This is a genomic window from Leptolyngbya sp. GB1-A1, assembly GCF_039962475.1.
In the GTDB taxonomy this organism is placed as follows: Bacteria; Cyanobacteriota; Cyanobacteriia; order Elainellales; family Elainellaceae; genus Leptolyngbya_A.
Genome location: NZ_JAMPLI010000021.1, coordinates 1 through 94898, shown reverse-complemented (window position 1 = coordinate 94898; position 94898 = coordinate 1). Strand labels below are relative to the sequence as shown.

The window sequence follows — 94898 nt, the reverse complement described above, 5'->3', positions numbered from 1 at the left end:
TTCAAGCCAGTTAAAGCGCGCAGCAAGCGGTCTTGTGTCAGCACCCGTTCAATATCCAGCATTTGCTTATCCCATTTCTGCCTTCTATTCTTGCTTATTTCCCGACAAGTCTAGTGGATGGCTACAAATAAACAAGGTTAAGCCGGAGATTTAGCAGTTTGCTTGATTATTTTCTTTGAGCTGAATCCGAAGCGTTTCACTTTACATCCGGTTGCTTCTCCTCTAGATTGCCCACCTGCAATCACGCTCATCACTAAATCATACTCATCTTCAAACATCTGCCCTCGGATCCGATGGGCTTTAATCTGATGCCACTCTCCCTCAATCGGATTCAACTCTGAACTGTATCGAGGCAGATAAAACAAGTACAGTCCCTTCTTCTGCCAGTCTGAAATGCATTGCTGTACCGCTTGACAAGTATGAATCTGAGCGTTGTCTTGAGTAATCACGGTGATTTTGCCGGTTCGCTTAAACAACCGTTGGGCTTGTTTGGCTTGTTCATCCATGAAGCGAAGATAGGTTGCACTCGTGATGCTCCCGACCGCTAAGCCATAGTTAAAACTGCAATCCGGTTCCCAGACTCCAATGATGTTGGCCCGTCTACCATGCCGGGCGGTCTGTTCCTGTCGCTTTTGCGTACCGATCAGAGACCAAGTGTAGCTCACTGGGCTCCAGCAATCGAAGCCTGACTCATCCAAGTATTTCAACTTCAAATGCCCCTCCCATGCGGCTTGCTGCAACAATTCCAAGTCTGCTTGTTGGAGCTGTTTCTCTAGGGGGCTCTGTAAGCTTCGATGGCTCTGTCAGGTTCGCTTCCAACGGTAGCCTTTTTTTAAGAATCCGTCGCAGTTGCTGTGGACTCAACCTGACTTGTCGTTCTTGCTGCAATTGATGCACTAACTGCTGAGCATTGTGCGTTTGGACTTCCTGCTGCAACGATTGCTCTAAGTGCGCTATGTCGGCTTCCTGCCACTTGGGACGACGTCCTGGACGGGGAGCATCTCACAATCCCCCTAATCCTTGTTGCTTCCAGCGATAGAGGGTCTCACGCACTGTCTCCACACGCCAGTCAAAATACTCAGCGATCTTGTCGGTCGTCCATCCTCGGTGACTCAGGCGTAACACCTCAGCACGGTCTTTTGTTCGTTGGGGCACCCTACTGGCAGTTCTAAGTTCCAGCAAAGTGCAGTCTTCTTCTGTGCTTAAAACCACTTGGAGCCGAGGACGAGTCATTGGAAAAAGGGAAGTAAAACGGGCTTCTCCCTTATCTTGACATAACAGCGTTTACTTTTGTCTCTCTACTTAGCAAGCTTCCTAACACTTAATGATGAAGTTTTAGCGTGGTGATAGCCACGTCTCTTGAGATCAAACATCACGGTTGCAAGCGTTAGGAATGCTTCAATTCGGTTCTTGATTGCTACTGTCTTTTAAGGGGAAATCAAAATAGCAGGATAATGATAGAAGTCGAGAACTGTTAGAGGATTCAAGGCTTCAAAAGTTGTGGCATATCTGTTAAAGGTACTGAGAATGTCATGCGTATCGTCTATCATATCTTTGCCTTTAAGGCTAAATCTACATCGCTTGAAACAACTTTGACTGGCTGCGAATGTTCATTACATTGGGTAATCAAAAAGGTGCCAATTCATTCAATCTGAAATACTCTAAGTCCCACAGCAATTACAATATAAAGTAGCCCTAGAAAAATTAGGCTAAACTTTACCTTTGCTGAAACAACAGTCGTTAAAGTGAGGAGTCTGTCCATCGATCGAACCTCTAAGCCTTGAATGTTCCTAAATAAGAAGGACGACATTGCCAAGTTTTCTACGATGTCAAATAATCCTGCTAAACCTTGGTTCCATGCAAGAACCACTCCCGCATTAATCCAATCTGGGTTAGAGCTAGCACGGGTTGCCCAAATGCACCCAAGGCTCAGAGCAGTAGAGTAGAGCACTAGAAAGGGGAAATCGAGCCAGAATATCTGTTTTGCATTTCTAATTGCATTACCCCAGGATTGAATCATTTGCATTGCATCAGCTGGTCTCGCCGCAAACTCTAAAGAAACGATTCCCATTGGCGATCGAGGAGATTGTTTCAAAGGCTTGCCAAGCTTGTCTAGCAGTACCATGAAAAGCACTGTGAGGAATGTCAATAACAGAAGTAGCAGATTACTTAGATTGAGAGGAATCACCTGAAAAGGATGCTGCATATATAGTGTCGCCTTTATGCTGTGTTTCGGGAGAAGATAGGGGAACTACTCCCTCCCCATAGCTCGTTCTAGGCAGGGATTGGCATTTCAGATTGAGAGCTTTGGCGAGATCGAAGCTGAGTTACCAATTCGTTCAATCTCTGCTCAATCGTAATGTGGCTTAAATATTGTTCAGCCGCCTCTTCCAAACCGTTCAAGTTATCGACTCCAGCGTTGAAAGCAGGCAAATTTGCTTCTAGCCTGGGCTGAAAACGGTAGTAGTTTTGCTTCAGAGCTAACCCTTGAATTGCATAATCTACTGTGTCGCTAGAACCATCGAACAATGTGTCGAGGATCGGGATGCCTTTACGCGGACTGATCCATTCCAGTACTCCCCACTCACGAGCAGCTTCCAGCCCAATTTCTTTGATGTTCTGACCTGTTCCAAATGAAGCAATCAATAAATCTTCCTCCCCAGGGCGATCGCTCCAGGTGCGCCGATTGACAACAGCACATAATGCCGGATTATTAGCAAACACACCGCCATCAATCAAAGGAACCACTTTTCTGCCTTGTCGATCGGTTGGGATCAAATAATCAGAGGCTTCTAATGAGGCAATAAAATTGGGTTCACTAATGAGGTGCCCTGGAAATGCAGTAGGCGCAGCCGCAGATGCTCTACAAACCTCCCAGATTGGAATACTAGCAAAGGCTGACTGGTTCGACTGCATAACAACTGCTCGTCGATTGTAGGTATCATAGCTAGTCACAAGTGTGGGAACCGGAAGTGTGTGGAAGGGTTCGTTATCGAAAATATCTTGTAACACTTGCTCCAAACCTTTACCATCATAAATCGGTTGACTATAGCCAGGGCGAATGCGAACTAGTAAACTCCAAGCAACTTTATTGAATTCAGGAAAAATGGCGATTCCCTTCTTGCGGTATAGCTGTCTGATTGTACTGGCATCAATTCCTCTAGAGATACCACAAGCAATGAGACTACCGGTTGAAGTTCCTGCAATGAGGTCAAAGTAATCTCTAAGCTTTTTCTCTTTATCATGTTTCTGGAGCTTAGCTTCCAGGCGTTCTAAAAGAACTGCTGTGACCAGTCCACGGATACCGCCACCGTCACACGATAAAATGCAGCGAGTGTTTGCCATAATTCATACTTCTCCTCAATCAATTAGAAATCTGGTTAAAAAGTTAGTTGCAGGGTAGGTAAATAAGATAGAGGTCAAAAGAGTCCAGATGAGCGCTGGTATCCCCCTTTGCTCTGAGACGAAAATCCAATACTGCTTCACCGGTTAGAGGCTTGGGAGTAGAAGCACACTGCTCTGCCTTCGACACAACAAAATCAACCGGGATATTGTTTGAACGTCCGATCGCATTTCCGCCTAGGGAAACTGACGCGGTTTCACGTACTTGCAAAATCGGTTTTCGCTCGAAGGTCGCTCGAACAGAGACTAAGGCACGCGCCCCTGGGGACTGGACGATCGCCCCTTCAATGCTGCTTTGAATGCTGTGAACATACCAGTCCTTCTCTGGTTCTGCTGTAATCTCAGTCGCAATCCTACATCTCAATCGATCTCGACTCTTGCCTTGTGAAGCAGCGACCGCTTTATTAAATGTGAGTGAAAGCTGGTCTCCATTCTGAACCGCAGTAAATTGGCAGTTTGCAAGATCACCGCGCACAATTTTGGGATCCGAAAAGATAGACTGCCGAGATTCGGAACGTGATGCGGCGGATGATTCAACTGCGATTGATGCAGCATCACTCCACCCAAAAAGAGCGATAACAATCAGCACAATCAGGCTGAAGCAAAGAACAAGACGACGCATACATCTCTCCTAATCTAACTTATCCCAGTCAATATCATTGAGTGCGATGAGATATTCATTGCCATCGTTAACTGTGACGACAACTCGTTTCTTTGTGACTGTATCTAGCGCAAACTTAATTCGCCCTGCATGCGCAGTGTTTTTTGCTGCAATGTCTGCTTGGAACTGAGGTTTAAATTCCTCTGTAGACTCAAAGGTAACGCTGTATTGCCTTGCAGTCAGAATTTGGTGAACGATGGTTTCCTTACTGATATTCACTCCTGCGGAGCCTGGTACTCTGGAATCATCTCCTCCATAAAATTCATGTAAGCGGCTCAAAAATCCTGTTGGAATAATTCGCTTACGAGTCCCTACTCCAAACTCCATTGTTACCTTATTCATCCGAGAATAATCAATGGTGAAGGAAACCGGCAGACCAGGAAAGTTTCCTACATCAACCTTAAAGCTATTTTTCTTCTCGACTTCAATTTTTATGCTAGAAGGAAATAGCTCTTCCTGAATGATGTCTTTCTTTGAAGGAATTCCAAGAGCGAGATGGTTTGCTTCAATCGCCTTGAGGATAATTTGTGGTGTCGTGAGGTGATTTGGCTCTGGATAGATTTTGCCAAAAGGTCCTGTTGGTCCAAAAAGTCTGTCCTCGTGATCATGCACAACGGAGCCAAGTAAACTTTCTCCTCCTGCACTGCTCTTTACATCTCGTGGTAGAAGCAGGAACCACATTCTACCGAACCCAGGAACTCGTGACCAGTAGTAGTCTGTTGATGCCATTGATGTATTCCTTCTATTTTCAGTAATTCTCTAAGTGCTTGATGCCGGTTACAATCGTAGTATTATCGGCAATGTGGCGATTGGCTTTGAATTTGCAGTCATCGTAAATTTGCTGAGGACGAGGCATAGGGAAAAAATCCTGGCGGAAAAGCCTTACAACCTCTTGGACAAATCAAACGAGCGACGGTGCAGATTTAGGGAAATATAGTTTTTAAGTCGGAAAGGTTTCTAGCCTTACTAGGGGTCAGGGTCTCATTGAACAAAGTCTCATAAAAGAAGCACGAGACTCCTGTATAGGAACGGTTACGAGACTCTTTAATTTGATTCTCTATGAGTGCAAATGCAACTCGCTGTGTTCTTAAGCCAGATAAAACTCCAATGCTTAGGGGAATATGGTCGTGAGTATCGCTGACTTCAGGTTTCAGTAGCTCATCCCTGAAGCTAGTGACAGTGTCTCGATAGACCTGTAATACAATCTCCTCAGCTAAACCTGCCTGCACCCAATTATTCCAGTCAGCTAGGTAATGCTCTTTTGAGAAGCTTAAAGGGTTGGGTGAGATTGAAATTAGACAATCGGGTCGTTTTGCCTTGACTGCGTGAAAGATCCGTCTGAGTAAATCTGTCACTTTGCCTGATGCCCAGTCTACCCATTTTGGATCAGTATGATCCTTTGGAGCCGCTGCTCCACTGTTTTCTGCTTTGAACAAGTTCTGTGTGAACCGATCGTATCCTAGCTCTACGGGAAAACCAAAGTGATCATCTAGCTGGACTCCATCTACATCGTATTGCTCGGCTACCTCAGCGATTAGGTCTACCATAAACTGCTGCACTTCTGGGCGGCACGGATTTAACCAAACCTGATCATCTTTTTCCCTATCTGCTCTTTTAGTCCGAATGGTATCTCCCTTGTCATTAACTGCTGTTAACCAGTCTGGATGAGTGATTGCAAGCTGAGAACCGGGTGGAGTCATCAATCCGTACTCAAACCAGGGAATCACACGGAACCCCTGAGTTTTCGCTTCATCAACAATCTCAGCTAGCATGTTCCTGCCAGCAAATGCTGGGTCTGGCATAATTTTTGAGCCAATTACGGATGCAGCCACTGCGCTTGGAAAAAGAGTAAAGCCGCTCTGCCACACAACAGGATAGATCGTATTGAAGCCTAGTCCTTTTAGCTGTTTTAAGCCCGCCTGAATATTACTTTTGGACTTGAGTACGTCACTATCTGTTGTCGTTAGCCAGACTCCTCTCGCCTCTTGAATCGGAACATGGACATCTGAAAGTGGAAAATAACCAATTTTTCCAACTGTGCCGAGCGCATCCTGTAACCTGACGAAGCAATGTTGCCCTACTTGAAAAGCATACTGGACATTGAAGGAGTCACCAGCCCTCACATTGGCTACATCTGTGCCTGGTAAACGTCCCACAGGGGCAGCGGTCTTTTTGAAAACAGTGTTACGGTTTGCAGTTAGCAATTGCATTATTTTATTCTCCATTAATTTAATTGAGATATAGATAGAGATACAGACAGAAGAAGCCGCAGCAATACGGCTCAGGAAAGCTGTCTGAGTGCAGATTGAACGGTTTGGAGCGATCCACGCTCCCCAGCAAGTTATTGCATTTGCTGACTCAAAGCGCCTCAAACGGTTTTTCTTCTTCCAGGTTGCTGACTCCTGCTACTGTTTGAAGGGCTGATAAATTTTCAGCATCAATTTCGCCTGTAATAACACCCAGCGTACTTAGGACCTGCTCAATCTTCATTCCTGAAGCCTGTAGCTGCTCTGAAACTTCTGAGAGACGATCGAGGTAATCATCGCTGATGGAAACAAGAATTCTGACTACAGCCATCCTGATACACTCCAACGATTGCAAAAGTTGCTGTGGTGTTTCGCACGTCTTCAGCACGAAACACCGTTGAAGAACGTTAGGGTGCTTGTACTAAACCAATCCCGGCATCCTGAGAAGCTAAAGGCAGACGGCGTGCATTTTGCACAAGCAGAGACCAGAGGGCTTGACCTTTTGTCCCAGGATTAGCTTCAGCATAGAGCGCAGCAATACCTGCCACATGGGGGGCTGCCATGCTGGTTCCATTCAGCCTGCTATAGCCCGTTGTCGTAGAACCTGCTTTGGTTCTAAGCACGTAACTGGAATAGACATCTACCCCTGGACCAATTAAATCGACCTGTCCACCATTAACCGAATCTCCCTGGCTAGAGAAATCTGCGACTTGTTCCCGTGCATCCAGAGCAGCAACCGCCATTGCTGCAGGCGCGTCCGCAGGAGTATTGACGGCTGGCATTCCTGCTGGGCGTTGGCGGCTATTGCCTGCTGCTGCGATAACGAGAGAACCTGCTTTCAACGTTCGATCCATTACTTTGTGGTAGAAGGGGCGAACATCACCCGGCTTTCTGGGCGATCCCAACGACATCGAAATGACGTGACACCCTTGCAGAATTGCCCATTCAATTCCTTGAAGAATTTCACCGGGCAACCCTTTTGGGATAACTGGACGATCGTCTAGCACTTTAGCAACATAGATTTCAGCACCATAAGCAACTCCATAACGCATTCCAGTCTTGGGATTACGAGGTCCACAAGCTGTACCTACACAGTGCGTTCCGTGCCCATTCAAGTCTTGGACTGGAAGCAGACTCTTGTTGCTTTGCACAAAAGATCGGCTGACGATCGTGCGTCCTTGAAAGCCAGGATGATTGAGGTCAAAACCCGTGTCCAGAACAGCTATTTTGATTCCCTTGCCACTGTAACGGGAATTGACTACATTAGTCGCTTGAAGTCCCCAGGTTGCTGCTGCGGTGTCCGTCCAGGTTTGGCTCAGAATTGACTTAAAGGGCAAACTATCTTGATTTGCTAACTGGTCAACGAGATTGGCGATTCCATCTCGATAACCCTGCAAATACTGTAGTGAGATTTCTCCTGATTGGCTGGGCTGAGGTTTAGCAATCACCCGATCTCCAATATCCATCAACGCATAGAAATATTGCTCCGGCTCAACGGATAGAATAGGTGACTCAGGCTCTTCACTCGCAGCACTTAAAGATAGGAAATGAGTTGCATCAATGGGCTTGTTGATAATTGCAACACCCAAGGTTTCAAGAACGGTAATGTCAGCTTCGCTAACACTGTGGGAATCCTGCTCTGGATCAGTCGATGATACAGTGCTACTCAAGCTAGCCAGTTCTTGTATTAACTGGACTCCTTCATCTAGCTTGTCTTGCTTTAGTAGAACAAGTTGTCTGCCTGTAAATTCCGGCTCGGAGGAGGGCGTATTGAGAAATTCCATAATTGATAAGGGGGAAGCTACTCTGAGGATTAATGAGGTTAGTAGTATGCACAATCAAGCTCAGATTCGACTACTTTTGCTGATGTAATCCCAAAATAGCCGCCCTGTATCCTGGCACACACCTAACGATCATTAGGAGATTCCTTAAGAAAAACTGAAGCAAGCGTTCAAAAACTGTGAAAATGCCTGTGAAGCTTTAATAAATATTTCAACTAATGAACAACGATCGATAGTAGGCTCTAAGGATTTTTCTGCATTTACCGCACCAGCAGCAAAGGATTGATTTATCTCTGTTTCACTAATTATGTCATCCTCTTCCAGTTTTCAAGAGGACGTGTTCCCTGATGTCGTTCAGTAGTGGGATCTCGATCGCCTCTACACTGCCCTAGCTCAAGTAAAACAGCGTCCGCTGGCTCAGACTGAACGGGTTTGTTTACGTTGTTTGTTGCAAGGTAACAGCCCTCATGACATCGCTATCAAGATTAACCGTCAACTGCAAGGCTTGCGGGTTGATCTCACGCGCGGGCTATACCGCTACATTGAAGCCTTAACGGAAATTGCAATCAAGAACTAGCGAGAAGTGGCGACCGTTTTAGAACAAGGCTATAGACGAACAATACAGCCTGTGCCTGCTAGTCCCGATGCCAACAGTCATGCTCCGACTCTGTCTGCTCATCAGGACTGGGGTAAAGCACCAGACGTATTTGCTTTCTTCGGACGTATACAGGAATTACCTGCTTGAAGCAATGGATCATTCATGACCGTTGTCGATTCGTTGCCATTTTAGGCATGGGTGGCATGCGGCTTCCTGCCAAGTGGGGCGGCGTTCCGTCCGGGGTACATCTCACAATCCCTCTAAGCCTTGTTTTCTCCAGCAATAGATGGTTTCACGCACCGTTTCCACCCGCCAATCAAAATACTCGGCGATTTGCTCGGTCGTCCATCCTCGATGGCTCAGGCGTAGCACCTCAGCACGGTCTTTCGTCCGTTGCGGAACGCTACTGGCGGTTCTAAGTTCCAGTAAAGTGCGGTCTTCTTCTGCAGTCAGAACCACTTGAAGGCGAGGACGGGTCATTGAAGAAGGGTTCTCAAAGTACGCTTCTCCCTTATTCTGATATAACAGTGTTTATTTCCGTTTCCCTACTTAGGGCATTGCAGCAACGGTTTGATCATCGTGGAAAAGTCAAACCAGGTCACTTCTCTATTCTCTCTTGCTCTTTTTTCTGCGTTCTTTCCTAAATGGCACTACCTATTTTGCGTTTTTTAATGGTTCCTTATTGCAGGCAACTGTTGTTTTTTCTGGTTGTTATTTTACGCGATCGAGAGTTTGAGTTGCATCCTTTGAGATGCAAAAAGTTGAATGCGGTTTAATGGAAGCGTGTGAGTCTAGTGTTGAGCCCGTCATGAATTTATTTAGTTTATTGCTGCTGGTGGTAGGAGGTTTTTTCTCTGGAGTTTTGGCAGGCTTTTTGGGAATTGGCGGTGGTACTGTATTAGTGCCAATGCTTGTTGCTTTTGGCTATACTCCAGTACAGGCAGTCGCAACCAGCAGTTTGGCGATTTTGATTACCTCCATTTCTGGTACAGTACAAAATTGGCGGATGGGGTATTTTGACAGCCAGCGGATTTTAGCCTTAGGTTTACCAGCTTTAATTACGGCGCAGTTCGGAGTATGGCTTGCTGATCACCTACCATCTACCTGGTTACTCGGTGCGTTTGGGGTACTCCTGCTGCTCAACATTTATTTGGTTGATCTAAAAAATCGCCTTGCTGCAAAGCAACCTCAATCTATTGAGTCACCCCCCCATCAATCAGCGAACCCAAGACTTGTTCGGCTGATTACAGGAGGGCTGGCAGGTTTGCTAGCTGGACTATTTGGGGTTGGTGGTGGAGTGATCATGGTACCCCTACAAATGCTGTTTTTAGGTGAACCAATTAAGCTTGCCATTCGAACTAGCTTGGGTGTGGTTGTCATGACTGCCATCTCTGCTAGTATTGGTCACACACTCAGCGGTAATGTTATTCCAATGATTGGAGTGGTGTTAGGATTGGGTGGATTAGTGGGCGCACAGGTGAGCACGCGCTTGTTGCCCAAACTACCTGATAGTGTAATCAGCCTTCTCTTTCGTACTTTCTTAGGGATATTAGCGCTGTATATCTTTAGCCAAGCAGGTATTGTTAACAGTGCTGATGACTTACTTGAAAAGTTGTATCGCAAAAACTAGTCAATAGTAAGGTAGGTAAGCTTAGACACGCCTGATTCCTCCACGATGTCTACTGCTTCTCTATTTAAGTGGCGGCACTTTCTACCTGAAATCATCTTGCTCAAGGGGCAGTGGTACTGTCGCTACTCCCTTAGCTACCGAGATTTAGAGGAAATGATGCAGGAGCGCGGCATGGGAGTGGATCATTTAACGATCAGCCGTTAGTTTTGAAGTATGCCCCGGAATTGGACAAATGCAGTCGATCCCACCTCAGGCCCACGAGTCATTCCTAGAGGGTGGACGAAACTTATATCAAAGTTAGGGGAGCCTGAAAATATCTGTATCGCGCCGTGGATTCGGAGGGCAATACCCTAGACTTTATGCTTAGTGCCAAGCGAGATGGCAAGGCAGCCGCCCGATTTTCGCAAAGTGCTCAAACCCCAGCCTGATCAGGCTCCGCGCGTAATTACTGCCGATAAAAATGCTGCTTATTCGGTAGCAATTGAGGGGCTGCAGGAGGATGAGACAATCACCGAGGAGACCCAGTTGAGGCAGAGCAAGTATGTGAACAATACTGTTGAGCAAGATCATCGAACCATCAGCGGATAGTGAGACTAATAAGGGGTTCAGGTCATTCAATAGGGCGAGGAGAACCTTGAGTGGGATCGAAGCGATGATATAGGGTTCATAAAGGACAAGTCAATGGTATTAATCAAGGGGATATTGTATTTCAGGTCAGATTTATTGAAGCAATTTTTGGAGTAGCTGCTTAAAACGATGAGATTGATAGAAATTGTTTGTCTTTAAAGAGTTTTTGCGACACAACCTGCTCGACTTCGAATTACTTCTACCATCTTTTCCGCAGCCAGGCTTAAATGCTGTCTATGGTTTGTGATAAGAACTGCCGATCGCGACAAAGAACATTCCGACACCTCTATCGTAATAAGTCTGCCAGCTTCTAAATCTTCTTGAACCAGGGAATGGGGCGCGAATGTTGCACCGAAGTTAGAAAGTAAAAGTTGCCGGACTGACTGAAAACCTTTGACCTCGGCAACGATCTTGAAACGATGCTGATGAATTTGATAAATCTTCTCAACGATATTACCAATTCCACAAGGGCTGCTACCGAATGTTGATTTCTGCCGATGCAGAACAAGCGGTAGTGTTTCAATCTCCTCCAGGTAAAGTTTCTTAGAAGTGGCTAAAGGATGGGTTGCACCAATCACTAGCAGAATTGGTTCCTCGTAAAGCACTTCACAGGTTACATTGTCTTGAGGAAAAGGGAGTGACAAAATCGCTAAATCAAGCAAGCCTTGCTCTATTTGCTTAATTAGCCCCTCTGTATAGTCTTCTAAAATTTTTACATGAACTTGAGGATACTGTTGATGATAACGGCTTAACATCTGAGATAAAAATCGCTGTGACGAGGAAGGAGTTAACCCTAGCGTTACAATGCCTGTCACTGCTTGAGACATCCTTGCAACTGCAAATGCACCATCTTGCATTGCTTGTAAAGAATCTCGGCAATAGCGGATGAATACCCTACCTTCCTCTGTTAAATAAACCCCATTCGATCGCCGATGTAGAAGTTGAACTCCTAAAAACCGCTCAAGTCTCTGAATGTGCTGACTCACAGTAGGCTGCGATAAATTCAGCGCAACTGCTGCATCTGTAAAGCTATTTTTCTCCGCAACTTCAACAAATGAAATCAAGGCTGAAAAATCTAGATGCCCCACCTTGTGTTTATTCATTTTTCGGCTACTCTACAGGTAAATCTATTGGCTGGCAATATTTCTGCTCAGGGATAAAATTAACGCATTAAACTGAAATAGCTTCAGGCACGTATTTTCAGGACAATCTAAATCTGCCAAGCCTACTTTTCTGTATTATTAACTACATTAAAGTCAGTGAACTCTTCTAAGCCAGGGAGCACTTAATTTCGCCACAATATTGCTCTGTTTGTTAAAAAATATACAGGCAAACCCTAAGATAGGTAATTCAGCATAGGTAATTCTGCGCCGGCCGAATGATATTCGATAAAGAAGGCGCTATTGGATTCACAAATAGCAGGAATTCTAGAACGTAATCGGAAATGTGATGAAAAGTACGATTCCAGCCGTCTCAATCCCCTAACTTGATTTTGGATTTCAAGGGTTGGAGGCAAAGAGTTGCTATCATTCCAGCCGCAGAACTCCTGTAGCGCATTGGGGTTCAACTCAAGTGTGTTCGGCAGGTTGAGTCGGTGTCACACAAGGGAACACGACGGAAGATGAACTGGCTTTCTAGCAAAATAGAGCTACGTGAAATCAGCCATGTTTTTCAAAGCCACGATCGAAGGCCAGTCAATGCTTTGGAAGACATCAGTCTGCAAGTTTCAGCAGGTCGCTTTGTCAGCTTGATTGGACCTTCTGGAAGTGGAAAGACAACGCTGTTTAACATTATTGCGGGCTTGCAGCAGCCTACAGCAGGTCAAGTTTTAATTGACGAGCGGGATGTCACAGGCAAAATTGGGCTGGTAAGCTACATGATGCAGAAAGACCTGCTCCTTCCCTGGCGAACTGTTTTAGACAACGTTGTATTGGGGATGGAACTTCAGGGGATTTCCATTAGTAAAGCTAGACAGTTGGCCCTGCCATATCTTTATCAGTATGGCCTGGGTGGGTTTGAGAATCATTATCCGGCTGAATTGTCAGGCGGAATGCGTCAGCGAGCAGCGTTGCTACGTACTTTGCTGTGTCATACTGAGTTAATTTTATTAGATGAACCCTTTGGAGCATTAGATGCACAAACCCGTGCCCAGATGCAGGAATGGCTGCTTCAGCTCTGGAGTGACTTCGGCAAAACGGTTTTATTTGTGACGCATGATGTAGACGAAGCGGTTTACCTCTCAGATGAAGTATTTGTCTTAACGGCTCGCCCCGGAACAATCAAAGCGCGGCTTGAAATATCGCTCGATCGCCCTCGTTCTCGTCAAATTGTGACTGATCCAAGCTTCATTCGTCTCAAGGAAACCTGCCTTGCACTGCTGGCGGATGAAGACATTGCAGGATCAATTTTAAAGCTCAGTCGGGATGTCGCAAGAAAAGGAAAAGCGCAGCGATGATTAGACTTCCAGTTCCGGTTAACTCGATGCGCTGGGCAAGACAAGTTTCATGCCAGGGGCGATCGCTGCCACACGAACGGATTTGGTCTAAACACATCATTGTACTTTGGCAGATCTGTATCACGATCGCTTTGTTGACAGTATGGGAATTGGGAACTCGCATCGGCTGGATCGACGCTTTTTTCTGGTCTTCCCCGTTCACCATTTTAAAGACTGGAATTGTTTTCTTTCGTCAGGGCAGTGCAGTTAGCGATATTTGGTTTACTTTTCGCTCAACGATCGCTGGATTTTTCATCGGTACAGGTCTGGGTGCAGCAATTGGGTTAACCTTCTGGTGGTCGCGCAACTATGCTGCAATTGCTCAACCGCTCATCATTGCTTTTCATGCGACTCCTAAATTGGCATTAGGTCCGCTCGTCATCCTCGTATTTGGGATGGGATTTGCTTCTAAGGTTGCAATGGCCGTCGCGTTGACAATCGTGATATCCGTCTTGACTACTTACAGCGGTATTCAAGCTGTCGATCCTGATTTACAGCAGCTCATGTACTCACTGGGAGCAACTCGATGGCAGGTTTTTACAAAAGTTGTGATTCCGTCGGTGTTACCCTGGATTATTTCGTCCCTGCGAGTCAATATTGGGCTTTCACTTTCCGGGGCGATCGTCGGTGAGTTTCTTGGATCTCAAGCAGGGTTGGGTCGGCTGATTCTTTATGCTGGGCAAACTTACGACATTGCTTTGGTCTGGGTTGGCGTACTCGTTCTCGCTGCACTTTCAGTGGTGATGTACGCCTTTGTGCAACATCTAGAACAGCTTCTGTTGAAAGGAGTAATGCATGGAACTCAGCCAATCAAGGAGTAAAACTGCCGTTCAGGGCAAAGGGCAGAAGGGATGGCTTTTCAGTGGGTGGAGTTTCAGGGGGTGGAACTTCAGTCGGTGGAGCTTCAACTTCTTATCGTGGAGATTAATGGGTTTACGATCTCAATTAAAGTGCTGGAAGCAGTTTGGGCTTATTCTGCTTGCGTTTGCAGCTTTTAGCTGTAGTGTTGCGATCGCTCCTGGGGACAGCGGTGATTTAACCAAGCTTGTGATCGCGGAACCGCTGCATGGAACCGGATATTTGCCGCTTTATGTAGGGATACATCAAGGATTCTTTGAAAAAGAAGGGCTGAACGTTGAAGTTGTGACTTTTCAGGGCGGAGGAGCGCATACCAACGCAGTGCTTGCAGGAGATGCCTGGGCATTTATTGGTGGACCTGAACGCAATGCTTTAGCCAAAATAAAAGGAGCTGAATTGCGGGCGATCGCTCATGTAGTCGATCGTGGAAATGTGTATCTTGTTGCAGGGAATCATCTCAACTTTACCCCAGCTGAACTTCAGCAAAATTTAGCAGAGCTGTTGCAGGGGAAGCGAATTGCTGTCAGTCACTTTGGTAGCACTCCAAATTCTATCCTGCGCTATGTTTTGTCAAAGAAGGGGTTGGACCCGCAGAAAGACGCAGTGCTGATTGAAGGAGAGCATACGGCAGCACTTGCCGCAGTGAAAACTAAACAAGCAGACTTTGCGATCACAACAGAGCCAATCTTAACGCAAGGAATTCGTCAGGGAATCTGGGGCGAACCCGTCTACAGCATTCCAGAAGAGTTGGGTTCGTATGCTTTCTCTACGATTAACGTCCACAAACAGACGATCGACCGGAAACCTGAAACCGTAGAGCGTTTTACTCGCGCACTGTATCGATCGATCCGATTTGTTTATGACAATCCAGACAAAACGTTTGAGATTGCAACAAAAGAATTTCCAATGATGCCAAAAGATGACCTAAAGGCAATACTCGATCGAGCATTTGCTGACCAGCTCTGGAGTTCAGACGGTATTGTTAAACCTGAAGCGTGGAAGACGGGACATGCGGTAGTGCGAAAGGCAAATATATTAAAAGAAGATGTTTCCTATGATGCGGTGATTGACATGCGTTTTATGCAAGCAGCAATTTCTAGCTCCCGTTTTTAAGATAATCACCACGTTCGTTTTATCCTTCAACGAAATTAACCATGCAACCCTGGGACGGCATTATTTCAAACGTGGATATGATGAGCTTTCGCTCTGGTTTTCGGGGGATAGAATGCTCTGTGGAAGCCGGAGTAAAACCTGCTCTGATCATCGTAGATATGACACGAGCTTTTGTTGACAGTCGCTATCCAACGGGATGGAGCAAAACAGGGTATCCCGCAGTTGCAGCTAACCGCAAGCTATTGAATGTTGCCCGAAAAGCGGCTATTCCTATTTATTTCACAAAGGGCTATGCAGAACCAGATTATAAACCTAAACCCGCCCAGCGAGGACGATGGAAAACCGGAAAACGACCTCTCGTTGATCCAGCTTTACCCCCTGGGGATGTCATTGTCGAGAACTTAACTCCACTTCCGGGAGAAATTGTAATTGACAAGCAGTCAAAGCCCAGCGGTTTTTTTGGAACCCCCCTAGCGTCTTATCTCGTTTATGAAGGAGTGGATACGGTAATCGTTACTGGCATGACGACGAGTGGCTGTGTGCGGGCAACGGTGCTAGATGCTTTCCAGTACAATTTCAATGTCATCATTCCCCATGAATGCTGCGCCGATCGCAGTCAAATTTCTCACAAAGTAAGCTTATTTGATCTACACATGAAATATGCAGATGTTGTTTCTGTGGATATCGCGATCGATTATTTGATGCAGGTTGCGGGAGTAATCTCAATCGCTGATCCAGTATAGGCAGCTGTCTGATAGTGGTTATATAACACTTACTTCAGAATTAACAAGGCTTACGAAGCGAAACTGGGCAACGATCGCAAATGACCTGTAAGCCCTGCTGTTTGTCAGTAAAACAATATATGTTTTCATGCGACATCATCCTGAAAACACAGGGTTTATGCTGGTTTTACGGCAACAGCCAGCCTTAATTCCTCTGCTTATCATTGTTATGTGCGTAATGATGGGTATGGGATTGCTTGTTCCCGTACTCTCTCTTTATGCCTCCAGTTTTAATGTCAGTACCGTAATGGTTGGGATGACCGTTACCGTGTTTGGATTTGCTCGCTTATTAGTTGACATTCCAGCAGGAACACTTTCAGAACGGTATGGACGACGAAGATTATTGTGGAGTGGTCCCGGACTTCTGGCAATTGCATCTTTTGCAGCAGGAGCAAGCCATAGTTTCACCTGGCTCCTGGCCTGGCGATTTGTACAAGGCGTTGGGTCAGCTCTTTACATGACTGCAGCAATGGCAGCCGTGGCAGACCTCAGCACCCCTGAAACTCGCGGTCGAACAATGGCACTTTACCAGACCGCGCTGCTAACGGGCACTTCACTAGGACCTGTTGTGGGCGGTTTTGCTGCCAGTACTTGGGGATATGCGGCTCCGTTCTGGCTATTTGGTGTTGTCTCTGCAATCGCGGCATTGATTGCATTCTGCTCGGTTTCAGAAACGCTCAACCGGAACTTGACAGTCAACTCTGTTTCCGGAGAACGGAAATCTCTCGGAGGACTCAACGACCTGAAATTACTGATGTCCAGCCGCAAATTTTTGCTGATTACCGTTGTTTCGTTTGCTATCTTCTTTACCCGAACCGCTGCAAAGTTCACGCTGATTCCATTAATTGGACTCAATCGGTTTCAGATGAACTCAGATAAGATCGGGCTAATCTTAACGATCGCAACACTGGCTAATTTTCTGGCCCTGCCGCTTGCCGGAAGAATGATGGACAGGTATGGCCGGAAGATTGTGATTGTTCCCGCTCAAACAGCTTGTGCCGCTGCTTTAATTCTCGTTGCCTGGTCGCCGATTCCCAGTCTTTTCTGGATTGCTATCGTTATTCTGGGAGTTGCAATGGGAATTAGTTCTCCTGCTGCTGCTGCCTATGCTGCTGATGTTACGCCTCAAGCCAGATTCGGACCTGCAATGGGACTTTTAAGAGCTATCAGCGATCTGGGATTTATGGTTGGCCCCGTTCTCGTTGGCGCAGTTGCCGATTTAACTCCTTATACGCTTGCTGGTGGCCTGATGTTTAACAGCATTTTGGTGATTATCTCAACGCTGCTTTTTGCAGTCCTGACAAGAGGAACGCAGCCTACTGAAACATAAAAGATATTTTGCACCCTAAGCTTCACAATATATTTCTTAAATATATCAGTTTGTCTATTGTAATTTGTCTATTGAGGAGCGGCATACTGTTCATTGCAAAATCCAATTAAATATGTTGCTATGTACACTACTTGCATTACTCTGTTTATCCAATAATTGCATTAATTTCTCAGAAAATCTTGGGTGCATGAGTTAAGTGAGGAGTAAATTAGAAATGAACAAACTTATCCATCGACTATTATCAGGAATATTTCTGGTAAGTCCTGCTGCTCTTGCTGCCCCATTCGCGGTTTATTCTTTACCCGTTACTTCCTTAGCCACAAACTCTTCCGAAGTCAGGGTTGCTCAAGCCGAAACAGCGACCGAACTGCCGAAAGTAAAAATCTTGACAACGGGAGGAACGATCGCTAGCCGTGGAGCAACGCCACTCACTTTGTCGGACTATACGGCTGGTCGAGTTGAAGGGAATGCGCTGGTCGAAGCTGTACCAGAGATTCAAAACTTTGCCAACGTTGAAGTTGAAGAAATTGCCAATATCGGTAGTCCTGACATGACTAGCGAAATCTGGCTAAAAATGGCAAAGCGAATTAACGAAATTTTTGCCACCGAGCCAGACGTAGCAGGGGTTGTGATTACGCATGGAACCAATACGCTGGAAGAAACTTCCTTCTTTTTGCATCTTACGGTTCAATCAGATAAGCCTGTCGTTTTGGTAGGGGCGCAACGACCTGCAACTGCAATTAGTGCGGATGGTCCACTCAATTTAATCAACGCTGTTCGGGTTGCTGCGGCTCCTCATTCGCGAGGAATGGGCGCACTACTTGTCATGAACGACCAAATCAACTCTGCTAGAGATGTCACAAAAACAAATACGTTTCGCCTGGAAACTTTTCAATCTGGTGAATTAGGGTTTCTTGGCTATGCAGACTCCGATCGCGTTGTGTACTACCGTTCTCCAATGCGTCGCCATACCGTGCGGTCGGAATTTGATATTACCAGTGTGACGGAACTACCGAGAGTAGACGTTGTTTACTCCTACGCTGAAGCATCTCGTGACACAGTTGATGCGCTAGTCGAAGCAGGGACGAAGGGCATTATTTTGGCAGGAACAGGAGCGGGCGGAGCAGCACCTCGTGAGTTTGAAGGGCTAAAGGAAGCTGTTCAACGTGGAGTCACTGTGATTGCATCAAGCCGAGTTGGCAACGGGCGAGTTCTCGATCGCCAGAGATATGTCGATGCAGGGATTATTCCTGGCGATAATCTACTGCCTCAAAAAGCCCGTATCTTGCTGATGTTAGCGTTAACGCAAACCAGTGATCCGGCTGAGATTCGCCGCATTTTTGAGGAATACTAATCAACAGGAAATCTACCATGATAACGACAACCCGGCTATCAGCTCCCACTTCATTCAAGCTGATAGAGGCAACAATTGAGGAAATTACGAAAGCTTTTGAATTTGAAGCTCTGACGGCCGAACAGCTTGTACAGCTTTATTTAAACCGAATTGAAGCTTACGATCAGCAGGGACCGACACTCAACTCCATGATTAGTGTCAACCCAAGCGCACTTGAAACGGCTCGACAATTAGATGAAGAGCGTCGGTCAGGAACGCTAAAGGGACCGTTGCACGGCATTCCAATCGTGCTCAAAGATAACTTTGACACCTTTGATTTGCCGACGACAGCTGGTTCTATCGTTCTGAAAGACTCGGTTCCGCCAGATGATGCGCGTTCAGTAGAGCTGTTGCGAGAAGATGGAGCCATCATTTTAGGTAAAGCTAATATGCGTGAGTTCGCTGCTAGAGGCGGACTGGGCGTTTACACAGAGTATGGAGGCGAGACTCGCAACCCTTATAACTTCAACCGGAACGCATCTGGTTCCAGTGGCGGCACGGGGGCAGCGATCGCTGCTAATTTTGCAGTTCTTGGCACTGGAAGTGATACTGGTGGTTCTATTCGTGGGCCTTCCTCTTTCAATGGTTTGGTGGGTATTCGTCCTACACGTGGATTAATTCCCCTGGATGGTATTGTTCCTTTTGCCCTTTCCCGTGATGGAATTGGGCCGATGGCACGAACCGTCACCGATGCTGCTGTTGCTCTGGGATCGATGGTGCAATACGATCCTAACGACCCTATCTTTAAAACCCCTATTCCAGCTCCTCAAGCACAACCCGACAAATTTTTTGAGGATTACACCCAATTCCTAAAGCCTGATGCATTGAAAGGGGCACGGATTGGGGTAGGTCGTGTCTGGTTTGGGGGTGATCCGGAAGTCGATCGCCTGATCGACGAGGCTATTCAGGTAATGGAAGATCTGGGAGCCACGATCGTTGAACTCGATTTATCAAACGAGTTGCTAACCACCATGATCAATGCCTCACGATCAATTGGGTTAGCGGAGTTCCCATCTCAGCTCGCTGAGTACCTGTCTACTTTAGAGGAGGGTTATCCTAAGACGCTGGATGATATTATCGCGATCGCAGAGTCGCCAGAATTTGCGGATTTAGTGCCACCCTCCAGATTGCAAGGGTTAAAGAATATTCGAGATTATGGTGGACTGGAAAATCTTGAGTACATTGACGTAGTGCAGAATGTTATTCCTGCATTGCGAGAGACGTTCTTTGATATTTATGAAAGCAATGATATTGACACGATTGTCTTTCCAACAACCAGAACGTTTGCTTCCCCCTTTGAAGGAGTGACCGATCCCACTTTCGTAGAAGTGTTACCAGCACCACCAATTCGTGGTGTAGAGATTGCTAGTCTGCTTGGTTTCTCAGATATCACGGTTCCAGCAGGATTGAGTGAAGATGGCTTACCAATTACCATTTCCTTTACAGGAGTTCCTTACAGTGAGCCGGCCTTACTGGGTTTAGCCTATTCCTTTGAGCAAGCAACCCAACACCGAGCTGCCCCTCCGCTATTGCCTGCACTTGAAGGGGAAGAATTTGAGTACGTGACAGAAGTGCTGGTTGCAGGGGATGCCGCAGATGACGTTATTGTTGCAAAGCAAATTACTGATTTTGACGGTAATGGGGATACTGTTTTCTCAGGCGATGGTAATGACTCGATCGATACAACTCCAGCCTTAACAGGTCGCAATCGTCTTTATGCAGGAAATGGTGCGGATAAGGTATTGGCGAGCCGAAACGATCAGGTTTTTGGAGAAGCGGGAGCGGATATTTTAGATGCCTCAAAAGGACGAGGTGACAACTTACTTTACGGCGGCTTAAACAATGATGAACTTTTTGCAGGAACGAGAGATCAGCTTTTTGGTGATGAGGGAGACGACAAACTATACGTTGGTGAATTAGGAGATAATTTACTGACAGGAGGCACAGGAGCAGACCAGTTTTGGATTGCTAAGGCAAAATTACCAGTCAGCAAAAACACGATCGCAGATTATGAGATTGGAGCGGACGTGATTGGAATTAGTGATTTAAGCCTGTGTTTCACAGATTTGTCCTTCAGCCAAGTCGGGCAAAATACAGATATCCGTGTGGGCGATGCAGTTGTAGCAACGCTGTTGAATACTGAGACAGATGCATTAACAGCAAATAACTTTGTGTTTGTTTAGAAGATGCTTTGAGAGTATTCAATGTGCTGCATTCATCTTGCAGCCTGTAGTTCCAGAGGATTCCTGACTCAGTTTTCATTTAAAGTTTCTCAAGCTTAGGGAACTTTGGAAACGGTTCGAGTCACCCTTTGCCTCAACCTTCATTTTGAAAATTCAAGACTTTCTAGAAGTTGTAATGAGGCACACTTTTCTGCTGCTTTTAACTACTAGTATTTCCAGTTGAGGAGATTTGTTCTATGACATCTAAGCCTTCATTGTTGGACTTAACCATTTCAGAAGCACAAGCTGCAATGGCGAGCGGAGAACTCTCAGCTGTAGAGTTAACTCAGTACTATCTCGATCGAATTTCAATATATGACGATGAACTAACCGGAACCTATCTCAACTCCGTTGCTACTCTCAGTCCCGATGCACTTGAACAGGCTGAAAGACTAGACCAGTTGCGCGCCGAAGGCACAATTCTTGGACCACTGCACGGCGTTCCCATAATGGTCAAGGATTCATACAACGTAGCAGGATTAGCAACCACAGGTGCAGTTCGAGGTTTTGAGAATTTTGTTTCAGACGACGATGCATTTGTAGTAGAGAAATTGCGAGAAGCAGGCGCGATTATCCTGGGCAAAACAAACATGGACAGCTTTGCCAGTGGTGTTCGCGGCTTTAGCAACTTGTTTGGTGGCACTCGCAATCCCTACAATCTGAACAAGGAAACAGGAGGATCAAGCTCTGGTACTGGATCTGCGATCGCAGCAAACTTTGCAATTGCAGGAATGGGGGGTGAAACGGGAGGATCGATCGTTATCCCCAGTGCAGCAAATTCGCTTGTCGGAATTAAGCCGAGCCGGGGACTTGTCTCAGTTGATGGAACTATTCCACTTTCCCCATTCCGGGATGTGATTGGTCCCATGACGCGCAGTGTGACAGACACAGCAATCATGATGGATGTACTGGTGCAGGAAGATCCGGAAGATCTCTGGTATTCCTATAAACCAGAGGGAGCTAACGATCGCCCAGAGTCCTACGCATCGCCAGAGATTTTGAACGAAAAGGCATTAGAAGGAAAAGTTCTTGCCGTTCCCAAAATATATGTTGGTAAGGATCAAAAATTGGGAGAAGGATTTGAGCTTGATCCTGAAATTGAAAAGCTATTTGAGGATGCCAAGCAAACTCTGAAAGAGCAGGGCGCAACTGTAATTGAGGTAGACACAGCCCCTTACCTTTCTAAATGGATCAATCGTGAGGAAGAGTGGGATTATGGCTGGTCCGACGAACAGTTTCCTAATTGGAATCGAGAAAGCGCTGCCTACTATCTGGAAGAATTTATCAAAGATCTCAACAATCCAGAAATTGACTCACTGCTAGATGTAAAAACTGCGATTACTGGAGAGTTTTCCGATACTGCTCTAGTTCAAACTCTAGAAGCTCTTGAAAAAGGAACCCCTCGCTCATTTGAAGACGAAGCCCTACAGACTGTTCTGAAAGCATTGGAGCAATGGCGCGTCAATGATTTTGAACCCTTTGTTAAAAAACAGGGTATTGATGCGTTTGTGTTTCCGACTCTACGTGCTGCAATCCCAGATGAATCTGGACCAACAGGACCTATTCCCTTTAATCGAAACGCTGATGCTGAATCAAACGTGATGGGCTTACCCGTTGTCACAGTTCCAATGGGATATACGAAGGGCAGTGCTCCTGCTTCCCTCAGTTTTATGGGAGATTACTACGGTGAAGCAGAAATTTTAGGCTACGCTTTCGACTTTGAGCAAGCTACAAAGTACCGCAAAACACCTGGTACAACACCCGATCTCACAGCTGTTGATAAATTACTTTATGGAGGAACTGGTAGCGATCGAAATATAGGGAAGACATTCATTCTGAAGACAGGTTTGGGAAGAGATGTGATTGAAGATTACAAAGTTGAATTAGACCAGCTTAAGCTGAGTCAGGAAGTCCAATTTGATGATTTGATAATTACTCAAGTTGGACAGAATACTCGTATTCTGCTGGATAAGGACGTGTTAGTAGTTTTGAAAGGAGTTGATGCTGATCTGATCACAGCAAGTGAATTCGCTTAAACGCGATAGATAACCTTGTAGCAAGCCTATCGTAACTAAGCCGGGCTTTGCTCGGCTCTGTTTATCGGATGCAAGGAAACTGCCAGAACTGGGTACTCAAATTGAGGGTAGGAGCCCCGGCTTGATAAACTGACTACTGCCCTCAACCTTCAACTTCATTGAGGTGCCCGCTGATATCGTGTTCCAAGTGCTGCTGTGTCGGTTGCGCTACAAGCTCAGCTTTCGGGATATTGCCGAATTCTTCTTACTGTAAAGGTTCGAGTTTAGGCATGAAACAGTGCGGGTTGGCTTCTGGAGAAGTCGATTGACGGTTTGAATTCACGACTTGAATCACACCGCGATACATATTCATGCCGCAGGTAAAGGGATAGTCACCGGGCTGCTGGGGGGTAAATTCGATCGCCGTGCGTTTATTGAACGGCAGGTCTTTCGCAATCCGAAAGTCTGGGATGAGAACCTGCTCTAAACAACGGGTGGGATCTTTGCGGAAGAAGTTGAGCCGCACCGGTTGCCCTGCCTGAACCACGATGCGATTTGGCTCATAGCCACCATCAACTGCAATATCAAGTTCCTGAATACCTTTTTGAGACTGTGCCTTTTGCGATCTGGGTTTCCTTCCCAAAAACCACCACAGTTCCAATCCGATCAAACCCACTCCGCCTGCGGTGACTCCCAGCTTTACGCCCAGAGGTTGCTCAATTTTCTGGAATTCTGGTGTAGAGGTCGAACCATGTGGCATTTCCATGCTGGCTTCAGGAGCGGCAACACCTGCTTCCACAACGGTTAATGCAATCGTCCCACCCCCTCCAAACACTAGCCCAAAGCCTGCCAGCGTTCCAATTAATCGACGGAATTTCATCGTTCTATCATCCTTCTACTGAATGTGCTTAGGCTGAAAATTTCGCAGACGCAGGGCATTGCTGACTACAGATACCGAACTGAATGCCATTGCTGCACCTGCAATTACAGGACTGAGCAGCCAGCCGAAGAACGGATACAGGATGCCAGCGGCGATCGGAATGCCAGCGACGTTGTAGACGAAAGCAAAAAACAGGTTTTGCCGAATGTTTCGCAGCGTGGCGCGCGAGAGTTGAATGGCGGTCACGATCCCCTGCAAGTCGCCTGAAATGAGCGTGATGTCACTGGCAGCGATCGCCACATCGGTTCCAGTTCCGATCGCAATTCCGACATCGGCTTGAGCTAGGGCAGGCGCATCGTTGATGCCGTCTCCCACCATTGCAACAATCTTGCCTTCCGACTGGAGCGATTGAACAGTAGCGGCCTTCTGGTCAGGACGGACTTCTGCCAGGACTCGGACAATTCCCACTTCGCGGGCAATCGCTTCTGCGGTGCGCTGGTTGTCGCCTGTGAGCATCACGACCTGCAAACCTAATCGCTTGAGGGCGCGTACTGCCGCTATAGAAGAAGGTTTCAGGGCATCTGCGATGCCGACTACGCCCTGCATTTTGCCATCCACTGCCAGCCAGACGGCAGTTTTTCCGGCAGCTTCGAGCTGATCTTTGTGTTCCTGGAGAGCTTGCGTATCAATGTTTAGTTCACGCATCCAGCGTCCCGTACCAATCTGCACCAGATGACCAGAAACGTATCCCTCAACGCCGCTTCCAGCGATCGCCTCAAACTCCTGAACGTCTTTTAGTTCAACCTGCTGAGATTCGGCATAGCGTACCACGGCTTCTGCGAGGGGATGTTCTGAATTACGTTCAAGGGATGCAGCAAGCTGTATGAGTTTTATCTCGTTGCCGTTCGCAGTTCCGTTCACGGTGATGAAATTTGTGACCGTGGGTTTACCCTGCGTCAGCGTTCCCGTTTTGTCTAACACGATCGTCTGAATTTTGTGTGCCAGCTCTAAACTTTCAGCTCCTTTGATTAAAATTCCGTTTTCTGCGCCTTTCCCCGTGCCCACCATAATCGAGGTTGGTGTAGCCAGTCCTAACGCACAGGGGCAGGCAATAATCAGAACTTCAACCGTGGTGATAATTGCCAGCGTCAGGTTGCCCATGACGTTGAACCAGATTAGGAAGGTGAGCAAGGCGATCGCAATCACCACGGGGACGAACCAGCCCGTCACCTGATCTGCAAGTCGCTGAATCGGAGCTTTTGATCCCTGCGCTTCCTGTACCAGTTTGACGATCTGCGCGAGGAATGTATCCTTTCCCACTCGCGTCGCGCGAAACTGAAAACTGCCTGTTTTATTAATGGTCGCGCCGATCACTTCATCGCCTGCCTGCTTTTTAACCGGAATGCTTTCCCCGGTCACCATCGACTCGTCGAGCGTGGAAGCACCATTAACAATCTCTCCGTCCACCGGAATCTTCTCGCCAGGACGCACCGCAACGATATCACCTGGCAACACCTCATTGATTGGTACTTCCTGCTCTTTGCCGTTACGAACGATGCGGGCAGTCCGCGCCTGCAAGCCCATTAGTTTCCGAATCGCTTCGGAGGTTTGTCCCCTTGCCCGGTTCTCAAACAGTCGCCCCAATAAAATCAGGGTAATAACGATCGCCGCAACTTCGTAGTAAACTGCCGGAGCCAGCCCCTGGGCGGTGAGAAATTCGGGAAAGATCGTGACGAACAGCGAATAAAAGTAAGCAGCACTCGTTCCCAGAGCAATCAGAGTGTCCATTGTGGCGTTGTGGCGTTTGAACGCTTTCCAGCCATTCACAAAGAACTGTTGACCGCACCAGAACAGCACCGGAGCCGTCAGCACTGCCTGAAGCCAGAAGTTGTGCAGCCAGGCAGGAATCAACGGAAGATGCAGTCCCGTCATCGTGGGCAGTCCGCCAATCATCAGAATCGCGCTAATCATGCCGCCAACCCAGACTTTGCGCCTTAGGTCACGACTTTCTGCCAATCGAGCCGCTTTTTCAGCATCGTCTTCACCCGTCACCATTTCCTGCTCTTGTAGAGAGAAGGAGGAATAGCCGGCCTCGCTCACGGCATTCTGAATTTTTCCCAGGTCGGTGTGCTGAGGGTCGTAGACGATGCTGGCTTGCTCGGCTCCGAAGTTGACGGAGCATTCCGTTACGCCCGGAACTGATTTGATTACCTGCTCAATGTTATTGGCACAGGAAGCGCAACTCATACCGCGTAGTTTTAACGTTGCTTGGTCTGATGCCATAAATCATCTCCTTCAAAAGCTTGTGCAGTATGGAAAGCGGACAATCAAGCGATCGTGTATCCAGCAGTAACGATTGCGTCTCGAACGGCTGCTTCGTTTGCCTAAGTATCGATGTTGACCTGTTTTAATTTGGGATCAGCGTTGATTTGGGCAGCAGGAGCGGTTCCTTGGGAGTTGCGTGAAGCGCTAACCGCCTTAACTGCCTTCGTGATTGTGGTTGCACAGGCAGAGCAAGCCATGTTAGGAACGGTAAGCTGTAGCGTCATTGTGGTTATCCTCAAACGGTCAATGTCTCAAACTGTTGATATAAGTGGATAAATTTCAGTGTGATGCTTCCAGTAGACAGGAGAGTCAAGGGAGAAATGATTAATTTTTCAAAGCAGTTTGCCAATGGGCTAGGTCAGAAAGGGAGTCTGGAACGGTATCGAGATTGGGGCAGATTGTTTCTTCCGTGACTTCAGATTGAGGAAACTCCTGCCAGCCGTTGAGCAACTGAGTTAATTGCGATCGCAGGAGTTCGAGTGATGCAATCTGCTCATGGATTTGCTGCACTTTACGCTGAAGATTCTGTTTGACCTCATCGCAGGGAAGTTGCCCCGCGTCGTGAACCTGAAGGATATCCTGAATTTCGCGTAAGCTAAGTCCCAAAGCCTGGGATTGCCGGATGAATGCCAGCCGCTGAAGAACGCTTGGCTCAAACAGACGGTAGTTGGATCCTGAACGGCTCACAGTGGGGGTTAGCAATCCTAATTCTTCGTAGTAGCGAATGGTTTTAATCGGCAATTGACTGGTCTCAGCCACTTCACCAATTTTGAGTCGCTTTTCTGTAGTGACAAGCATAACAGCACCTCCTGAACGCAGGACTAAAAGGGGTTAAGTCCTTAGCTTCATCTTGAAGCTTCCAGTCCACTGGAAAGTCAAGGGGTCATACACCAAGCTCTGTCTTAAGTTGGACTATCCAGGATTTAATCTGTTCTTCGGTCAGTTCAGCCTGGTTGTCTGCATCTAACGTCAGCCCAACGAACTCTCCCTCCCGCACTGCTTTTTACGTAAAATCAGACCAAGCTTCAAAGTAGCCGAACACTGGGTTAGAGCCGAATATCAAAGCCGACCAGTTAAGCTTGAAGATGAAGTGCGTCAGCTCAACTCTAGCGTTTTGCCGCTTGCGTTTCGGGTTGTGGCGGTTGCTTAAAACGGATCTGTTGGTGTCTGAGGGGGTGTCTGAGGCTAGTTGTTTTGAGGCTCTCAGTGAGACAAAGTTTTGAAATGGTCGCTGAGCAGCAGATTTCATGCAGCCTCTTGATATTTAGAACAAGTGCATATACACTTAAAAGTATGAAGAAACACATCGACCCAATTAACTCAACTGAACTAGGTCAAGTGGTATCAACCTGCGCCTGTTTCAATCTCCGAAAAACTTCTCGTGTTATCACGCAACACTTTGATGAAATTCTCAAGCCGAGCGGATTGCTCATTACTCAATTCACAATTCTTGTAGCTGTAGCACTGGCGAAATCGGGAACGATCAATGAGTTGGCGGAGATTCTAGTGATGGATCGTACTACCTTAACCCGGAATCTCAAACCGCTTGAACGCGAGGAATGGTTGAAATCTGAGCCTGGGCAAGACCAGCGAACTCGGGTAGTTAGCCTAACACCTAACGGAAAAGCTGCGTTAGCAAAGGCACTGCCGTTGTGGAAACAAGCTCAAGATAGTGTGGAGGAGGTGCTTGGGCAAGAGCGATGGAGTGCTCTGCTTTCACATTTAGCTGAGACGATCGCGCTAATTCGCTGAGTCTAAAATTTTTCCATAAAGAGTGTATATACACTGAAAAAACCTTCGTTTCGTCTGAATCTCCTGAAAAATTCCTGTCAAATCGTTCAATCAAATTTGGAGACTTCTATGATTTCTCTATCCTTAAATCAACGTAATCAAATCACGCAACGGTTACTTTCCATCATTAGCGTTTGGGGATTGGGTGTGGCAGTCGGCAGCTATTTCGGACTCTTTAGCACATTTCCCCTACCGTGGTTTGCCTTGCTCGTTGCAATGGGCATCACTCTGCCTCTAGCAATTTATTACGGGAACTCAGTCTTCCAAACCTATATCCAGGGACTCCATCTCAATTACCTAACCCTATTTCACATTTGGCGCATTCCAGCAGCGCTCATTTTCTTTTATTACGGTAGTCAACATTTGTTACCATCTACCTTTGTGCGAAATGCAGCTTGGGGGGATTTAGCAGCGGGACTGTTGGTACTCGTGGTAGTCGCATTGCCAAAGAGTGATTGGAAATACTGGGGCTTTCACCTCTTTGGTCTAGCAGATTTTGTGACTGCGGTTGGCACAGGTTTAACCTTTGCATTGCTTCAAGTTCCTATGATGGAGACAATTGCGACTTATCCTATTGCCTTGATTCCATTATTTGGAGTGGGTCTCTCAGGCGCATCCCATGTCATGGCACTCGATATTCTGGTTCGAAAAGCCACTAGCGGCGAGTGAAGCGAATTGTTAGCTAGCCCTGCTCCAAGTCCAAGCCCTTGTTCTGCGAGCTAATTAGCCATTCCCTATATGGCAGAAGTAGTGTTTCTATTGGAGAAAAAAGAACGATTTATAGAACGAGTTAATGAACGATAAGCGATCTTTCAAGCTGGTTAACAAAGAAAAAGGGAGAGAAGATATATTTATGAAGAAGAGATGGGATTTGAATACTCAGTTCTGACAATTTTGTCATTTTAGTTGCATGGGCTATTCCCGCGATAAGAACGCTGCTCCTCAAGTGATCGTCCGTTGCCTAAAACAATGTTTCACTCGCCTGAAGATGCAGCGATTCTCAAGGATCACGATCTTGCCGTTAGCTCGGCATAAAAAGGCTCTTGGGCACCGCCGCATGACAGCCCTGACGCATATCCACCACTTGTGTTACGCCAAAGTCTACCCCCGCTGAAATCATTGTGTATGCTTCATCGGGATTCATGCGTCGCTTGTTCACCAGAAAATCCAACATCTGGTCTGCGGACTGACGCATCGCTTTGTTCAGGTCTTCGTTGAAACCGTGGGTAATCCAGTGGCTTTCCGTTTCCAGAATCGGGTTCGTAATCGGGAAATCCTTCAGCACAAACACTTGGAAGTAGCCGTTCAGCGATGCCTCGATCGCCGTTCCTGACAGTTCTGCGTCGCCCTGCGCCATGTGCGGGTCGCCCACAAAGAATTTCGCCCCCTGGTTAAAGACGGGATAATACATGGTGCCGCCTGCACCGATGCGCCAGTTATCAATATTGCCACCAAAATTTCCGGGCGGAATGCTGTTAATCCGTCCGCTTTCCCCAGGCGCAACACCCATGACGCCAAAGTGCGGACGCATGGGAATGGCGATTTTGCTCTGGAATGGCTGGCGTGCTGCCGGGTCAGGCGTGGAGATAAAACCTGGGGTATCATACTTGGGACGCGCCTTGAAGTCGAACGCAAAATCCGGACGTGCCAGATTTGCCTCAAAGTCGAGCTTGTAGATCGTGATGCGCTCCTTCTGAAATGCATCATACAAATAGCCCCAGTGAGCGGCGATGTTGCTGCCGTAGGGCAGGCGCGGCTGAGTCTTGAGGATGCGAACCATCAGGGTATCGCCCGGTTCTGCCCCTTTCACTTCGATCGGTCCGGTCATAATGTGAACCCCTGGACCCCGATCGGTGACTTGCTCATACACGGCTCGCACGCCATCGTCCATCAACACATCCGGCGCATCTCCGGCATGGTGCGTCAGTGCTTCAATGTAAATAATGTCTCCGGAGCTGACACTTAGAACAGGCGGCTGATCGCGATCGAAGTAACCCCAGAAGCAATTCTGTGGGGTTGCTTTCAAAATGTGCAGGTTGCCCGCATCACGGATCGTATCTGCCATTGCCATTAAATCGGCTTTCGCCTCAGCCGGATCACGACGAAAGCCGACCTGACTCAACCCCAGTGCTGTCGCCGCGCCTAGCGATGTGAGGAATGCCCGCCTGGACTGTTTCGAGAGGTAGCCGGTAGGGGGAGAAGGGGAGTCTTCCGGTTCATCCTCGATCGGGGAAGCTGGAGTGTGGGAATGAGCATGAGAATTAGCACGACCACAGGTTGGACAATGAGATGCGTGATGAGAATACTCTTTGGGATCAGACATAGTTGTTTCGCGAAACCAGAAACAAAGCTACAAGATCATAAAGAGGGGCTAACCCACAGTTTGTATTGCGGATTACTTTAGCCATTCGAGACAGAATGAGCAGGAGGGTTACTTGATCAAGCAGAAGGTGTGTCGCAAAAAGCAGCGAATGGTAAGGTAAGCAGGACTATACTCTCCTCCCTGCCCTCCGATGTTTACTCCTGCTCTGTTTAAATGGCGGCTTAAATGGCGGCATTTTTTGCCCAAATCATTCTGCTCAATGTTCGCTAGTATTGCCGCTACGCCTTCTACTGAGACCTGGCACTAGAGGAGTGATTGCCGTCCCAGAAACCGAAATCGAAAGAATCTCGATCGCAGCAGAGTAGTCAAGAACTTGATATTGCTGTGGATAACGGGTATGAACCAAATCGGATTATGGTTCAGGCGGGGCATCCGCTTCAGGAGGGAGAACTGGTTCAGGCTCAGAAGCTGGTTCAGGAATCGGAACTGGTTCGGGTGCAGGCTCAGGAATTGAGATTGGTTCAGGTTCAGGCTCAGGAATCGCAATCGGTTCAGGTTCGGAAGCAGGGAGTGTGGAGTCTACCGGCTCAGAGGGAGATGAAATTTCTGAAGGTGAGTCGGAAGCTGCTGCGGGTTCAGAGACAGGATTATTGTCTGCGGGTTCAGAGTTTCCTGTATCGGAAGGGCGCAGTTCCGCATCAGGAGCGATCGAGGGTTCTGGACTAATAGACGGCTCTGGAATTGGGAATGGCTCACTAGACAAAGTGGGTTCTGGAGATGGGTCTGTAGTGGCAGTCGGAGCAGGTGTTTCAATCGCAGGTTCAGGATCAGACACCGTGATACTGCGTCGATCGCCTCGTTCTCTAACTCGTTCTGCTGCTTCCGAGTTGGGCTGGACAAAGTCAACATCGATCGGATAGCTCTCTCCGGCCCTAGCGTTGTTGAGCTGAACTTGACGCCTTGCTTGCTCTAAAGCAGCCTGATCCAGCGCAGCATTACCGCTAGAGCGTGAAAGCATTACAGAAACAACGCGCCCTTGGTCATCGGTTTCCACAATTACCTGAGCCGTTCCTTCTGCGCCATCTGCTTCTTCCGGATAGTCAAAATCACAGCCGCGACAGGAAATTTCGCGCGATCGGCTGCCTTGGGTTGCAGGCGGGGTGATCGGTTCCGGACGAGTGGGTGCAGCAGCAGTTGCTGATCCATTTCCGGAACCATTCCCTGATCCATTTCCGGAACCGTTTCCAGAATCGTTCCCTGATCCATTTCCGGAACCGTTCCCCGTACCACTTCCCAAACCATTTCCCAAACCATTTCCCAAATCAAATTGACCTGCGGCGGTTGCGGATTCGCCTGTCTGCTGTCTTGCCCGCCGTATCTCTGAGAGCAGATCGCTCAAGTTACGAGGATTGGGGGCTGGGCTAGCGATCGTTTGTGAAGGTGCAGGGGGCGATTCTTCTGCAGTTTCGGTAGGTGCTTCCGCAGGTGTAGCGGGTTCTGGAATCACGTCTTCTGCAAGCGGCACAGGGATGCGTTCTTCTGGGGGTTCTTCTGGGGATTCTTCTGAGAGCGGTTCTTCTGGAAGTGGTTCAATGGCTGGAGCAGGAGCAGCAGGCTGAACAACAGCGGCAGATTCGTTGAACTGCATGGAGGGTTCTGATGCTGCAAACCCTGAGCCACCATCTGAGCCACTACCCGAGCCACCCGACTCGTCTTCAGGCGCGATCGAGGTTTCCGTTTCGTCCTCTTCAGTGACCACGATCGTTATTTCTTCGGATACTTGCTCATCTGGCTTCCAAAGATCGCTGATTTTAAGAAACAAGCCGCCGCTATGCAGGGTAACTGATCCCGCGAGGCTGACCATAATGAATCGCCTGAGCGTTCTTGCTTGCTTTTCGCGCTGTTGAGCGACTGTATCTGAAAACGTCATTCGCTCTACCTACCGACTGTTGAGAATATTTACTACAATTTGCTCATCCTAAGATTGGGCTGTCTTCCTGTCAATATAATTATTTATTTCGCTAATTCGGCTACTTTTTTGCAGTTTTGCAGACCTTACTACCTACTCGGTTTGAGGATCGTGCACAGTTCAAAGACTGCCTTAGATTAGAAAATCGTCCGGTAAATTGGTAAGTACATTTTGAGAAGTATTGACATAAGATGCGCCATCCTATACTCTCTTCTTGAGATTAATTATCAGTAAGCAATCCTTAGTCTGCCAGCTCTCTGAGTTGGCTGTAGCCAATGGAAGTTTGAAATGCTAATTATTGAACTGTTTTGGGCAGGCGGAATTGTGATGTTTCCCCTGCTGGCATTTTCGATCGTGGCGATCGCCCTCATTGTGGAGCGTCTTGTTTTTTGGTTTCGGATTACTCGTCGTCAACGGCAGGTTGCGCGTGACGTGCTGCGAATTTACCAGCATGATTTTGACGCAGCATTGTTGAAACTCAAGCAGAATGCTGATTTGCCCATTGCTCGAATCTTTCTAGAGGCGTTGGAAGTCGATCATTTTCCTCCCCATGCTTTTCGCCTCACCTTAGAAGGATCAACACAGGCAGAACTTCCGATCCTGCGACGATTCAACTCCATTTTTGACCTCATTATTACCGCAGCTCCCCTGTTGGGATTGTTAGGAACGGTCTTAGGGTTGATTCAATCCTTTGGTGCGATTGATCTGGGTGGAGGAGGTAGCGAGAGTGCATTGCAAGTGACAGGAGGCATTAGCGAAGCATTAGTGTCTACCGCAGCAGGCTTAATCGTGGCGTTATTTGCCTTATTTTTTAGCAGTCTGTTTCGAGGATTTTATCGACGGCAGGTTGCCATGATTCAGGAGTTTGGCAGCCAGCTTGAAGTTTTGCATCTAGGCCGCTATGAAGGATTTGGTTCTGCATCGAAAGCAATGAGTGAATCGCTATGAATATTCCTGAAGAGCCTGATGATCTGCCTTATATCAACATCGTGCCGATGATCGATGTTGTCTTTGCAATTCTGACGTTTTTTATCATGTCATCGTTGTTTTTGAGTCGTTCTGAAGGGCTTCCTGTCAATTTACCGCAAGCACAAACGGCTCAATCTCAGCAGCAGAGTAAGCTTACTGTCACGATCGATCGTGAGGGAGATGTATTTCTCGATCGTCAGCCCATTCAGGTGAATGATTTAGCCAATCGCGTGAAAGCATTAATTGGTAATCAAGAGCGACTAGTGGTGATTAATGCTGACGAAAAAGTCGAACATGGACAGGTGATTGCAGTGATGGATCAGTTGCGATCGGTTCAAGGAGTAAAGCTAGGCATTTCAGCTCGTCGTCCTTAAAGCGTGGATCAGTGATGGATAAACGGGTAAACGGCAATCAACTTGTGACCATGCGGTTGCTGGGTTTGGGGCTTAGCGCTGTGCTGCTGGTCGGCTGCCTTGTGATTAGCGTGACACTAGGCGCAGCAGACATTGATTTTGGAACCGTTTGGGAATCACTCACCGCATTTGATGGTTCAACAAATCATCTGATTATTACAACCGTACGGCTGCCCAGAGTCCTAATTGCGCTCGTGGTCGGAGCCGCTTTGGGAGTTGCGGGAGCACTAATGCAAGGGTTAACGCGCAACGCGCTGGCAGATCCGGGAATTTTGGGGATCAGTGCTGGAGCTACTCTTGCCGTGGTGGTTACGACTTTTCTGGCTGGAACTGGGTCGATCCAGGTTTACACCTGGGCTGCTTTTGCCGGAGGAGCGATCGCTGCAATTGCAGTTTATACCCTCGGTTCACTGGGACGAAGCGGGGCAACGCCGCTAAAGCTGATTCTGGCAGGGTCTGTTTTAACTTATCTGCTGTCTGCGCTCACCACGGGAATCTTGATTTTGAATCAGCGCACCCTGGACGAAGTTCGTTTTTGGCTAGCCGGATCGGTCGCCGGGCGAGACTTCAATGTGCTGCTGCAAGTTCTACCGTACCTTTGCATTGGGCTGGTGGTTGCCTTTGGCATGGGCAAGCAAATCACGGCACTCACGTTGGGCGAAGAAGTTGCGAAGGGGCTGGGGCTGCGAGTCGGATGGGTTAAGGCGATCGCCTCTATCATCGTTGTTTTGTTAAGTGGCAGTGCAGTCGCTCTCGCAGGACCGATCGGCTTTATCGGTTTAGTCATTCCCCACGTGGTTCGCTTTTGGGTGGGGGTTGATTATCGCTGGATACTGCCCTATTCAGCAATCTGGGGTGCTGTGCTTTTATCGATCGCGGATCTCGTAGGACGACTCATCATCAAGCCGCAGGAATTGCCCGTGGGGATCGTGATGGCACTCATTGGTGCGCCATTTTTCATGTATCTCGCGCGGCTCAACGTAAAACAGTGACAGGTTTAAATCCATGCCTTCATCCTGGTTAGTGCTTCGCTCAAAACAAGTACCGCTGTCAATTCGAGTTGATCGAAGAGTGCCTGCGATCGTGTTTGCCCTTGCGGTGATCTCATTTGCTGTGCTGGTCTTGAGTTTGGGATATGGAGAATATCCAATTTCGCCGCTGAGTGTCATCAAGACACTTCTGGGATTCGATACAAGTAATTCTGATTATGGCTTCGTCATTTATACATTACGGTTGCCGCGAGTTATTGTTGCCTTTTTAGTCGGAATGGCGTTGGCCGTTGCCGGAACGATTTTGCAGGGACTGACGCGCAATCCTCTAGCAGCCCCTGAAATTGTGGGCGTTGTGGCAGGGGCAGGATTAGCAGCCGTGACGCTCATTGTGCTGTTTCCTGCGATTCCGGTATCTCTCCTACCGATCGTAGCTTTTACAGGAGCCTTGATTGCCGCTTTGCTAGTGTATTGGCTGTCGTGGAATGGCGGAAGTTTACCCATTCGCTTCATTTTGGTTGGTGTGGGCATCGAGGCAATCGCCTCCGCTTTTACTAGCTTGATGATCACCTTTGGCAATATAAACGATGTGAGTCAGGCGTTAGTCTGGTTAGCTGGAAGTGTCTACGGACGCACATGGGAGCATATTCAGGCATTGCTTCCCTGGCTGATTGTATTGCTTCCCCTCGCTCTGGTGAGTGCGCGTGAGCTAAACACCCTCAATTTAGGGGATGAGGTTGCACGGGGGCTGGGGAGCCGAGTGGAGTGGCAGCGGGGGCTTTTATTGCTCATCAGCGTGGCGTTAGCAGGGGCAAGTGTGGCAACGGCAGGAACGATCGGCTTTGTGGGGTTGATGGCTCCCCATTTAGCTCGTCAATTAGTCGGTACATCGCACGAAAGCTTGATCCCAACTGCTGCCCTGCTGGGAGGGCTGATTGTTGCCTTAGCGGATTTTTTAGGACGATCGCTGTTTGCGCCGATCGAACTTCCGTGTGGTGTCGTGACAGCTGCAGTTGGCGCACCTTATTTTCTGTATCTGCTCTACCGCAACCGAAATGCGTAAGAACATTTCCACTTCTGCACTCTGTCCTTCTACAATTAGCCCTCCAATATCAATGGAAACAGCATTCACCACTCGAAAACTCACTCTGTCATACGATCGCACGGCCATTATCCGGGAGTTAAACGTAGACATTCCGATTCATCGCATTACGGCTCTGGTCGGGGCAAATGGCTGCGGTAAATCGACATTGCTCAAAGGACTGGCACGACTGTTAAAGCCCCAAAGCGGCATTGTCTACCTGAATGGAACTGCGATCGCCCAACTTGCAAGCAAAGAAGTTGCCAAACAGTTAGGCATGTTACCTCAAAGTCCGATCGCCCCCGAGGGCTTAACGGTACGAGAGCTAGTGGCGCAGGGACGCTATCCCCATCAAAGCTGGTTTCAGCAGTGGTCAAAGGAGGATGAGCAGTTCATGGAACAGGCATTGGCAATGACCGGGATAACGGAATTGGGCGATCGCCCGCTCGATAGCCTTTCGGGTGGACAGCGACAGCGTGCCTGGATCGCAATGGCTCTGGCGCAGAATACACCCATTTTGTTACTGGATGAACCCACCACGTTTTTGGATTTAGCGCATCAAATCGAAGTGCTGGATTTACTGTATGACCTGAATCAAACCAGGGGACAGACGGTCGTGATGGTATTGCATGATCTGAATCAAGCCTGTCGCTATGCCGATTACTTGGTCGCAATGAAGCAGGGACACATCTATGCTCAGGGTTCTCCTGTTGAAGTGATGACCGAGGCAATGGTGCGGGAGGTCTTTGGGTTAGAGAGCCGCATTGTGCCCGACCCGATCGCAGGAACGCCGATGTGTATTCCGATCAGCCAAAGAACATTAGTCAGAGATGATTTGTGAAAGAACGTTCCTGCAACAAGATTGGTATGGCAGAAACGATCACCTACGAAACCTATTGGCAACAGTGGAAAGAAAATCTTTCCGTGGGCGACAGAGAAATTGCCTATGACAAGGATCGATTCGATCGCATAGGCGCATTATCAACTTTTAGATAACATCATCAACTTTTAGATAATAAAGGGAGGAACATTTCAGGTAGCTGCTTTAAAATCAGTTCATCTGTAATTGGTCCACGGGTAACACTACCCCAGAGTTGATAATTTACAAAGAAGATTCGACCAAACTGGGACGCTGGAATCTTTTTGAGTATAGGGTTTTGATCCCATTTCATTCTGAGCGGGTCTTTGGGATTATAAGGGTCTGAAAAATCCCAGGCAATCACCAAAACAATATCCGCGTTGAGGGTAGGCAAGAGTTCCACCGAAGTTTGCATCCATCGCGTTTCTCCTGCTGGAACAGCTTTAGGAAGAACCAGATGAAATCCGATTTCCTCTAGCAAACGCCCTGCGGTACTATCAGCAGCAATCGCTACATCATTCAACAATGTATTGACTGCCAAAATTAAAACATTAGGATAAGCGTTAACAACGGGTTTTAGCTGCGATCGAACTGTTCTTAATTGTTCAGCATGGGCAGCTAATAACTGTTCAGCTTCTTGTTCCCGATCTAGTGCTTTCGCAATAGGCTGAATGTCATGAAACCAGACTTGCTTGTTGTCTTTCATGTCTGTAAACAACAAAGTCGGCGCAATTTGATTAAGCAGTTTGTACTGGCTTTCGATTGACCAATTCTCACCAAGAATCAAATCGGGTTTGATGAGAGCCAGTTTCTCCAGCGATGGACTTTTTCGATCGCCCAGGTTCACAGGTTGTGTTGTAACGCGATCGCCCAGATAAGGAATCTGTTGACTTGGATTGTCAAATTTCTTCAGGTTCAGGGCAGTTACTTCGGCATAAGCCACAGGCTGTACTCCCAGTGCCAGAATAGAATCCAGAATATGGGGACTGAGCGCGGCGACTCGCTGAGGTTGTCCACAGATTTCAGTTTCTCCTACCTCATGAGAGACCATCCGACAGGATGCAGGAGATTCGATTGATTGATTTGCTTGATCACGATTAACAGCTAGATTGCGAGGACCAGAACTTTGGCAAGCCGTGACCAGCGCAAATGTCATGCAGATTAAAAGCGATCGTTTAAGCCAATTCCACCATTGTCGAGTTCTCACAGCGATTTCTCCTAATTAGTAACGTATAGGAAACCTTCGCCCTCAAGTTGATTGGCGCGACTGGATAAACAATATCGGAATCCTGATAGGTTGTGGAAAATTTCTGAAATGTCTGTGGGGGACTGGTTCATAGGACTCTTTGCAGTTCTAGCCTTCCTGTTCTAGTCTTCCTCTTGAAGTGACTTCTGCCTATTGCATCTAATTCGCATTAAATCATTGATACCTTACGGCAAATCTCTACTTCTGACAAGCTCTATTAGGAAATTTTTCTAGCAGCGTTCCGACTCGAACTGCAAAAGATCTAAAAAAACATTCTGGAAAATTAGATCATTAAAAACCAGTAGCCGTGCAGCCAGGAAATTTAAGAGCAAATCTTGAACAGAGGCAATGAACCTGCTATAAGTAGTTCAAGTATTGCAAATTGCTTGCAATAAGCTTTTATGGTTTCTAAAACTTGACCCCCGGTTAGAATCGTCACTTAAGACTGTATGGTGCAACTTCCAATCCTTCAGGCTCGATCGCAATCAGACTCTTGCTTTTGCTGCACTTCGATCAGCCCCACTCCTCTCAATGTCATCTCTCGTTAGCTCACGGTAGATGCGTATTTTCGTCATTGTCTGGAGTGGTCAGTTTGTTTCGACGATCGGTAGCTATATGACTAGTTTTGCCATCACACTCTGGGCATGGCAGCTTACCGATCAAGCAACTGCACTCACGTTGATTGTTTTTTTTAACCAAGCGGCAAGCCTTTTGGTTGCTCCTTTTGCTGGAGTCATTGTTGATGGTCTCCGGCCGATCTTTGGTCAACGTTGGAGCCGCAAACAGCTCATCATCTTAAGCGATACGGTTGCAGCCCTCTCTACTGTTGCAATTCTCTTGCTCCACCTCACTGGACATCTTCAGGTTTGGCACTTTTATATAACAAGTGCGATCAACGGCATCTTCAGCAATATTCAAGAACTTGCCTTTTCTACGTCAATCGCTCTGATGTTACCGAAGCAACACTATACTCGTGCCAGCAGTATGGTTTCAATGCTGCATTATGGACCCAGTATTTTTGCTCCTGCCCTGGCAGGTGTTCTCTATTACATTATTGGTTTATTTGGCATTCTATGGATTGATCTATTCACCTTTAGCATTGCAATCTTCACTGTATTGCGAACTCAAATTCCCCAGCCCGTTGTTTCTGAAACCCAGCTTCAGAACCAGGCAAGTCTCTGGCAAGATATCTCTTCTGGCTTTCGCTATGTGTTTGCAAGACCAGGCTTGTTCACTTTACTTGTGATCAGTTTGCTGTTTTGGTTTGCTCACGACTTAGGCGGTTCGCTTTACTCAGCCATGATTCTAGCTCGCAGCAATAATAATGCAGCCATCTTAGCCAGTTTGTCTACGATGGCGGGTGTTGGCGGTGTCATTGGCGCAATCGCTGTCAGCATCGGGGGTGGTTTTCGGCAAAAGATTCACGCGTTTCTCGGGGGCATGATCGGTGCAGGGATCAGCAAAACTCTATTTGGGCTAGGGCAGTTGCCGTCAATTTGGCTACCGGCACAGTTTTGTTCGTCGCTCAACTTTCCATTACTGGGCAGTTCAAGTGAAGCAATTTGGTTGGCAAAAATCAAACCAGAAATCCAAGGGCGCGTGTTTGCTACCCGATCGCTGCTGCTCGTTCTAATTTCGACGATCGCTGCTTTAATTGCTGGACCGCTCGCTGATTTTGTCTTTGAACCTGCAATGATGCCAGGTGGTTATTTAGCCAAAACATTTGGTGGAATATTCGGGACAGGTTCCGGTGCAGGCATGGCTTTACTGTACGTGATCACATCCGTAACTTTAATGCTGGTTGGCATGGGCGGATATGCCGTTGAGTCATTACGCATGGTAGAAATGAATGTTTCAGATCACGACACAGATCAGCAGGCAGCTTTATCCAACTCCAACTGTGAACGTGAAGCCGATCGAACCTGAGACGACCAAATTGTTCTGACACAATTCTGATACTTTTAGACTTGGTTGCTTATTAGGAACTATTATCAAGTAATATCAGATAGGATGTAGCATTACTGACAGCTCCAACCAAAGATTTATCTAGATAGCTAGAAAGTAGCTCAACAGTAGAGCGTGCTTTCAGAAACTTTATTGTTTATTTCTTGTTGATTTCGGCTGTGAGGTTTGGAATTTTACTGTGAAAAATTTTCAACTGGTATTGATTCTCAAGTTAGTCGGTGTCATGTTGCTCAGCGTAGCGCAGTCTACCCTGGCTCAGGGTGTTGAGGAAGAAGGCAACCGTGCTGTTTCGATTTCGACTACATCAACTTCAGCTTCAGCAATTCCTCGTCTTAACGACATTGCACCTGCTGCAACAACTGTTGATGACTGGGTTGAGCAAATCGCGCAAGCCTCGATCGTGCAAGTAACAGGCGTGCAATTGAATGCAACAGCAGATGGGTTCGAGCTAGTCTTGGAAGCAGCAGAAGCCTTGCCACCCGTCGAAACCTCGGTGATTGGCAATGCATTGATTGCTGATATTCCAAACACAGTGCTGTCCTTGTCAGATGGCGACGAATTTCAGCAGGTGAATCCTGCCGAAGGCATTGCACTCGTTACTGTAACCAACCGCAGAGATAACAGCATTCGTGTTGCGATTACCGGACTGAATGCACCCCCTACAGCTGATGTGAGGGCAGAAGCACAGAATTTAGTGTTGGGTGTCACAACAGGTTCGGCAACAGAAGTTGCTCAAGATCAAGAAGCGATTCAGGTGGTGGCAACGGGAGACGAAACCGAGGACGACTACTATACGCCTGAGGCAACGACTGCGACTCGCACAGATACTCCCATTCGTGATATTCCCGCTTCAATTCAGGTGATCCCACAACAGGTCTTGGAAGACCAGAATATTGTTGAATATCGGGATGCATTACAGAATGTAGGCGTTACAACCGATGGCAACTATGGCGGTACGGGAGCAGGCTCATTTATCCTGCGCGGCTTCACGCAAGATTTCAACTTCAGAAATGGCTTCCGCAGCAATGATTTCTACGGTCTTTCGGAAACTGCCAATATTGAACGCATTGAAGTTCTCAGAGGACCCGCTTCTGTGTTGTTCGGGCAGACGCAGCCTGGAGGTGTTGTCAATATCGTTACAGAGCAACCCTTGAGCGAGCCGTATTTTGCCGCCGAGTTTACCGTAGGGCAATTTAGCTTCTATCGACCGTCGATCGATCTCTCTGGACCTTTGACTGACAATGGCGACTTGCTCTATCGCCTCAATGTGGCATACCAAAACTCTGGCAGCTTCCGAGATGAGGTGCATACTGAGCGATTCTTTATTGCCCCTGTGCTGCGATGGAATATCAGTGACAATACATCCCTCACTTTTGAATTTGAGTATCTGTACAATGATCCCGTGTTCGATCGCGGTGTCACGGCTTTAAGCGATGGCTCGCTTGTTCTGCCGATCGATCGCTTTTTGGGATACCCCCACCTTGATGAGTTTGAGCAACAGCAAGTTCGGGCAGGATACACGTTTGAGCATCAGTTTAACGATGACTGGCGAGTGCGTAATGCCTTTTCCTTCTTCAGTGATTTTCAAAATGGGACAAAAACGGAATCTACCGCTCTGCCAGAGAATGGCTTGCTGCCAATGGAGTATGTAGACGATGATTTTCTGCGACAGGACTATGGACTGCAAACAGAAGTCATTGGAGAATTTGCTACAGGGCCGCTCGAGCATCAGCTGCTGGTTGGTTTAGATCTAAACCGCAGAACCAGTGTTTATACTTCAAGAGACACTGACTTACCCTCTCTCAATATCTTCGATCCCAATTACGATATTGAAGTTCCAGAGCTACAGCCCAGCTTCTCTCAAAACGTTCGCACTGATAATTTAGGGATTTACATTCAAGATCAAATTGATTTGCTCGATAATTTACATCTGCTGATTGGCGGGCGATTTGATATTGTTGATCAAGAAGGAGTGTCCTTTGGCAGCGTAGTTGATCAAGTCGATGATGCCTTTAGTCCCCGAATTGGGATTGTGTATCAGCCGATCGAGCCGCTGTCTCTCTATGCCAGCTACAGCCAATCTTTTGTGCCGCAGACGGGGCTGTCTCGGACTGGAGAAGCCTTCGTGCCAGAGCGGAGTACGCAGTATGAAATTGGGATCAAGGCAGACATCACAGATGATTTATTTGCAACCCTTGCTGCCTATTACCTGACCAAAGCCAATGTGGCGACGAGCGATCCAGAAGATTCGGATTTCCAAATTCAAGTCGGTGAACAGCGCAGCCAGGGAATTGAATTCAACATTGTTGGTGAAATTCTTCCCGGTTGGAATATCATCGGTGCTTATAACTATACGGATGCGGAAGTCACAGAAGACAACGATATTGAGATCGGCAGCCGTTTAGATGACGTGCCAGAACACGCTGCTAGCCTCTGGACAACCTATGAAATTCAAAGCGGTGATCTGCAAGGCTTAGGATTTGGGCTTGGCTTACTCTATGTTTCAGAACGCAGTGGATTTTCGTTTGATCCACCAGGATTTGAGCTACCCAGCTATTTCCGCACTGATGCTGCCCTTTACTATCGAAGAGATAATTGGAGAGCGCAGCTCAACTTTGAGAATCTATTTGACACGGAGTACTATGAAACTAGCCAAACGGCTCGAATCGTGTATCCCGGCGCACCTTTTAACGTTCGTGCAACCATTTCCTACGAGTTCTAAGCGTTGACAAATAGGTTGTGAACAAGGGGTGTGTGGGCTGTGCCCCCAATTAGGGATAACCCCTGCACCCCGTTTCAATCCAATCAAGGATGGCTGTATTTTTATTTACAGCAAATTTCAAGTGAATAGACCGCAGTGATTGAACCAACCAATGGCATTATCTTCAGTAATGAACTGAACCGCTTCGGTCATTGCTTGGTCGAGAGCTTCATCGGTGCGAGCCGCTTTTGAGCGAAGAAACTGCTTGAGTTTCGACCAACAGAGTTCAATCGGAGATAGGTCTGGTGAATAAGGAGGTAAAAAGCTCAAGGGGTGACAAGGAGGTCAGAAGGAAAACTAAAAGATCTTAATCTTCCTATCGACCTTCTTTAATGCAGCGTTTTTCACTCCCGTAAGGTACGGGGGATGTGGGGCTGTGCCCCATTTTTTATACTTCAATCGTTCTAAGAGTGTGGCGTTGGGACGGTGTCCGGGTAGTCTTAGCTGTCAGCACGAAGATGAATGCTTTAGGATAGAGGCTATATCAATAAAGCTTCATAAGATACGGTGAATCCGAATGGTTAAGGCAGTCTCTTCTCCTTCTGAACTGGTTGTGGCTGGCTTTCATGCACTCTCAGAACCATTGCGCCTCAAAATCGTGGAGCTGCTGCGGGAGAATGAGCTTTGCGTTTGTGACCTCTGTGAGTTGCTGGATGTGGCTCAATCGAAGCTGTCGTTTCATCTCAAGACCCTGAAGGATGCAAGCTTAGTGCGATCGCGCCAGGAAGGACGCTGGATCTACTACAGCTTGAATCTGCCGCAATTTGTTGTCCTGGAGCAATACCTCTCGGAGTTTCGCCGCTACAGTCCCATTATGCCTGCTCGTCCCTGCCCGGACAAAGACTGAGACATTTAGGCTAACCACCCCCTAAAATGAACGATCGCAATAAATCAAATTGCCAGGAATACAGGCAAGCATCTGCATCTAAAGCAATGATTTGAAGCTGATCGATCTGACTCAGAATCGAAGCGGCTTGGGGATGCAGCAGCCAAAAAGCGATCGGGGTTTGCCATTCTACCAGGAAAGCATGAACCGTCTGGCGATCGGCTTCGTTCACTTCATCAGAGATTACATCGTCGTACCAGTATTCCTGAGGATATTCAGGAGAACACAAAATCTCTTCGCGCAGCACAGACCATTCGTTCGCTAGAAAGGGAGGCAGGTGATGAATTGCGGGGCTTACAGGGGGTACGATCGATGCGAGCGGAGTTCTGCCATTTCGACCGAGGAAAGATTGCTGAAGTCGATCGAAAAAAGGCTGCACGATTTCGCGTTCGAGCAGTTCACACAGGCGTAGCCCGGATGCAGAGAAATCGATCGATTTTGCATTGGTTGAAAGCAGGTCTGCTTGATAGGCTTCTGCCGGATCGATGGAAATAATTTCGCGCTGCGCTCCAGCAGAGAGCACCGTCGCCAAAGCCGCGATTTGACCTTCAGAATTTGGGACAGGCTGCTTGAGAGCAGTCGAACTCGGAGAGACACGGATCACCGGAGCGGAAACGGCAGGCGATAGCGCAGAAACCTGACTTAGCTTTTGCTTCAGCGATTCGACTTGCTGTGTCAGCAGAGTAATTTGCCGATCCTTTTCCTGAAGCAACTGGTCTTTCTCGGCAAGCTCGACCGCGCAAAGAGCCGATCGCATCAGGTTAAAGTAAAACGCCTGAGCCAAATCAATCGCCTGCCCCGTTGCCTGACTGTCGCCCATCCACCCCTGCTGTCGATCGGGGTCGATCGTGAGCAGTTGTTCTTCAGCATTGCGAATTTTAAGTTCGCGTCCTGTTCCTGTTAGAGATTGCTTAATACAGCAAACGTACTGGCGATGATTATAATCAAACGGAATAAATGAAGCGTCTGCCAGGTCATTCGCCGAATCGTATTTTTGATGAACGGTTTGATCAGCCTTTCGGGTAGAAGATTGATTATCTGATGTGTTAGAAGTTTTATTCACGCAATCGTTTACAGGTTGATCCAATAACGAATTAACAGATAACGCGATCGATTTCAGTTTACCGTTCGCTTTAACGCCTGCTTTCTGAGATGAACCGACCTCTACAGGTATTTCTGATTTTTCTGATAAATCGAGCTTTGTTTCGCTCGGGGCAAAGGCATCGGCTAAACCCAGCGATAAGGGATCAGTCTTCATTTCTACGGGACGAACACCGACCAGCTCTAGCTCGATCGACTGAACGCCATTCCAATCATTCAACCGCAAACGATAAGCAATATCCACCCGATCTGGAAGCGGGTAGAATTCTCCCCATCGCCAAGCCAGGGCTCGAATGCCCATTGTCGGATCATCTGCCTCTGCTAGCGTCATTTTCAGGTGATTTTTATCGCGTCCGATCGTCTGCTGCTCAATCACGCGCACATTGGGTGTCCAGAAAACCGGATCGGGGTTTTCAATGCCACAGGGGTGCAGAGCATCAAGCTGTTCGTAGAGGTGATGACTCAGGTCGCGGAAGTTTGCCTGCACGTCGATCGTCACCAGGGGCTTGAGGTGCTGCGGTTGAAGCTGATTGTGGGCAAATAGGCGCAGTCGCGATCGCATTTCTTCCAGGTGAGCTGCCTTGAGCGAAAATCCGCCTGCCGCCCGGTGCCCGCCAAACTTTTCGAGAATATCGCCGCAAAACTGCAACGCCTCAAACACATTAAATTCAGGAATGCTCCGCGCCGAACCGCGAATCTGCTGTTCCGATTCCTCTTCATAAGTTCCAATAAACACGGGCACACCGTACCGCTCTACCAGCCGCGACGCGACAATGCCAATCACGCCATGATGCCAGTTCGGCTGCACAATCACCAAAACCCGCTCCTTTTGCGGCTGAAATCGAGTCTGCTCACACCAGGCGATCGCTTCCTGCTCGATCAATTCACACAGCCTTTGCCGAAGCTGATTCACCTGCTCACATTTCATCGCCAGCTCTAATGCCCGTCCGTCTTCCTCGGTTGTCAGCAGCTCGATCACGATTTGCGGGTCAGCCAATCGCCCGATCGCATTGATCCTTGGACCCAGGCGAAAACCGATCGCCTCTGGCTTCAGTGCCTTTTCGTTGCTCAAACCTGCGACCTGAACAAGCGCCTCAATGCCCGGATTGCGCGAAGTCGGCAGTAGCCTTAGCCCCCGTTTCACCCAGCGACGATTCACTCCCGTCAGGGGAGCCAGATCCGCGATCGTCCCCAGCGTAAACAGTTCCAACAGCGGCGTGGTAAGATCCTGCGTTTTTTGCAGACATTGCGCCAGACAAATCGCCAGAATATAAGCAACCCCAACGCCAGCCACCCCTCGATACGGCGAATCTTCCCGAATTAGTTTCGGATTCAAAATTGCATTCGCATCGGGCAGCGTCGGCGGAATATCGTGATGATCGGTCACAATCACTGCTAAGCCCAATTCCCGCGCCAGGGCGATCGGCTCATGAGCAGTAATGCCGTTGTCCACCGTGAGAATCACGCTCACCCCTTCCTGGTGAAACTCCTCGATGATGCGGCGATTAATCCCGTAGCCTTCCTGCATACGGCTGGGAATCGCGTAGTCTACCACCGCTCCCAGGTAGCGCAGTGCCCGCATTAGCAGAGCCGTACTGGTCATGCCGTCTGCGTCATAGTCGCCACAAATCGCAATAAACTGTTTGCCAGAAATCGCATTGAGCAAAATCTCGATCGCGATCGTCAAATCGGGAAAATCGTCCAGCGGCGAAGGCAAAAACTGCTGCTCTGGCTCTAGAAACTCACGCGCTGCTTCAGGCGTAGCAACACCGCGATTGATTAGAATTTGTGCCACCAGCGGCGAAAGCTGGAGCGACTGCCCAAGCCGGGATGCACGATCGGGCTGGGCTTCTGCAATTTGCCAGCGTTGAATCGGATAGCGAGAGGAACGGGAAGAAGGCACAGGAATGATTGCTCGGCTGTAGTGAGGAACGACGATTGAAACTACAAAATCGAAACTTTGCCGTCATTTTCAATGTAAATCGATCGATCGCCTGGAGGACGACCCCCCGGACGAATTTCGATTCTAAGGGTATTTGGGGTTGGGCGAAACAGGATCGCGCTAAGTGGTAACGAAGTTTCATCCCAGAACACAACGGAGATATTTGGTTCGGTGCCAAAGTTGGGGTCAAGCTCAAGCTCCTGCCCCGGCAAAATTGGCACAGGACTTGTTCTAAAAACCTGCTCCACCAGAACCAAGCTGGCAGTTTGATTCACCATTTGCAAGCGAATTCGCTGCCCCGGCACAAACTGAATCTGCCTCGCCCGACAGTTTGCCGTACAAGTCTGCGAGATTGCCGGAAGCATCGTTCCCCCCAGCACCATCACCCCGATCGCCAATCCCCCCAGCACCTTCTTGATCATTTTGATCATGATTCTGCGCTAACTCCCACTTACTTAAGCATTGTGAACCTGATTCTGCTGCTTAAATATAAATACTTATGTTCTACCGCATCTTGGGACGATCGCATCACTTTCTGTATTTCTCAACTTTTCCTCTTTTCTCTCATCCACCCACCAACTCATCTATCCACCAACTCAGCCACCCATCACCCCACCCCCTACAATCGCCCCAACCCCTACAATAAATAAAACCCCGCCACTCCCGGAGTTTACCGAATGAACCTGCTAACCCAACTCCCCCTCCCTCCCCATTTCGATCGCCGTCATGTGGATGGAGTCTGGCGAGTTCCCTATCAAGCGCGGGCAACTGAGGCAAAAACCTGGGTAAAACAGCATGGAATTCCGCCTGCCGGGTCCGATCGTCATCGTGTGGGGCTGCTGCTGATCGATGTGCAGAATACCTTTTGCATTCCCGAATTTGAACTATTTGTAGGTGGGCGATCGGGTTTGGGCGCAGTAGAAGACAACATCCGCCTATGTGAATTTATCTATCGCAATCTGGCAGCCATCAGCGAGATTGCTGTCACGATGGACACTCACATGGCAACGCAGATTTTTCATCCTGTATTCTGGATCAATGATGCAGGGGAGCATCCTGCCGCGATGACCATGATCTCACTCAGCGATGTCGAAACAGGCGTCTGGAAAGTTAATCCAGCAATTCTGAATTACATTGCTGGAGGAAATCTCAATCGTTTGCAAAACTACGCGTTGCACTATGTCCGTCAGCTTCAGCAGAACGAAAAATACCTGCTGACTATCTGGCCCTATCACTCAATGCTGGGTGGAATCGGACACGCGATCGTTTCTGCTGTCGAAGAAGCCTGTTTTTTTCACGCGATGGCGCGAGACAGCCAAACCTACTTTGAACTCAAAGGCAACCATCCCCTCACCGAAAATTACTCGGTACTGAAGCCGGAAGTCACCCATGATCATGAGCAAGAGGCTATCGGCGAAACCAACCATGCCTTTCTGCAAAAACTGCTGCGCTACGATGCCCTTATTGTGGCAGGACAAGCAAAAAGCCATTGCGTCGCCTGGACGATCGAAGACTTGCTCAGCGAAATTGAAGCAATTGATCCTGCGCTCGCGCAAAAAGTCTATCTGCTTGAAGATTGCTCGTCTCCAGTCGTCGTTCCTAATGTCATAGACTTCACTGACGCCGCCGATGCTACCTACCAACGCTTTGCCAATGCCGGAATGCACCGCGTCCAATCTACTGAAGCGATCGAGTCCTGGCTGAAACTCTAACCTCCTCATCCCTTCATTCCCTCACCATGTCTCTCCTAAAACTTCTCCCTACCTTCCTGCTCACCAGCACAATTGTCGCTCAACCTGCCCTGGCACTCCCGCCCCCCGAAGACCAGCCCGAAGAAGTACTGCGAACTGAAGTGATCACCGAAGCGCGATCGCCTGTGGACGGAAAGCCCTTGACGGCAAGGGAATACGCCGAACTGCAAGCCAGAGAAGAAGCCGCACGAGAAAATTTGGCAACGGTTTCGCCGGAGGTGCGTCGGGTGGTGAATCTGCTGAGGTTGCGCCGCACAATTCGGACGTTCTTTCCCTTCCTGATTCGGTGAGATGACTTAACGCTGTTGGCGTTTTGCCCGTTGGCGAGCCCGTTTTTCGGGGGTGAGGCGATCGATACAGTACGGGCAAGAAATCCCCGCTTCATAATCAGCAGAGGCTTTGTCAGCTTCTGAAATCGGATGACCGCAGCTCAAACACATCTCATGGGTTCCCGGTTCCAAACCCTGCTGCACTGCCACTCGCTGATCAAACACAAAACATTCGCCCTGCCACAGGCTCTTCTCTGGGGGCACTTCTTCCAGGTATTTCAGGATGCCGCCCTTCAGGTGATACACTTCCTCAAAACCTTGTGCCAGCAGGTAGGCAGTTGCTTTTTCACAGCGAATTCCCCCCGTGCAAAACAGGGCGACTTTCTTGTGCTGGGCAGGGTCAAGCTGCTGCTCAACGTACTGCGGAAACTGCCGAAACGTTGCCGTCTCAGGGTTTTTCGCGCCCTGAAATGTGCCGATATCAACTTCGTACTGATTGCGCGTATCCACCAGCGTCACTTCTGGATTGGTAATCAATTCGTTCCAGTCCTGCGGTTCCACATACCTTCCCACCTGCTCAGTTGGGTCAACTTCGGGAATTCCTAGCGTTACAATTTCCCGCTTCAGCCGCACTTTGAGCCGATCGAACGGCATCTCATCTGCGATCGATTCTTTCTGTTCTAAATCGGCAAAGCGATCGTCCGACCGTAAACCTGTTAATACCGCATCAATTCCCTGGCGCGTTCCCGCGATCGTTCCATTGATTCCTTCGGCTGCCAATAGAATTGTGCCGCGAATTCCCTGAGCCAGGCAAAGTTCGAGCAAAGGCGATCGAAACTCAGCATAGTCGGGCAGCTTGACGAATCTATAAAAGGCAGCAACAACGATCGACATAGAGTGAAGTGAAAGATTGCCAAAATCTATCCTAGCTTCTCAAGCTGACATTAAACGTGCCCTTGTAACGTAGCGCATGAGCTTCAGGAGACCTGCGGCATGAAAAGGCTGCATGAATCAGAGCTGCATTCGTCAGGCAGGAAATATCCGCTTGTAGGAAAGCGATGTACTTTAGTAATCTCTTCCACCTGAAGGAGGAAAAAAGAAGAAAAACGAAATACCTATTCCTTCTTACAGAATCAAGTGATGACTGCTCAAATCTAGAATCAGAGCAAACAGACAAATCATAAAAGGAAAAAATTAAATGACTTACTCTCCGAACCTTGATCCGGCGATCGATCCAAATACTTCTCCCTACACCAATCCCAATCCGGCTCCGGTGATTGACCCCAATCTTGACCCCTACACCGACCCCAACTCTGAACCGAGGGTTGACCCTAACACTGAACCTTACACCGATCCGCGTCCAGAGCCGATGATCGACCCGAATACTGCCCCCTATACCAATCCAGAAGTCCGCTAATGTCCTGCTGATTTCCTGCTTGATCTAAATTTCCAGCATCTGAATTTCCAGCATTCAAAAAAAAGGGCAGGCATTACACCTCCCCTTCACAAAATAATTAAACTGAAGAATTGAATCTGCTGCGGGCAATTAAGACATGGATTGAATGATGTAGTCGAAATAGGGGGCTGCGGCTACGGCATCTTCCTGGCTCAGCAAGGACAGCGATGCATTCTTCAGGCAGCGAATTGACTCCGCCATGCCCGGAACCGGAACACCTAGGGAGTTGTACATTTCACGCACACCGATTAAACCAATTTTTTCGATCGGCTCTTTGTCGCCTGCCAAGACTCCGTAGGTAATCAGGCGCAAATACCAGCCATAGTCGCGCAGACAGAGGGCACGCTGCTTGTCACCGTAGGCATTGCCGCCAGGAGCGATAAAGTCAGGGCGTTTCTTCCAGAGTTGCTTACTGGCTTCCTGGACGATTCGCTTTTCGTTTTCTGCTAAAACGCCAGCAATCCGAACACGCTGTTCGCCAGTTTGTAAAAAGTCTTGAATACTGTTAAGTTCACCGCTGCTGGGGTAACGGAGTTCTTCATCAGCGTTGAGAATAACTTTGGTTACTACACTCATAGTTATCGGGTAATTATTGGGGATGACGATCGGTGATTCTGCTATCGCAGTATTGTATCCAGTTTGGGTGTCTGAAGGAAAGAGTGCGATCGGTAATTCGTCCCTGGGGATTTGGGATTTGGCATTGCAAAACTGAGGGTAATTAAAGGTTTCCTGGCCTTGATCCAGAGTCTTGATCAGGCGAATAGGCCTGTCTCCAAACTTGTCTCAAAACTTCATTAAGATTAATGCGTGATTCAGGCAAAAAGACCGACCTTCCCTGAGCCTTGCATCAGCCCCAACCCCCTGCTTGCCATGCCCCGATCGTCAGTTCCAGCGTTCGCAATTCCGAATTACCCATCTCGAACTTTGAATTCTAATTGAACTTTAAATGAATTACCGCCACAACAGTTCGGGTTCGCTCTGATCGCCAAACTCCTGCTGAAATTCGTCAAACACCCAGGCGATCGGCTTTCCCTGCTGCTGCTGAATGCGGGCCAGATAGTTTCGGTAAGCGGTCATCTCTTGTGGAGTGGGGTTAATGCCAAAAATTGAGCCGAGACACCAGTGTGGTTCTGGTAGATAGCCGTATTCTCGATAAAAAACGTGCTTTGCCCAGTTGGGAGCCGCTCCTTCCCGATAAGCCTTTTGACGCTGCTGCCGAAAAAACGCAATTTGCTGTCGCAGTTCTGCCTGCCGCAACACTTCCTCGCTGTGAACTTCGACCAGTTCCTCGATGTGAACCTGGGCTTCTGTCTCCCACCGATGGCCACATCCGGGACAGGTCATGACAAAGCCCCACATCAGGCGGTTGCAGTCGGGGCATTGCTTGGTCGGCTGCGGTTCATGGGTTCCTGGCTCTTTTTGAGTCGGTAGGGAATATGCCTTGATGTCTTCTGGAAATCCGAGCCGCTTGAGATTATTTGCCTGATCAAGAATAATTCCGTCAGTTTTGCCTGTCTTAGGCGACACTCGCAAAACCCGCCCTACCTGCTGATAGTGGAGCGCACGCGATTGAGTCGGACGCAGCAACAGCCCTACTTCAACGCTCGGTTCATCAAACCCGATACTGATCACATTACAGGAGGTCAAAACAAGCAGTTTTCCTTCGCCCAATGCCCGGTAGAGCCGCCGCCGTTCTCGGATTGGGGTACTGCCATCCACCACAGCAGCAGCAATGCCAGAGGCTTTAAACGCTTCAGCAACGTGGCGAGCGTGTTCCACATCCACACAAAAGGCAATTGTGCGTTTCCCCGGTGTGAGCCGCTGCCATTCTTCAACAATTCTTTGAACGAGTTCAGGACGATCGCAGGCATTTTTCAAATCGCGCTCATCGTAGTCGCCGGCGATCGTTTTTACGCCATCGAGATTAATTTGGCTATCGGGAGCAACCCCGTAATACTGCATCGGAGCCAGATAGCCCATTTGCTGAAGCGTTGACGGCACGGGCGATGCTACAAAAGTTTCCATGTGATCGCCCAACTGCTCTCGCCCAATACGGTAGGGGGTTGCAGTCATGGCGAGATGCACGGCTTTCGGGTGAGTCTGGTAAATTATCTCTTGCCCAATTTGGCTAAATACCGTGGTGTGTCCTTCGTCAAAAAACACGACGTTGGCTTTCCAATCGCGCCACCACGATCGCTTCTCCATCGTTTGAATGCTAGCGATTTGAATAGGAGCCTCCGGGTCTTCTTTCCATCCGGCTTTGATAAACCCGCAACGCAGCCCAAACGCCTGCATCTTCTCGTAGGTCTGCCCCACTAGCACATCCAAGTGCACCAGAAACATTAGTCGCAGCCCGCGAGCGACCGTATCTGCACAGATTTTGCCGCCAATCACCGTTTTGCCTGCCCCAGTTCCGGCAATAATGGCAATCCGTCGATGTCCCTGCCCCAACTTTACATAGAGATCTTTAATCAGCTGGTTCTGGTAAGGACGAAGCGTAGGAGGCTGCAACGGGGCTTGCGGCGGTTTCAAGTGCGTCAAAGTTTGCTCCTGCAACAGTACAAACGAATTGATGAGGCATTAAATTTTACAGCATCTTTTGCTGATCCGAGCAAGCCTTTAGTCAAATCGTCAGGATAAGAGTTTCACCCCTGCGGCTTCTGCCAAATCACCAAAATCACTCCGCAGACAATCAGCCCTACGCCAATCACACGGGCGATCGGGATTGTTTCACGAAACACAAAATAGCCCATAATGACTGCAAACACATAGCTCAACGCAATTGCCGGGCCCGCGATACTCAAATTCACCCGCGTCAGCAGCAAAATGTAGGCGATCGCCCCCAGGGCGTAAACCACTAAGCCACCGACCAGCTCAGGAATCGTGACAATTCCCAAAACATGACTCATTGCGTTTTCTGCACTCACTTTGCCCAGCTTTAAGGCACCTGCTTTCAGCAAAAACTGACCGATCACGCTCGACAGTACCGCCCCTACAAGTAAGGCAAATTCGCTTAGAGCCACAGCAATCTCCTCGGCTTTGTTCTTCAGTAGTTTACCAGCAGAGCTGTTTTCTCTTTGCGGTTATTTCTTCGCCAATTCTGCTTCCGGGTAGATCAAAATCTTCAGGGTTTCCGGGGTAGGAGAGACGGCTTTCTCGACCGCTGCTGACAAATCCTTGAGCGAGAATCGATCGCTCACCAGCGCATCCACATCAATTCGCTGGCTAAACACAATATCTGCTGCCAACGCCTGCACTCGATAAGAGGAGCTATAGCTGCCCATCAGGTCAATCTCGCGTCGATACAAAATATTTGGATTAATCGGGATTTCTAGCTCATCAGGGAATTCTGCAAAAAAGAGAATCTTGCCGCCTTTGCGAGTACAGTCAAGCGCCTGGAAAAAGGCTTTTTCGCTCGGAACCGCCAGCAAACTCACGTCTACGCCCATGCCATTGGTTATTCCCTGAATCTGGGCGGGCAGGTCTGGATCACGCGCATCGAATGCCGCCGTTGCTCCCACATTTAGAGCTTTCTCAATACGAGAAGGAATGAGATCGGTGGCGATTGCCTTTGCCCCAAAATAATTCACCAGCATGATAAACATTAAGCCGATCGGACCTGCTCCGGTGATCAGCACTGTTTGCCCCGGCTGAATTTGCGCTTTTTTGACGGCTTTCAGGCAGCAATTCGTCGGCTCCACAAAGCTGGCTTGCTCAAACGTAATATTGTCCGGGATTTGAATCAGTCCACCATTTCGCACAATATGCCCCGGCACTTTCACATAGTCCGCAAAGCCGCCGCCACTTGGTGCAAAGCCAGCCGTGGTGGAAATGTTCTTATACACATCGCACATCGAGAAATTTTCGTTCAGACAATAGGCGCAGTGCATACAGGGAATGTGATGCAGCACCACCACCCGCTGACCGACCGCCCAGGATTTCACCTCAGAACCCACTTTGGCGATCGTCCCTGCCGTTTCATGCCCAAAAATACGCGGCGGTTCATAGAGGGGATAGCGAATCTTTTTAATATCCGACTGACACAGCCCCACCACATTGACCTGCACCAGCACTTCATCCGGCGCAATTTCAGGAATGGGAACCTCTTCGTAGCAAAGCTGATTCACTCCGCGAAATACCTGTGCTTTCATCGCTTCATACCTCTAGCGTCCCTGCGAAAACTTTACCATTTTCAGGGGAGGCGATCGGGCTAAAACTCTTGAGACAACTCCTTTTTCTTTTCGCAGGCGCTTCCCTGTGCTGACAATGGGCTATCCAGCACTAAAGGCATATTCGTTGACCGTCTCTGCAAGCATAGAGATCTTCTACATTCATTGCAGAGAAATTGAGTTGATCAGGGCTAGATAAGGGCTACACCGCTCCCTGGATTACCTTTTCTCCTTCTCGCTTTTCCGTTTCCAATTTTGCCTCTTCTGCCAAATAAATGGCTAGCTGCGCCTCGATCTGATCCTTCACGATCTGGCGATATTCCAGGAAGTGTTCGTTGATCGCGCAAATTGACAGATAATGCTCCCAAACACGGGGATTGGTCTGCCAAATTTTGATCAGATTGATCCAGAACTGAAAGCGAGTTTTTCGCAAGATGCCCTGTCGCCAGAAAACGATCAGCATTGCCCGGATACTGACCCAGCTTACTTTCCGCAAGCGTGACTTATGCTCAGGTGTGCCCAGCTTTTCAAAATGGCGATAGGTGCGGTTGAGATACGCCAATGGGTCATAAAGCTGCCAAAAAGCGTCAATGTATTCCTGTGCAATCTGCTCTAGTGGGCGGGTTGGCACATAGTTCATCAGCGTAGTCTGATTGATATTGCCGCTGCCTCTTAGTCGTCCTTCTTTTTCCAGACGATGCCAGAGTGCCGTATCGGGAAGTGCCTGCAGCATACTGAAGAAAGCAGTGGGAATCGCAGTCTTTTCGACAAACTGCACAATTCGATCGCCTGCCCCCGGTTTTTCGCCGTCAAAGCCGATGATAAAGCCTGCCATCACGCGTAGACCCGATCGAATAATCGCATCGACAGCATCAGAAAGCGAGTCGCGGGTGTTCTGGAATTTTTGCGTCAGGGCAAGGCTGTCTTCGTCCGGCGTTTCAATGCCCAAAAAGACAGCATTAAAGTTGCAGGCAACCATCAGATCCATGAGTTCCTGATCCTGCGCCAGATCGACGGAAGCTTCGGTATTGAAAGCGAAGGGATAGCCATGTTCTGCCATCCAGGGCTTAAGTTCCTTCAGCAGCAGCTTGACGTTGCGCTTATTGCCAATGAAGTTGTCGTCTACCAGGAAGATGGTGCGTCGCCAGCCCAGTTCGTAGAGGCGTTCTAGTTCGGCAATGAGCTGAGCCGGAGTTTTGGTGCGAGGTTTGCGCCCGTAAAGCACAATAATGTCGCAGAATTCGCACTGAAAGGGGCAGCCCCGCGAAAACTGAACCGACATATTATCGTACGCGGAGAAATCCAGCAGGTCGAAGCGGGGGACGGGGGTTCCGGTAACATCCGGCTTTTCACCATTCGATCGAAAGACTCCCTGCTGATCGCCTCGCTCGATCGCCTCAATAAATAGCGGCAGCGTAATTTCGCCCTCGTCCAGAATCAGATAATCCGCTCCAGCCGTTTCCGCTTCATGAGGAAGGGCAGTCGCATAAGGGCCACCGACCGCAACTCGCTTGCCGCGCCGCTTGGCTTCCTGAATCTGCGCTAAAAAGTCTTCCTTCTGCACAATCATGGCAGACAGAATGACTAAATCTGCCCAATCCCAGTCTTCTTCAGCGACCGAGCCAACATTGCGATCGATCAGCTTAAATTCCCAGGTTTGGGGCAAAATTGCCGCTACCGTTGCCAGTCCCAAAGGTGGGAGCAGTGCTTTGCGATCGACCAGTTCCAATGCCTTCTCAAAAGACCAGAAACTCTTGGGAAACAGGGGATAGAGCAGCAGCACACGCATCAGGCTTCACACCTCTATGATTGGAAGTTGAACGATTGAGTATTTTCGATGAGCTTACCATGCAGGCAGGAACAGGACATTGATTCCTGTTTTTCCTGGAGATCATGCCAAGCCTTTACAGGGCATTGACTAGGCAGACTGCGCCAGTGCCTTTGCCGCGTTTGCCTCCACGCCGCTTTGAAGTCTGGCTTCGTCGGCAAAGAATTCCTGGAGCTGTACCTCGATTTCGTCTTTTACGATCTGGCGGTATTCCAGGAAATGCTCGTTATGGGCGCAAACCGCGAGGTAATGCTCAAATACGCCGGGGTTCTGCCGCAGAATGCCAAACAGATGATGCCAAAATGCCCAGCGGGTCGATCGCTTCACGCCCTGTCGCCAGCAGACGATCGCCAAGGCCCGCAGATCAATCCAGCTCGGCAGTTTGGCAGGAGCCTTGCACTTGGGCGCACCCAGCATCAGGAAATGGCGATAAACGCGATCGAGATAGGTCTTTGGCTCATAGAGCTGCCAGAAGGCATCCACATATTCTCGCGCAATATCTTCGAGCGGACGGGTGGGGATGAAGTTCATCAGTGTAGTCTGGTTGATGTTGCCATCTTTGCCAGAGCGAAGCCGTCCTTCTTTTTCCAGGCGATGCCACAGCGCGGTATTGGGTAATGCCTGAAGCATGGCAAACGTCGTGGTGGGAATTGTGGTCTGCTCCGCAAATCGCACAATCCGATCGCCTGCACCCTTTTCCTCACCGTCGAAACCGATAATAAAGCCAGCCATCACGCGCAGTCCGGCTCTGGTAATTTTTTCGATCGACTCTGCCAGTGAACCGCGGGTATTTTGAAACTTTTTGGTGAGCGACAGGCTATCCTCGTCTGGGGTTTCAATGCCCACAAAGACCGCATCAAAGAAGCATTCCACCATCAGATCCATCAGCTCTTCGTCTTGCGCTAGATCGACAGAAGCCTCAGTGTTAAAGCGGAAGGGATAGCCATGTTCTTTTTGCCAGACCTTGAGTTCTTTCAGCAGCAGCTTGACGTTGCGCTTGTTGCCGATGAAGTTGTCGTCCACCATAAACACGCTGCGTCGCCAGCCCAGCTCATAAAGATAATCCAGTTCCTTAAGCAACTGCTCCGGGTTTTTGGTGCGGGGTTTGCGCCCGTAGAGGACAATAATGTCGCAGAATTCGCACTGAAAGGGGCAGCCCCGCGAAAACTGGATTGACATCGAATCGTACGCGGAGAAATCCAGCAGATCGAAGCGGGGGACGGGGGTTCCGGTAACATCCGGTTTTTCGCCATTCGACCGAAAGATTCCCTGCTGATCGCCTCGCTCGATCGCCTCAATAAATAGCGGCAGCGTAATTTCGCCTTCATCCAGAATCAGATAATCCGCTCCGGCTGCCTGCGGTTCTTCAGGCACAGAAGTGGGAAAAGGGCCGCCCACGGCAACGCGCTTGCCCCGACGTTTTGCCTCCCGAATCTGGTCAAGCAAATCCGCTTTTTGCACAATCATTGCGGATAAGATGACGATATCTGCCCATGCCCACTCTTCTTCAGTAACCGATCGAATATTACGATCGACCAGCCTAAACTCCCAGGTTTGGGGCAAAATGGCTGCCACGGTGACTAAGCCCAGCGGAGGCAGCAGCACCTTGCGATTCACCAGTTCCAGAATTTTTTCGTAAGACCAGAAGGTTTTCGGAAACTTCGGGTAGACGAGCAGAATCCGCATGGACAGTTCTTCCTCACACAATGCCTGGATCGTATTGCAATCACGACGGATAAGCAACCCGTTCTGTGCCCCTTGATTGAAAATCGATCGAGCCAGAGTAACGAGATTTAAGTCTCAATCTGGGACTGTCAACCGTTTCTAGCGGAAGTCTGAAAAGTTAGATTTGCGATCGAAACGACTCCTTTCCCAATTGGGGCTGCGGGGTCTACACCCAGCACAGAAAATTCTTTAGGCGTCCTCGCTTGGAATTGCCGGAACAGGCTGGAGCTTCTTTTCTAAAGCGGAAGATCCGAGAACCGATCGCTGCTGCTCTTCGCCGCCCAGTGCAGGCAGATTATTTGCACCAGGACTCACGATTCCGCCTGAAACAACAATCTTGAACGCATCCTCGATCGAGAGCGACAGATTGACCACTTCGTCCTCCGGCACAACCGCATACCATCCAGTGGTGGGGTTAGGCGTCGTCGGGATAAAAACGCTCAGCATCGTTTCTGGCAGATGGGTTTGAATTTGGGGACTCATTGCCCCGGTAACAAAGGCGATCGCCCAAATCCCTTTGCGCGGATATTCCACCAAAACAACGCGCCGAAACTTATTATTAGTATCCCGCAGTAGGGTTTCGAGCAGTTGCTTTAGCGTTTTGTAAACAGAACCCGCCAGGGGAATTGCTTGCAGCAGGCGTTCGCCAAAATCGAGTAGCCAGCGTCCGGCAATGTTGCGCGCCATTAAGCCAATCAGCAGAATAAATGCCAGCGGCACGGTTAGCCCGATCGCAAAATCCAGCAAATCGCCCAGCAGCGGATTTAGCCCATTAAACGGGTCAAGCTGTTTGGGAATTCGGGTTAAAAAGTCGATGACCCAGGTTGCGATAGTGTAAGTTAACCAGATTGTGGTTGCCAGCGGAATGACCACTAGCAGGCCAGCAATCAGATCATTTTTGAAGTCTTGCTTCAATCGTTGGAGTACAGACAACTTTCGCTCCTTTCAATACCTTGGGGGTAAACCACCGCAATCGATCGCAACAGCTAACCTAGCTAAATCCTATCCGGTAAAGGTCTTGTCCATTGTTTTTTATTGATCGAACGCCTAGAAGGATACAGCCCACTAGCATCGATCTTCATTGTCAATATTTATCAATATAATTTAATCGCAATTTTGTGAAGAATTGTTTCCACTTCTCATGTTCTCCACCCTCCCATCAATAGACCTGCTTTCTTGCCTGAGGGCTTACCTGTAACGATCGCCCTCAAGATAGCTGCTGGGCGCTTCCTGTACAAAGTACCTTGTGATGGTCATCCTTGTGACGGTTATTCCTAAATTGCCTTATTCCTAAAGTAGGATTTCAGCCTGAACTGATTTTATCGGAACTGGTGCTATCGCTGCTACCGATAAATTCTGTCGTTATTTGTGCTGTCTTGCGGGTGCGCTGTATTGCGGGCGAGAGTCCTGCAGGCAAGAGCCTGAGCAATTCTTTGCTAGCGAACTGTGTTCGTGGATGCCTGCCCAATTTCCCATACCTTAAGGACAATCAGATATTCATAAAATGCCTGAAGCGTACACCAGGCGAAGCCTGCTCGACCATCTTGCCACCCGCCCAGCAGCAAATACATATACAGAAAGCGAATAAAAGGACGAAACGGAAGCCGCAGCGATAGATCCTTGAGGGCACGCCGCCGATCGACTTCGGTTTTTCCCAAAAATAAATCCCGCCAATTGACGCTGCCTTGCTCAAGCTGGTGCAGGGTTTCGATCGCCTCATCCGTAGAATAGCGATTGTGTTTTTCGATCCAGCGGCTCAAGCCTTTGCTGCATGTGTAGTGCGGGTAGGTCTGCTGCAAAAATCCCGTTTGCCCCTCGTAAACCTCCCGCTCCGTGTGTCCATAGTCGCTGAACCAGACTTTGCCGTGCCGCAGCAGCCGAAGCTGATAGCGGGGGTATTGCGTGCTGCGACGAATCCAGCGCCCCATAAACATGACCCGCTCGGCGGCGTAGTAACCCACAAAGCGATCGTCTTGAATTGCGCTCAGGCATTCCTGAAACAGTTCGGGTGTCATCCGCTCATCGGCTTCTAAAATGTAGACCCATTCATACTTGGGCGGAACCGATTCCAGCATCCAGGTGCGCTGCTTGCCGTGGCTTTCAAACGGATGCTGAACCACTCTCACCGGGTACTGGCTAGCAATTTCAACCGTGCGATCAGTGCTGCATGAGTCAATCACGATCACGTCATCTGAAAGCAAGGCTGACTCGATACAGGCAGCAATATCAATCTCTTCATTGAAGGTCAAAATGTAAATCGAGAACATAGCCCTGCATGAATTCGGAATGCGGAATGGAGAATTCGGAATTGTGAAGCCTGGAAGCAGGAGTTTTGGCGTTGCTGAATTTGAGTATGATTCGCCCCCCTAGCCCCCCAACGTTGGGGGGAACTAATCCTCAAAGTTCCCCAGCATTAGGGGATTTAGGGGCGATGCAGGAGCTCAATTGGGTTCTTTATATTTCGATTCAGTAAGGCCCAGGAGTTTTATCAGTTTCGTTTGCAGGCTTAAATGAGCGTAGTGGGGTTACCCAATTCACTCCGTTACGACTCCGAATCGAAGCTCTCAGACGCGGACTGGTGAGGCGGTTTGTAGCCAGGAATTGCGAACTCCGAATCCGAATTGGCATTAGCCCCTTGCCGATCGCCTATCGCTGTGCCAGATTTCTGAGCCCCAGCCAGCCCACTGCACTAAAGCCGATCGCCAGCAGCAGACTGCTAATTCCCACGCGCAAGCCTGACTTGAGAGCTTCGGTCTTGATCGTGCTTTGCTGTTGCTCTTTGCGAACGCCAAGCTCAGTTTGAAGCTGATTTCTAAGTTCCCCTTCGCGCTGTTGCAGAAACGTATCCAGTGATTCAGGGTTTGCTTTGAACTGCTTGACCAGGTTTGCCTGCTCCTGGCTGAGCCGTCCGGCACTAACAAGCTGCTGGATCTGTTCGTCTGTCGCGCCTAAAAGCTGTTGGATCTGCTGTCGCTGCGACTGCACTTCGGTCTGAAGGCGAGTGCTTAGCTCACTTTGCGCCTGAGTCGCCTGCTGATCAAGCTGCCCAATCACTTCCGTATTGCCTAACCGCACATTGTTGAGGTGCAGGGGAAACAGCAGCACAAACAGCAAACCCAAAAGGCTCGACAAAACACAAGCCCAGAAGCGAGGATCTTGCCACAGCCGCTTTCGCTCTGCTAGCGTTCCGGAAAGACTATCAACCCAAAAGCCTGCCATAAAAAGCACGATACCAACTAGCGGCACTACCCCCCGATCGACCATTTGAGCCGCAAAATTGATCTGCCATTGGCGATCGGCAATCTGGTAAGGAATCGGCAGAATCAGAATATCGATTAGGGCTGCCAGGGTGACCACAATACCCACAATTTTGAGGGCGCGAGACACCAGAACCGAGTAGGGGCGTTGGTTTGGAGCTTGTTTCAAAGTCATGGTTCAGTAATGTTTGACGGCAACGGACTTCATTCTGGAGTGCAAGGGGCTTCAAAGCAATCGGGACGCAACAGTGGAGCAACAGCGACTCTTCAGTGTAGCTTTCCCTGCCGTCTAAAAAACGCATCAGCTTACAGGAAAACTGCGGTTAGAGCTGAAAGAATTGAGTACATCGTCACTCCTGCTTTAAAAATTTGCCTACACTATTGAGTAAATAAAATCATTCGGCACATTCAGTGCGGCTCATTCCGGGCTTGGACTGCATGACCGATCGCGATAGGGTGTCGAGGAGGATGACGTGAGTAAGCACATTGAAGTTTTGCCAGACTCAAAAGCATTGATTCAACGATCGCTCGAGCTCGTGCTGGAAAAACTGCAGCAGGCGATTGCTGAACGGAACACGGCGACGATCGCCCTCTCAGGAGGCAGCACGCCGAAACCACTTTACGAAGCTCTTGCCCAACAGGATTTGCCCTGGGAAAAACTTCAGATTTTTTGGGGCGATGAGCGATATGTACCCCACGACCATCCCGATAGTAACGCTCTAATGGCACGACAGGCATGGCTGGATAAAGTTCCGATTCCGGCTGCAAATATTCATCCCATGCCAACTGACGAATCCGATCCAAATGACGCGGCTACCCGATACGATCGCGAACTGCGGCAGTTATTAAAGCTCGAGCAGGGTCAATTTCCTCAGATTGACGTGATGCTGTTGGGCATGGGTGACGATGGACACACCGCTTCTCTGTTTCCCCGTACGAATGCGCTGCAAGTGTGCGATCGGCTCGTCACCGTGGGCAACAAAGACGGCCAGCCTCGAATTACCCTGACCATTCCAGTAATTAACGAATCGAAAGCAATCATTTTCGTCGTTGCAGGTGAAAACAAGCAGGCTGCCCTTGCCCAAATCTTTGCGCCTGACCCCGATACTGAAACTTATCCATCGAGCCTGATTCATCCTGAGCATGGCGAACTGTGGTGGTTGCTTGATCAAGCAGCAGGAGCAAACCTACCGCAAGCTTAAAGGCAGTGATAAAGTACGTAGGATAAATAAGGCACAAAGCAAATAAGATAGAGTCAGCGTCACCACCGGGAGACAGGGCATGATCGTTTGTCCGAACTGCAACCACCAGAATCCAGATGCCGCGATTCAGTGCGAAGCGTGCTACACGCCCCTGCCTGCCATGATGAGCTGCCCTAACTGTGGCGCGTCTGTTCAAACGGATGCAAGTTTCTGTGGTCAGTGTGGCTCTAGTCTTGAAGTAGGTTCAGCGCAAATGCCGCCCGACACGGTGCCAGCAACTATTTCGCCTGATCTAGACATTCCTGATCTGTCTGTCCTTGACCCCCTGGTGTCTCCTGACCCGCTTGTGTCTCCGGTGTCCTCTGCCGCAACACCTCAGTCAGCTGCACCTCAGCCTGATAATCCTCCCCCGATAACACCGCCTGCGATCGCTGCAACCGAGCCATTCGTGACCCCGGCTTTCCCTGCAAGTGCTGCGGGAATCGGCTCTAAAACTCAGCTCCAGACTCAAGCCGTCCGCTTACTGCACGTTCAGACTAATACTGCGATCGAGCTTTCCCCTGCTCTGACGGTCATCCACATCGGCAAACCCAACGATCGCATCCCGCCGGATGTAGATGTTTCAGGGTTTCCCAATTCTGAAATTGTCTCTAGAATTCATGCAGATATTCGCGTCGAAGGCGACCTCTACTATATTGAGGATGTGGGCAGCTCGAATGGCACTTATATCAACAATACGCCCCTGCCCCCAGGCAATCGTCATCGGCTCCGATCGGGCGATCGCGTTGCGCTAGGAAAAGGGGATAAAGTTTCTTTTTTGTTTCAGGTTTCATAGGCGAGCAGCGGTGAAAGGCAAATCAACTCCTTTTTCTGCTGCTGTTCTTGCTCGTGCCGCCCCTCAAGGATGGAACCTTAATTTTGAATTTGCTATGATTTCTTCTCTAAGTGCTCTTACCCTCCTTTGTGTAGTTGTGTGATCATTCTGTCTCTTCTCCATCCCGTTAAGCAAATCCCGGTGCAGGTCTGGACATTTTCAGACTCGGAATCTGTGATTCGCATCGGCCGATCTAATGACAATCAAGTTGTTTTGTACAGCGCAGTGGTTTCTCGTCATCATGTAGAGCTGCACCGGGTTAAAGCAGGATGGGAAATGATCAACCTAGGCACTAATGGCACTTACTTTGAAGGCAAGCGGGTGACGCAGGTTCCTGTGATGGATGGAGCCGTGATTCGATTAGCGCGATCGGGACCCAACCTGCAAATTCGTCTGAACGAGTCGGCACTGGAAGAACTAAACCGCAATCCGATGCTGGCTCGCCTCAGCCATTCTGGTCAGGATGCTTCTCATGCACCAACTGAAATCACTTCCCAGACCTATCCAGAATTCACAAACCAGGACACGCCCAAGCAATTTTTCTCAGCCGATAATTAAGCGGCTTAGCAGTTCAACCGGAAATTGCAAATAATTTGGCGATGCGCCGTGTTCAAAGAGAATTGGCAGTCTATCCTGAAAAAAGGAGAGCAGAATTGCTTGTCCTGTTCGCAGTCTGAGTGCCGCTCAATATCATGCAAATCTATCTCGACTACAGTGCAACGACTCCGCCTCGATCGGAAGTTATTGAGCGAATGCAGCAGGTGATGCAGGAGCAGTGGGGCAACCCCTCTAGTTTGCATCAGTGGGGGCAGCGATCGGCAGTGGTTTTAGAGCAAGCCCGAATGCAAGTAGCAGCGATGCTAGGTGCGTCTCCAGAGTCGATTGTCTTTACTTCCGGCGGCACTGAATCCAATAATTTCGCCATTCTGGGCGTGACGCGTCAGTATCGGCAACCGCAGCACCTAATCATTTCCAGCGTCGAGCATTCTGCCATTTCGGAGCCTGTGCAGTGGTTAGAGCAGCAGGGGTGGCAGGTCACTCGGTTGCCCGTGGATAGTCTGGGACGGGTGAATCCGGCTGATTTGCAGGCGGCACTGCGTCCAAACACCGTTCTCGTGTCGATTATTTATGGGCAGAGTGAAGTTGGCACGGTTCAGCCGATCGAAGCTTTAGGGGAAATTGTCCGCGCTCATGGGGCAATCTTTCATACTGACGCCGTTCAGGTCGCTGGAAGACTGCCGATTCAGGTCGCTCAGTTACCTGTTGATTTGCTTTCGGTGTCCAGCCACAAGCTTTATGGTCCTCAGGGAGTGGGCGCGCTCTATGTCCGTCCTGGTATTGATCTGGTGCCGTTGCTGACGGGTGGCGGACAGGAGTTTCGACTGCGATCGGGAACTCAGCCCGTGCCGCTCATTGCAGGCTTTGGTTTAGCCGCAGAGCTCGCTGCTGCAGACCTGTTGACAGAATCCCTGCGCCTAATCCGGCTACGCGATCGGCTCTTTGACCAGCTTGCAGAGGTAGCAGATTTAACTCCCACAGGCGATCGGCTGCATCGGCTACCCCACCATGTCAGCTTTTACTGGCGGTCGGGCGACGGTGAGCGATTAAGCGGCAAGACGCTGGTGCGGCAGATGAATCTTGCGGGAATTGCCATCAGTGCCGGGTCAGCCTGTCATAGCGGCAAACTGGTTCCCAGTCCGGTACTGTCGGCAATGGGGCTGAACGATCGCGCTGCAAAATCAGGAATCCGCCTGACGCTCGGACGACTCACAGCTGAAGCAGATATTGACTGGACTGCCTTGGTGCTGAAGCAAATTCTCGATCGCCTCACGCCTCTACCCACGCTTTCAATTTGTCATTCTCTGTAGAATTACGGATAATGGCAGAGACGCAAGTACAACTTTAGGCAGATGTCCTGATTGAGCTAACCTTGCTCAAAAGCCATCATGCTAACTATCAAACGTTGCGTCTACCAGCATTTATGAGCTTCATCCTAAGTACCGTTTTTCTGCTAAGTTCTGTTGTATCATCTGTTGCTGAACCCAAGCAGCTTCTCGAAGCGATCGGCCCCAGTGGGAATCAGCTTAGTGAGCAAACTATAGACCTGCTCGATTTCCAGGCAAAAAATCCTCCGTGTGACCCGATGCGCTGTTACTAGGAGCGACGCGATTCTTCCAAACGCAATTCTTCTAAAATAGTCTGACTAAAATAGTCTGAAATCCTGGTTCGAGTCGATCGCTCAGTTTATTTTCTTTTTGTTTCATTCGATCGAGACAAGCAAACTCACTAGTTCTTCAACCTACTACCTGGGTGGTTTAACTGGACTAACTGGTGAATTGAAGATTGAAAGATTGATTGTGGAAGTTAATTGTGGAAGCGATTAAAGCTCCAGAAAGTGATAGAGAACAACACCTGTTGCAGGATGGTTTTCGACCCCCACATAGCCCGATTTCACCATTTCCTGCAGGACAGCTTCCACTTCATCGAAATCAAGCCCTGTATCCAGAACCCCCTGCGTCACCGATAGTTTTCCCCCTCGCGCAACTGCCGCCTTGAGCAGCTTCAGTCGAGCTTCTTGTCGAGCCAGCTTTGAGTTTGATTGCACCATAACCTTCTCAGCTACGGGCTGAACCGCTCCGGTACTTGCAGACAGCAACTCCGAAAGTCGCCGATCTTTGCTTTTGACATTGTGCGACTCCACCATATCGGGAATCAGGAACAAATCGATCACTTGTCCAATTCCAAATAAACCCCAAGTACAAAACCATAGCGCGCCTGTTATGGGCTTTCCGTTGTAGAAGCGATGCAGCCCAGAAATGCCAAACAGCCAACCTAACCACAGCAAGTAGCTTGTCCCGGATTTGTTCATCGCGGTTTCCTCTTGTGCTACAACCTTTTAGGACGCGGGAGCCTCTTGCTCAATTTGCTCAATCACACCACCGCCCAGGAGCAAATCGCCCTGATACCAGACGGCTGCTTGCCCTGGCGTGATACTAAACTGTGGCTCATCAAAGATAATTTTGGCGCGAGAATTCGTGAACGGCATCACCGTACAGGGCACAGCCGTCGATCGATAGCGAATTTGTACCTCTGCCCGAATCGGAGCCGTGGGTTCTGCGATCGATACCCAGTTCACGCGCTGTACCGTACAGTCTGTATTTTGTGCGTGAGTGCGATCGCCCACCACAACCTGATTCCTGACCGCATCAATGCCCACGACATAAAGCGGTTCTGAGTGGGCGATCCCAATGCCCCGCCGCTGACCGATCGTATAGTGATGAATGCCGTCATGCTCACCCAGCACTCGACCTGAAACATCCACAATTTCGCCTTTTTGAGGGGCCAGATACTTGTCGAGAAACGTCCGCATTGAGCCGTGTGCCTCGATCAGGCAAAGATCCTGACTTTCGGGTTTCTCAGCAGTGTGCAGCCCAAATTCTGCCGCCATGCGTCGAGTTTCAGTTTTGGGCTGGTTGCCCAGCGGAAACAGGACGTGAGCAAGAATGTCCTGGCTCAAGTCATACAAAAAATAGGACTGGTCTTTGCTCAAATCAACTGCACGGCGCAGCTCATAGCGTCCATCAGAGGCCTGGGTGATGCGAGCATAGTGCCCTGTTGCAATGCGATCGATTCCCAACTCGGTCTGAGCATAGTCCAGCATTGGACCAAACTTGACCGCTTTGTTGCATTGAGAACAGGGCAGCGGAGTGATTCCAGCTCCGTAGCCGCTCACTAAGTAATCAACAATATTCTTTTCAAACGCTTCCCGGCTATCGACAACGTGATAGGGAATATTCAGCTCTTCACATAGCCGTGCTGCATCGACCATGCCTTCAGAGCAGCATTGCCCCTTTCCTTTCATCAGCCATAGCGTCACTCCAACCACTTCATAGCCCTGGCGATGAAGCGTGGCAGCCGCAACTGAACTATCGACTCCTCCAGAAAGACCAACAGCGACTTTATTCATGAGTCTGCAATGAAAAGAAAAACAAAGAGTACAGTGGGCAAGCACCCTGAGGCAGGAAGCTGAGAAAATTCATCAACCTCTAGACTAACATTTGGATTCGGGTTCATGCTTTCAGCGATTCTGTTGCTGTTATCGCGTTGGCAGGGGTTAAAGGGGCAAGGGATGCTTTTACCATTGTGGGGTTTTTCTTCTACGATCGTCACTCAGCCAAAAAGTTCTAAGTCAAAAAGTCCTGAGTCAGATAGCAGTCACTTTCCAAGGAAAATCGATTTAGCGGTAAAAATGCCTTAAAAGTTGATTGGTACGCCAGATGTTGTGCTAGACTTGCTGCCAATCTGTGCTAGTTGAGCAAACCCGTTATGAGCAGTGCAGCGTCAATACCCTGGATTGGTATAGGAGTGATCAGCAGCTTGATTTGTTCGAGTTCGGTGGTTTTGGCAGAGCCTGTGGAACCGGGCGATCGTCTGCTTTTAGCTCAGCAGGTTGTGAACGGACTGCCGCCGCCACCGCCGTCTTTTAGGCAGGGTACTTCTCCCGCTCAGCCAAGTTTCGTCCCCAGTGCAGTCCCCAGCGCAGCTTCACCTGCGATTCCTGCCGCCCAGCAATATGCAGTCATTATCAATGGCGACAGCTCAATGATGCTAGATCAGGTGCGATCGATCGAGCCAGGAGCTTTTGTGCAGCACTATCAGGGTCGCCGCATGATCCAGGCAGGAATTTTTAGCGATATCAGCGGGGCACAGCAGCAGGTTGTAGCGTTGGCAGGACGCGGAATTGGGGCACAGGTGGTCACACTCCCAGGAGGCGGAGGGGCTACAGTGGGGACTGCTCCATCAAGAATGGCTACTCCTCAAGTGACTGCGCCTGCGCTGCCGACCCCTGCCTCTTTTCCCAGCCCGTCTGCCCCACCTGCTGCCCCTCAGGTGACTGCGCCGATGCTTCCTCCGCCCGATTTGCTGCCCGTTACACCAGTACCGCGGGAAGTCGAGTTTGGTCAGCCGTCTGCGCCCGAACAGTTTGTGAATCCTGCGCCGTCTGCTGCACCCACTGAGACACTGCTGCCCCCTGATTCAGCTCCAGGCGACACGAGAAATCGACGATCGTTCTATGTGGTGATTCCGGGAAAATCGGATAATCTGACAGCAATTAGCAATCAGGTAATGCGCCTCGGTGATGGTTTTGGCATTGCCCAAATGGTGCAAACTTCGACTTCGTCACGCGGTCCTCATGTGCGGGTCGGTCCCTTTGTCGATCGGGGCGCAGCCAGGCGATGGACGCGCTATTTTCGCGATTTTGGATTAAATGCGCGGATTCTTTACACCCGATAGGCGATAAGGAAAGTTTAAGAAACTATCAGAACAGGGTACTCAACTTGAGGACAGAAGCCCTGTTCGTGTCTTTATCTGAGCAACGAGAACGCTTTGTTAAACGAGTGAATAAATTGCAGAAGCTATTTCGACCTATCTAATCGAAGATAGGAAAGAGGAAGTTTGCAATGCTGAAAAGTGATGAAAAGCTGTGATTTGAGGATTCAAATCTGATAGTTTCGTTGAAAGGTTTCGCCCTGGTGAAGGGTTAAGAGGAGAATTCATCGCATTATTCAACAGCGCCAGGATTTCATACTCAAGCCATATCCCAACTTCGATCGTCCGATAGACCTAAAACGATCGCTCCATTCGCTATGTTCAAGAGCAGTTTAAGTTTCTAGGTGCGGATAACAACATGAGTGGGATAAACCAGCTTAAAACAACGGCTTTGCTGGGCTTGCTGAGTGGTTTGATTGTTCTGGTCAGTTATGCCCTGATTGGCAATGAACAAGGGCTCATCATCGGATTTTTCATTGCAGCTTTTATGTCGATTAGTTCCTGGTACTACTCCGATCGTGCAGCCCTGGCAGCCTATCGCGCTCAGCCGATCGCCCGTGAGCAGGCTCCTGAAATCTATGATCTGGTGCAGAGTTTAAGCGATCGTGCCGAAATTCCAATGCCGAAGCTGTTTGTCGTCCCAACCGAGTCGCCGAATGCGTTTGCGACCGGGCGCGATCCGAATCATGCTGCCGTTGCGGTCACTGAAGGCATTATGAAGCTGCTTTCCCGTGAGGAACTGGCAGGCGTACTTGCTCACGAACTCACCCACGTCAAAAACCGCGACACGCTGACTCAAGCAGTTGCCGGAACGCTGGCGGGCGCAATCACGTTTTTGGGACGCATCCTCACCTTTGGTGCGCTTTATGGTCCGGTGACTTACAGCGGGCGGCGCGGCACCAATCCATTTGGCTTGCTGTTTTTGATCATTCTGGCTCCGCTGTCGGCTTCGCTGATTCAGCTTGCCATTTCTCGTACCCGTGAGTATGCCGCAGATCAAGGCTCGGCTGAGATTACGGGCAATCCGCTGGCTCTGGTGAGTGCCTTGAAAAAGTTAGAAGAAATCGGCAAACAGTTGCCTATGCACGGCAACCCGGCAATGTCACCGCTGCTGATTATCAATCCAATTTCGGCAAAAGGTCTGCAATCACTGTTCCGCACTCACCCGGCTACCGAAGATCGGATTCGTCGCCTGGTGGAGATGGCTCAGCAGAAAGAGACTCCGGCGCTCGCTCAGGAATCGTTCAGTTGAATCCTAGGCGTTGCTGAATACGAAGTATAAAGACACAACTTGAGACCCTGCATCGCCCCCTAAATCCCCCAATGCTGGGGGACTTTGAGGATCAGTTCTCCCCATTTTTTAGGGCTAGGGGGGGATAATCATACTCCAATTCAACAACGCCCCAATTTGGAGCTGATCTGAGCAATCCCAGTAATCCTGCATTGCCTTCTAAATCCCCCAACTTTAGGGGACTTTGAATCGGGCAGAAGCCGATCGCCGAGTCGTCACTTCAGGTAGGATAGGGTCTGGCAAAGGCAATAATCCGGTGAGGAGATTTGCTGGGCATCGGTCAGGAGGGCAACTGTGCGAAAACTGTACTTTCTGCTGCCAGGAACAGGAGGCAAGTTTGCCTGTGGCGGGCTGTGGGCAGAATTGAAAACCTTGTCTCTGGCGCAGCAGATTTGTGATGCAGAGGTGGTGACCTATCGTCAGCGCGAGAAGGAAACGCTATTTCTGGATGATGTGCTGCAACAGGCTAATCTGAGTCAGACTAATCTGAGCCAGGTGATTTTTGTGATGAGTTGGGGATTTGATGTGCCCAAACTGGCAAAACGCCTTCAGAGATACCACACGATTTATCACGCACACAGTGCCGGATACGGATTTCGTTTGCCTTCAGCTGTGCCGATCGTCACCGTCAGCCGCAATAGTTTAGGATATTGGGGACAACGATCGCCCCATGCTTTGCTGTATTACCTGCCAAATCAAATTGGGAATGAGTTTCGGAATCTGAATCAGAACCGTGACATCGACGTTTTGGTACAGGCGCGTAAATCTTCAGAATATTTAATGCAGCAGCTTATTCCAGCTCTGCAATCACACTGCAATGTCTATGTAGTGAATCATTATGTGGAGGATCTAGCGCAATTATTTAACCGTGCCAAAGTTTATCTGTATGACTCTGCTGAATACTGGGCGCAGCAGGGCGTTAGCGAAGGGTTTGGGCTTCAGCCGCTCGAAGCGATGGCTTGTGGCTGTCAGGTCTTTTCCAGCATCAACGGCGGACTGTCAGATTATCTTGACCCGGGCTTTAACTGCTATAAGATTGCCGCCCATTCGCTCAACTATGATCTTCAGCGGATTCTGGCGATCGCTCAGCAGAACCAGCCCCTCGCGCTGCCCGACACTTTCCTGGCAGAATACCGCACCGACAATATCCTCAGTCGTCTTCGGCTCATTCTCACTGAAATTAATCAGTTTTTTGATCAATCTTCTCACGGGCGATCGGTGGATGCACAAGCGATCAAAGAACTGACTCAATCTAGAATTCTGCAACTGAAGGCAAAACGGCTGTTGCAAAAGCTGCAAAAGCGACGGTAGGCAATTAACCTTGATCGATTTGCAGGCGCAGCAAAGACCCGTTTGTGGTGCTGACAATCAGATCATTTCCTTGGATGGCAATACCTAAGGGTGTGCTGTAGATGGGCTTAAATAGCTCGACGATCGCAGTCGGCTTGCCTTCAGGATCAACGCGCACGATGTGTCCGGTATTGGTCGTGACCAGCAAATTTTCAGCCTGAGCAGCCAGTTTAAACGGAATGCCGAAGCCCGCCTCGATCAGATTGACCAGAACTACGACTTCGCCCGTGGGAGAAATCTTGAGCAAGTCGCCTTTTTCATGCAGGGTGATGAATTGCCCCTGCTGCACCACCACATCGAGCGCGTTACCAAACTGCTTTAAGCTGACAAGGTTTGTAATTTGTCCCTGACGGCTTACTTGAAACAGCGCACCATCGCCAGCAATCACATCGGTGGTTCCGGCAACGATAAAGCCACTGTTATAGGTAGCCACGCCGAAGGGCGCACCGTAGGTTCCGCTAATTTCTGACATATCGGCGATCGTCTCATGCTGTCCATCGGGACTCACGCGCACCAGATAATGCACCGGATCAAAACCAGACACGGTGACAACGACACCTGAATCGGTGTGAAGCTGTTCTCCCGGCGGGGTAATCGCGCAAATGCCGAAGGGCACGCCAATTTGGACAGTGAGAAGATTGGTGAGGACATTCACTTCCCCGATCGGGCTCACGGTCACAATTTCACCGTCTACGGTTGGCACAATTACCCGATCTTGCATTACTGCTAATCCCTGTAAACCTACCAGATTAAGGTTTTTAGCCAGGATGCTCAAGCGCACTCCATTCTCCATTTTGGGTGGCGAATTTTCATGGAGGGTGGAAGATTCGGAGGCAGTCTGACTCATGGGGAGAAGTGGAGAGGGGACAAGGGCTGAAAGCCAGCTAGGATGATTTTATACCTCCCGCTGCTATCCGTAGGCTGGAAGCCGCAATCCAGTAAGCAGGCGGCTCGATCGAATCGCACACCTATCCGAATGTGGGTCACGCTTTTTCTAATGACACGCGATCGGAGGTTTACAGCGCGAGTGCGGCTGAGAATGCTTGGAGGAAGACGGTTAGTTTTTTGACAGGGAAGCTGTGAGGGAATGGGGAAGTGAGGAGATAGAAAGCTGAGGAGATAGAGGATTAGAGGTGAAGGATGCGAGTGAGGTATTCCTGATCGGTGATGAGGTCCTGGACAGATTCGAGGCGATCGAGGAAGACTTTGCCGATGAGGTGATCGGCTTCGTGCTGAAAGATGCGGGCGGGGAAGTTGGTGAAGATTTGGCGATGGGGGTTGCCGTGGCGATCGAAATATTCGACTTCGATTTCGCGATAGCGGGGGACGAGTCCGCGAATGCCTGGAATACTGAGGCACCCTTCCCAGTCCTTAATTTGCTCTTCGCTGTGGCTCAGTAGACGGGGGTTGACCATGACGGTCGGTTCCATCTGGGGTGCGGTGGGATAGCGCGGATTGGGACGCGAAGCGACAATGAGTAGCTGGACTGAGGCAGCAACCTGCGGGGCGGCAATTCCAACGCCATTCGACTGAACCAGGGTTGCCAGCAGGCGATCGATTAGCGTCTGCATCTCTAGGCTGTGCAGATGTTCGACAGGCTGTGCAATTTGACGGAGAACAGGATTTCCCAGTTGGGAGATTTGGAGAACTTCAACCATGTTCTATGCTATGTCAATCAGAGCAGTATGCTTCTAGTGTATCGCTCGATCGAGATTTGCTTAGGGCTATTTGCTTAGAGTTATTTGCTTAAAGTTAGCTGCTGCGGGGTTTGAGGTGATGCCAATCAGCGACCGTCCCATGACAGATGATTTGTTTCAGTCTACGAGCGCGGCGTTTAATCCGATGTCTCAGTTGAGCGCGATTGTGTTAGCGGGCGGGCAAAGTTTGCGGATGGGAACCGATAAGGCACTGGTTGAGATCGAAGGACAGCCGATGCTGACGCGGGTTTGTGAGGTTGCGTTTAGCTGTACGCCGTGGGTATATGTGGTGTCGGGCTGGAACGATCGCTATCGTTCGATTCTGGACGACCGAGTGAGGTTTGTGCAGGAGGTGGCGGTGGTGAAAGATGTCTATCCGCACGGTCCACTAGTTGGCTTTGCCCAGGGCCTTGAGCAGGTCAAAACGGAGTGGGTGCTGCTGCTGGCTTGCGATCTGCCGCAACTGAACACGGAAGGTTTATCCAGCTGGATGGAGGTGTTGCCTCGCCTCAGTTCAGATACCCTAGCGGCACTGGTGCGAAATGGCAAAGGTTGGTGGGAGCCAATGTGCGGCTTTTATCGGCGGGACTGTCTATCAAGCGTGAATGATTTTATTCAATCGGGGGGGCGATCGTTTCAACGATGGCTGGATTCTCAGAAGGTGTATGAATTGCCTGCCTCTGATCCAGAAATGCTGTTTAACTGCAATACGCCTGCCGATGTTGAACGGTTTGAGCGTCAGAAAGGGGCAGAAGAATAGCTTGTGATATTCTTGCGATTCTTCGGTTAGAAAAGAAACATCCTGCCCCAAAAAGCTTTGTTTAGGTGTGCGAGGATTAGACGGTTAAAATCCACTTGCTGCGATTATCGGCATTCACAAACGATGATGGGACAATTTCAATGTCCATTCCCAACGCTACAAATGCGGCTCGAATCGCTGTTGCATGGGAAGATTCTGTTGCGCCGATGCTAGCCCCGGCTGAAATGAGGTCGGGATTTTTGAGCTTGGCACTCTGGGTTACGTAGGCGATCGCTGCGTCAGTTTCCAGCGCAAGCGCAAGTTTGGCAATGTTGACATCAGAATCCAGATTTCCTTCCCGGCGATTGATGTAGGAGGACAAATCGTAGCTCTGCTCTGCGGTTACAGGCGTGCTGCCCAGATCGCGAATGACTTTGATTAATGTATCGCGGTGTGCCATGTGGTCTGCCTGGTTGCGCTTTGCCAGTGCCAGAACTGCCTGTCCCGTTGCGGTATTGCTCAGTTTTCCGGCAGCCGCAGTGTAGCCCCAGATCGCCTGATGCTCGTAGTAGAGCGCGCCGTTGAGAATCTCAGCGTCATGAGCTGCATCGCTCATCATTCCCGGCATCGTTTCCGACATCATCGAATTACCTGGCATCAAGTTTTGGGGCATCATCGATTGTCCCGGCATTGCTTGCCCTGAACGGGAACCCACTGTTGCCAGCCCCAGCGCGCCTGCAAACCCTGCGATCGTGCCGCTAACCAGAACATTTCGACGTGATAAGGAACGAAAACGGCGATCGGATTCGTGCGATGTATTGTTTTGCATGATGACTCCTCGCAGTGAATAAACTGCATGAAAGCTTGGATGGAAGTTTGAATAAAATTGATTGAGCAAAATCAAATCTGAAAGAGATACGGGTGACGATCGAAATTGGATGAGGGGTAATCAATTTTTTTTGCGTTCGGGTGGATGTTTTAACGGCAATTCGCGCACTGCCCTTTTGAATTCGGCCGTTCGGCAATCCACCCATCCAGATTAAAGCTGCCTGTCGCCTTAATCCCAGATCAATCTCGCAATCCAATTCCCCTCGATCGTCGTATCTAATTTCAGGAATCATATATTTGATGGCGGAAAAATATGACCCATGTTTTTCGCGCTGCCGATGCCGTCACGCTGCCCCTAATGCCAAACCCTGTGTCTAAAACTGCTTCTGAACCGCCGACCGATCTAGAACTGCTCAATGCGGTTAAACAGGGTCAGGTCGAATGTTTGGGAACTTTGTACGATCGCTATTCGCGTCTGGTCTACGGATTGGCGTTCAAAATTTTAGAAAATACTGAAGAGGCAGAAGATGTGACTCAGGATGTGTTTCTCACGCTGTGGCGGCAGGGTGCCTACAATCCCAGTCGCGGGTCACTGAGCAGCTTTCTCACTACAATGACTCGATCGCGATCGATTGATAAGCTACGGGCACGGGGTACAAAGTTTCGTTTTTTGCAGCGATGGCAGGCGTTGACTCGGACAGAAGCGGTTTCGGCTTCTCCTTTAGAAATGGTATCGGTGCAGGAGCGATCGGAACTGGTGCGCGAAGCCCTCTCGCAGTTGCCGGACAGTGAGCGACGGGTCTTAGAAATTGCCTATTATGAAGGTCTGAGCCAGTCTGAAATTGCCGATCGCCTGCAAGTGCCGCTGGGAACAGTGAAGAGCCGATCGCGCCAGGGCTTGCTGAAACTGCGCCGAACTTTACAGGATTATCTTTAGCATTCGCTGCTCTGTCTTTTGTTCTTTCATCTGATTTCTTTTGTTTTTGATTTTTTCTGTTTTTGATTTCTTGTTTTTGATTTCTTTCATTCTCGCCGTGATTTGCTTCTACGATTTCCCGCAATGACTTTATCTTCGCGTCCCGAAAACTGGCAGGAACTTTTGGCAGGCTATGCTCTGGGTGATCTCAGTTCCGAAGAAGCGGAGGTGCTCAGGCAACTGCTGGACACCCATCCTGATTTACGTCAGGAAATGGCTCAGCTTCAAGAGGTACTGGCACTCATGCCCTATGGACTCCCCGAACAGGAACCGCCGCCCCATTTACGCGAGGCGATTTTGCAGCAGGCGCGATCGGAGCCAAAGACGAATCGGGTTTCGCGTCGTTCTCGTCAGCCCCGCTTCTGGGTGGGTTTAGGAGGAGCCGTTGCTGCCCTGGTGGTTGGGGCACTGACGGTCGACAATTATCGCTTGCGCCAGGAAAATGCCACTGCGAAAGCCCTGGTTGCGACGCTAAAGCAGCCGAATTTGCAGCTCTTTAGCCTTCAGGGAACAGGGGATGCGACTCAAGCTTCAGGCAGTTTGGTGGTGAATCCGGGGCAGCAGGTTGTGATTGTGCTGGTGCAGAATTTGCCGCAATTGCCTGCGGATCGGGTGTATCGACTCTGGGCGATCGAGCCGGGCAAATCCCAGCCCATCTTCTTCGGAGAGTTTAACAGCAACCCGACAAACCAAACGAATGCAGCCTGGCAAATTCCCGCCGTAACGTTGAATGCGCCTCCCGAAAAGATGCTGATTACGGCTGAAAAAGCGGCAGATCCGCCTGTTCCGGCAGGAGAACTGGTGATGAACAGCCTGTGAAAAGGATCTCATCAAACCTCGTAAACTTCGAACGGAAGCCGATCGGGATCTTGGAAGAAGGTAAACCGTTTTCCGGGCAGTTTCTCTTCTTCTAGAACCCCTGCCTCACTAACATTTCAGAAGACTTCCTTTTCTAAAGACCTAAAAAAGACCTAAATCTCACACCTTTGCTGTTTAATGCGGGGTGGAGCTTTGTCATTCTTAACGAACTGTTGTGAACCAAGAATACACCTCTGTTTAGGGATAAGTTTACATCCCCTCTTTTAGTAAGTAGGCATCAGAGATAGCCCGCTCATCTTAGCTTCCGTCTAATTCCGTTACAGGGATCTTAGGCAGAATGCAAGGCGAAGATCGACGGAAGAAACGCTGAAGAATTCGGGTTAACTGCCGAAATCGGAATATTATACGGAAAATTTGTCGGGTTAATGTCTGAGTTGGGGGATTAGACGGAATTGATTCAGCCTAATTGCCTCTACAGGGTAAATAGCCCGAATCAGTTCGGCATAATTAAGAGTTAGGCGTCTGCCTTACCTCGATGAACCCTTAGATTTACCAGAAGCTTATGGTACGAATCTTCGATGGGCGGTTGCACATCCACTATGGTCAAGCTTACATCGAACCTTTCGAAAGCAGGGGCGTTGGTTTAGAAGATTCCTTTTGCGGCCAAAACAACGGACTGTGTGGAGCTGCTTCGCCAGGAATGCTTTTTCTCCTTACAGGTCTGCACACCGGCGATGTTAGCTTTGTCCTTGATGTGCTGGACGCTCCGCCACCTCTTGATGATACTTGGGAAGAGATTGTGGAAGTTTCCTTCGCCCCCAGTTCAGAAAAGGTGATTTTGTCTGAATGGGGGGGTGAATATGTGTGCGATGTTCCGCTCCTGCAAGAAATTTATCGTGTGCGCTACTGCGCTCGTGATATGGATCGCGGAAAAGAGATCGATACTTATGGAGAGGGTGAGCCAGTAGACTTTTATGCTTTGACTTTCTGGCGAGCTGATTCAGCCCCGGATGTCGTGATAAAGCAAACCTCGCAAGTAGCAGCCTACTGGCACAATTGGGTACGAACCTTGAAGCTCTAAATTCTTTCCACCCGTGATACTCAAGTCGCATAACAAATCGCTGAACCGGAACGGAGGCAAGCTGTATAGTTAAGTCCTAAAGGTTATCGTCGTCCGGTTAGCCCAATCGTTGGGCTGCTGATGTTGTCGGTTTGGGCTATACCTGACAGCGATCGGTGAGATGCCTGATGTGAAGTTAGTATTGGTTGTGAGAAATTGCTCTCATGGCTAGGACATAGGTTCAGATGCTGCAATGAGAAACCTCGTAATTACTCCCCCGTTTGCATTGCCACTCTACATTCTTCCAATTAGTCTGTGGCTGTTGAACTGGTTTTACCTGATCGACCCTTATTTTGAAGCAGTCAGTCAGCTTGATAGCCACACAGACGGACAATCTATGGTAATCGGGTTAGGTCAAGTCACAGCATTGCCTGCCCTTCCGTTCATTGTTTTCATCCTTTTTCTGATTCTCAGACAGTATCCAGGCTCTGCACCCCTGTTGTCCTGGAACTCTCAGAAACAGGGGTTAAGCATTTTCTGGACAGTATTGTTTTTATCCTTGTCCTTTATCTTGATTACGGAAGCCCAGCAAATGATGTCTTTAGGGCTGTGGCTAAATGCTTTAGCCTATTTGACTTGGGTTTATCTATTTCTAGCATTCCGTTCCATTGTGATAGAAAAAACAAAGGATGTTGAAGTCGTACTCCCAAGTACCGATCCGGAGTATCTCATTTGTCCCCGATGTAAGTTAGAACAGTGGCGAGGATATGATGAGTGTCAAAAATGCGGCAAACACATCGCACATTTCCAGTGAGCAGCGTACCCCAACACTGCGCTGGAGCGGATGAAATGAAAGTGCCTACTGAACTCCTAGGCTCTCTGGCACCGCTCAGCTTCGCCGTTATACAGTTTGAACATTAAGCTTGCTGATATGGAGATCGTAACCAAAAGATTTTTGCTGCGTGATTTCGTTGAGTCAGATCGATCTTCATTCTTAGACTATCAAGCTGATCCTCGCAGTCAAATCTTCTACGAACCAGGTCAAGCTAGTTCCGAAAATTCAATACGTTTGTTTAAGACATTTTGCACATGGGCTTCTGAGCATCCTCGTCTTAACTACCAACTTGCGATTGTGCAACGGCATAAACCTTGCATGCTTGTCGGCTGCTGCGGATTGCGGGGAAGAGGGTGTGATGCAGGTGAGATGGAATTGGGGATTGAACTTGCACCTGACTATTGGGGACGATATGCCTACGCGATCGAGGTTGGGCGCGCCCTGCTCGATTTCGGGTTTTGGGAACTAAGACTAGAGGTGATCTCTGGCTCTACTGTAAGTGCAAACGTGCGGATTGCTCGGTTGGCAGAGTGGATCGGAGCAGAAGTAGTTGCCATCCGTCCGGCGGGCTCTACATGGATGTCCGAACAAGGTTGGAGCGAGGTAGAGTGGCGAATCACGAGAGATCAATGGGAGCGTCGCATCACTGTATAACAATCGCAATGCACTGGAACAATTCAGTTTGGTTGGTTTGTTGCAAAAGACATTAGTGTCCGGTGATTGCAAGCGTTAGCCTGCTTCGTTCGGGGGTTGAGGCAGCACAGAAAAATTGTCTGTAGGTGTTCAAAGCCAAGTTACTGTAAGGTTATCTATAGGACACTTGCTTAAGGTTGACAGTTCACTCTTGCTGGGAGAAATGTGAATGTTACATTCGCAATGGTTTCCTTCCAGAGGGGCAAGCGCTGTCTCACAATGGTCGGACTTGCATTACCTCAGATAACGGTTTGGCAATCGTCGGGTCATCAATCATTTAAGCAAGCGCGATCGCCCGACTATGTAGAATGCGTATGGCCTTTGCCATAGCTTCGCTAAACCCTTGCGTAACGCATCATCTATCCCCCGTACACGTATAACGAGCTTACGCGATCTGGACTCAGATCCTGGATGCGTTGCTCTGTGGGGGTTAAGGCATAGACCCGGTGAAGCACTTGCAGTATACATCACTCTCCTGGCTGATGATACCCATCCGCCCTATATCCCTGCGCCTAACTACATAGCGATAGCTGCTTGCGTTGCCGATCGCTCGGGTGTAAAGCAATACAATAGAGACAGCGATCTCCATCTTTAGTTAAGGTATTAGTTAAGGTAATGGATCAATCTGCTCGATGGCATTATAGTTTTGAGTAAATTTTTGCTGAACTTTATTCACGAGATATTGCTATGAATAGTTCTCTTAAGTCCGAAACACCCGTGAAGGATCTCAGAATTCCTTTGGAGCGGGATGTGTTTTTACGTACCTTAATTCGAGAGTTAGCAGGTACTTTACAGGATGTAGTGGGGTTAGAAGAAGCCTCAGGGTTTATTAGTGTAGTGGGGCAAAACATGGGGAGGCAAATAGACCAGGACTATAAAGCGGCTCTAGAGGTATCCCATCTAACGCGAGAGCAAGTAGCCGATGTTTTCGTGGATTTGAAGCGGCGAATCCAGGGTGACTTCTATATCATCGAACAAACAGATGAAAAGATTGTCTTAGGGAACCGTGCTTGCCCGTTTGCTGAAAAAGTCATCGATCGCCCCGCTATGTGTATGATGACCTCAAATGTTTTTGGCTCCATTGCAGCGGACAATTTAGGGTACGCCAAGGTGGAACTGCAAGAGACGATAGCGACGGGGGCGCCTGGATGCCAGGTGGTCGTTTATTTGAAACCCACTCCAGAGGCAGAAGAAAGTCAAGGAAGAGAATACTTCAGGGGAGAGAATGAGGGGTGACTCCCGAACAGTTTCTCGAATTCGCCAGACTTTTGCCAGAACCCGTGCTCCTAATTTCGGTAAACGGTCAGATCCTGGCTGCCAACCCGTCATTCTCCAAGATGCTGGGGCTACACCACCAGATACTGCAAGGGAAAATGCTCTTTGAGCTGGTAACCAATCCTCCTGATCAAGTCAGACAGTATCTACGCAATTGCTCCAGCAGTCGAGGAATGGTGCTTGGATCATTAACCTTGAGTGCCAACAATGGAGAAACTTGCTTGTGTCGCTCTGAAGGGGCAGCCATCCGACCGTGGTCACCCGAATCGCCTGCATTAATTTTATTGCGCTTAAAAAGTAGGGAATCTGCCAGTAGCCGATTCATCCTACTTAACAAGAAGATCGATGAATTGGCAAAAGAGATCCGGCAACGGAAACGAGCGGAAGAAGAGCGGGCTCAACTTCTGGTGCAGGAACAAAAAGCACGAGCGGAGGCTGAGAAAGCACGAGCAGAAGCTGAGAATCTTAATCGATTGAAGGATGAATTTCTCTCAACCGTTTCCCATGAACTGCGGACCCCCCTCAATGCCATCCTTGGCTGGTCTCAGATCCTTCGGACCAAGAGGGTAGACGAAGCAACGATGAATCGCGCTCTGGAAACGATCGGGCGCAACGCTAGATCTCAGGCGCAGTTGGTTGATGATCTCCTGGATATCTCACGCATTATTACAGGAAAGATTCGCCTTAATGTTCAAACGGTTGAGCTATTGCCGGTGATTGAGGCAGCGATGGATACGGTGCGACCTACCGCTGATGCAAAAAACATACGACTGCAATCGGTGCTCGATCCAGCAGCAGGTCCTGTTTTAGGAGACTCCGAGCGGCTACAGCAAATTGTCTGGAATCTGCTCAGCAATGCGATCAAGTTCACATCGAAACACGGGCGGGTTCAGGTTTGCCTACAACGAATTAACTCTCATGTTGAAATTGTTGTGGCGGATACAGGTCAAGGCATCAGTGCCGAATTCCTCCCCTACGTCTTCGAGCGCTTTCGCCAGGCAGATAGTTCCATCACCCGTTCCTTTGGTGGGCTAGGGCTGGGTTTAGCGATCGTCCGCCAATTGGTGGAGCTGCATGGCGGAACGGTGCACGCTGAAAGCCCAGGAGAAGGACAAGGATCAACGTTTACAGTGAAACTACCACTGATGGCTGTTGGACTGACAGCAATTGAACCAGAACGGGTGCATCCAGCGGTGGGAGGCAGTGTCCCGTTTGACTGCTCCCCTCGGCTAGATGGATTGAGGATACTAATCGTGGATGACGACGCGGATATTCGGGATTTACTCACCTACACGCTAGAAGTTTGTGGGGCAGAAGTCATGGCTGCAGTTTCAGCAGACGATGCAATCTCAGCACTAACCGCATCTTCGACGCCGATGGATATATTAATTAGTGATATTGGGATGCCGGATGAAGACGGTTATGCTCTGTTACGTCGAGTCAGAGCACTGGAACCAGAAAACGGAGGAAAAATTCCCGCTATAGCCCTGACAGCGTATGCCAGAACTCAGGATCGCAGGGCTGCTCTTTTAGCAGGCTTCCAGTCCCATGTTGCCAAACCAGTTGAACCTGCTGAATTAATTGCAGTGATTGCAAATCTGGCTGGACGAATCAGAGGTATCTAATACCAATTTGCGATTTCGGACTTGGCTGTAGGAATGTCTATGGCTACGGCACTTCCAGAGTAACGATGGTAGTGCGAGCGCCCAGAAGTCTTCGGGTTCGTGATTTTGAGGTCATCGGCAAGGGGTGCGATCGTTCAAAAGGATGTTAGTTGGGGCGATCGTGGTTTCGAGCTAAACTGTGGAAAGCCAAGCAGAGTGAGGCGATCGGTGAAGTTGCAGGCTAACAAGTCGTTGGAGCGGACGCTCGCCCTTGGTGCTCAGTTCAAGATCTCTGCAGCCGCTCAACTTTGCCGTTATCTCGCTTGAGTTGTAAGTAGTGGTAGTAGTTTCAAAGCCATCTGTTCATATCGAGAGCAAGTAAATTTCAGAAAATAAGCATATCAGCAAGCTAGATGAAGCCTGAAGTCATTACTGCAATCCTTGCAGCAATTGTTGCCGTTATTAGCGCAGTCATCAGTATTTACGGTCAAACTCGTATTGCCCGATTAACTGACCGCCTTACAAAGCAGCGTGAAGCCGAATCGCGTGAAGCTCAGACGGCTGCTTTAATGTCTAAGTACCGAGATCCCTTATTGCGCTCAGCGATTGATCTTCAGAGCCGCTTGTACAACATTCATCAGAACAGGTTTTTGGAGCGTTTCTACCATCGATCGCCATCCTCACAGAGCTATGCGATTAACAACACCCTGTACGTTGTGGCGGAGTACCTTGGATGGGTAGAAATTTTACGCCGAGAAATTCAGTTTTTGGACTTGGGTGAGCTAGAACTGAACCGTCCCTTGAGTGAACTACTGGTCAATATCAATCAAGCCTTTGCACATTACAAAGCCGGAGGCACTTTCCAACTCCATAACGGTGAGCAGCGAGCGATTGGGGAAATCATGACAGTTCCTCGTTCTAATAGTGAAGCGATTGGATATGATTGCATTGGTTACGCAACGTTTGTGAAAAAGATGAGCGATCCGGAGTTTGCGGGCTGGTTCGCGAAGCTGAGAGACGATATTGACACGATGGGAAATGCGTCAAAGGTTGAAGCTGAGAGACTTGTATTAATTCACAGTAAGCTCATCGATCTAATTGATTTCCTTGATCCTCACCACGTTCGAGTGCCGCCAAAGTACCGAACTAGGATTGAACAGAAATAAGAACCTTGTTTATAGTCGCGTTAGGGCGTAAGCCAAAAAGGTATTGAACGCTTATATCTCATAAACTTCCAGTGGCAGTCGATCGGGATCTTGAAAAAAGGTAAACCGTTTTCCGGTTAGTTCATCCACTCGAATTGGCTCGAGTTCTACGCCTTTCGATCGCAAATCTGCCACGGCTTGATCTAAATCTTCAACTGCAAAAGAAAGATGGCGCAGCCCACAGGCTTCGGGACGGCTGGGGCGATCGGGCGGATCGGGAAAGGAAAAGAGTTCGATCGCATCGCTTTCGCCGACTTTCAGATCAAGCTTGTAGGAATTGCGGGCGGCGCGGTAGGTTTCCTGAATAATTGGAAAGCCGAGAATTTGCGTATAGAAATGTTTGGAACGATCGTAGTTTGAGCAAATAATGGCAACGTGGTGAAAGCCTTTAGTTTGCATGATTGGGTTTGCTGTATTGCATTGATTATCCCTGATACTGCACCCGATAAATGCGTCCGTTTGCTTCATCGGTAAACAGCAGACTGCCATCCGCTACCACCAGCACTCCTACCGGACGACCCCAGGTAGCGGGAACGGTCGGCTGAGTCAGAAACCCGGTGACGAAATCTTCGTAGTATCCTGCCGGACGGTTTGTTCTGGCATCAAACGGGACAAAGACAATTTTGTAGCCTGTGCCCTGGTTGCGGTTCCAGGAGCCGCGAAATGCGACAAATGCACCGTTTTGGTAGCGATTGGGGAAGGTGTCACCGTCATAGATTTGCAGTCCCAGCGCGGCAGAATGCGCCTGAAACAGAACATCGGGCGTTTTGGTGCTGCCGATCAGGTCGGGTTTGGCGGGGCGATCGTTCACCAGTCGGCGCGGGTCGAGCTTATTAGGGGCAAGATAGGAATAGGGCCAGCCGTAAAAATCGCCTGCTTCCAGGTGGGTCAAGTAGTCGGGCACAAGGTCATCGCCCAGTCCGTCGCGTTCGTTGACCGTGGTGTAAAGTTCGCCTGTGGTGGGATGAAAGTCGAGTCCAACTGGGTTTCGCAGTCCTGAAGCAAAGGTCTGGCGATCGGAGCCGTCAAGATTCATGATCTGTACTGAGGCGCGAGGTAAAGGCTCTTCGTCTACGTTAGTCCCAGAGCCGATCGACACAAAGAGCTTATTACCATCGGGCGAAGCGACAACATTACGCGTCCAGTGGTTGTTATAGCCATCCGCAGGTAAATCGGTAATTTTTTGTCCCTGATCGTTGAGCGCAGTTTGTCCTTGCTGGTATGGAAAGCGCAGCACGGCATCAGTATTGCCCAGAAAGAAATAGCCGTTAGCGAATGCCATACCCAGAGCTTGATTTAGCCCATTCTCTACCGTAGCAAAGATTTGATTGACTTCAGCCACGCCGTCTCCGTTCCGATCGCTGAGTCGGCGAATTCGATTTTGCCGCGTTTCAGTCACCAGGACATCCCCTTCGGGGGTAAGTGCCAGCCAGCGGGGGCGATCGAGTCCTTCGGCATAAACGTTTACCGTAAAGCCTTCTGGCACGTTCAATACCGGATTTTGCGGAATCGGAATCACCTGCGGCGGATTCGAGGCACTGTCAGTTTGAAAGGGTTGGGGCAGATCTTCAACCTGGATGTTGATTTGCTGCGGATTGAGCGATCGGGTTTGGATCAGGTTTTTGGGGCTAGAAGGTTGTGTCTGAGGCTGGGTTTGAGCAACGGTTTCGGGCTGCGGTGAACTGGGTTGAGCAGATTGATTTTGCTCGATCGCAGAATCAGTGCTGCAAGCCGCCAGGGTCAAGAGAAATAGGGAACTAACCAGCGAAAGAAAGCGCATTAAACCAGATCAAACAGGACTACCTGATCGTGATAGCAAATGTGTGGAACGATCGCCCTCTGTCGGAAAGCGTGTTGTTGGTATTGCAGTTGCCTTGTACCAATTAAGGTAATCGGATCTTCGTAGTGAAAGAAGTGACGAACCAACAAAAAGGGCGGACAAGTTGCCCACCCCAGAGTTTTATTCCATATTCAGCAAATCGACAGCAAATCGAATTTAGGCGGCAACGGGCTGAGTGGTTGATTCTCCGGCAGAATTGAATTTTGTCGGGTTTTCTGCCAGTTCGCTGGGTACACCATCTCTTGCCATTGAAGGCAGTTGTCCGCCTTTTTGCAGCAGGTTGGTTGCCATCGCAATCATCGCGTTGACTTTGCGGGTGCGCCATTCGGTGATCAGGGCTTCTGCTTTGGCATAGCCGAGCCGACGCTGCATGGCTTCGCGGAGATAGGCGGCGTGTCCTTCTTCGTCTTTGGCAATGCTGATCATGCCTTTTTTCAGGTTGAGGCTGATTGGATCATCGGGCAGGGCGTTTGCCATGCGAACAAAATCTTTGCAGGCATCAAGTTCCAGGATGTAGGTGCTGCCCATAAACAGGAGCCAATCGATGCGATCGGGCATGAACATCGTCTTGACATCGTAGCCTTCGTAGTACGCCTCAAAAAAGGGACTGCGGCGACGCTCATCGGGCTTTCCGTCATCGGGTTTCTGGGGCAAGCTTTTGAAGTCAATGACTTGCTTGTTGAGCTGCTTCAAGGCGTGGGCAAAAATCTGTCCGTGGCGACCTTCGTCTTGAGCGTGTTTTGCCAGCCGTTCGGATAACCATTCATCGCCTTCGGCGGCGGCGCGTTTGCTCAGTGCCTCCAGAAAGGGAACCGAACCGGATTCAGCAAGCTGAAACCCTGCTAGCAAGTTAGGGCGCGATTTGGGGTCACGGATGTTGGCGGCGGTGATATACGCGACTGCACCTGAACCCACCAGATGCAGCACTTGAGTCAGGAGATTCATAAGGGGTGAGGAGATTTACTGGGTGGTTTGCTGATTATTGTACTCAGGTTATTGCTTTTTGGTGTGTGACTTTAACAGCCGTATGTACATTGCCGCGTGGCGTAAAGTCTCCTTCGATCGTAACTTCGAGTGGATCGCAGGCAGACACAAAATCATCCAAGATCTGATTCACCGATTCCTCATGCGAGATGTAACGATCGCGGTAACTGTTGATATACAGCTTAATTGCCTTTAGCTCGACGACTTTTTGATCTGGAACGTATGTGACGCGAATGGTGGCAAAGTCAGGATAGCCGGAGAAAGGACATTTGCAGGTAAATTCAGGCAGCGTAATGTCGATCGTGTAGCGGCGTCCGGGGCGTGGGTTGGGGAAGGTAATCAGTTCGCCTTCAGCGATCAGGCGTTCGCCGTACTTCAGTTCGGGCTGGGCTTGATTCTGGGCTTCGGATTGGATTGAGGAAGTCATGGAATTTGAGCTAAAGAAATTGAGCTAAAACGGACAACTTAACTATTTTATCGGCATGGGTGAGCCGCTGGGTGGTGGATAATAGAGAGGGGCAGGTGTTGTTGTAAATGGGTTTTGCGGATGTCTGATGCTCAGTCTGGTGCTCAATTTTCGTCGGAGCCAATTCGACTCTCCCAGGGAGGGAACGGCTTTGCCTCGCCTGAATCGCCTGAGTTTTGGGAGAATTGCTATCAGGAGGGGACTGCCCGATGGGATTTGGGTCATCCTGCGCCACCATTTGCCAGTTTGTTGGATTCAGAGAATGCACCTTTGCCGGGACGAATTGCGGTCTTGGGGGCAGGACGGGGACAGGATGCCTTGCTGTTTGCCGAGCGCGGGTTTGAGGTGGTCGGGTTTGATTTTGCACCGTCAGCGGTGAATGATGCAAATGAGCTGGCTCAAGCCAGAGGATACCAGGCTCAGTTTTTGCAGCGAGACATTTTTAAGCTGTCGCCCGAATTTGACAGAAGTTTTGATTATGTGCTGGAACACACCTGCTTTTGCGCGATCGATCCGACCCAGCGAGAGGCGTACGTTCAGGTGGTCAAAGCTTTGCTGCGTCCGGCAGGGGCATTAATCGCACTCTTTTGGGCACACGATCGCTCCGGTGGTCCGCCGTTTGGGACGAGCCTGGAGGAAATTCGATTGCGATTTATGCCGACGTTTGAAATTGTTTCGATCGATCGTCCCACAAATTCGATCGAGAGACGGCGGAATGAAGAATATTTAATTGTGCTGCGGAAACCTTCGGTCTCATAGGATAGTTTTGGCATCCTAGAAAAATTTTCTTACCCAGAGGTTCTACCACGAGTCGAATATAAACTCATAAACTTGGGGCAACGCTTCATTACATTTTGGATGCGATCGCAGAGTTGCAGCGCGAGATAGACACCAATCGCAGTCGTATCAAAAGTCGATAAACTCAAAAGCCAATAAAATCGACATGCAACAGAGCTTATGCTAGCTCCAGCCCAATCTCAAATCGCCCTTCGTAGCCCTCACCCGATCGCGTTACGGGGAGGATAAGCTGTTCGCCACCCCTGCGAAAAATTCCGTCTCGATCGTTGCGAACCGATCGTGCTTCTCTTGTGGTGTATGGAGGCTGAGCGTAAACCTGATCTGTAACGGCATCCTCGAAGTAAAGCTGTGAGGTAAATTCATCAGCTGCTTGTGTGGGTGAGCTGGTGCGAATTTTGAAATGAATATGGGGAGTTCTACCGGGATACCAGCCGGGATAGATGGTGACAAACTGAGCGGTGCCGTTGCGATCGGTCATTTGATAGCCGCGCAGAAATTTTTGCCCCTGGGTGTCCTGCACGTCGGAATAGACGCCTTCTGCGTCACAGTGCCAAATATCGATTGTTGCGTTGCTTAACGGTTGACAGGCATTTCCGCTTAATTGGGAGACCTGAAAGACCAGACGAAGCGGCACTCCGGCTTTGATGGCGTTATCGGCAGGGTTCGATCGAATATCCGATCGGTTTAGCCGTTCATCAACAAAATAGGGTCCTTCGGTTTGCTGAGGTCTGACGATACAGCCAGGGGTAGATTGGGCAATTTGAGTGGTGGCTTGTTCGGGGATGGATGCTGAGCGGGTCGAACCTGGCGAAACCAGGGACTCAGTGGCATCCGAAGAGTCGCGAAAACAGCCGATCAGTGTTACAGCAGCAGTTCCACTCATCAAGCTGAGCATTCTGCGGCGATTAAGGCAAGAAAAGGAACGGGAGATTTTCATAGGAACGATTCAGACAGGAACGAAACAGGATCAAGGCGAGTTAACAGTGATAGATGGAGAAATTCCTCGATCGCTGCTATCTGCATCATAGACAAAATGCAACTCAGTAATCAGAGGCGTGGAGGCAGGCGACGATCGCGGAACAAAGTTAGCCATCGTGGAAAAGATTAGCCATGTAAACGCCTGTCACTCACAAATCCAATCAATTTCCTTGCCGATCGGAAAAACGAGTTCCCGTTCAATGCTCAAGTGCAAATTTCTATCGGTGAATTTTTCTGCCGCTGAAGGGCGATCGTCGTTTAAACCCGTTGCAAGCAGCCCTGAATCAAGCTCTGAATAAAAATCTCAGCAGATCGGTGCCAAAGATGGCAATTTGAACTAAGATTCATGGGCAATAACATCAAGATGTGCTGTAATTTATCAAACGTTGCGATTGCTATCGATGAAACCCCGATCGAATCAAAGTTCTACAGCTCAAAATCCTGCTGCTCCAGCGCAGTCCGCTAGCTATTCACCTTCGGTTCCGATTCCGATTTACCGAGAGCTAGCCGTCGAGCTGGATGCCACCAGAGCATTACTAGAAACCGTTCATACTGAGAATCAGCAGCTTAAGCAGCAAAACCAGCAGCTTCGTCAGGAGATCGATCGCCTGGTGCAGTCTGCCTTAAATTTGCGCTCTTACAGCGAGTCGAGTGCGCCAATTGCAGAATCAATTTCTGCGCCTGATCCAGCTCCGGTCGCGGCTCCTGCTGCGCCGACTTCTGCGGCTGAGTTTGAATCTGTCGCGGCTCAGCTTCGCGGAAATTCCACCTCTGAACCACCGGTTGCCTCGACCCAGGTTGCTGATTTGCCACAGTCGCTTAGTTCAGGCACCAAGCCGAAGGGAGTGGGAGGACTCTGGCTGACGCTGACGGTGATTGCGATCGTCTTTAGCGCGTTTGGAGCCGGATTCTTTATGGTTAAACCCCTGCTGCAAAATCGTTAAGTTTTTGGTCATTGGTCATTCGTTCTTGGTTATTCGTTCTTAGTCATCAGAGATTGGCGGTTGACGAATGATGCAGGACAAGTGACTGTCTGATCGGGCAGACTCCTCTAGGTTCTTCTCTGGCTCCCCTCCAATTTTTCCCTCAATTCCCCGTCACAAACTCTGGTAGAATGATGAGCTTGTGATCAATCAATTGCTGCGGGGACGGAAGACCTATGGCTCGAATGTACTATGATGCTGACGCAAATTTAGATATCTTAGCCGGAAAGACGATCGCCATTATTGGCTATGGCTCTCAGGGACATGCTCATGCGCTCAATCTCAAGGATAGCGGCATGAATGTGATCGTCGGACTCTATGCGGGGAGCAAGTCGGCAGCGAAAGCAGAAGCAGCAGGGCTAACGGTCAAATCTGTCGCAGATGCATCCGCCGCCGCCGATTTGATCATGATTTTGCTGCCGGACGAAGTGCAGCGCACGATTTACGAGAATGAGATTGCGCCCAATCTCAAAGCAGGTAAAATTCTGGCGTTTGCTCACGGATTTAATATTAACTTCGGACAAATTGTGCCGCCTGCGGACGTGGATGTGGTCATGGTTGCGCCGAAGGGACCAGGACATCTAGTACGGCGGACTTATGAGCAGGGCGAAGGCGTTCCCTGTCTGTTTGCAGTGTATCAGGATGCAACCGGGCAGGCACGCGATCGGGCAATGGCGTATGCGAAAGGGGTGGGCGGCACTCGCGCCGGAATTTTGGAAACGACGTTCCGCGAAGAAACCGAAACCGATTTGTTTGGCGAACAGGTGGTGCTGTGTGGCGGTTTGTCTGCACTGATCAAGGCAGGATTCGAGACGTTGGTGAATGCAGGCTATCAGCCGGAACTAGCTTATTTTGAGTGCCTCCACGAGGTGAAGCTGATTGTGGATCTGGTTGTGGAAGGTGGGCTGGCAAAAATGCGTGACAGCATCTCGAATACTGCTGAGTACGGCGACCTCACCCGTGGACCTCGCATCGTCACTGACGAAACTCGTGCCGAAATGCGGAAGATTCTCAGCGAAATTCAGACCGGACAGTTTGCCCGCGAATTTGTGCTGGAAAACCAGTCGGGTAAAGCAGGTTTTACCGCGATGCGCCGTCGCGAAGCTGAACACCCGATCGAGGAAGTCGGCAAGGATCTGCGAGCGATGTTTAGCTGGCTAAAGAAAGTTTAATTGCAGCTCAGCAAATCATTTAAGTTTATCGATTATCACAGGGCGGGTTTTATACCCGCTTTTTTCTTGCTGGTTTGACCGAAATGACTGAACCTATTTCCTTTTCCGGCTTCCATCAATCGAGAATTTTGAGATTAAAAGGAGAGCGTAAGGTTTCTCAGAAAATGGGTTGGCTAGGGGGGCAGTCCGGCGCACAATTAGGACTTTCCAAACTTCCTCTCAATGCTATTTTGATATTAGAAATAGAAAAGATAGCAAAAAAATGGAGTAGCCTTTTTGAGACTACTCACAAAGTTTTTCCCGAAATTCATTCTGTATCCAAAATATCACTTTTATTCCTGGCAGCCTAACTTGTAAGGTTATTTAAAGGTTGTATTGAGTTCGATATATTCTATTCTCTTATCTTCACATTCCTAGCGATTCTTAACCGATCGCCTGTTTTTATATTGCCAGACGCGATGAGTTTAAAGCCGAGGTTCCCTCTAGGTTAGTGCAAGCGAAGGAGCAAGGAGCAGTCCTACCCGAACTCGTCTTGATTTCTAGCCGTCAACTGGTTACCCCATAAAAAAACCTGTGTCCGCAGGGGGATCCAACCGCTCGTGTTCGTGGAGTATCAGTGGATATTGACGTAACGAAGATGTATTCCATGAAACTAAATTTCTTCACGAAACCGCTTTCGATCGCAGGACGTTGGATTGCGGCTGCGCTGCTGTTTGTTTGTGCAACTGCTTTTGCTTGGCAGGGTGCGTTTATTGCTAATACGGCAGCAATTGCTGCACCTCAGGGAACCCTGATCGCATCCGACCTGGGTGATCAGGCTAAAGACAGCACAGAAGATGCCAAGCGCTCGAACAAAAACTTCGTGAGAGACGCGAAGAATACGATTCAGGACGCTGCACAAAGCAATTCTGAAAAAGTCAAAGACTTCTTCGGCGATGATAACGCGATCGGTCGCAAAGCAGGCAGAGACGCTAATCGAATCGTGAATCGTGCAGAAGAGGATGCTTCTCGGACTCAGAGAGCGATCGACAAAAACCTGGGTGCAGTGAAGGATACGATAAATAAAGGGAAGGATAACCTTGACTAATTTAGCAAACCGCAGGGTAACGCTAGATTTCGTACAAGTAATCTAAAACAAGCAATCTAAACTGGGATTGAACAAGGGGTGGTTTTCTAATCGCCCCTTTAATTTATTAAGGAACGGGTTCGCTCGATGCAGATTAAATGTAAATTGAACGAACTCCCACTTTTTTCTAAAAAACTCTTTATTGATATTTTTATATTGATATTTTTGTGTTTTTTTAGGGCGATTTAATAATATAGGTAAAAATCATCTATCTAGGGAAACATCAAAAATTTAGCCAGAGCACATCTTTAGGTTGGTTATTAAAAGAATTATAACTAGTTTGGTTTCCATAATATCTCTTTAATTCAAAGAAATTTGTTTCTTAAGGTTGCTATGAGAAGTTCTATTTATTCAGTATTTCTGCAATGGAAGCAACCGCTCTTTAAATAGGAAAACATTCACCTAATGGCTAAGAATGTCGTCGCCATTGCAGGCTTATCTAGTGTTTCTGAGTTTGAGGGTCTGACGATCGTGCAAAGTCAGGGAGATGCAGGGACTATCGCCGCTAGTTAGCCCAACCTGGCGATCGCTGTTCTTGAAGGAGTACAAGCTGGCACTTTAGATAGCAACAGTTTTGCCTTTGCCTAAACTCGCGTTGATTTGACGAACCAGTGCCCCTACTGCATTAAAGAGGTAGGAATATATTACAACGCATCATTGACTCCTCCGTTGAATTCTTTGATCCCCCCACTACAACCTACGAGAACGAGAATAAGTATGCCTCCCAAAAATATTGTTATCTCTCTGGACGGCGCAACATTTTCTATTGTCAAGAACTATCTAGAAACAAACCAACTGGATTCGGATACGGGCTTAGGATATCTCGTCAATCAAGGAGTTTTTGTCCCAAGTACTGTTATTACACCGTCCCTGACAGCACCTAGCCATATCGCGATCGCTACTGGTTCTACGGCAGCAAATAATGACATTAATGCCAACTCGTTCCACTTGATTAGAAGCCCTTTTAATACAAATATCAGTGGCTTTGGCGCACCGATCGGTGGATACGATGCCTTGCATGAGGAGGATAGCTCAGATCCACACGGTGGCTATGCACATGAGGATGAGACTCCAACGGCTGAACCCTTGTGGGTACGCCTACGAGAAGCAGGCAGGACAGTTGTTGCAGCAACATTTCCGGGTGCTGATGGAGCCACGATTCGATTACCAGGTGTTGATCCTGCCCCTGTGATTCAATCCAGCGATGTGCGAACGGTGGATTACACGGTGCCATTTGGCGCTTTTGGTGGTTTGGGAGCCAGAGGCTTTAGCTTAGATGCTGCTGATTTCACAGTGGATGCAAACGAAGCCATCACTGATCTTACAGCTCTAGGAATTCAGTCATTTAGTGATGTTAAAGTCGCTGAGCTAGAAGACATTCCTGCTCAAGGACAAGGTAGTTTGACTGGGGGCAGCAGCAATGCGTATGACTTGCAGGCTGTTGCGATCGACACGACAGACGATCGAGTGGTGAACTACAACCAGTTGATTGTCTTTGATGCAAATCGAGGCATTGAAGCACTAACTGGCAACGCTCCTTCAACCGGATCGGCAGTTCTCAATACCTATGATCAGACGATCAGCCCCTTCTTCTTTGAAGGTAGCAACAACGTAGTTGGGGCATCATTTGTCCTGACGAATCTGGCTCCTGATCTTTCTACAGTTCGACTGCTCCGGACATCAGCCAATTACATTCCCCGTCCTGCTGATAATCCTGAAGTTCTTGCCAATGTTGATGATATCAACAACACGGTTGGCTTCTGGCGACCGCAGCCTGATTATCGTATTCCCGAACGAATTTCGCCCGGACTGGAGGACTTCCCCGATGTCGAACTGGAGGCTGTTTATCAAGACCTGGTAGAAACCTTTGTTGATTACCAAACGGATGTCTTCTTGAGAGCGATCGAGCAGGAACCCAATGCAGATCTGGCATTAGGCTACATTGAGCAACCCGATGGTGCTGAGCATCAGTTTCTGTTAATTGATCCTTGCCAACCTAGCGATTTCACAAATCCTTATTCCATTGGGGCAGGACAAGATCCGGCAAAGGTCGATCGCTATCAAGATTATGTCTTGAACGCATATCAAACCGTTAGTGATGCGGTGCAGCGTGTCATTGATACTGTAGGGGTTGATGAGAATGGCGATCCTAACAGTAACATCATCATTACCTCGGATCATGGCTTTGCACCCTTCCATACTGCTGTAAACATGAACAATATCCTGGCAAATGCTGGGTTTGATCCAAACGAAGTTCGAGCCGTGACAAGTGGTCCAGCAGTGAATATTTACATCAACGTGAAGGGACGCGAACCAGACGGTACGGTTGACCCCAGTGAGTATCGAGAGTTGCAGCAGCGAATTGTACAAACGCTGGAAAGCATACAAGATACCAATTCCAGCTATGCTCTCGATGGAGCTGTTGATTTATTCGACAAAGTTTATGAACGTCCTGTTCCTGAAAATCCTACGGCTGAAGATATCATTACAGCAAGAAGTGAGTTTATTGGACAGGATACCGGTGATGTTTTTGCACTTTTAGATTTGGGCTACAACTTTGATGGTTTCCAACCTACTGTACTGCGTAGAGATGATACTACCCCTGTACAGGATCAACAGCCCATTTTTTCTGTGCCAAACTTCTATGGAGCACACGGGTATGATCCCAACTTGCCCGAGATGCAGGCTATCTTTCTAGCGGCTGGTCCTGATTTTAATGCGGATGATTTCTCCGATCTGGATCAGATTCGTAGTATTGATATTGCTCCGACACTGCTTGATTTGCTTGGTGTTGAGCCTGCACCAACGGTTGAAGGTGAGTCAATTCTTGATCCAGACACAGGAAATGATCTTAAAGTCACACTGGATGCTCTTGAGGACTATCTCCAGGATCTTATTGGCAATGGTAGCGCAGTGTTGACTGATGCTCGAGATGCTCTGATCAATGCCTTTGATGACCTTGAAGGTGATATCGACATCGCAGATATTAATGACATTCTGAACTTGGGAGGCGATCGTCTCGTCAATACCGTCACAGATCTAATTAGGGACGGGAGAGACAGCCTTCTTACAGATTTAGAAGTGAATTTCGGGTTGCAGAACCGAGATGGATTTCATCTTGTTCCGAACAGCAATGACTTAAACCCCTCAACTGGACTAGAAACCAGTAGCTTGACTTCTTTGAATTCTGCTTTAGCTTAATTCAATATGCTCTTGCAATTCACCAGTTCGTTCAATCGAAACACTCCCGTTCTTAGATATAGCTTTACGGAAAAACGTTCGGACAATGTTTGAAGGCAGCATCGACACAAACGCGAAAACTGTCAAACTTGTCCCAGCGTTGGCGCATCCAATTCTTGAGCACGAACCACCAGCGCTCGATCTTGTTCAAGTCCGGCGAGTAGGGCGGCAGATACCAGAGTTCACAACCTGCCTCAGCCACCATTTCCGTAATCACTTGCGAATGATGGAAACTGGCATTGTCAATCACAATGACATCGCCAGGCTGCAATTGTGGAATTAAGCCTTGCTCCAACCACTGCTCGAACAAGCCGCGATTACAAGAACCTGCATAAGTCATGGGTGCAAACAACTTGTCTAATTTAAGGGCAGCAATCCAACTGACACGCTCGGTGCGTTTGCCGGACTTCAGTGCAGGAAAGCGT

Annotated in this window: 85 protein-coding genes and 6 pseudogenes; 48 read left to right on the top strand and 43 right to left on the bottom strand. The window is 49.0% G+C overall.

Going from position 1 to position 94898, the window contains the following annotated elements; all coding sequences use genetic code 11:
• Nucleotides 1-137: 137 nt before the first annotated feature.
• The 9 genes and pseudogenes from NDI45_RS18770 to NDI45_RS18730 all read right to left on the bottom strand — a co-directional run bounded on the left by NDI45_RS18770 (nt 138) and on the right by NDI45_RS18730 (nt 9168).
• Nucleotides 138-1233 (bottom strand): annotated as a pseudogene (locus tag NDI45_RS18770) (IS630 family transposase).
• A gap of 409 nt (nt 1234-1642) precedes the next feature.
• A complete protein-coding gene (locus tag NDI45_RS18765; RefSeq protein ID WP_348248259.1) occupies nt 1643-2206 on the bottom strand; it encodes a hypothetical protein in 564 nt (187 codons plus the stop codon).
• A gap of 68 nt (nt 2207-2274) precedes the next feature.
• The gene (locus NDI45_RS18760) at nt 2275-3345 is read right to left on the bottom strand and encodes a patatin-like phospholipase family protein (protein ID WP_348248258.1); all 1071 of its coding nucleotides are present in this window, start codon (nt 3343-3345) and stop codon (nt 2275-2277) included.
• A gap of 43 nt (nt 3346-3388) precedes the next feature.
• Nucleotides 3389-4024, bottom strand: a complete 636-nt coding sequence (locus NDI45_RS18755) for a hypothetical protein (RefSeq protein ID WP_348248257.1) — start codon at nt 4022-4024, stop codon at nt 3389-3391.
• Between the two features lie 9 nt (nt 4025-4033).
• Entirely contained in the window at nt 4034-4792 is a 759-nt protein-coding gene (locus NDI45_RS18750) for a hypothetical protein (protein WP_348248256.1), read from the bottom strand.
• Nucleotides 4793-4986: 194 nt separating this feature from the next.
• A complete protein-coding gene (locus tag NDI45_RS18745; protein ID WP_348248255.1) occupies nt 4987-6435 on the bottom strand; it encodes a family 10 glycosylhydrolase in 1449 nt (482 codons plus the stop codon).
• Entirely contained in the window at nt 6422-6640 is a 219-nt protein-coding gene (locus tag NDI45_RS18740) for a ketohydroxyglutarate aldolase (RefSeq protein ID WP_348248254.1), read from the bottom strand. The genes NDI45_RS18745 and NDI45_RS18740 overlap by 14 nt, the downstream gene beginning before the upstream one ends.
• Nucleotides 6641-6716: 76 nt before the next feature.
• A complete protein-coding gene (locus NDI45_RS18735; protein WP_348248253.1) occupies nt 6717-8093 on the bottom strand; it encodes a S8 family serine peptidase in 1377 nt (458 codons plus the stop codon).
• An 844-nt stretch (nt 8094-8937) separates the two neighbouring features.
• Entirely contained in the window at nt 8938-9168 is a 231-nt protein-coding gene (locus NDI45_RS18730) for a helix-turn-helix domain-containing protein (RefSeq protein WP_348248252.1), read from the bottom strand.
• Between the two features lie 328 nt (nt 9169-9496).
• Here NDI45_RS18730 and NDI45_RS18725 point away from each other — a divergent pair, with 328 nt between their 5' ends.
• Nucleotides 9497-10318, top strand: a complete 822-nt coding sequence (locus NDI45_RS18725) for a sulfite exporter TauE/SafE family protein (RefSeq protein WP_348248262.1) — start codon at nt 9497-9499, stop codon at nt 10316-10318.
• A gap of 45 nt (nt 10319-10363) precedes the next feature.
• Nucleotides 10364-11070 (top strand): annotated as a pseudogene (locus tag NDI45_RS18720) (IS6 family transposase).
• A gap of 30 nt (nt 11071-11100) precedes the next feature.
• Here the strand turns inward: NDI45_RS18720 and NDI45_RS18715 are convergent.
• On the bottom strand, nt 11101-12048 hold the full coding sequence (locus NDI45_RS18715) for a LysR family transcriptional regulator (protein ID WP_348248251.1): 948 nt from the start codon (nt 12046-12048) through the stop codon (nt 11101-11103).
• A gap of 518 nt (nt 12049-12566) precedes the next feature.
• Here NDI45_RS18715 and NDI45_RS18710 point away from each other — a divergent pair.
• The 9 genes and pseudogenes from NDI45_RS18710 to NDI45_RS18670 all read left to right on the top strand — a co-directional run.
• A complete protein-coding gene (locus NDI45_RS18710) occupies nt 12567-13400 on the top strand; it encodes an ABC transporter ATP-binding protein (protein ID WP_190790467.1) in 834 nt (277 codons plus the stop codon).
• Nucleotides 13397-14260 (top strand): ABC transporter permease, encoded by an 864-nt coding sequence (locus NDI45_RS18705; RefSeq protein ID WP_348248250.1) that lies wholly within the window; start codon nt 13397-13399, stop codon nt 14258-14260. The genes NDI45_RS18710 and NDI45_RS18705 overlap by 4 nt, the downstream gene beginning before the upstream one ends.
• Nucleotides 14261-14366: 106 nt before the next feature.
• Nucleotides 14367-15410 (top strand): ABC transporter substrate-binding protein, encoded by a 1044-nt coding sequence (locus tag NDI45_RS18700; RefSeq protein ID WP_348248249.1) that lies wholly within the window; start codon nt 14367-14369, stop codon nt 15408-15410.
• Nucleotides 15411-15451: 41 nt separating this feature from the next.
• Nucleotides 15452-16153: an isochorismatase family protein gene (locus NDI45_RS18695; protein ID WP_348248248.1), complete on the top strand. Its 702-nt coding sequence runs from the start codon at nt 15452-15454 to the stop codon at nt 16151-16153.
• Nucleotides 16154-16280: 127 nt separating this feature from the next.
• Complete coding sequence (locus NDI45_RS18690) at nt 16281-17522, top strand: MFS transporter (protein WP_348248247.1); 1242 nt, start codon at nt 16281-16283, stop codon at nt 17520-17522.
• Between the two features lie 214 nt (nt 17523-17736).
• On the top strand, nt 17737-18876 hold the full coding sequence (locus tag NDI45_RS18685) for an asparaginase (protein WP_348248246.1): 1140 nt from the start codon (nt 17737-17739) through the stop codon (nt 18874-18876).
• A gap of 17 nt (nt 18877-18893) precedes the next feature.
• The gene (locus tag NDI45_RS18680; RefSeq protein ID WP_348248245.1) at nt 18894-21098 is read left to right on the top strand and encodes an amidase family protein; all 2205 of its coding nucleotides are present in this window, start codon (nt 18894-18896) and stop codon (nt 21096-21098) included.
• 236 nt (nt 21099-21334) lie between these two features.
• Nucleotides 21335-23173 (top strand): amidase, encoded by a 1839-nt coding sequence (locus NDI45_RS18675; protein WP_348248244.1) that lies wholly within the window; start codon nt 21335-21337, stop codon nt 23171-23173.
• 136 nt (nt 23174-23309) lie between these two features.
• Nucleotides 23310-23423 (top strand): annotated as a pseudogene (locus NDI45_RS18670) (IS6 family transposase); the annotation flags it as partial.
• On the opposite strand, the gene NDI45_RS18665 reads toward NDI45_RS18670, so the two are convergent.
• From NDI45_RS18665 to NDI45_RS18645, 5 genes and pseudogenes are all read right to left on the bottom strand, one after another.
• Nucleotides 23418-24032, bottom strand: coding sequence for a cupredoxin domain-containing protein (locus NDI45_RS18665; RefSeq protein WP_348248243.1), 615 nt, complete (start codon nt 24030-24032; stop codon nt 23418-23420). The pseudogene NDI45_RS18670 and the gene NDI45_RS18665 sit on opposite strands and share 6 nt — an antisense overlap.
• 15 nt (nt 24033-24047) lie before the next feature.
• Complete coding sequence (locus NDI45_RS18660; RefSeq protein WP_348248242.1) at nt 24048-26315, bottom strand: heavy metal translocating P-type ATPase; 2268 nt, start codon at nt 26313-26315, stop codon at nt 24048-24050.
• A gap of 101 nt (nt 26316-26416) precedes the next feature.
• Nucleotides 26417-26581 carry a heavy-metal-associated domain-containing protein gene (locus NDI45_RS18655; RefSeq protein WP_348248241.1) on the bottom strand — a complete coding sequence of 55 codons (165 nt, stop codon included), beginning with the start codon at nt 26579-26581 and terminating at the stop codon, nt 26417-26419.
• A 100-nt stretch (nt 26582-26681) separates the two neighbouring features.
• Nucleotides 26682-27155, bottom strand: a complete 474-nt coding sequence (locus NDI45_RS18650; protein WP_348248240.1) for a heavy metal-responsive transcriptional regulator — start codon at nt 27153-27155, stop codon at nt 26682-26684.
• Nucleotides 27156-27240: 85 nt separating this feature from the next.
• Nucleotides 27241-27360: pseudogene (locus NDI45_RS18645) on the bottom strand (flavodoxin FldA); the annotation flags it as partial.
• Between the two features lie 203 nt (nt 27361-27563).
• Here NDI45_RS18645 and NDI45_RS18640 point away from each other — a divergent pair.
• The gene (locus NDI45_RS18640; protein ID WP_348248239.1) at nt 27564-28109 is read left to right on the top strand and encodes a MarR family winged helix-turn-helix transcriptional regulator; all 546 of its coding nucleotides are present in this window, start codon (nt 27564-27566) and stop codon (nt 28107-28109) included.
• A 108-nt stretch (nt 28110-28217) separates the two neighbouring features.
• Entirely contained in the window at nt 28218-28817 is a 600-nt protein-coding gene (locus tag NDI45_RS18635; protein ID WP_190791144.1) for a hypothetical protein, read from the top strand.
• Nucleotides 28818-29169: 352 nt separating this feature from the next.
• On the opposite strand, the gene NDI45_RS18630 is transcribed toward NDI45_RS18635, so the two are convergent.
• Both NDI45_RS18630 and NDI45_RS18625 read right to left on the bottom strand, forming a co-directional pair.
• Nucleotides 29170-30471 carry an acetamidase/formamidase family protein gene (locus NDI45_RS18630; RefSeq protein WP_348248238.1) on the bottom strand — a complete coding sequence of 434 codons (1302 nt, stop codon included), beginning with the start codon at nt 30469-30471 and terminating at the stop codon, nt 29170-29172.
• A gap of 412 nt (nt 30472-30883) precedes the next feature.
• Nucleotides 30884-32401: a TonB family protein gene (locus tag NDI45_RS18625; RefSeq protein ID WP_348248237.1), complete on the bottom strand. Its 1518-nt coding sequence runs from the start codon at nt 32399-32401 to the stop codon at nt 30884-30886.
• A gap of 327 nt (nt 32402-32728) precedes the next feature.
• Between NDI45_RS18625 and NDI45_RS18620 the strand changes: the two genes are divergently transcribed.
• Genes NDI45_RS18620 through NDI45_RS18595 form a run of 6 tightly spaced genes read left to right on the top strand, consistent with a single transcriptional unit; the run spans nt 32729 to nt 36888 of the window.
• Nucleotides 32729-33388: a MotA/TolQ/ExbB proton channel family protein gene (locus NDI45_RS18620; RefSeq protein ID WP_190791146.1), complete on the top strand. Its 660-nt coding sequence runs from the start codon at nt 32729-32731 to the stop codon at nt 33386-33388.
• On the top strand, nt 33385-33783 hold the full coding sequence (locus NDI45_RS18615) for a biopolymer transporter ExbD (protein WP_190791147.1): 399 nt from the start codon (nt 33385-33387) through the stop codon (nt 33781-33783). Before NDI45_RS18620 ends, NDI45_RS18615 begins: the two co-directional genes overlap by 4 nt.
• A gap of 14 nt (nt 33784-33797) precedes the next feature.
• Nucleotides 33798-34814 (top strand): iron ABC transporter permease, encoded by a 1017-nt coding sequence (locus NDI45_RS18610; protein WP_348248236.1) that lies wholly within the window; start codon nt 33798-33800, stop codon nt 34812-34814.
• A 13-nt stretch (nt 34815-34827) separates the two neighbouring features.
• Nucleotides 34828-35874, top strand: coding sequence for an iron ABC transporter permease (locus NDI45_RS18605; protein ID WP_190791149.1), 1047 nt, complete (start codon nt 34828-34830; stop codon nt 35872-35874).
• Nucleotides 35875-35926: 52 nt separating this feature from the next.
• Nucleotides 35927-36733 carry an ABC transporter ATP-binding protein gene (locus tag NDI45_RS18600; RefSeq protein ID WP_348248235.1) on the top strand — a complete coding sequence of 269 codons (807 nt, stop codon included), beginning with the start codon at nt 35927-35929 and terminating at the stop codon, nt 36731-36733.
• Between the two features lie 26 nt (nt 36734-36759).
• Entirely contained in the window at nt 36760-36888 is a 129-nt protein-coding gene (locus NDI45_RS18595) for a hypothetical protein (RefSeq protein ID WP_348248234.1), read from the top strand.
• 5 nt (nt 36889-36893) lie between these two features.
• Here NDI45_RS18595 and NDI45_RS18590 read toward each other — a convergent pair whose 3' ends face one another.
• On the bottom strand, nt 36894-37802 hold the full coding sequence (locus NDI45_RS18590) for an iron-siderophore ABC transporter substrate-binding protein (protein WP_348248261.1): 909 nt from the start codon (nt 37800-37802) through the stop codon (nt 36894-36896).
• A 753-nt stretch (nt 37803-38555) separates the two neighbouring features.
• Here NDI45_RS18590 and NDI45_RS18585 point away from each other — a divergent pair.
• The gene (locus NDI45_RS18585) at nt 38556-39923 is read left to right on the top strand and encodes an MFS transporter (protein ID WP_348248233.1); all 1368 of its coding nucleotides are present in this window, start codon (nt 38556-38558) and stop codon (nt 39921-39923) included.
• A gap of 217 nt (nt 39924-40140) precedes the next feature.
• Entirely contained in the window at nt 40141-42684 is a 2544-nt protein-coding gene (locus NDI45_RS18580) for a TonB-dependent siderophore receptor (RefSeq protein WP_348248232.1), read from the top strand.
• A 117-nt stretch (nt 42685-42801) separates the two neighbouring features.
• On the opposite strand, the pseudogene NDI45_RS18575 reads toward NDI45_RS18580, so the two are convergent.
• Nucleotides 42802-42993: pseudogene (locus NDI45_RS18575) on the bottom strand (transposase); the annotation flags it as partial.
• A gap of 247 nt (nt 42994-43240) precedes the next feature.
• Here NDI45_RS18575 and NDI45_RS18570 point away from each other — a divergent pair.
• A complete protein-coding gene (locus NDI45_RS18570; RefSeq protein WP_348248231.1) occupies nt 43241-43570 on the top strand; it encodes a metalloregulator ArsR/SmtB family transcription factor in 330 nt (109 codons plus the stop codon).
• A gap of 1306 nt (nt 43571-44876) precedes the next feature.
• On the opposite strand, the pseudogene recJ reads toward NDI45_RS18570, so the two are convergent.
• Nucleotides 44877-46622 (bottom strand): annotated as a pseudogene (gene recJ, locus NDI45_RS18565) (single-stranded-DNA-specific exonuclease RecJ); the annotation flags it as partial.
• A gap of 32 nt (nt 46623-46654) precedes the next feature.
• Nucleotides 46655-47083, bottom strand: coding sequence for a hypothetical protein (locus tag NDI45_RS18560; RefSeq protein ID WP_190794676.1), 429 nt, complete (start codon nt 47081-47083; stop codon nt 46655-46657).
• A gap of 246 nt (nt 47084-47329) precedes the next feature.
• On the opposite strand from NDI45_RS18560, the gene NDI45_RS18555 reads away from it, so the two are divergent.
• Nucleotides 47330-48364 (top strand): isochorismatase, encoded by a 1035-nt coding sequence (locus NDI45_RS18555; RefSeq protein ID WP_190794677.1) that lies wholly within the window; start codon nt 47330-47332, stop codon nt 48362-48364.
• 26 nt (nt 48365-48390) lie between these two features.
• The gene (locus NDI45_RS18550; RefSeq protein ID WP_190794678.1) at nt 48391-48693 is read left to right on the top strand and encodes a hypothetical protein; all 303 of its coding nucleotides are present in this window, start codon (nt 48391-48393) and stop codon (nt 48691-48693) included.
• A gap of 6 nt (nt 48694-48699) precedes the next feature.
• Here the strand turns inward: NDI45_RS18550 and NDI45_RS18545 are convergent, their stop codons facing one another.
• Entirely contained in the window at nt 48700-49566 is an 867-nt protein-coding gene (locus NDI45_RS18545; RefSeq protein WP_348248230.1) for a rhodanese-related sulfurtransferase, read from the bottom strand.
• Between the two features lie 304 nt (nt 49567-49870).
• Between NDI45_RS18545 and NDI45_RS18540 the strand changes: the two genes are divergently transcribed.
• Nucleotides 49871-50089: a hypothetical protein gene (locus tag NDI45_RS18540; protein ID WP_190794680.1), complete on the top strand. Its 219-nt coding sequence runs from the start codon at nt 49871-49873 to the stop codon at nt 50087-50089.
• A gap of 129 nt (nt 50090-50218) precedes the next feature.
• On the opposite strand, the gene apcD is transcribed toward NDI45_RS18540, so the two are convergent.
• The 9 genes from apcD to NDI45_RS18495 all read right to left on the bottom strand — a co-directional run bounded on the left by apcD (nt 50219) and on the right by NDI45_RS18495 (nt 61282).
• Nucleotides 50219-50704 carry an allophycocyanin subunit alpha-B gene (gene apcD, locus NDI45_RS18535; RefSeq protein WP_348248229.1) on the bottom strand — a complete coding sequence of 162 codons (486 nt, stop codon included), beginning with the start codon at nt 50702-50704 and terminating at the stop codon, nt 50219-50221.
• A 375-nt stretch (nt 50705-51079) separates the two neighbouring features.
• Entirely contained in the window at nt 51080-52669 is a 1590-nt protein-coding gene (locus NDI45_RS18530) for a DEAD/DEAH box helicase (RefSeq protein WP_242067599.1), read from the bottom strand.
• A gap of 104 nt (nt 52670-52773) precedes the next feature.
• Nucleotides 52774-53151, bottom strand: coding sequence for an EamA family transporter (locus tag NDI45_RS18525; RefSeq protein ID WP_190794682.1), 378 nt, complete (start codon nt 53149-53151; stop codon nt 52774-52776).
• A gap of 60 nt (nt 53152-53211) precedes the next feature.
• Nucleotides 53212-54279 (bottom strand): zinc-dependent dehydrogenase, encoded by a 1068-nt coding sequence (locus NDI45_RS18520; protein WP_190794683.1) that lies wholly within the window; start codon nt 54277-54279, stop codon nt 53212-53214.
• A gap of 220 nt (nt 54280-54499) precedes the next feature.
• Nucleotides 54500-56086 (bottom strand): B12-binding domain-containing radical SAM protein, encoded by a 1587-nt coding sequence (locus NDI45_RS18515; protein ID WP_348248228.1) that lies wholly within the window; start codon nt 56084-56086, stop codon nt 54500-54502.
• A 129-nt stretch (nt 56087-56215) separates the two neighbouring features.
• A complete protein-coding gene (locus tag NDI45_RS18510) occupies nt 56216-57811 on the bottom strand; it encodes a B12-binding domain-containing radical SAM protein (RefSeq protein ID WP_348248227.1) in 1596 nt (531 codons plus the stop codon).
• Nucleotides 57812-58039: 228 nt separating this feature from the next.
• The gene (locus tag NDI45_RS18505) at nt 58040-58783 is read right to left on the bottom strand and encodes a DUF502 domain-containing protein (RefSeq protein WP_190790048.1); all 744 of its coding nucleotides are present in this window, start codon (nt 58781-58783) and stop codon (nt 58040-58042) included.
• Nucleotides 58784-59286: 503 nt separating this feature from the next.
• Nucleotides 59287-60117, bottom strand: a complete 831-nt coding sequence (locus NDI45_RS18500; protein ID WP_348248226.1) for a glycosyltransferase family 2 protein — start codon at nt 60115-60117, stop codon at nt 59287-59289.
• A 379-nt stretch (nt 60118-60496) separates the two neighbouring features.
• Nucleotides 60497-61282: an HpsJ family protein gene (locus NDI45_RS18495; RefSeq protein WP_348248225.1), complete on the bottom strand. Its 786-nt coding sequence runs from the start codon at nt 61280-61282 to the stop codon at nt 60497-60499.
• Between the two features lie 298 nt (nt 61283-61580).
• On the opposite strand from NDI45_RS18495, the gene pgl reads away from it, so the two are divergent.
• The 4 genes from pgl to NDI45_RS18475 all read left to right on the top strand — a co-directional run bounded on the left by pgl (nt 61581) and on the right by NDI45_RS18475 (nt 65051).
• Entirely contained in the window at nt 61581-62309 is a 729-nt protein-coding gene (gene pgl, locus NDI45_RS18490; RefSeq protein ID WP_348248224.1) for a 6-phosphogluconolactonase, read from the top strand.
• A 79-nt stretch (nt 62310-62388) separates the two neighbouring features.
• Nucleotides 62389-63144, top strand: a complete 756-nt coding sequence (locus NDI45_RS18485) for an FHA domain-containing protein (RefSeq protein ID WP_348248223.1) — start codon at nt 62389-62391, stop codon at nt 63142-63144.
• 138 nt (nt 63145-63282) lie between these two features.
• Nucleotides 63283-63741 carry an FHA domain-containing protein gene (locus NDI45_RS18480; RefSeq protein WP_190789934.1) on the top strand — a complete coding sequence of 153 codons (459 nt, stop codon included), beginning with the start codon at nt 63283-63285 and terminating at the stop codon, nt 63739-63741.
• 134 nt (nt 63742-63875) lie between these two features.
• The gene (locus NDI45_RS18475; protein WP_348248222.1) at nt 63876-65051 is read left to right on the top strand and encodes a cysteine desulfurase family protein; all 1176 of its coding nucleotides are present in this window, start codon (nt 63876-63878) and stop codon (nt 65049-65051) included.
• 512 nt (nt 65052-65563) lie between these two features.
• On the opposite strand, the gene NDI45_RS18470 is transcribed toward NDI45_RS18475, so the two are convergent.
• The gene (locus NDI45_RS18470; protein WP_190789932.1) at nt 65564-66052 is read right to left on the bottom strand and encodes an NINE protein; all 489 of its coding nucleotides are present in this window, start codon (nt 66050-66052) and stop codon (nt 65564-65566) included.
• 27 nt (nt 66053-66079) lie between these two features.
• Nucleotides 66080-67150, bottom strand: a complete 1071-nt coding sequence (mnmA, locus tag NDI45_RS18465) for a tRNA 2-thiouridine(34) synthase MnmA (protein ID WP_348248221.1) — start codon at nt 67148-67150, stop codon at nt 66080-66082.
• Nucleotides 67151-67509: 359 nt separating this feature from the next.
• On the opposite strand from mnmA, the gene NDI45_RS18460 reads away from it, so the two are divergent.
• The 3 genes from NDI45_RS18460 (at nt 67510) to NDI45_RS18450 (ending at nt 71116) form a co-directional block, all read left to right on the top strand.
• A complete protein-coding gene (locus tag NDI45_RS18460; protein WP_348248220.1) occupies nt 67510-68478 on the top strand; it encodes a hypothetical protein in 969 nt (322 codons plus the stop codon).
• Between the two features lie 394 nt (nt 68479-68872).
• On the top strand, nt 68873-69766 hold the full coding sequence (locus tag NDI45_RS18455; RefSeq protein ID WP_190793932.1) for a M48 family metalloprotease: 894 nt from the start codon (nt 68873-68875) through the stop codon (nt 69764-69766).
• Nucleotides 69767-70099: 333 nt separating this feature from the next.
• Complete coding sequence (locus NDI45_RS18450; protein WP_348248219.1) at nt 70100-71116, top strand: glycosyltransferase; 1017 nt, start codon at nt 70100-70102, stop codon at nt 71114-71116.
• 4 nt (nt 71117-71120) lie between these two features.
• On the opposite strand, the gene NDI45_RS18445 is transcribed toward NDI45_RS18450, so the two are convergent.
• A complete protein-coding gene (locus NDI45_RS18445) occupies nt 71121-72002 on the bottom strand; it encodes a hypothetical protein (protein WP_348248218.1) in 882 nt (293 codons plus the stop codon).
• Nucleotides 72003-72109: 107 nt separating this feature from the next.
• Here NDI45_RS18445 and NDI45_RS18440 point away from each other — a divergent pair, with 107 nt between their 5' ends.
• The gene (locus NDI45_RS18440; RefSeq protein ID WP_348248260.1) at nt 72110-72238 is read left to right on the top strand and encodes a dienelactone hydrolase family protein; all 129 of its coding nucleotides are present in this window, start codon (nt 72110-72112) and stop codon (nt 72236-72238) included.
• Between the two features lie 44 nt (nt 72239-72282).
• On the opposite strand, the gene def is transcribed toward NDI45_RS18440, so the two are convergent.
• Nucleotides 72283-72813: a peptide deformylase gene (gene def, locus NDI45_RS18435; RefSeq protein WP_348248217.1), complete on the bottom strand. Its 531-nt coding sequence runs from the start codon at nt 72811-72813 to the stop codon at nt 72283-72285.
• 118 nt (nt 72814-72931) lie between these two features.
• On the opposite strand from def, the gene NDI45_RS18430 reads away from it, so the two are divergent.
• Nucleotides 72932-73612 (top strand): molybdenum cofactor guanylyltransferase, encoded by a 681-nt coding sequence (locus NDI45_RS18430; RefSeq protein WP_348248216.1) that lies wholly within the window; start codon nt 72932-72934, stop codon nt 73610-73612.
• Nucleotides 73613-73688: 76 nt separating this feature from the next.
• Here the strand turns inward: NDI45_RS18430 and NDI45_RS18425 are convergent, their stop codons facing one another.
• Nucleotides 73689-74420, bottom strand: a complete 732-nt coding sequence (locus NDI45_RS18425; RefSeq protein WP_348248215.1) for a ferritin-like domain-containing protein — start codon at nt 74418-74420, stop codon at nt 73689-73691.
• A gap of 312 nt (nt 74421-74732) precedes the next feature.
• Between NDI45_RS18425 and NDI45_RS18420 the strand changes: the two genes are divergently transcribed.
• The 8 genes from NDI45_RS18420 to NDI45_RS18385 all read left to right on the top strand — a co-directional run bounded on the left by NDI45_RS18420 (nt 74733) and on the right by NDI45_RS18385 (nt 82847).
• Nucleotides 74733-75356 (top strand): sigma-70 family RNA polymerase sigma factor, encoded by a 624-nt coding sequence (locus tag NDI45_RS18420; protein WP_242067544.1) that lies wholly within the window; start codon nt 74733-74735, stop codon nt 75354-75356.
• A 123-nt stretch (nt 75357-75479) separates the two neighbouring features.
• The gene (locus tag NDI45_RS18415) at nt 75480-76214 is read left to right on the top strand and encodes an anti-sigma factor (RefSeq protein WP_348248214.1); all 735 of its coding nucleotides are present in this window, start codon (nt 75480-75482) and stop codon (nt 76212-76214) included.
• A gap of 562 nt (nt 76215-76776) precedes the next feature.
• Nucleotides 76777-77295 carry a hypothetical protein gene (locus NDI45_RS18410; protein WP_348248213.1) on the top strand — a complete coding sequence of 173 codons (519 nt, stop codon included), beginning with the start codon at nt 76777-76779 and terminating at the stop codon, nt 77293-77295.
• 232 nt (nt 77296-77527) lie between these two features.
• Entirely contained in the window at nt 77528-78088 is a 561-nt protein-coding gene (locus NDI45_RS18405) for a hypothetical protein (protein WP_348248212.1), read from the top strand.
• A gap of 117 nt (nt 78089-78205) precedes the next feature.
• Nucleotides 78206-78763 carry a GNAT family N-acetyltransferase gene (locus NDI45_RS18400; RefSeq protein ID WP_348248211.1) on the top strand — a complete coding sequence of 186 codons (558 nt, stop codon included), beginning with the start codon at nt 78206-78208 and terminating at the stop codon, nt 78761-78763.
• Nucleotides 78764-79489: 726 nt separating this feature from the next.
• The gene (locus NDI45_RS18395; RefSeq protein ID WP_348248210.1) at nt 79490-80038 is read left to right on the top strand and encodes a methanogen output domain 1-containing protein; all 549 of its coding nucleotides are present in this window, start codon (nt 79490-79492) and stop codon (nt 80036-80038) included.
• Nucleotides 80035-81702 (top strand): ATP-binding protein, encoded by a 1668-nt coding sequence (locus tag NDI45_RS18390; RefSeq protein WP_348248209.1) that lies wholly within the window; start codon nt 80035-80037, stop codon nt 81700-81702. The genes NDI45_RS18395 and NDI45_RS18390 overlap by 4 nt, the downstream gene beginning before the upstream one ends.
• 392 nt (nt 81703-82094) lie before the next feature.
• Complete coding sequence (locus tag NDI45_RS18385; RefSeq protein ID WP_348248208.1) at nt 82095-82847, top strand: hypothetical protein; 753 nt, start codon at nt 82095-82097, stop codon at nt 82845-82847.
• Nucleotides 82848-82898: 51 nt separating this feature from the next.
• Here NDI45_RS18385 and NDI45_RS18380 read toward each other — a convergent pair whose 3' ends face one another.
• The 4 genes from NDI45_RS18380 to queF form a co-directional block, all read right to left on the bottom strand.
• The gene (locus NDI45_RS18380; protein ID WP_348248207.1) at nt 82899-83285 is read right to left on the bottom strand and encodes a VOC family protein; all 387 of its coding nucleotides are present in this window, start codon (nt 83283-83285) and stop codon (nt 82899-82901) included.
• A gap of 25 nt (nt 83286-83310) precedes the next feature.
• Entirely contained in the window at nt 83311-84666 is a 1356-nt protein-coding gene (locus NDI45_RS18375) for a sorbosone dehydrogenase family protein (protein WP_348248206.1), read from the bottom strand.
• Between the two features lie 216 nt (nt 84667-84882).
• Nucleotides 84883-85671 carry a ferritin-like domain-containing protein gene (locus tag NDI45_RS18370; protein WP_348248205.1) on the bottom strand — a complete coding sequence of 263 codons (789 nt, stop codon included), beginning with the start codon at nt 85669-85671 and terminating at the stop codon, nt 84883-84885.
• Between the two features lie 43 nt (nt 85672-85714).
• Complete coding sequence (gene queF, locus NDI45_RS18365; RefSeq protein WP_190790140.1) at nt 85715-86137, bottom strand: preQ(1) synthase; 423 nt, start codon at nt 86135-86137, stop codon at nt 85715-85717.
• Nucleotides 86138-86257: 120 nt separating this feature from the next.
• Between queF and NDI45_RS18360 the strand changes: the two genes are divergently transcribed.
• Complete coding sequence (locus tag NDI45_RS18360; RefSeq protein WP_348248204.1) at nt 86258-86935, top strand: methyltransferase domain-containing protein; 678 nt, start codon at nt 86258-86260, stop codon at nt 86933-86935.
• Nucleotides 86936-87131: 196 nt separating this feature from the next.
• Here NDI45_RS18360 and NDI45_RS18355 read toward each other — a convergent pair whose 3' ends face one another.
• Nucleotides 87132-87911 (bottom strand): intradiol ring-cleavage dioxygenase, encoded by a 780-nt coding sequence (locus NDI45_RS18355; protein ID WP_190790138.1) that lies wholly within the window; start codon nt 87909-87911, stop codon nt 87132-87134.
• A 30-nt stretch (nt 87912-87941) separates the two neighbouring features.
• Nucleotides 87942-88067, bottom strand: a complete 126-nt coding sequence (locus tag NDI45_RS18350) for a hypothetical protein (RefSeq protein WP_277879020.1) — start codon at nt 88065-88067, stop codon at nt 87942-87944.
• A gap of 286 nt (nt 88068-88353) precedes the next feature.
• Here NDI45_RS18350 and NDI45_RS18345 point away from each other — a divergent pair, with 286 nt between their 5' ends.
• The 5 genes from NDI45_RS18345 (at nt 88354) to NDI45_RS18325 (ending at nt 94434) form a co-directional block, all read left to right on the top strand.
• A complete protein-coding gene (locus NDI45_RS18345; RefSeq protein WP_190790137.1) occupies nt 88354-88896 on the top strand; it encodes a hypothetical protein in 543 nt (180 codons plus the stop codon).
• 215 nt (nt 88897-89111) lie between these two features.
• Complete coding sequence (gene ilvC / locus NDI45_RS18340) at nt 89112-90107, top strand: ketol-acid reductoisomerase (RefSeq protein ID WP_190790136.1); 996 nt, start codon at nt 89112-89114, stop codon at nt 90105-90107.
• Nucleotides 90108-90190: 83 nt separating this feature from the next.
• Nucleotides 90191-90457 carry a hypothetical protein gene (locus NDI45_RS18335; protein ID WP_348248203.1) on the top strand — a complete coding sequence of 89 codons (267 nt, stop codon included), beginning with the start codon at nt 90191-90193 and terminating at the stop codon, nt 90455-90457.
• Nucleotides 90458-90753: 296 nt separating this feature from the next.
• On the top strand, nt 90754-91194 hold the full coding sequence (locus NDI45_RS18330; RefSeq protein ID WP_348248202.1) for a hypothetical protein: 441 nt from the start codon (nt 90754-90756) through the stop codon (nt 91192-91194).
• Between the two features lie 756 nt (nt 91195-91950).
• Nucleotides 91951-94434 (top strand): alkaline phosphatase family protein, encoded by a 2484-nt coding sequence (locus NDI45_RS18325; RefSeq protein WP_348248201.1) that lies wholly within the window; start codon nt 91951-91953, stop codon nt 94432-94434.
• A gap of 64 nt (nt 94435-94498) precedes the next feature.
• On the opposite strand, the gene NDI45_RS18320 is transcribed toward NDI45_RS18325, so the two are convergent.
• Nucleotides 94499-94898, bottom strand: a 400-nt coding sequence (locus tag NDI45_RS18320; protein ID WP_348248200.1) for an IS630 family transposase, incomplete at its 5' end; no start/stop codon positions are given.

Bases quoted from the DNA above. Each gene is read 5' to 3' on its own strand.
- NDI45_RS18550 (WP_190794678.1), top strand. From the start codon at position 48,391: ATGTCTCTCCTAAAACTTCTCCCTACCTTCCTGCTCACCAGCACAATT.
- NDI45_RS18660 (WP_348248242.1), bottom strand. From the start codon at position 26,315: ATGGCATCAGACCAAGCAACGTTAAAACTACGCGGTATGAGTTGCGCT.
- NDI45_RS18735 (WP_348248253.1), bottom strand. From the start codon at position 8,093: ATGGAATTTCTCAATACGCCCTCCTCCGAGCCGGAATTTACAGGCAGA.
- NDI45_RS18610 (WP_348248236.1), top strand. From the start codon at position 33,798: ATGGATAAACGGGTAAACGGCAATCAACTTGTGACCATGCGGTTGCTG.
- NDI45_RS18725 (WP_348248262.1), top strand. From the start codon at position 9,497: ATGAATTTATTTAGTTTATTGCTGCTGGTGGTAGGAGGTTTTTTCTCT.
- NDI45_RS18710 (WP_190790467.1), top strand. From the start codon at position 12,567: ATGAACTGGCTTTCTAGCAAAATAGAGCTACGTGAAATCAGCCATGTT.
- NDI45_RS18740 (WP_348248254.1), bottom strand. From the start codon at position 6,640: ATGGCTGTAGTCAGAATTCTTGTTTCCATCAGCGATGATTACCTCGAT.
- NDI45_RS18695 (WP_348248248.1), top strand. From the start codon at position 15,452: ATGCAACCCTGGGACGGCATTATTTCAAACGTGGATATGATGAGCTTT.
- NDI45_RS18380 (WP_348248207.1), bottom strand. From the start codon at position 83,285: ATGCAAACTAAAGGCTTTCACCACGTTGCCATTATTTGCTCAAACTAC.
- NDI45_RS18355 (WP_190790138.1), bottom strand. From the start codon at position 87,911: ATGAAAATCTCCCGTTCCTTTTCTTGCCTTAATCGCCGCAGAATGCTC.
- NDI45_RS18350 (WP_277879020.1), bottom strand. From the start codon at position 88,067: ATGGCTAACTTTGTTCCGCGATCGTCGCCTGCCTCCACGCCTCTGATT.
- NDI45_RS18675 (WP_348248244.1), top strand. From the start codon at position 21,335: ATGACATCTAAGCCTTCATTGTTGGACTTAACCATTTCAGAAGCACAA.
- NDI45_RS18760 (WP_348248258.1), bottom strand. From the start codon at position 3,345: ATGGCAAACACTCGCTGCATTTTATCGTGTGACGGTGGCGGTATCCGT.
- NDI45_RS18665 (WP_348248243.1), bottom strand. From the start codon at position 24,032: ATGAAATTCCGTCGATTAATTGGAACGCTGGCAGGCTTTGGGCTAGTG.
- apcD (WP_348248229.1), bottom strand. From the start codon at position 50,704: ATGAGTGTAGTAACCAAAGTTATTCTCAACGCTGATGAAGAACTCCGT.
- NDI45_RS18325 (WP_348248201.1), top strand. From the start codon at position 91,951: ATGCCTCCCAAAAATATTGTTATCTCTCTGGACGGCGCAACATTTTCT.
- NDI45_RS18430 (WP_348248216.1), top strand. From the start codon at position 72,932: ATGCCAATCAGCGACCGTCCCATGACAGATGATTTGTTTCAGTCTACG.
- mnmA (WP_348248221.1), bottom strand. From the start codon at position 67,150: ATGAATAAAGTCGCTGTTGGTCTTTCTGGAGGAGTCGATAGTTCAGTT.
- NDI45_RS18690 (WP_348248247.1), top strand. From the start codon at position 16,281: ATGCGACATCATCCTGAAAACACAGGGTTTATGCTGGTTTTACGGCAA.
- NDI45_RS18630 (WP_348248238.1), bottom strand. From the start codon at position 30,471: ATGTCTGATCCCAAAGAGTATTCTCATCACGCATCTCATTGTCCAACC.
- NDI45_RS18590 (WP_348248261.1), bottom strand. From the start codon at position 37,802: ATGGTCTCTCATGAGGTAGGAGAAACTGAAATCTGTGGACAACCTCAG.
- NDI45_RS18750 (WP_348248256.1), bottom strand. From the start codon at position 4,792: ATGGCATCAACAGACTACTACTGGTCACGAGTTCCTGGGTTCGGTAGA.
- NDI45_RS18545 (WP_348248230.1), bottom strand. From the start codon at position 49,566: ATGTCGATCGTTGTTGCTGCCTTTTATAGATTCGTCAAGCTGCCCGAC.
- NDI45_RS18470 (WP_190789932.1), bottom strand. From the start codon at position 66,052: ATGAACAAATCCGGGACAAGCTACTTGCTGTGGTTAGGTTGGCTGTTT.
- NDI45_RS18680 (WP_348248245.1), top strand. From the start codon at position 18,894: ATGATAACGACAACCCGGCTATCAGCTCCCACTTCATTCAAGCTGATA.
- NDI45_RS18500 (WP_348248226.1), bottom strand. From the start codon at position 60,117: ATGTTCTCGATTTACATTTTGACCTTCAATGAAGAGATTGATATTGCT.
- NDI45_RS18620 (WP_190791146.1), top strand. From the start codon at position 32,729: ATGCTAATTATTGAACTGTTTTGGGCAGGCGGAATTGTGATGTTTCCC.
- NDI45_RS18445 (WP_348248218.1), bottom strand. From the start codon at position 72,002: ATGAGTCAGACTGCCTCCGAATCTTCCACCCTCCATGAAAATTCGCCA.
- NDI45_RS18400 (WP_348248211.1), top strand. From the start codon at position 78,206: ATGGAGATCGTAACCAAAAGATTTTTGCTGCGTGATTTCGTTGAGTCA.
- NDI45_RS18330 (WP_348248202.1), top strand. From the start codon at position 90,754: ATGAAACTAAATTTCTTCACGAAACCGCTTTCGATCGCAGGACGTTGG.
- NDI45_RS18730 (WP_348248252.1), bottom strand. From the start codon at position 9,168: ATGACCCGTCCTCGCCTTCAAGTGGTTCTGACTGCAGAAGAAGACCGC.
- NDI45_RS18485 (WP_348248223.1), top strand. From the start codon at position 62,389: ATGATCGTTTGTCCGAACTGCAACCACCAGAATCCAGATGCCGCGATT.
- NDI45_RS18370 (WP_348248205.1), bottom strand. From the start codon at position 85,671: ATGAATCTCCTGACTCAAGTGCTGCATCTGGTGGGTTCAGGTGCAGTC.
- NDI45_RS18755 (WP_348248257.1), bottom strand. From the start codon at position 4,024: ATGCGTCGTCTTGTTCTTTGCTTCAGCCTGATTGTGCTGATTGTTATC.
- NDI45_RS18600 (WP_348248235.1), top strand. From the start codon at position 35,927: ATGGAAACAGCATTCACCACTCGAAAACTCACTCTGTCATACGATCGC.
- NDI45_RS18700 (WP_348248249.1), top strand. From the start codon at position 14,367: ATGGGTTTACGATCTCAATTAAAGTGCTGGAAGCAGTTTGGGCTTATT.
- NDI45_RS18455 (WP_190793932.1), top strand. From the start codon at position 68,873: ATGAGTGGGATAAACCAGCTTAAAACAACGGCTTTGCTGGGCTTGCTG.
- NDI45_RS18385 (WP_348248208.1), top strand. From the start codon at position 82,095: ATGAAGCCTGAAGTCATTACTGCAATCCTTGCAGCAATTGTTGCCGTT.
- NDI45_RS18605 (WP_190791149.1), top strand. From the start codon at position 34,828: ATGCCTTCATCCTGGTTAGTGCTTCGCTCAAAACAAGTACCGCTGTCA.
- def (WP_348248217.1), bottom strand. From the start codon at position 72,813: ATGGTTGAAGTTCTCCAAATCTCCCAACTGGGAAATCCTGTTCTCCGT.
- NDI45_RS18560 (WP_190794676.1), bottom strand. From the start codon at position 47,083: ATGATCAAAATGATCAAGAAGGTGCTGGGGGGATTGGCGATCGGGGTG.
- NDI45_RS18475 (WP_348248222.1), top strand. From the start codon at position 63,876: ATGCAAATCTATCTCGACTACAGTGCAACGACTCCGCCTCGATCGGAA.
- NDI45_RS18375 (WP_348248206.1), bottom strand. From the start codon at position 84,666: ATGCGCTTTCTTTCGCTGGTTAGTTCCCTATTTCTCTTGACCCTGGCG.
- NDI45_RS18495 (WP_348248225.1), bottom strand. From the start codon at position 61,282: ATGACTTTGAAACAAGCTCCAAACCAACGCCCCTACTCGGTTCTGGTG.
- NDI45_RS18345 (WP_190790137.1), top strand. From the start codon at position 88,354: ATGAAACCCCGATCGAATCAAAGTTCTACAGCTCAAAATCCTGCTGCT.
- NDI45_RS18420 (WP_242067544.1), top strand. From the start codon at position 74,733: ATGACCCATGTTTTTCGCGCTGCCGATGCCGTCACGCTGCCCCTAATG.
- NDI45_RS18515 (WP_348248228.1), bottom strand. From the start codon at position 56,086: ATGCGTGTGCTGCTGCTCTATCCCCTGTTTCCCAAGAGTTTCTGGTCT.
- NDI45_RS18405 (WP_348248212.1), top strand. From the start codon at position 77,528: ATGAGAAACCTCGTAATTACTCCCCCGTTTGCATTGCCACTCTACATT.
- NDI45_RS18635 (WP_190791144.1), top strand. From the start codon at position 28,218: ATGATTTCTCTATCCTTAAATCAACGTAATCAAATCACGCAACGGTTA.
- NDI45_RS18570 (WP_348248231.1), top strand. From the start codon at position 43,241: ATGGTTAAGGCAGTCTCTTCTCCTTCTGAACTGGTTGTGGCTGGCTTT.
- NDI45_RS18595 (WP_348248234.1), top strand. From the start codon at position 36,760: ATGGCAGAAACGATCACCTACGAAACCTATTGGCAACAGTGGAAAGAA.
- NDI45_RS18685 (WP_348248246.1), top strand. From the start codon at position 17,737: ATGAACAAACTTATCCATCGACTATTATCAGGAATATTTCTGGTAAGT.
- NDI45_RS18655 (WP_348248241.1), bottom strand. From the start codon at position 26,581: ATGACGCTACAGCTTACCGTTCCTAACATGGCTTGCTCTGCCTGTGCA.
- NDI45_RS18650 (WP_348248240.1), bottom strand. From the start codon at position 27,155: ATGCTTGTCACTACAGAAAAGCGACTCAAAATTGGTGAAGTGGCTGAG.
- NDI45_RS18765 (WP_348248259.1), bottom strand. From the start codon at position 2,206: ATGCAGCATCCTTTTCAGGTGATTCCTCTCAATCTAAGTAATCTGCTA.
- queF (WP_190790140.1), bottom strand. From the start codon at position 86,137: ATGACTTCCTCAATCCAATCCGAAGCCCAGAATCAAGCCCAGCCCGAA.
- NDI45_RS18395 (WP_348248210.1), top strand. From the start codon at position 79,490: ATGAATAGTTCTCTTAAGTCCGAAACACCCGTGAAGGATCTCAGAATT.
- NDI45_RS18540 (WP_190794680.1), top strand. From the start codon at position 49,871: ATGACTTACTCTCCGAACCTTGATCCGGCGATCGATCCAAATACTTCT.
- NDI45_RS18585 (WP_348248233.1), top strand. From the start codon at position 38,556: ATGCGTATTTTCGTCATTGTCTGGAGTGGTCAGTTTGTTTCGACGATC.
- NDI45_RS18410 (WP_348248213.1), top strand. From the start codon at position 76,777: ATGGTACGAATCTTCGATGGGCGGTTGCACATCCACTATGGTCAAGCT.
- NDI45_RS18460 (WP_348248220.1), top strand. From the start codon at position 67,510: ATGAGCAGTGCAGCGTCAATACCCTGGATTGGTATAGGAGTGATCAGC.
- NDI45_RS18520 (WP_190794683.1), bottom strand. From the start codon at position 54,279: ATGAAAGCACAGGTATTTCGCGGAGTGAATCAGCTTTGCTACGAAGAG.
- NDI45_RS18425 (WP_348248215.1), bottom strand. From the start codon at position 74,420: ATGCAAAACAATACATCGCACGAATCCGATCGCCGTTTTCGTTCCTTA.
- NDI45_RS18415 (WP_348248214.1), top strand. From the start codon at position 75,480: ATGACTTTATCTTCGCGTCCCGAAAACTGGCAGGAACTTTTGGCAGGC.
- NDI45_RS18335 (WP_348248203.1), top strand. From the start codon at position 90,191: ATGACTGAACCTATTTCCTTTTCCGGCTTCCATCAATCGAGAATTTTG.
- NDI45_RS18625 (WP_348248237.1), bottom strand. From the start codon at position 32,401: ATGACGTTTTCAGATACAGTCGCTCAACAGCGCGAAAAGCAAGCAAGA.
- NDI45_RS18705 (WP_348248250.1), top strand. From the start codon at position 13,397: ATGATTAGACTTCCAGTTCCGGTTAACTCGATGCGCTGGGCAAGACAA.
- ilvC (WP_190790136.1), top strand. From the start codon at position 89,112: ATGGCTCGAATGTACTATGATGCTGACGCAAATTTAGATATCTTAGCC.
- NDI45_RS18360 (WP_348248204.1), top strand. From the start codon at position 86,258: ATGTCTGATGCTCAGTCTGGTGCTCAATTTTCGTCGGAGCCAATTCGA.
- NDI45_RS18555 (WP_190794677.1), top strand. From the start codon at position 47,330: ATGAACCTGCTAACCCAACTCCCCCTCCCTCCCCATTTCGATCGCCGT.
- NDI45_RS18510 (WP_348248227.1), bottom strand. From the start codon at position 57,811: ATGCGGATTCTGCTCGTCTACCCGAAGTTTCCGAAAACCTTCTGGTCT.
- NDI45_RS18615 (WP_190791147.1), top strand. From the start codon at position 33,385: ATGAATATTCCTGAAGAGCCTGATGATCTGCCTTATATCAACATCGTG.
- NDI45_RS18715 (WP_348248251.1), bottom strand. From the start codon at position 12,048: ATGAATAAACACAAGGTGGGGCATCTAGATTTTTCAGCCTTGATTTCA.